Below are 92,214 nucleotides of genomic sequence, written 5' to 3' on the forward strand. Positions count from 1 at the left end.
ACACTGCCAAGAATACAGTGAGTTTTACTACAAGAAATACGCTGAGGTTAAAACCCATCAGCATAAACGTGCACTCGCTCTCACAGCTCGTAAAGCAATAAAGTTGATTTTTGGATTGCTGGCCAAGAATCAGCTCTACTCCGAAAACAGAGTAGGCCAATCTTAATATTTTACGAACAAGCCTTCTGGATTTTAGGTTTACTGTCCAGGGGCCTGTTAAGTGCACGCTAATTTAAGGATTTGCTTGCAAAACTTTTGAAAAATGAGCTTTACATATTACCAGGTTGCTATTCATTTTTCCAATTCAACATGGCAGAGACGCCATTTGCTCCTCTGCCCCCGAATTCCATATACACACATTATAACGCCATTGTTCAAGATTTTTCTTTTCCAAAAGAAAAATCTTCCTATCAGCGTTTCAATGAGGTGATATCTTCACCTCATTATATACAATTGTTCATATTCCCACAATAGAACTATGAAACTATTTTGAATTTTCACCCAATTTTAATATAGAAAAAATTATACCGATGCAATCTTTAATGCTATGACCTACCTCATTCTTCCTCTAAGGTTTCAATGAAAAAGCTGACGGGGCGAAAGCCATCATTGCAGGATATCATGGCAGAGCGGGGATTTTTCATCCAGCCGTCATAGATATTCTCTCCCCCGTGGGCAAGTGTCATAACGAAGGGAGACATGCTTTCCCAGGCACTTTCGCAAAGACCTTTCGGCCGCTGCCACCCATTGGCAATAAAGACCTGCCCCTCCTCCATATCACAGGCATGCTCTATAGGATTTTCATATTTTTCCATCAGATCCTGATAACAGGCCTTCCTCATAACCGTAATACGAATCTTTTTCATTTTAAACTACTCCATTTTACATTAGACAACAACATACCCCTATGATATACTTTCATATACTGTAAAAAATCAGATAGAAGGTAATAATTATGTTATTTGTTTCCATGCTAATAATGGGTATGATAATTGGCTTTATTGGAATTGGCGGGGCTGGTATTACCATTGCCCTTTTGGCTGTGGGCTTTGGGGTGCCTATACACACTGCCCTGGCGGTGGCCCTTTCCGCCATGGTATTTACCACCATGTCAGGGGCGCTCAGCCACTTCAAGGAGGGTAATGTTATTCCCAAAACAGGTGCTGTGCTGGGTATCAGCGGTATGGTAGGTGCCTTTATGGGAGCCAATATATCCAATATTATTCCTTCTGATATATTGGGAAAAATGTCCGGCTCCATCATGGTACTGTCCGCCGTTCTTCTTTACACAAAGGTTTATCAGCCACAGTGGCTTAATAAGCACTTTCCTCCCAGGGCAGGACTTCTCGACGGTCATAAGCTCTACATCTACGGAAGTATAGCCGGCTGTGTGAACGGCCTTATATCCGGTGCCTTTGGTATCGGTGCAGCTGCTTTTATACAGCTGACTCTTATGATAATATTTGGCGTTCCCGTTCTTTACGCCATTGGAACCTGCATGATGGTAATTCTCCCCATATCCATTGCAGGAGGCTTGGGCTACTTCTTAAATGGCCAGCTGGATTTGTGGATATTCATCCAGACCCTTGTAGGACAGGCAGTAGGTGCCTATCTAGGTGCAAAACTCACCCGTCTGGCACCCCGCCCAATATTAAAATTCTTTATGGTAGCCATGTCAGCCTCCGGTGGGCTGGTGATGCTGCTGCTATACTAAATTTCCAGCCTTATTGTAATACTATCTGAGCATAGCACTTGCTATCTCTTTGCGGACATATTTTCCCCCATTGAATGCTGTTGCAATATTTACCCCACTACACATACAATTTGCTATCAGGCTCTCACATCTGGCCAACATATACATTGCATAAATATAATTAACCAAATTATCCTCTACTCTATTATAATAATTGCCACCGCTACTTTTGCATTTCTCCAGGTCAGATATATACTTTACATTTTTAAACTCATCTCTGGAGTGACGCTCCTGAGCTATGGCTATGATTTTATGCGGGAAGGCATCACGCATGCGTTTAAGATAATAGCTGTCTTCCGTAGCCAGGAAAATCTTATCATAATTATATTGCTTTAGCCTCTCATCAATAATTCTGATGCAAGCATCAATATTCACAGGACGATAAAGCCCCACGTAATTTGCCAATATAACGTCAGTTCCCCTAAGAAGAACCCCAAGTATTTTTTTACTTTCTATGATCGCATCTGCATATTCCTTCATCTGTTGTAAAAAAACAGGATTCAAGGTGGTAAGATCGATATTAGCCTCATGCCGATCAATAAATGATGTCAGAATAAAACAATTAAAGCATTTTACGTATATGGTATTGGTATCATCCATATCTGCCGGAGCTTCTTCAACGGAAAAATATTTGCTGAGCGTAGACTGCCTGTATCGGGTACTATTCGGCTCCAAAACGACTTTTATATTATGTCTTTGTAATGCCTGCCTTGCCTTGTTGTAGGATGACAAAATGCTGCCTATTCCCTCTGTTCGCCTAATGGACAACTCCAAATATTTAATCTGCTTTTTAGGCAGATCTGTTAACCACTGAAATAAAAACAGGCAATGAAAAAGGCTTAATGATGAGAAATGGTCCGTCTTTGTGAGATCAGAATAATAGTTTTTCTGAACATAAATAGTTTTATCTGACAACGGCTTATCACCAATTGTTACCTGAGATTTTAGCCATGGAAACAGCAGCACGTTGATATCCTTAAAACGAACGGTCAGAGAAGTATGCTTGATTGCCAACATGGCAACTGAAATGGTATATTCATTGGCATCTTCAAAGAAAATCTCTTCAAAGCCATCCAGTAAATAGAGATTGATTTTCTCCAAATCCTTTTCGTCGTAAAAATAATATGGTGGATATATGATTTCATCCCGGTAAAAATCACTGTCAGGAAAGCTGACATCACTTTTTGCCTTTTTATCATTATCGATATATACAAGGTCAAAATCCTTTGAACCCTCATTTTGTACGTGAAATCTTGTTTCACCTCTCAGCACATACTGCAGGGCGTTATGAAATATTTGTGAATCATTGACCAATCTTCTATAATTGTGATTATCATCATATTCTTCGATTTGTAGCATTTTTGACCTCCATATATGATAAAATTAAACTGTCCTTTGTTCTTCGACACAAAAAGGATTTATTCCTGCACTATGCTATGTAAAACTTGAGTATTGTGTCTTTACCCTAGATTATTCATCGCTGAAAAGGTTTTTTATGGAACGTATAAAAATAAAACAGCTTCGTCTGGCATTATTTCTTGCATTACTCACTGCCCTTGCGCCACTGGCCAATGATATGTATTTACCTGCTTTGCCAATGCTGCACTCTCATTTTTCCATTTCCACTTCATTGGTGCAGCTAACACTGACCATGACAACAGTAGGTATTGCTTTTGGACAAATTGTCGCAGGGCCCATCAGTGATTATATGGGACGTCGCTCCCCCCTGCTCCTTGGCATGATATTTTTTTGTCTGGCGTCACTAGGCTGTATCTACGCTGAAAATATATGGTTATTTTTGCTTTGCCGCTTTTTGTTGGGATTAAGCGGAGCCAGTGGCATTGTTATTGCCATGGCCATTGCCCGTGATATTTATGAGGGAGCAGAATTAACCCGTTTCGTTGCAATATTAATCATGCTAAACGGACTTGCACCGATTATCTCTCCAATTATTGGTGGACAAATACTATACTTTGGAACCTGGCGGGATGTTTTTGTGTTGCTGTTTTTCATCGGCATTATGCTGGCTATCTCGACATTTTTCTTCACAGAAACCCTACCTGCCCAAAAGCGAATTAAACACATTTACTCTGCATTCCGAAAATATCCTGAGCTTCTGCACGACCGCTATTTTTTCAGTCATTGTCTGCTTCAATGCTTTATTTTCGGTGCATTTTTTTCCTATATTGCGGGTTCAGCTTTCCTGTTTCAGAACATTTGCGGAGTATCACCCCAAACATATAGCCTTATTTTCGGTGGAATCGGTTTAGGATTAATGTTAATGGGCAGCCTTGCAGCCAGGCTTGCTGGACGTATATCCGATATAAAGCTATTAAAATACGCCACGCATATCTCTTTTCTGGGCAGTATCCTGCTGCTTATCCTGTTTCTTGCAGATGGGTCAATATTTATAATCTATCCGGTCTTGTTTGTAACTATTGTGCCACTTTCTGTAATTGGAGCCTCAAGCTTTTCTATGGCCCTTGCCAAGCAGGACCATAACGCCGGCAGTGCCTCGGCGTTTTTAGGCTTTTCCCAATTGCTCCTTGGTGGAGCAATAATGCCTCTGGTGGGTATAGCAGGTGATGATACCCCCCTACCCATGACTATAATTATGATAACAGGCTATAGCCTTGCCATTTGGTGCTACTACAGACGAATTGCTCCGGAACATCGTTCCGATTGAATCAATATTAATATCAGGGTATTTAAAAAGCAGAGCCTTCCAGCTCTGCTTTTGTGTTGCTATATGCTATAGTCGAAAATTTTCGTTTGTTATCATCTGATGAAGTTTGTCGGCTGCCATGCTTCCTGTTCCGGCAAGCCAAATTTCTCCTTGCCAAGAGCAATACTTTTCATCAAAAATGCCATATTTTTCCCCAAGGTACGCATGGTCTGCAACCCCTCACCATCCTGCTCAGCCTCTCCCTTTCCTGCACCATGGACACTGTTCCAATATTGGCTGGAAACTACAGGCATTCCACAAATAGTAAAATATTTGTTAAGAGCATCAAAGGTTGCCGAGCAGCCGCCCCGACGTGCCACAGCTATTCCGGCCCCCACTTTCATTGTCTTATCAAATTTACAGCTCATGAACAAACGGTCCAAAAATGAAAGCACCGTACCGTTAGGTGAAGCATAATACACAGGTGTTGCCACCACAAGTCCATCAGCTTCCTCAAACCTCGGAGCCAGTTGGTTTACCTCATCATCAAAAACACATTTTTTGTTCTCTGCACAGGAATAACAGCCTATACAGCCTCGTATTGCCTTTTTGCCAATCTGCACAACCTCTGATTCTACCCCCTCTCCTTTAAGGGTTTTCACCAGCTCATTTACTGCCACAGTCGTATTACCGCCAATTCGAGGACTTCCATTAATGATAAGAACTTTCATGTCAAAACTCTCCTTCAATACATCTTTCATCAGCCTTTACACAAAATCTGCTCCTTCTCTATTCGCCAAAGCATGACAATTATCCTGCTAAAAAGCAGATTACTTTGTAGACGATAAGTCCCAAAACAATTCGACATATATAAACTCCTATGCTATACTTTCCTTTGTGCAATTAAGTAAAGTTAGGAGTTTTTTCTTATGACACGATCTGAATGGGTAATAAAGCAACTTAAATCATGGCAAAATATTTCCAGTGTTTTGTCGCTTTTGGGCTTTCTGACATATTTGTTAGTATTTGATTTCAACCCAACCATTGTAGTTATTTTCTTTGTCCTTTTCTTTTTGGCCACTGCCTGGCGTATGCTGGCCATGATGCTGGTCTTTTCCATTATAGCCTTTGGCATTGTTTCTCTGTTGCCCTTTTTGGCACCAGTGGCATTTATTATTATGCTGGGATTATTTTTTGCAAGAATTGGCTTTGTACTGAAAAACTGGCGGGCTGTTATTTCCGGCCTTTTGGTCTATGGTCTTGCCTATGCCATATATGATGAGAAGATTTTTGTTTTACTTGACCCCATATATAAGGCTGGCGGATACCTTATAACCTCTGTCCCTACCACATGGCTTGGAGGTCTTCAGCTTGATTTGTTTTACACCTGCTTTCAGCTTACCTTTACCGCCTGCGTAATCGCCTTTTTTTTCCAGTTTCTGCTCTATTGGCAGTACCGAAATGGATATACTGCAACCGGAGCATTAAATATTATGGGAAGTATTCCTCTGGTTATTATCGCTTTGATTTTGCCCTTTCTGAAACTGGTATCAGCTGATGGTATAATTGCTGATGGTGCTGGCGGAGATTACATGCATCAAGGAGATTTTGCACCGGAGGGTGATGTTGTTCATGATACAGCCATTGCCCAAGATAGTTATATGAGCCATGATGGATACATAAGTAATGAAGGATATGCCGGACACGACGGCTATGTCAAGGCCCCTAGTGGCTATCACCATGTAAATGCCTATGAACGCATCTCCCCTACAGGCGAAATTGAACACGTAAACGGATATATCCGCTCCAATCCTGATGGGATTGTGGAAAATAATCTTTCTTACCACGGGGAGCATGGTTACAATGGTGAATCCAATGCGCCTGGTTATCGGGGTGAAGGCAGCTATGGTAATGGTCAAACAATAGATGCAGAACCAGTTTTTGAGAATGTACCTTATGTGATGGTTAATAACACCTACAGCTCCAAAATGGAGAGCTTCTTCGGATTTTTTAACCCTAAAAAACATATTTTTCTTACCCTTATTGCAGGCTTCTTTTCCATGAGTATCCTGCTGGCAGGTGCCCTCTATTCATACTTTTCATATTCTTCAATGTAAAATATCACAAAGTCTCCTTACCCTTCGCTCACATAGCTTCGCTCTTCTGCAGGAATATCTTCCCAGCTCAGGGCGTTAGCATCTATTCCGTGAGAAATCCCCCAAGCAGCCGCGATTCCCGCCGCTTCTCCCATGCTCATGCAGGTTGGTTGGATTCGGAAGGATGCTTGAGCTGCGAAACTGCCGCTGGCGCAGCGTCCAGCTACCAAAAGGTTGGAAATCTCGTTTGTCACCAAGGCGCGATAGGGGATTTCGTAGTATTGTCCCTTCTTCAGCTTTTCAAAGACCGCCAGCTTCACATCATGAATATCGATGGGATATGCCGTACGGCAGACAGCATCGGGGAAATGATGAGCCTTTAGATAGTCGTCGGCCTCCATGTAGTATTTCCCCCGAATCCGCCAGGATTCCCTCACTCCCACCATGCTGGCTTCGCGGCTGATATATGCGTGCTCAAACCCGGATACATTATGAATGAAAAAAGTTGCCAAACGCCGCATCATTTTGCGGCCAAAACTGATTGCCTCGCTCTTAGAAACCGCATCCGTGGAACTGAAGGACAGGAGCGGCAGCTCCGGACAGTTCATGGACATTACATTGGGCTTACCGGGAATCGAAAAGGCTTGAATGTATACGACATCATCCTGTGTCAAATCCCCTCGGGAAACGGCATTCTGGAAGAAATACTCATTATTTTTCCATTTTTCGAACTCGATGAATGGGGGCCTATGTTCCTTCAAAGCTTTTTCCGTCATTTCATCGAAAATTCCTTTTTTATAGTCTTTCAAAAGGTGTAAAGAAAAATTGTAGACCTTGCCCAAATCGACACCGCCCATTTCAAAACGCAGACTCATGGGCTGGTTATGTCCCGTTTTTTCCGAACCTTTTTCCGTTGGAACCCCCGACAGCCGCGAAAGCAACGCATCTCCCGTGGCATCGATGAAAACCTTTGCTTGTATCTTTGCCAGTCCTTCTACGGTTTGGACAACAGCGGAGACGATTCGCCTTCCAGTCGTCACAACTCCCACTAGGGAAGTGCTATAAAGAATACGGACTCCCGCTTCTTCACACATTTCATCGTAGACGAGTGAAAGATATTCCGGTATATATCGCGCTCTGCCGCCTCCGTAAAAGGTATCGGTATCTATTACTTCGTAAAATGGCGATATCCCTTGCTTTTCCATGCGTCTATTCAAATCTTTGATATAGGGGGTATCACTACCATCTATAAAAGTAGGCATACAAGGATACACACAACCTTGGGTCGCCAGTCCTCCAAGGGAAATGCCCCGCTCCACAAGGACAACTTTCGCTCCTTTTTGCGCAGCGGTAACAGCAGCCGCAGTACCCGCCGAGCCGCCACCAACCACGCAGACATCGACGTTAAAAAGCGTTGGAATAGCAGCCTTTTCAAAATCAACCCTATGCGCTGGAGCGGCGGAAGCCTCCGCCTTTGGGACGTTATCCTGGACGCCGAGCAATGTTCCCGCCGCCGTAAGTCCCGCCAGTTTCATGAAGTCACGCCTGGATATTGGGATTGCGAATGCTTTTTCCATAGTCTTCCTCCAATTCTATATACCCTCTTCTAATCGCATTTTTGCCAACATGAAATCACATGGGGGCCTTTTGTCGATTTAAGCAATATTTTTTATAATCCAGGCCAGCAAATGGTCTTCCACAGCACAGCCAATATGCTGTGCTATTTTTTTTGTATCCTCATGGGCGTTGGCCGGAGCTACGCCAATATCAGCGGCGGCCAGCATTTCATTATCGTTAAGATAATCACCACAAGCAATAATCTCAACCCCCGGCAGCTCTTCTCTGATAAAGGATAGCATAGAGCCTTTGGAGACATTCTTGGCTACAAATTCATAGTAATTATCCTCAGAGTAAAAGCCATTGGCCAGTTCTGCTACTCCCATTCTTTCCGCCAAAGCCACATATTTCTCCAAATGCTCATGCTTGTCACAGGCAAAAAATTTCAGCCATGGTGTCTTCACCGTATCTGTAAGCTGTGACAAATCCGTATGGCCATAGCTATAAAACTCATTAGGCAAGCGTGGATCATCATTGGCCTCTGGTGTAATAATATGACAGTTTTCAGCAGTATAAACCTCCAAGCAGGCTTCAGGAAATTCTATCAAGGCCTGCTGGGCAAACTGTGGCCACAGCTTTTTGCTGTCAACAGCGGTCAGTGGCAAGGTTTTAATGACTTTTTTCTGCTCCCAATCATAAAGCATGGCACCATTAAAGAACACCGAAGGAGCATTAATTGGCAAGCCCTTGACATAACCTGCCGCCGCTTCCGGTGTGCGGCCGGTGGCGATGGCAAAGTGTCCACCACCTTTAACAAATTCTTCAATGGCAGCCTTATTTTCTGGTGAAATCACACCATCACGGGGAATTAGGGTACCATCCAAATCAGAAATAATCATTTTTCCTGTATATTTTCCCATAATCACAACTCCTCACAGCTTAATACCCACAGTTATTTCCTGCATAAACGCCTTAGGTGTAGTATGAAGGTACTTCTTAAATGCCTGGGTGAAATTTTTATAGTCGCCAAAGCCCGTCTGCTCTGCCACCTCATAGACCCTCCATGTACCCGCCTGGAGCATTTCTATGGCCTGCTGTAACCGATACTGGGTTAAAAGGCCACCAAAGGTCAGTCCCGTTTCCTCCTTTAGCTTCCTCGAAAGATAACTAAAAGAAACTCCCAGCTCTTCAGCTATAGCCTCACCGCTCAGACGCCCCTGAAAGCCCTCTTCAATGCGTTTCAGAACCTTTTGAACATAAGGGTTCCCTGTATGATATGCCGCCCGCAGGCCCTCATCCCAAGATAATTCCTCACTTTTCTTGACTTCCCTGTGTCCGTCAATTTTCGCCAAAGCATTTGTTAAATCCGTCTCATTAACGGGTTTAAGCAGGTAGTCAGTAACATCCAGCTGTAATGCCCGCTGGGCATACGAAAAATCTGCATAGCTGGTGAGATAAATTATTTTGGCAGGATTGTCCGCAGCCTTTAACGCTTCTGTCATGGCAATACCATCCATCACCGGCATCTTTATATCCGTTAGTACAACGTCCGGTTTAGTAGCTGCAATGACCTCCAAGGCCTCCTTGCCGTTAGCAGCTTCTCCCACCACCTTGGCCCCCATTTTCAGCCAGTCAATGGTACACACCAGCCCACGACGTATTATTTCTTCATCTTCCACAATAACCAAATTAAGCATCTTTCCGCTCCTTCTTCGCCAGAGGCAAACTCAGGCGAATTTCCGTGCCGCCATCATGGGGACAGCTAATTGTTAAACCATAATCCGTGCCATAAATCAGCTGCAAACGCCGCTGCACATTGAATAGTCCCCAATGTCCCGTATCATTTTCACTGCTTTCCAAAAGTTTTCGCAGCTGGGCCAATTTCTCATCTTCTATACCACGACCAGCATCCTTTACCAATACATGTAGCTGCCCGTCTGAAATCCCCACCTGAAAACTAATCTTTAGCTTGCCACATTCATCCTCACCATATTTGATGGCATTTTCCAATAGCGGCTGAAAGAGCAGCTTTGGAATAGCGGCTGAACGGGCTGCCTGTTCAATATGGGCATCAAATTCCAACCGACTGCCAAAGCGATACTGTTGGATTTTTATGTAGCTTTCCAGATATTTTATATCCTCCTGAAGCTCCACCTGCTGACCGCTACTGGTAATACTATATCGCAATAAGGTCGACAGGGCCATAATCATCTCGGTAGCCGCCCCAGGATCCAAGCGCACCATGAATTTAATATTTTCCAGGGTATTAAAAAGAAAATGAGGGTTGAACTGTGATTCCAACTCCCGCAATTCCGCAATGACAGTAAGATGGTCTATGGCCTGACTGGTCATCTTGGTTTCCTGGGCAATACTGCGCAAAATCAAAGGCACCATGAACAATACAGCCAGTAAAATTGCCCCCGCCCCAATGGCATAACGCATTAGCAGGTCTGAAACTCTCGATATGGACTGGAGTCGATAGCTTTCACCGCCAAAATCTATATCCTGTTGTGAAACATAGTAAATTCCCTTGTTGGTAGACACAAGACCATTTTGCTTTTGGGCAAAATCCCCTAGAACCTTACGATGATCTACCACCTCATCAGCTGCTTTTACCAACCGGGCATTATCCAGCTTATCGGACAGAATAATACCTGAGCGGCCATCCCCAACCAATTGCTGCAAATAACTAGCCGGCAAAATATAAATCAAATAGCCTGCTACCTGCCCCTTGATACAAACTGCCTGACCACAGACTAAATCCTGTCCATCTGGCTGCAGCAAAAATTCATGCTTTGGAAGCCCAGGCTGATCAGCCAACCGCGACCATATACCCCAATCACGTTCCACTGGGAATAAATTAGTTGGCAATTTATCCTTGCTCCCCAGAATGATCCTTCCCTTGGTATCCAACAAGTAAAACTCCACTCCACGATAACTGGTATCAGAATAGAGTCTGGCAAAAGCCTCCGCCCGTAAAGCCTTATCACTCTCCCAAAGGGAAAGAGCCGGCACAGTCCCCAGAAATTCTGCTTCTACCTCAGAACGATGCAAAAATTCCTTGCTGATATTAGAAAGGACATCTGCCGCCAGCTCCCGTGCTTCGTGGTTAACCTGTATAACTGCATACCGCCAGCTATCCAGCATTAACAACGACCCCAGAAATACCATTATCAACACTGGTACTAAAGCATACCAGGCCAACGTCCGCTGCAGACGGGATTCAAAATAACGGTGCATGACGGGCCGCTCCTTTCGTAAAATGTTACAACTATATTATAACGCCATTGTTCAATTTTTTCTTCTTTAGAAGAAAAGAATAATCTTCCAATTATATAAATGAAACAAAATAGCGTGAAAAGCCAATTGCCTAAACAGAACATACTTTGGCTTTCCACGCTATATGATGGGTCTAATTACTACACGTTCAAATTACTGCACGCTGGTGAAGATATCTCTGAACTTATCCAGCCATGCCTTCTTATTCTTGTTTACTACTTCCTCGTCATCAGTGATGGACTTAATCTCAGCCTTTGGCAGGAGACCTACAGGTGCATCTACGTCATCGCGAACACTACGGCGATGCAGCTTCTGAGTAATCAGAGTCTGAGCCTTCTTGCTGGTAATGAAATCGATGAACTTCTTAGCGTTTTCCATGTGCTTAGCATTCTTGATGATATAGATACCATCTGGTTTGGAAATAACGCCTTCCTTCATGTAAACCAGCTTAACAGGCGCACCGTCAGCAACATATTTTGCGCCACCTTCTTCGAAGGTAAGACCTACAGCATATTCACCGTCAGCAACGCCTTTGTATACAGCAGAAGAACCGGACAGCAGCTTGCCATCGAGATTCTTGGACAGCTTAGTTACATAATCCCAACCATTGTCAGGATTGCCATTGCCCATAGCATAGAGCATGTTAATCAGATGCTCATAGGAAGAAGAAGATTTAGATGGATCAGCAAAAGCGATTCTACCCTTGAGCGCAGGATTCAACAAATCCTCATAGCCTTCTACCTTAACATCACCAATCAGGTTAGTGTTAATCATGATAACACTTGGAATATCGGTGAAGCGGGTAATGGAGCCTTCCACATTCTTGAAATCCTTCTGAATATGGTCTTCATTAATGGAACGATATTCCTCAAAGAGTGCAGCCTTAGGCTTTACAGTGGAAAGAGAGCCACCCCAGAAGATATCGGCCAATGGGTTTGCTTTTTCCGATTCCACACGTTTCAAAAGCTCACCAGTACCAGCGGCTACTACCTCAACCTTTACGCCGCTTTCCTTCTCAAACTCCTCTACCAATGGATTGATAAAGGCCAGTGGATGCGGACAGTAAATTACGACTTTGTTCTCGTCGTTACCTGCAGGCTTAGCCGCATCCTTGTCACCGCCACCGCCGCAACCAGCGAGACCGACGGTGAGCATTGCCGCACCTAAAAGTCCGGCAATAAGTTTTTTCAGCTTCATAATGAAACCTCCTTAAAAAAAGTTATAGTACTATAACGCCTAAAGCGTTTATAACGTAACATCCCGGCGGCCGGACACCTTAAAGAAGATAACCATGGCCGTGATGGTCGTTATCGTAAGTATAGTAGACAGAGCCGCTGCTGTGCCGTAGCTGGCACGAATAACCTCGGTATAAATGGCAACCGACATGGTTTTAGTGGCTCCAGTAAAGAGGATAACCGAGGAACTCAATTCGTTAATAGCCGTAATCCAGGAAATAATAGCTCCACTCATTACACCTGGCAACATCATCACTGCCGTAACCTTGAAGAAGGTTTTAAGCGGTGATGCCCCCAAGCTTATGGATGCCTCCTCCAGACTCGGACTCAGCTGATAAAGGATAGCTGAGCTGGAACGGAGGGTGTATGGCAAACGTCGGATAACCAGTGAAATGATGATAATAAGCGCTGTGCCTGACAGAAGCATAGGGTCATCATTGAAGGCCAGGAGCAGGGTAATACCAAGTACGGAGCCTGGAATGATATAAGGGAACATAGTCAAGGTATCAATGATATCAGTCAGCCAGCTCTTCTTGCGGGTTGTCAGATATGCCACCGTCATGCCCAGGAACACAATTACAGCCATGGCTGCGGTACTAAAAATGTAAGTGTTACTGATAGCTGTTCCCAAGGAACCAAATATCGTGCGGTAGCTGTCCAAGGAATAACCATCCACGAAAATGGCACCGTTAGTTTTAAGGAAAGAAGTGTAGATAACTACCAGCTGAGGAATCATGGATAAAGCCACCAGCAGATAGATACACAGATGCATAACCACATTCTTGATACCCTTCATCTCTCCCACAGGCAAAGGCCGCAGGGAACTCATGGTGAAGGATTTCTTATTTACTACATATTTCTGCAGCATAAAGATGGTGGAGGTAATCAATACCATAATAGCTGCCATAGCCGCTGCAAAGTTAGCCTGATCACCAACCTCGTTGATGAACTCAGAATAAATCATAACCGGCATAACGTTGAAGCCCTCACCAATCAACATTGGTGTACCAAAATCTGCCATAGCATTCATAAATACCATTAAGGCTCCGGCAAGTATGGTTGGCGTAATCAGTGGCAACATAATGGTAACCACTTTTTTGATACCGCTGCATCCCAAGCTCTCTGCTGCTTCAATCAAGGCTGAGTCAATATTTTTCATGGCTCCGGCCACATAGAGGTAGATGAACGGATATAGCTTCAAGGTCAGAACCAGCAATATCCCGGCAAAACCGTAGATAGACGGGAATTCTATACCCATACCGGCCAGCCACTGGGTCAAAATACCGCTGCGACCACCGATTAAAATCCAGGAGTAAGCACCGATAAATGGCGGTGAAAGCAAAGAAATGATAATGCAGATTTCCACAATTCCCTTGCCCCGAACCTTGAACAGAGTCATAAAATAAGCCAAGGCCGTGCCCACAACTACCGCCAGCACCGTCACACAGGCGGTAACGCTGAAGCTGTTAATCATGGACTGGTAGTAATACTTCCTTTCAAAGAAGTGGGTGAAGTTCTCCATGGTGAAAGCCCCGGTAGTGGCATCCTGAAATGCACTGAGGAACAGGGAGAACAGCGGATAAATCAGAAATAGTCCAAAGATAACTATGGAAAGCAGGGTTATCCAAGCCCAGAAGTCCCATTGGAATTTCTTATTCATTTTCCACCACACCTTCCATAAGGCTCTTGCTGCCATCTGCACGGAATACATTAATCTTGGCGGCATTAGGCTTCAGATATACCGTATCTCCGATTTCCAGAACCTTTTCTGCATGTCCCAAATCCTGGCTATACTCAATAGCAGGCTGGTCAGGAACCAGCATATCATCTGGAAAATCAAGTCCATAAGTAATATATTTGCCCAAGAAAACCTTGGTTTTAATTTTACACTTAATACCATGACCTTCTCCACAGATGGAAAATTCTTCCGGACGTACTGCAATGGTAACATCATCGCCGATTTTTCCCTCTTCCCCAATGGTACTCATTGGAAGGACGAAGCCATCTGCAAAAACTACTGCTTTGCCGCCGTTAGCTTCCTCAATGCGTCCCTTAAAGAGATTGGAATGACCGATAAAGGTTGCTACAAACACGTTGTATGGACGGGTATATATAGTATGTGGTGTGCCCGTCTGTTGAATAACACCCTTCTTCATGACAGCGATTCTATCAGAAATTGCCAGAGCTTCTTCCTGGTCATGGGTTACATAAACAGTGGTAATGCCAACCTGTTTCTGTACCTCCCGGATAGCCGAGCGCATCTCCACACGCAGCTTGGCATCCAGATTGGACAGAGGCTCATCCATCAGCAGTACACTTGGATGAATAACGATGGCACGGGCAAGTGCCACACGCTGCTGCTGACCGCCGGACAGTCGCTCTGGAAGTCTGTCCTGATACTCCGTAATCTGTACCACATCGAGAATCTTGTCCACCTTGGTCTTCATCTCATCCTTTGGCATATTGCGAAGCTTTAAACCGTATTCCACATTTTCCCGCACAGTGAGATGTGGGAATATTGCATAGCTTTGGAATACCATACCAATATTTCTCTTATGGGCCGGAATGTCATTAATTACCTGATCATTAAAGCGAATCTGGCCGCCCTCAATACTATTAAATCCTGCAATCATACGCAAAAGCGTAGTCTTGCCACAGCCCGAAGGCCCCAACAAGGTGAAGAACTCCCCGTTTTTAATGTTCTGGGTCAGCTGGGGTATAATTGTCAGATCACCATAACGCTTAACCACTTTATCTGCCGTGATGGCAACACTCATTGCCCTCTCCTCCATTCGTATTATCTATTATTTGGTATCTTTACACATATTTTATAGTCAGCAATAATAGTAAACAAGCCAAAATATTATACAATTGTCAGAAAAATTGAACTTTGTATGAAAATTTAGTAAACTTCGACTTTTTTTGCAACAAAAAAAACACGACTGAAAAGCAATACTAACCTTCTCAGTCGTGTCTTATCTGCTAGAATATACTAATTTAGTTATTTCGTTGGCCATGTTTTGCAAGCTGACCTGTCGTTCCACAGCCCCCATATTAAAGGCTGCCTTAGGCATACCATATACAACACAGGAGGCCTCATCCTGTCCCAAGGTACGGGCACCGGCCTGGCGCATCTCCAATAGCTTGGCTGCTCCATCAACACCCATCCCAGTGAGAATAACCCCCACCGCTTTATTACCAATAACTTTGGCAACAGATTCAAAAAGCACATCTGCCGATGATAATACACCGTGAATACGTTCACCAGCTTTGCAGTGAATACAGATAGATCCCGGCGAACCGGTAATGGACATATGCTTGTCACCAGGAGCTATATAAATTGTATTTGGCTTGGCGTATTCACCCTCCACCGCTTCCTTTACTGTCAGCTCACACTCCCTGTCCAAACGGGCAGCAAAAAGCTTGGAAAAAGTAGCACTAATGTGCTGCACCACCATAACAGGTGGCAGAGGTGGCTTCAGCTTTGACAAAATTTCAGACAATGCTTCCGTACCACCAGTAGATGACCCTATAGCTATAAGGCTGCACCATGACGTTGAGGGAGCTGAGGTGTATGATTCTCTTTTCTCGATTTTTTTAGTCGCAAACAAGAAATCACATCCTTGGAATTACCTGCAAAAAATAATTGAATCAAACATCATTTCTCTCGCAGGGAGCCTAACTGCATAATGGTCTCCTCTATCTTTTCTCTATCGGTATTTTCCTTGGAGAAAATGAGATTTAAAATGCCAAGAAGCCTTTCACCATCCTGATGAATAGTATCCATATACTCGCTGATATCCTCATGTCGAACAGCGGCTTCCCTGGCTGCCTTGGACTGCTCTATGATATTAAGCAAGGGCCCACGGGCAACATCATTTAATTGCTGTCCCATGGCCTCTACAATTTTTCGTTCTTCTTCATATAGTTTCTCTTCCTGCTGATGCTGCTTGTCCATACTCTTGAAGGCCATAACAAGCTCATCATTGGAATCCAGAACCTTCAAAACCTCACACTGGCCATAGTGTATTTCCTCATTGGTATAGGTTCGATAGCCAAAGCCATAGGACATCTGACGAGAAAATATCTTCTTGAGATTTGATATAGTAAGGATTGGTTCAAAAAGCCTTTGATCCTCTCTATATACCGCATTTCGAACGAAATTGTATATATGGGTTTCATAATCCCCAGTGGCAAACTGGTCACCAAATTTATCACGGACGAATCTGGCCATGCGGTAACTCCGCACCTGCCCCGTGGAGAGATTCACGTAGTACACCCCTTGATAGCTGTAGCATAAAGCATCAATAATCTTATAACTGAGCTCCATTTCTGAACGGAGCTTCACTGTATTTGGATTATTGTCCTTATCCATGGTATACCACCCCTTTATACTACACTACCTTTAATTATACAAAACTATTAATGTAAGTACAATATATAATTCAAGGGGTCACAGGCTTATAATTATAAACGTACATTAATTAGCTATTTACAGCCAAAACTTTATCTGGGACTATAGTCTTATTTTTTCTGTCGTAATGTCCAATACCAAGAAATTCATTCTGGGCATAAACCCTAAGAATTATTTTGTCCTGAGAACAGGAACCACCATCAAAGCTTCTGTCATCAGAGGAAAGGCCATTACAAAAAGCGTTTCTGCGCTTAGGATTAATGTTATAGCGCCTAATGTGGCCAATATATTCCTCAGGATTAAGTAACACACCCTCTCCCAGCTCCTTAAGCTCTTCTACAGATACTGCCTCAGAAAGCTGGAATTTCCCTACTGCTGTCCGTACCAAAAAAGACATTGTTGATGGTATTCCCAAGGCCTGCCCCATGTCCTGACACAGGGAGCGGATATAAGTCCCCTTGGAGCAATCTACATCAAAAAGCAATGTTCTTTTTGTATCATCCTTTTCAAGAAGGCGCAGACTATGAATCTCCACCCGTCTTGACGGAATATCTACCTTAATTCCCTGACGGAGCAAATCACAGGCCCGACGGCCATTTATCTTTATAGCGGAATGAGCTGGAGGCACCTGAGCAATATTCCCGGTGAAATCCCTAAATACACTTTCCACCTTCTGTATGTCTGGCATCTCAAAATCTTCTGCCCATTCTGTCACCTTGCCCGTATCATCGCCGCTATCGGTTTCCACACCTAAGAGCATTTCTGCTCTATAGGACTTGCTTACGTTATCAAGGTATTCTATCAAACGGGCAGCTTTGCCTACTGCTATAGGCAATACCCCAGCTGCTCCGGGATCAAGGGTACCCGCATGGCCCACATGCTTTTCATGGAGCACACGGCGTACCAATCCCACAGCATCATGTGATGTCATTCCCGGTGGTTTAAGGAAATTAATAAAACCTTCCATTCGTTGCAACATCCTTATTCTGCCAATGATTCTTCAATTACTTTCAAAATATCAGTCTTGGCCCGACTAAATGGCTTTTCAATAGTGCAGCCGGCTGCCCTTATATGACCGCCGCCTCCAAGGGATTCTGCTATTTTTGCCACATCAGTTTTTTTGGAACGCATGCTTACACGACAAACCTCAGGCTCAACGGCCTTTAAAAGTATTGCCACATCCACACCATCAATAACCCTTACCTGATCTATGAACCCCTCGGTGGTGTCTAAGGATTCTGTCAGCTCATGGTCTAGGAACAGCCCAGCCACTCTACCATCAGCATGAAGCTCAATGGTCTGTAGCGCCTTTGCCATGCCCTGTACCACATCAAAATCCTTGGTTTCAATAGCCTCAGAAATTTTTTCAGGTCTGATGCCGGTTTCCATCAGCTCCGCTGCTGCCCTCATGGTGTGAGGGGTGGTATTGGAATATCTAAAATAGCCGGAATCCGTGGCCAAACCCGTATAAATAGAGGTGGCAGAGTTTATATCAAACTCTACCCCCATTTCCTTGCCCAATTCATAAATAATCTCACAAGTAGCGGCACGCTTGGCATCAAGGTAGAGGAAATCTGCCTTTTTGTCATTAGTACGATGATGATCAATATTTAATCTTGGAGCCTTGCACTTTTCAATTACACTGCCAACCCTATCAAGACTGGCATCCAAAATAACCAGATAATCGGCCTCATAGCTTTCATTTTCTGGCTTCTCAATAGTATCTATACCCGGAAGGACACTGAGGAACTTAGGCAGGTCATCATCAATAAGAACTCTTACCTTCTTCCCCAGCTTTTCCAGCATAAATTTTAACCCCAGACAGGAGCCGATGGCATCACCATCTGGATTGACATGGGCTGTCAATATCAGGCTGTTGGCTGCCATCAGTTTGTCTGCTGTTTCCTTTAAAGATATTATCATAGCATTATCCCTGCTCCTGCTCTTTTTCAATCTGCAAGAGCAGCTTCTGAATATGGTCACTATAATCCAATGATTTGTCCAGAACAAATTTAAGTTCAGGAGTTACCCGCAATCTGATGCGATGACCCACCTCACGGCGGATAAAGCCCAGAGAGCTGTTTAAACCATTCCATGTATCCTCTATCTGCTTATCGTTGCCCATGATGCTGACAAATACCTTGGCAATGCTAAGGTCTCTGGTAACCTCCACCTGAGTAACAGTCACAAAGCCGATACGGGGATCCTTCAGCTCCTGCAGAATAATCTGGGAGATTTCCTGCTTCATGAGCTCCTGAATCTTTTCAATACGAAGCTGGCTCATATAAAACTTGCCCTCCTCTATTAGTCCTTGTTCACATCATTGATGTTGGTCTCAATTTCTTCCATGGTGTAGGCCTCAATAATATCGCCTTCACGGAAGTCGCTGTAATCCTTAATAGTGATACCGCACTCATAGCCGGCAGTAACTTCCTTTACTGCATCCTTGAAACGGCGCAGATCTTCCAGCTCACCATCGAAGACCTCAATGTTATCACGGACAATACGAATCTTGGACTTGTTGGTAATCTTACCCTCAAGGACATAAGAACCGGCTACCTTCAAGGTCTTGTTGAATACCATTACCTGACGGATTTCTACCTCACCCTGGATAACTTCCTTGAACTTAGGAGCCAACATACCGGACATAGCGTCCTTAACATCGTTAAGTGCATCGTAGATTACACGGTAGGTGCGGATATCAATATCCTCGCTTTCAGCAATGCGGCGGGCATTGGCATCAGGGCGGACATTGAAGGCGATAATGAGGGCATTGGAAGCTGAAGCCAGCATAACATCAGACTCATTAACTGCACCTACGCCGGAATGAATAATATTTACGCGAACCTCATCGTTCTTGTTAAGGCTCAGCAAGGAGCTGTTCAATGCCTCAACAGAGCCCTGAACATCGGCCTTAACCAAAATGTTAAGATCCTTCAGCTGACCCTCCTGAATCTGGTTGAACAGATCATCAAGGGACACCTTTCTTTTACTAATAAGCTCAGTACGATGCTTTTCAATACGCTTCTCGGCAATAGTACGGCAGAGCTTTTCTTCCAGAACTGCCAGCTCATCACCAGCAGATGGAACATCATTAAAACCAAGCACCTCAACAGGAACGGAAGGGCCAGCCTTCTTCACATTCTCACCGCGATCGTTCACCATGGCACGAACCTTACCATAGCAGGTGCCGGCAATAATGGAATCACCGATATGGAGAGTACCATTCTGAACCAATACAGTTGCCACAGGACCACGGCCCTTATCCAGCTGTGCCTCGATGATAATACCACGGGCATCACGCTTAGGGTTGGCCTTCAGCTCCTGAATTTCTGCAACCAGCAGGACCATCTCCAGCAGCCCATCAATGTTCATGCGCTTCTTGGCAGATACCTCAACCATAATGGTATCTCCGCCGTAATCCTCGGAAACCAGACCATGCTCCATGAGCTCATTCTTAACGCGCATCGGATCAGCACCTGGCTTATCAATCTTGTTGATAGCAACGATAATTGGCACCTCAGCGGACTTGGCATGGTTAATTGCCTCAATGGTCTGAGGCATTACGCCATCATCTGCTGCAACTACCAGAATAGCAATATCGGTAACCTGGGCACCACGGGCACGCATGGCAGTAAATGCCTCATGGCCTGGGGTATCCAAAAATACGATTTTCTTGCCCTGGCACATAACCTGATATGCACCAATATGCTGAGTAATACCGCCAGCCTCAGTGGAGGTAACAGCGGAACTACGGATGCAATCCAACAGGGAGGTCTTACCATGGTCAACGTGGCCCATTACTGTAACAACAGGTGGACGGAGCACAAGGCTCTTTGGATCATCCTCAATTTCAGGAATCTCAGTAAGATCTACCTCTGGTGGAAGCTCTTCTACATTTACGCCGAACTCAGCAGCCACCAAAGTAGCTGTATCAAAATCAATATCCTGATTAATGGTAGCCATAACACCCATCAACATCAGCTTCTTGATGATATCAGCGGCAGTACAGCTAATCTTGCTGGCGAGGTCCTTTACAACAATGGTCTCTCCTACCTTGATATTCTTAGGACGGGCAATCTCCATCTTAGGAGCTGGCTGCTGATTCTTGTTGTTGCGGTTGTTCTTGTTACCGCGGAAATTCTTGCCATTGCGGTTGTTGTTATTGTTAAAGCCGCCGCCATTCTTAAAGTTATTATTTCTGTTGTTCTTGTTGCGATCCTTACCATTGCGGATATGGTCATTATGCTCCATACGGTCATTACGCTCCATACGATTATTTCTATCATTTCTGTTGCGGTCATTACGATCATTACGATCATTGCGATCATTACGGCCGCCCTCGTTCATTACAGGCATCTGCTTGCTCATATGGCTACCAGACTTCCTGCCTTGCTGTGGACGGTTATCATAGCCGCCCTCATTACGGTTACGCTCAAAGCCACCCTGTCCACCGTAATTCTTGCGCTCACCGTTGTTGCGGTTGCGGTCAAAATTGCGGTTGTTGTGGCTGCCGTTATTGTTTACTGGACGTGGAGCACTGAAACCGCTGTTTTTCTTGGCTGGAGCCTCGCCATGCTTGGAGTCATGGGACTTTTTCTGCTCTGGCTTATGCTCAGCTCTTTGCTCCGGCTTATGTTCATGCTTCTGTTCAGGAGCCTTTGCCTTTTCCGCCTGCTGTGGCTTCTTTGGTGCTTCAGGCTTCTTAGGCGCTTCAGCCTTTTTAGGAGCCTCGGTCTTTTTAGGAGCCTCAGTCTTTTTCGCTGTAGAAGCCCCCTTTAATGCATCAAGCACCAGCTTCTTTTCACTATCACTGATGGAACTGGAATGTTTTTTTCCGGCAATGTTATTTCGCTCTAATATCTCAATAATCTTCTTGTTTTCTGTATTTATTTCTTTTGCAAATTCATGTATTCTCATCAATCCACCCCCGAATGACTATCTGTCTTCAAAGAGTTTGGATAAAGCATCCGCAAAGCCCTTATCCATTATGGCAGCCACCGCCCGGAAATCCTTTCCTATACAGTGGCCAAGTTCTTCTCTGTCAAATAGATAATATACGTTTATTTCTGCATCATCCGCCATACGCTGATATTTTTTCTTCGTTTCCTCAGAGGCATCCTCCGCCACAATCATCAGCAAGGCTTTTCGTCCTTGTACTGCCTTCGTTACGGCAAAATCACCGGAAACCACTTTATTGGCCCGCTGTGCCATACTAAGCAAATTCAGTATTTTCGTCTTATTCATAATTTATTTAAAAAGCTGCTCACTCAGCTCATCAAAAATGTTTTTATCTACCGTACACTTAAATGAACGGTCAAAACGATGTTCCTTTACGGCCTTGTCAAAGCATTCTTTATTATTGCAGATATATGCTCCCCGGCCTGCCTTCTTTCCGGTAAGGTCCACGGAAAAATCCCCCTCCGGGCTGCGTACAATACGTACCAGCTCCTTCTTGGGATGCTGCTCCTGACAGCCTATGCAAAGTCTGGTTGGAATTTTCTTTACTGTTGCCATATCTGTCACCCTTACTTTTCTTACTCTTCTTCAGACTCAAACTCATCATCTGCGAAAACATCAAGGTTAAGCTCCTCAGTGCTTTCCTCATCATCAAAGCCGAATTCCTCCGCCTGGGATTCACTCTTAATATCGATTTTCCAGCCAGTAAGCTTAGCTGCAAGGCGGGCGTTCTGTCCTTCCTTGCCGATAGCCAGGGAAAGCTGGTAATCAGGAACGATTACGCGGGAGAGCTTTTCCTCCTCGTTGATAGCTACGGATACAACCTTTGCAGGGCTAAGTGCATTGGCTATCAGCTGTACTGGATCTTCACTCCACTTAACAATATCGATTTTTTCGTTTCTCAGTTCTTCGACGATGGACTGAACGCGAGTTCCGCGAGGACCTACGCAAGAGCCTACAGCATCGATATTTTCGTCTGCTGCATAAACCGCAATCTTGGAACGCATACCAGGCTCACGGGCAACGGATTTAATCTCCACATCACCGCTCTGAATTTCAGGAACCTCCAGCTCAAAGAGGCGCTTCAGAAGGCCTGGATGAGTACGGGATACCAAAACCTGTGGACCCTTGTTGGTGTTCTTAACCTCGATGATAAGAGCCTTAATACGGTCATTCGGAGCATAAACCTCATGTGGAATCTGCTCGCTGGCTCCGAGAATTGCCTCAGTTTTACCAAGGTCAATATATACATTCTTATTTTCTACACGCTGTACCACGCCAGTAATAATATCATTGGCACGGTTTACATATTCACTGAAGATAATACCTCTCTCAGCCTCGCGAATAGCCTGTACAACTACCTGCTTTGCATTCTGTGCCGCAATACGTCCGAAGTTTGCAGGAGTAACCTCCTCCTCCAGAGTATCACCTACAGCATAATCTGCTGACTTCTGCTGAGCCATGCCCAGGGAAATCTGAGTAACAGGATTTTCAACCTCATCCACTACTTCTTTAATTGCATATACATGATATTCGCCAGTCTGACGGTCAAGACTTACACGGCAGTTAGCCTCGTTATTGTAGTTCTTCTTGTAGGCAGAAGCCAATGCCTTGTCAATTGCATCAAACAGGATTTCCGGCGCAATGCCCTTTTCCTTTCCTAAAACCTCAACTGCCTCCATAAAGCCTGTATCAGCCACTGCTGCAGACTTGCTCTTCTTCAATTTGGTAGCCACTAAAAAACCTCCTAAAAATCTATATGTAAACGAACCTGAGCAACATTGTCCATTGGAATTACCTGCTCGTCGATGGTCATATTATCTCCATCATAGCCGTTCAATACACCTACTAATACCTTGCTGCCATCCACTGCGGCATACAAGCTGACATCAACCTTTTTGCCCTGTTCCCGTCTGAAATCCTTTTCCTTCTTCAGCTCACGGTCAAGGCCTGGAGACGAAACCTCCAGCATATATGCACCCTTGATAACATCCTTTTCATCAAGGATATCACCAAGACGACCACTTAATTCCTGGCAATCATCTAATTCAATGCCGCCTTCTTTATCAATAAACACTCTCAGATACCAGTCTTTTTCGCGGACGTATTCAACCGCCACAAGCTCAATATTGGTACCCTCAAGAAGCTCTTCAACAATTTTTTCCACAGTGTCTTCTATAAGTTTGCTCATACACGTTCCCCCTTTGCATATTCATTTTTTAATCTTAAACATAAGACAAAAGAGCGGGTTTGCACCCACTCTTTAATAATCAACTCACTATTTAAAGACATTTTAACACAGCCTAAGCCGTTTGTAAACCTATTCTACAGTATTTTTTGCTTTATTGCAAACCATTCTGTAAGCTTATGCTTAATTGCCAAAAGTGGCGAACGGAACATCATCTTTGGACCGCTGTATCGCATTATCATTCTTATGCGTTCCCGACGATTAGGAGCATAGCAATGGGTATCGCAGGCACTGCAAAAGGTTTTCTCACCCATTCGGGGACAAACTGCCACCCTTTTTTTCACATAGTCAAGAAGATCCTGACATTCATGGCAGAGATGCTCCCCATCCGTCTTATGGATATCATGGCAAAAAATGCCAATCATCTCAGTCACAGTTGCCAGTTCTTGTTCTCTTTTATGCTGTACCTTGTCCATAACTGCACCTCCCATGACTGAACTTTAAAAACTGTCGTACCTTATTTTACCTTAATTACAACAAGTTGTTTAGACATGGAAGGTAATTCTAACTGAAGTTTAATCTTTTAATCCGTTCTTAATTTTAAATATCCTTATTTGCCAGCGCCCAAAATTTCCCGGTCGTAATCCTTGTCATCAAAGATTCGTGGCCGTAGCTTATTAAAGCTGCGTGAGATTATACTCTTGGTTGGATCAAAATCAGCAGTATGAATATCCGCTATATCCAGCACAGTGTGAATCATATCATCCGTCATGTACGGATTCTGAATGGCCTCCTGAATGAGAGCCCACTTCTCCGGGTGATTCTGCTTAAACTTTTCAGAAGCCCACATAATAAGAGGCACTTCTATCATGTGACGGCTTGGATTTTCTTCAATATGTCCGTTGACACCACCCTCATCATATACCGCCTCACCATGGTCAGGAAGATATATTACGATAGTATCAGAATTTGTCTCACGGAATTTATCGATAATGCCGCTGACAATATAGTCATTATAGAACAGGGCATTGTCGTACTGGGCGATAACCTGCTTCTGCTCATCATTAAAGCCTGGTAATGTTATGCTGGTCTCATTGAATTTGGCAAATTCAAAAGGATAGCGATTATAATAGGCCAAATGAGCTCCCATCAGATGTACCACAAAGAAATTCTTCTTACTGTCACCTATACCGGCGATGGCATTATCCACCAACGGGAACAGCTCACCATCCACACGGCCCTCGTCCTCCTTAGAATCACGGATTTGAGTATAGTGACTGACATCACTATGGGCCGCATAAATCTGGGCAACATTACCCCAAATTCCGGAGCTCTCCTGGTTAGATAACCAATGAGTCTTATATCCTGCCGCATTCATGATATCAATTAAATTATTATATTCATACCATGGCTTATCGGATTCATGGTCGCAGAAGGTGAAAATCTTGCTCAGCGAAGCCACTGTAGTTGAATGGGCACTGACCACATCCTTAAAGAAAACTATCTCCCCCTTTTTATACAGCTCATCAAGATTAGGGGTATTTTCCATTTGATAACCGTAGAGGTGCATGTGGTTACGATTGGTAGACTCACCTAAAATAAACACAATATTAGTAATATGCCCATCATTTTTGGTAAGATGTATATCCACATCCAGCTTGGCCTGCAGCTCCTGATAAGCCACATGATTCTTCCATGCCGTGCTGGTGGCTCCCATAAGTCTTGTCAAGGGCGTAAGATTATCCCCACCGAACATTATTCCAGGGTAAGCAAAGCACATATATATGGCATAAGAGGAGGACACAACCACCACGATACCGGCAATAACCTTCTGGGATATGGCATCTGCCTCCAGCTTGTGCCATGGCTTATATTTCACCAAGCAATACATTACAGCTACTATGACAACAGCCAAAAGACCGCCCTGAACCCCCACAAAGGTATTAAGGAACTCGGCAGATTCCTCAGGATTAGTCTCAAAAAGGGAATTGATAGTTCCTACGCCTGTCAGGGCACCATACTGATACAGTACAAAGGCCTCAATGATGAAAGCAGCAAAAAGCAATGCCACCAAAATATAGCGTATTATTTTACTGGCCTTGGGTACAAACAGCCATTTCGTAATAAAAGTGGCAAACAGTGCCATCAACAGTCCTGTAAAAGCCATGGACATGACCAGATCTGTCTTGCCCATCATGCCCCACTTAATAACCTGTGTAGAGCAGCTTAAAAGCCAGAAAAGCATAAGCCAGCCAAAATCCTCACGGACAAGGTCTGCTGTTTTTTGCAGAAAATCAGCTGCTTTATTTGAAAAAGAGTTTTTTTCCACCTGTCGCTCCTCCTCGTTATAATTGATCCATCATGCGATGAGTCTGGGGAATAATTCGCACATCCTTAAGGCTTTCCAGAGCCTGCTGCTGAAGCTCAAGCATCTGCTCTGGCAATGCTGCTTCCACCCCATTTAGTGGTGTAACTGGCTGCAGGATTAATAAAATATTTGGATCTACCCCAGCCACAAGGTCAATCGCCTTCTGATAATCATCCATGTTAATGTCACCGGATACCACCAGTTTTACATAAACATCCTTTTCCTTGGCAATTTCCAAAAAACGTCTATGCTCCTCCCAGTGTTCCTCCCCGGTGGCCTGAGGCAGCTTAATGTCCATACTGATAATATCTACCCTATCAATAACCTGGACCAATTTATCAGGCAAAGTGCCATTGGTTTCCAGCATTACCTTGGTAGTAACCATAGGCAAAAGCTCCTGAAGGAATGCCGTATGAAGCAACGGCTCACCACCTGTGAAGCTAATTGCCTGATGAGGCAGCTCCATCACAAAACGGTTAATATATGCCGCCACCTCTGTTGTTTCCAATGGATTTATGGCATCATGGAATTTGCGGGAACCGGGGAAGGTTTCCACTCCACAAAGAGGATGGGTGCCCGCCTGATTTTCTGTGTCACAGTATTTACAGTTTAAATTACAACCCTCAAAACGCACAAAGAGCTGACGGCAACCCACATAACGCCCCTCCCCCTGTACAGAGGAAAAAATTTCAATTAGATTAGCATTCATACTTTATTTACCTTAATGTCCTTACTCCAAAGAGTATATCACGGAAGATTTAGGAGATTCCCAAACCTGAATGTGCTTTAGCTTTACATTGTCATCAAAGAACTCCGCCTTGGCCATTTCCTCATAAATGTATTGTGCAAGATGCTCGGCAGTAGGATTGTGACCATCAGCAAAGGCTGGCAGCTCGTTTAAATACTGATGATCCAGAGTCTCCAACAGATCACGCAGTCTGCCCTTAACCACCTTAAAATCCACCAGCATACCTAAATTATCCAGCTTTTTGCCAGTAACAGCTGCCTCCACGGTCCAGCTATGACCATGAAGTCTGTCACATTTTCCATTGTAGCCAGCAACTCTGTGAGCTGCTTCAAACTCGGCACTTACATGAATTTCAAACATATTTGTATATCCTCCATCATAAATGGGAAACCCCTTCATTGCCAACGCATCTGAAGGGGTAAATTTCATCATTTGCGACCATCAATAAACTGGTCATAGCTTACAGCCTGGGTATGCTTGGTATGTGCCCATTCGTGCTCATTGCGGTGAATGAAGCCCAAGAATACGATGGGCAACCAGGAATAAATAAACACCTGATAAAGAGGTATATAAAGCCATGCCTTCCATTTGGCCCTCATTTTAATGAGGATTATCATTGGCAGCAAATACTGAATAATCGTAATGGCTGTCATAAGGTGGTTCGGCATAAAGGAATAAATACTGGTATAAATCTGCTGACCATAAAATACCTGAATATAGCCCATGAGAATAAAGAAGGCTGTAAACATCAGGAAATAAGGCTGAATCAGATACAGACAGCCATCCAGAATAGGAATGCTGCGCTGCTTGATGCCCTCCTTCAACAGTTTAGGTATAAAACGATGTGCCACATCAAACTGGCCCTGAGCCCAACGCTTTCTCTGGTACCAGGACTGCATAAAGGTAAGAGGCTTTTCGTCATAAATAATGGCATCCACGGCCCAGGTGGTCTTAATTCCCTCCACCAAGGACTTCATGGTAAATTCCATATCCTCTACCAGACAGTTGGCACGCCAGCCGTGACGCTTCAATACCTCGGTGGTAATACACATACCAGTACCACCCAATACGGCAGACAGGCCCAAATTGGTCTTGGCCTGATGAATGAGGTAATCAATAACCCAGAAGGAAAGGGCAAATGTGGCAGAAACCCAAGAATCGTAAGGATTCTTGGCATCCAAAAAGCCCTGAATAATCTTGGCACCCTTCATAAGGTGATGATTCATTTCAATGAGGAATCGCGGATGAACCAAATTATCTGCGTCAAAGATACAAACTGCATCATAAGGCTTCTCCATGTCCTTTTCCATATCAAAAAGCTTGGCAAACATCCAGTCAAGAGCATAACCCTTGGTCTTTCTTTCCGGATCAAAGCGCTCACAGACAATAGCTCCGGCCTCACGGGAAACCTTGGCAGTATCATCTGTGCAGTTATCTGCAATTACATAAATATCATATAGCTCTTTAGGATAATCCAGCTCCTGAAGATTCTTTACAAGATGACCAACTACTGCCTGCTCATTATGAGCCGCAATCAAACAGGCGAACTTCTTCTCCGGGGTTGTAATTTTCTTCTCTCTAAAAACCACCAGACCAAAAAAACCGATAATAAAGAAATAAATAGTGAAACAAAACAGAAAAATCTGTAGTGGAATCATTATTATATCAAGTGGATAAAACATTAACTACTTTCTCCTTTTTGACAACAGCTATATCCCACTTAATTGCTGCCGGAAATAAGATTAATACTGTGATTTACAATACCAAAAATCGCATAGGACGCAAAAATGCCAAAGAGGATAGCATAACCAATACCATCAATGCCCATCCACAAAATAGAGGCAAACACAGCTGCCGCAACAAACTTGGCAACGAGATTCATCTTCTCGCCGTCGCCCTTAAAATCAGGATAATGCACGGTGCTGACCATTAGATATGCCACCACCATGACAATAACAGGATATGCGTAGGATATTTCATCCAAATTGTAACCAACAGCATTAATAAGCAGTGTGGATGTAGCAATAAGACAGCCACCTGCAGGAATAGCCAGGCCCATGAAATAGCCATGAACCACAGTAGTATTGACATTAAAGCGTGCCAAGCGCCACATACCACAAAGGGCAAAGAAAATTGCTGCAACGCAGCCAAAAATACCGAAATCTGCCAGTTGGAGCTTGTATGCAAGCATAGCAGGAGCCGCACCAAAGGAAACCAGATCGCACAGGGAATCCATTTCCTTACCCATTTCAGAGCTAACCCCAAGGGCACGGGCGGTTCTGCCGTCCAGGCCATCAGCCACCAAGGCCAGCAAAATACAAACAGCGCCGAAGGTCAAATTACCATTGAAAGTACACAAAATGGAAATCATTCCGAAAACAAGATTAGCTGAAGTAAACGCATTAGGAATTACAGATTTGCTCATTAGTCCTTAATCCTCCCCACAATGGTCTCTCCTCCATGAACCTTGTCACCCTTCTTCATAAGAACCTCTACGTTCTTAGGTACCACGATCTCAGTACATGAAGCAAATTTAATAAGACCGTATACATCGCCCTTCTCCATCTTATCGTCCAAGGTCACCCAGGAAACGATACGTCGGGCCAAAATGCCTGCAATCTGAGTTACAGTCACCTTCAATCTATCATTTTCAATGCCAATCATGTGGCGCTCATTCTCAAAGCCTACCTCATCCTTGTAAGCCGGCTTAAAGCGACCGCAAACATATTTCTGGGTCTTGACCTCACCAGCAATAGGACTGCGGTTCACATGAACGCTGAAAATTGACAAGAAGATAATTACCTTTGTCCCAGGACCCTTTAAAAAGTCGTCATACTCAACATCCACCACGTCCTGCACTGTTCCATCTGCTGGGGAAACAATGAGGTCTTCGTCAGCGGGGATAACACGGTCCGGATTTCTGAAAAAATATGTGAAGTATGCTGCCAAAATTCCTGGTACCACTGCACCCAATGGGCCCAGCAAAAATCCAAGAAAGACAGCAACAGCTAAAGCTCCGAAAATGAAAACGTATCCTTCTCTTACAATATGGAATTTACCCAAAATTTGCACCTCCTGATACGGCTTTAAACTGGAGATATTATATCGCGATTGTTCCAATTTTGCCATAGAAAATATACCATTTTACTATATATTATTTCTTGCTTCCCATAACTTTAAATACAAACTTTGGAAGTGCCATAAGGCGACCGATACGGCTAGGCTGCTTCAGACCACGGAAAAGCCATTCCAGCTTCGCCTTCTGCATCCACAAAGGTGCCCGCTGCATCACACCGGCCATAACATCAAAGGAACCGCCAACACCGATGGAAACTGGAACCTCCAGCTCCTCCAGATGAGCATACAGCCATTTCTCCTGCTTTGGAACCCCCAGGGCCACAAACAAAATATCCGGCTTGGCCGCCTTTATATCAGCAATAATCTGGGGCTCGTCGTCAGCTGTAAAGAATCCATTGCGGGTTCCTACTATATTAATGCCAGGGTACCACTCCTCAGCCTTCTTTTTGGCCATATCTGCCACACCCGGAGCAGAACCAAAGAAGTAAATCCGCTGATTTTTCTCGGGAGCCAGCTTCATCAGCTCCTGGGACAAGTCATAGCCAGCCACACGCTCAGGCATTGGATGGCCTAGATAGCCTGCAGCCCATACGGTTCCTGCACCATCTGGTACCACCAGATCCGCCGCATTTAATATGGTCTTCAGCTCCTCATCATAGGTAGCCCGCATTATCATTTCAGCATTTGCGGTGGCAATAAGGGTACTCTCCCCCTTTTCAATGAAGCCCTGAACAGTTTCAACAGCCTGCCCCATAGTAGGGGAATCCACCTTTACACCTAGTATGTCAACTTTATCAAAAGACATGATTGCCTCCTAAATTCAAAAATACAAATTTCATTGTAACACAAAAGTGTAAAGAAGGCTATAGAAAACGTACGAAAAGGGACCGCTTTGCAGTCAGCCCCTTTTACATAATCAATTAAATATATTAGTCTTCCTTAATCTTTTTCTTTACATGGGTGCGGATGGAAAGCTCTCTCAGCTGTTTTTCATCAACCTCAGAAGGTGCCTGGGACATAACATCAGATGCGCTCTGGGTCTTAGGGAAGGCAATAACGTCACGGATGGACTTTCTCTTAGCCATGAGCATAACCAGACGATCAAGACCAAATGCCAGACCGCCATGAGGTGGAGCACCATACTTGAAGGCATCCAGCATAAAGCCAAATTTCTCATGAGCAGCCTCCGGAGTAAGGCCGATTGCCTCAAATACCTTCTCCTGCAGGTCGCCCTGATAAATACGCAGGGAACCGCCACCGATTTCCACGCCGTTAAGAACCATATCATAAGCAATTGCCTTAACCTTGCCTGGATCAGTGGTAAGATACTGAACATCTTCATCACGAGGTGCAGTGAATGGATGATGCATTGCCTTCCAACGCTTATCCTCTTCGCTGTATTCAAACATAGGGAAATCAACTACCCACAGGAAGCTCAGCTTATCTGGGTCAATGAGGCCACGACGACGGGCCATCTCAAGACGAAGCTCGCCAAGAGCCTGAGCAACTACCAATGGCTTATCAGCAATAACTAACAGCAAATCGCCAGTCTTGGCGCCAGTAGCCTTCTTAATTTCCTCAAAGGTTTCATCAGAGTAGAACTTCTTGAATGGAGACTTAACGCCCTCTTCAGTGTACTGAATCCAAGCCAATCCCTTTGCACCATAGCCCTGAACATACTGTACAAGGCCATCCAGCTCACGACGAGGAATATTGGCATAATCCTCTACATTAATAACCTTAACCTGTCCACCGTTCTCCAGAACAGAAGCAAATACCTTAAAGTCAGAGCCCTTAACGTACTCGGAAATATCCATCAACTCCATGCCAAAACGAAGATCTGGCTTATCAGAGCCATAACGCTCCATTGCCTCATCCCAAGTCATGCGCAGGAAAGGAGTAGGAATCTTTGTATCAAGTGCCTTCTCGAAGATTTCACCCATCATACCTTCCATCATAGTAAGGATGGTCTCCTGATCGATAAAGGACATCTCAATATCCAGCTGAGTGAACTCTGGCTGACGGTCAGCACGAAGGTCCTCATCACGGAAGCAGCGAACAATCTGGAAATACTTCTCAAAGCCGGAAAGCATGAGAATCTGCTTGTAAATCTGTGGAGACTGTGGCAGAGCGTAGAACTCACCTGGGTTCAAACGGCTTGGTACCAGGAAGTCGCGGGCACCCTCTGGAGTGGACTTACAAAGCATTGGAGTCTCAATTTCCAGGAAGCCATTGCGGTCAAAGTAATCACGCATAATCTTGGTTACGCGATGACGGAGCATAAGGCACTTCTGCATCTCCGGACGACGAAGGTCGAGATAACGATACTTCAGACGAAGCATCTCATCTACATCAATACCATCCTGAATGTAGAATGGAGGGGTCTTGGCCTTGTTGAGGATACGAAGCTCCTTAACTACAACCTCGATTTCACCAGTTGCCATGTTAGGGTTAACGGTTTCCTCGCTGCGGGCACGAACATCACCCTTTACAGCCAAAACGAACTCGCTACGGATGGTCTCAGCCTTGTGGAAAGCCTCCTCACCAATAGCAGCCTCATCAAATACGATCTGCACCAGACCAGAGCGATCACGGAAGTCAATAAAAATCAGACCACCATGGTCACGGCGACGGGAAGCCCAACCACAGAGAACGACCTCACTGCCAACGTTATCCTTACGCAGCTCACCGCAATGATGAGAACGCTTCAAACCTTCTAAAGTATCCATTTAATTCTTCACCTCATACAAATATTTTTTGGGTATATTTATTTTAATTTACTAATAAGCTTATTTACAGGAACCTTTTCCTGCTCGCTACCAGCCATATCACGGAGCATTACCACGCCCTCGGAAAGCTCATCGTCACCCATGATAGCAGCGAATTTTGCTCCCAGCTTGTTGGCCTGCTTCATCTGGGCCTTCATGCTGCGGCCAGCATAGTCAACTGCTGCGCTGAAGCCCGCATCACGAAGATCCATAACCAGCTTAAAGGCCTCCTCCTGTGCTGCTTCACCCAAGGCTACCACATACACATCTACGCTGCGGTTCTTATCTGGCAACAGGCCCTGCTTTTCAAGGGCCAGAAGAACTCTTTCCAGACCAGTGGCGAATCCCACGGCAGGAGTAGGGTTACCTCCCATTTCCTCAATAAGGCCATCATAACGGCCACCGCCTGCCACAGCACTCTGTGCCCCCAAAGGTGGGTACTTAACCTCAAAGGCAGTCTTGGTGTAATAATCAAGGCCACGAACCAAGCGTGGATCAAGCTCAAACTTAACCCCCGCCTTAGTGAGATGCTTTTGCAGCTTTTGGAAGTGATCGGAGCACTCATCACAGAGACAGTCTGTAATCTTTGGTGCATCCTTCATATAAGGCTTTTCCGCATCCTTTTTGCAATCCAGAATACGCATTGGTGCCCTGTCAAAACGGCTACGACAATCCTCACAAAGGTCATCCAGCTTGTCACGGAAGAAGTCCTGCAGCATAGTGCGGTACTTGGCACGACAGTTTGGACAGCCTACAGAATTAATATAAAGCTCCAAATCATTAAGGCCAAGACCCTGCAATAGCTTCATAGCCAAAAGGATAATCTCAGCATCCACAGCTGGATTGGATTCCCCAATGGCCTCCACACCAAACTGGTGGAATTCACGCATACGGCCGGCCTGGGGGCGGTCATAACGGAACATGGAGCCAATATAAAACAGCTTGGTCAGGGCATTTTCAGCGTAGAGCTTGTTCTGCAGATAAGCACGAACAGCAGATGCCGTATTTTCCGGTCTGAGGGTAATACTTCTATCACCTCTGTCAGTGAAGGTGTACATTTCCTTGTCCACCACATCGGTGCCCTCACCGATACCGCGCTGAAAGAGCTCTGTGTGCTCAAACATTGGGGTCCTTATCTCCTGATAACCAAACCGCCTGCAAAGAGAGCGGATGTTATCCTCCACATAGAGCCAGTCACCTACTGTATCTGGCAGTATATCCTTGGTGCCCCTTGGAGCATTTGTCAACATATTATAAAAACCTCCTCTGCTTTGTAAAAAGCAAGGTATTGCAATCTATTTATTATGGGGTATCGCCGTAAGCCTCAGCTATCAGCTTTGCCCTTTTATCAATGTAAATATCAATATCCCTAAGATATGTAATCAAATCCTTGGCGTTAAATGAAGATTTCAGCCGCTTTTCACGGAAATTTACCACCTTGCTGGTGGCCGCCCCGCCAATACCAAGTATTGTCTGATGTTCCTCCATTATCTGGATATTGTAAATGCTTTCTGCTCCCTTTCGGCAGCAGCCCACATTTTCCAGCTGACCGCTCATATACCCCTGACGATAGAGATAATAAGGCTTCATGCCGGCTTTATCAATATAGCTCATGGCAGTATGGAACATCTCCCGACAGGTCTTGTCATCCGGCAGCTCATATTCCTCAAGGTTCATTTTTAAAACTGAACCTCGTTTCAGTGCCAGAGAATGAAGGGTGATGTCATCTGGGCCAAGGGCCACTATTTTCTTCATTGTATCCTCAATATCAGCCACTCCTTCACCTGGAAGGCCAATAATAAGGTCCATATTTATTTCCGGAATACCAGCTGACCTTAAGTCATTAAACATGGTCACAATGGCCTCCGGAGTATGATTGCGCCCTATACGCTTTAGTGTACGGGGCTGCATTGTTTGCGGATTTACACTGACTCTGGTGACATTCATATCCACCATGGTCTGAATCTTATCCGGGGACATACTGTCCGGACGGCCGGCTTCTACAGTGAACTCAATAGTATGCTCACAGTAAAAAGCCTCCCTCACTGCGCTAAGCATTTCCCGGAAATATTTATCCGGCAGGCTGGTGGGAGTACCTCCGCCTACATAAATGGACTGAACCTTAAAGCCATAGTCAGCCACGGTCTGCTTTACTGCCGCCAAATCCTTATGGAAAACCTCCATAAACTCATTTAGGCCATCCTCCTTTGGAAGAATATTGGCTGGGAAGGAGCAATAGAGGCAACGACTCAGACAGAAAGGGATACCAACATAAATACTGATAGTCTTTTCATCAGATTTTGCCAAAAATGGCAGCTGACGAATAGCCATATCCACAATGGTGGTTGCCTTTTCCTCACTGGCCTCATAGTCGTGAAGCAAGCGCTCCACCACCTCATCCCTGGACAGGCCCCCCTCCAAAAGGCGATGAACTATCTTGGTGGGACGAACCCCGTGAAGAATTCCCCAAGGGGCAGCCTCAAAGCAAAATTCCTTCCTAAAGAGCTGATAGAGATTCAGCTTTATCAGGCGATGCTTTCCGGCAGCAAACCTTTCATCACTACGGCCTGCAGTGGTCTGGGTCAAATGAACCCGCTCACCCGCCGTACCCTTCATGGTAATAACGGTTTCCACAATGGGCACATCACCTGGCTTAAGGTTATTTTCTATATTCAGTGTCTCCCAGGAGTAGTCTTCCTCACAGCCCGTCTCAATCTTAAAAAGATTCAGGACTTCACGGACTACCTTGACCACCACCTGGTCCTCACTATTTAAGGTAAACTCTTTAATTTTCAAGCTTCTTGGCACACTCCTGACAGTATCCATAGAATAGTACCTGATGATCGATAATGTTGAAGTTGCAGGTTTCAGCAATCTTCTGCTCCAACCCCTCCAGCATATCCTCAGAGAATTCTATAACCTTATCGCATTTTTTGCAAATAAGATGATGGTGCTGATGACCATTTTCCTCGATTTTCTTCAGCTCATAGCGGGCACGCTTCTCACCGAATTCCATCTTCTGGAGAATGTTCATTTCAGGGCTGCACATTAATTCGAGAGTACGGTATACAGTGGCAAGACCAATGTCATATCCTTTATCCCGGAGAGTACGGTGTACTTCCTCAGCACTAAGGTGTTCTCCTGTACTATTTAAGAAAACCTCCAGTACGTCCTGTCTCTGATGAGTCAGCTTGTACCGGCTGTTCTGGAGTCTTTTTTTCAGTTCTTCAATGCTAAATCCATCGCGCATTTCTATATCCCCCGCATGCCAAAATTTTGTAATTAACATTACTCTCCTAATTTACACTCCAATTATTGTATTATAACGCAAAGAATCATGTTTTTCCATATCTATTTTTATATATAACATGATTCTTTGCGTTTCGACGAGCCCAAAAGCCTACTCGTCATAACGTAATTGTTCAAGAATTTCCATAACTATATAGAAATTCTTCCTATTAGACGTTTCAACGCACTTCCAGTTCGTTGCATTTCGACGAACCCAAAACGCTACTCGTCATAACGTGATTTTTATATAACAGAAAGGAGGGTCGTTATAACCCTCCTCACTTGTCAGAAAAACGGATTTGTTTCCCGCTCAATTCCCATGGTTGATGCCGGGCCGTGGCCGGGGAAGACCTTGGTGGCATCGGATACCTTGGCAAGTCTGTTGCGGATGGAATCCAGAATATCCTCGGTACTGCTGCCAGGGAAATCCGTGCGGCCGACAGAGCCGGCAAAGAGGGTATCCCCACTAAATAAGACACCGCCCCCATAGAAGCACACACCGCCCGGGGTATGTCCCGGGGTATGGATAACCTTAAGGCTACAGCCACCAAAGGAAATATTGTCACCATCCTTCAGCAGCACATCCGCCTTTTCCATTTCTCCAGGTGCACCTACAAATGCCGACAAATTCTTCTTGGCATCTGTCAGCATTTCCCCATCCTCCTCATGGATTGCCACAGGCACATTTAAAGCTTTCTTTACCTTATCCAGGCCCCCGATATGATCAAAGTGACCATGAGTCAGGGCAATCAGCTTCACCTCTACCCCCATTTCCTTAATGGCGGTCAATATCTTCTCCGGGTTTCCACCGGGATCAATTACCATTCCCTCATTTGAATCATTGTCTTTAAGGATATAGCAATTGGCGGCCACCGGGCCCACCTCAAAGCTCTTTACAGAAAAATCCATAGGCAGCGAACCTCCCATCAGTCATTGCGCTTATCCGGATTGCTGGTCATGGCACGACTTACGCTGTAAATATCCTTCAGGCGGCGGATTTTCGCCATAATCTGCTCCACCTGAGAAGTGGCATGAACCTCAATACCCAGAATAATCACGGAAGTCTTGTTGTTTCGGTTAGTCTTGGCATTTACAGAGGAAACATTAATTTTCATTTCTGTAGGAACTGCCAAAATGCTTGCCAAAATACCAGGATTGTCATTGCAATGTATCTCGATTTCTACTGTGTAATCACGGTCAAGACCCACATCCCAGTTTACGGCAATAACTCTGGTGGCCGCATCGCTGGTAACTGCCACATTCGGACAATCCGCGCGATGAACAGATACACCACGCCCTTTGGTAATAAAACCAGTGATAGGGTCCCCTGGAATCGGGTTACAGCACTTGGCAAGACGCACCAGCATACCGCCCTCGCCCTCAACCAAAATACCATGGCTGGCCTTTGATTTTCTGGCAGAGCCCTGCCCCTGGGGACGCTTCAGCTTCTCCAGCATTTCAGAAACATCCTGTGGAGTGTTCTCCTTTACCAGCTTTTTATGCAGCTCGATAAGCTTGGCAATAACACCGCTTACAGTAACGCCACCATAGCCAATGGCTGCCAGCAGGTCCTCGGAATTGTTTATATTAAATCTGAGACATACCTCATTAAGCCACTCATCCCGCAGAAGGTCCTTAGGATCATAGCCCAGCTTCTTGCCTTCCTTCTCCAGAAGCTCCTGCCCCTTGGCCACATTCTCCTCGCGGCGCACCTTCTTGAACCAGCCGCGAATCTTGCTTCTGGTATCTGATGCCGCCACAATATTAAGCCAGTCACGGCTTGGCCCCTGATTGGCCTTGTTGGTAATAATAGAAACGATATCACCGTTTTTCAGCTTGTACTCCAAGGGCACAATCTTGCCGTTTACCTTGGCGCCAACACAGTGGTGACCGATTTCCGTATGGATTCTGTAGGCAAAATCAATTGGCACAGACCCCTTTGGCAGATCAATAACATCCCCCCGGGGAGTAAATACAAACACCTCATCAGAGAAAATATCCATCTTAAGGGCCTGAATGTATTCACTTGGGTCGTTAAGCTCCTGCTGGAGATTTACCATCTGGCGCAGCCAGGACAGCTTCTTGTCATAATCATTGGCCGCAGTGGCTCCCTTGCCATTTTCCTTGTACTTCCAATGTGCTGCAACACCGTACTCGGAAATTTTGTGCATAGCAAAGGTACGAATCTGAATCTCCAACGGAAAGCCACGGGTCATAACAGTAGTATGCAATGACTGATAGCCATTGGATTTCGGCATAGCAATATAATCCTTGAAGCGCCCCGGAATTGGCTTCCACATGGCGTGGATAACACCAAGAACCGCATAGCAGTCCTTAACACTCTGTACCAACACCCGTATAGCTGACAAGTCATAAATTTCACTTATATCCTTATTATCCCGCTTCATCTTGCGGTAAATGCTATAAAAATGCTTGGCTCGACCGCTGATTTCCGCCTTTATGCCGCTTCTTATGAGCTTGGTATGAATCTGTAAAATAGAATCCTCAATAAAGCGCTGACGCTCCTGGCGCTTTTGCTTAACCTTTTCCACAAGATCATAATAATGCTCAGGCTCCAGATAACGAAGGCACAGATCCTCCAGCTCCCATTTAATGTTGGAAATACCCAGACGGTTGGCCAAAGGTGCATAAACCTCAATGGTTTCCCGGGCAATACGCTGCTGTTTTTCCTCCTTCACGAATTTCAGGGTACGCATATTATGAAGTCGGTCCGCCAGCTTTATGATAATCACGCGAATATCCTTGGCCATGGCCAGAAACAGCTTGCGGTAGTTCTCTGACTGCTGCTCCACCTTGGACTGGAATCTAATCTTGCCCAATTTGGTAACGCCATCAATCAGCATGGCCACCTCAGCCCCAAACATTTCCTCCATCTGCTTAATGTCGTAGATGGTATCCTCCACCACATCATGCAGCAGAGCTGCTGTAATGGTTACGGCATCAATCTGAAGCTCTGTGAGTATTTTGGCCACACATAGAGGATGTATAATATATTCTTCACCAGAAGCCCGTTTCTGCCCCTCATGGGCCGAATGAGCCAGGTCATAAGCCCTGCGGACGAGATCCACATCCGCATTGGGCTGATATTTCAACAACGCATTAATAATATCATCAATTGTAACATCCGCCGTTGCACCGGCTGGAACTGGGGTATAAATATCCACATTTACAGAAGTTGAATTGGCATCCATTGTCATCACCGCCATTCAATACACAATTTTTAGTCAAACTTTTATTAATTATAGCATATTTTCATAATTCTCTATACATAAAAATAGCTATAATCCTCTATTTTCCTCTTTTTTCGTAAAGGAAAGGGAATAGCTCTTAGCTATCCCCCTGCTTAAATCATATAATTATCTAAACTATTCATTAAGGTGGCAAAAGGTCTCAGAATCCTGTAAATTCATTTTGCCAGTACCTTCTACCAAATGACACACACCAGCATCATCCACCCTCATCAGCCCCAGTTCCTGAAATATTTTTAATCCATATTCAGCAGCCTTGGCCTCTGACTGTCTGCCATCCATACGCATTCTCATAGCCAGCCAGGCAGGATCCTTTAACACGGGCTTTTCTTCATCATGACACTGTTTAAGAAACAGATACAGCTCCTTTAAAAACTCCCTGTCCACACTGATAGGCTTTTCATCATCCAAAGGAGTGTCCAAACTTCTTATTATACACTGAAGGTTTCGGTTACCTTCCCATTCGTTTATCCCCAGCTCATAAACAAGATCCTGTGGCTGAGAATTCATTTTATCCAAATCCTCATTCATATTGAAGGCAACAGCCTTTACGTAGCGATTACCATCTGTGATGCTAAAACGCATGTGGCGATTTTCTATCCCCATATAAGAGGCATACGCAGTCCTGACACCCCTACAGCCAAATAGCGGGCTGTCGTTTTTCATGCCGCAGGGCTCCAGTAATGCCAGTTCATCCACCATTTCCATGGTAACATCCAACGGGGAAATCTCCTGATCCAATTCATAAAAGGGAACATATTGCTCTGCTGTCATCTGGCGATTGGCCTCAATCTCCATAAGCCGTCTGAACTCAGGAATGTTTTCTTCTTTAATGGTGAGACCTGCCGCCCCTTCATGGCCACCGAACTGTACCAGCACATCCTTGCAGTTTTCCAGGGCCTCATAGAGATTAAAGCCCTCTATACTGCGGGCAGACCCCTTTCCTATGCCATCCTTCAGGCTGATAACAATAGTAGGCTTATAATACTTGGAATCCAGTCCCGCTGCTGTTAGTCCAATAACACCATGGTGCCAGTTCTCTCCAGCTACTACCAGCACACGTGTATTGTCCACGTCCACACCCTTAAGCTGTTCCTCGGCCTCCAGCTGCATTTCATCCTTCAGCTTTTTACGCTCTTCATTTATACCATTAAGCTCCAAAGCTATCGCATCTGCTTTGATACTGTCCACAGCCGTCAAAAGGTCAACGCCCAAGGTTGCACTGCTAAGTCTCCCTGCCGCATTAATGCGTGGTGCCAGCATAAAACCCACCACCATACTGGTGACTGGCTTGCCAAGACAGCCAGCTGCCTCCAGCAACGCTTTTACACCCACCATATTGGAGTTTTCTATAGCCTTTAATCCCAAGCTCACAATACGTCTGTTTTCGTTGGTAAGGGGCACCGCATCGGCCACCGTCCCCAGGGCCACCAGCTCCAGGCCACGGTCGTTTAGAGGCTCTCCCTTTATTCTTTGCCAAAGGGCCTGACACAGCTTAAAGGCAATGCCAACACCTGCCAGCTCCGGGCATGGATACTTGGAATCCTTTCTGTGGGCATCCACCACTGCCACTGCATGGGGAAGCTCATCTCCCGGAAGATGGTGATCAGTAACGATTACGTCCATCCGCCCGGCCACAGACTTTATTTCCTCCACGGATTTAACACCGCAATCCACGGTAATGAGGAGCTCTATTCCCCTATCCACCAATTTCTCCATGGCTTCAGCATGAAGGCCATAGCCCTCTGTGAGCCTGTCAGGAATATAGTAGTCAACCTTCACTCCCAGCTCCTTGAAGATAATCATCAACAGGGAGGTGGCTGTAATTCCATCACAATCATAATCGCCATATATGGCAATACTTTCTTTTTTTTCAATAGCATCAGCTATACGTTTTATTGCCTTATCCATATCCGGAAGCAAATAGGGATCACAATATTCAAACCGTTCAGGATGAAGGAATATTTCTCCTTTTTCCTTAGTATCAATTCCCCGATTTATCAAAGCCCCTGCCAGCAGCTGGGATATACCCAGCTCCGCCGCCAGCTCTGCGGTTCTTTCCCCGGAATAGGGTTTAATTCTCCATTTTTTTAGCATCAAAACCAACTCCTATAACTATTACCCTAAAAACTTCGAGAAAACTTTTCAAAATCCTCTTTTGTGCACAAAACACACGGGAGTCAGTTTTCAATACATAATTCACACAAAATCATCAGCCTTTACACGAAAAAAGGAGCCCCATAACTTGGAGCTCCAATTTTTCATCGATTTTCCTCTAGTCTCATAAGTACGAAGCACAGGTCTGAAACCCTGTTAATATATAATCTGTCACTGTCGTGGACTATCTCCTGCTCCGCCAGGTCCAAAATAGCCCTTTCAGCTCTCCTTATAAAGGTTCTGGCCAAATCTAAGCAGGATCCTCCCTGGGATTCTCCCGCAATCAAGAACTGATGCAGAGGTGGCAGCTTTGCCTCAATACCGTCAATTATTGACTCCAGTTCATTCACATGTTCATTGGTAATCAGTGGCTCCTGATCCAGGGAGGCCAAATCTGCCATGAGCAAGCCGTTGTTTTTCTGAAGCTTCAGGATAATTTCCTTTACCTCATCATTTTTACAAAAGGCTCTTGCCATACCAAGGGCTGAACTTACCTCATCAATAGTACCGTAGGCTTTCACCCGCAGGGAATTCTTCGCAACCCGCTGACCTGTATAAAGGCCCGTTGTTCCCTTATCGCCGGTTTTGGTATAAACACTCATAACTTCATAGCCTCCTCTTTCACATCTCTTATGCCTGTCCCATACTTATCAGTCAAAAATCTCAGTAGCACTAAAGTATAAGGAAATCTCTCTTGCTGCACTCTCCGGTGAGTCGGAAGCATGGACTGCATTGCGGCTGCCACTGGAAGCATAGAGCTTGCGGATAGTTCCCTCATCAGCATCTGCCGGATTAGTTTTACCATTAATCTTGCGTACATTGGCAATAGCATCCTCACCAGCCAATACCATGGCAATAATTGGACCGGAGGTCATAAAGCCTACCAGATCATCATAATAAGGACGACCAATATGCTCCACATAGTGCTGTGACGCCAGCTTTTCATCCATCTGAAGCATCTTGACAGCCAAAACCTCCAGGCCCTTTTCCTCGTAAATCTTGAAAATATCACCAATGTGATGTGCCTTCATGGCATCTGGCTTAATGAGTACCAATGTCTTTTCCATCTTGAAACAATTCTCCTTTTAAATACCTCAATTTTTGATTTGCTTTTACAAATCCTTTAAATCCTTACTATACACCTTGGCAAGATCACTGTGGGCATCAGCAGATTCCTGAAGGGCATTAATTTCCTCTTCTGTGAGAGGGCGTATCAGCTTAGCAGGATTGCCATATACCATAGAATTTGGTGGGATTTTCTTATTCTGTGGAATAAATGAGTTTGCACCAATAATGCAGTTTTCGCCAATCTCAGTGTACCCCATAATCACTGTTCCCATACCAATAAGACAATTATCATTTATCTTGCTGCAATGTACCACCACATTATGGCCAATGGTAACGTTGTTGCCGATAATTGTCGGAGTATCCCACATGGTATGAATGGTGCAGTTGTCCTGAATGTTAGAGTTGTTGCCAATAACCACCTTGTTAATATCCCCACGGACAACGGAACTGAACCAGACACTGCTGTTATCGCCGATTTTAACATCACCGGCCACCGCAGCATTGGGTGCGACGTAAACATTCTTACCTAGCTCAGGCTTTTTTTCAGCCAACGCAAAAACATTTCCCATAAAAATACCTCCCTCAAGATGTATCCTCAATTAATTATAACAAAGTTGTCATACAAATTCTAGTCTTTCAGCCATTGTGCACAAGCCCTGACCCGCTTTTGCCATAGCCAATCCCCCAGTGCCTTTCCCCAAACTCCCTCAGGAGCCATATTTCCATCAATGGATAAAAGCACATCTCTAAGCTCTGTATAACGCTCCAGATATTTCGGAAGCTGCCCATGGTCAGCCCTTATAATATGGCAAAAATCTTCAGGGGGAAGATAACTGGACATTTTGTGCAAATGAAAAATCAGTTCTGTTATTTTCCCCGGCTTTTGCATCAACGGGGCCCGCATGTGCTCCTCAATAACCAGACTACCTGCCCGTATCCACTGATTTGGAAACTTGGCCCGTTTATTCCAGCTCTTAAGGACATCCAGCCCCTTTTTCTCATGGTCATAATGATGGGGCAGCATTTCTTTTGGAGTAACACCCTTTCCAATATCGTGGACAAGGCCTGCAAAAACAGCTACCACATTATCAGTGGAGGCTGCCACCTTATCTGCCACCAGCATGGTATGATTGTAGGCATCTCCCTCCGGGTGAAAATCCACAGGCTGAGTCTTGCCAATGAGAGCATAAATCTCAGGAAACAGTGTCTCCAAAAGCTCTGACTTGCCAAGGACTTGAAAGAACACTGATGGCTTGCTGGTTTCCAATGCCTTCTTCAACTCCCCAAAAATTCTTTCCGAAGGCTCCCCCCTTAATTCCTCCCGGCAGCCCTTCATGGCATCTATAAGCTCTTCTGAAACCTCAAAGCCCAGCTGAGTTGCCTGCCGTGCAACTCTTAAAGCCCGCACCGGATCCTCGGAAAAATGCTTTGATATGGGGCGCAGTATCTTATCCCCAATATCCCGCCTGCCACCGTATAAATCAATGATCTTTCCAGTAAGCACCTCCATGGCTATACTGTTCACTGTGGTATCACGCCTGTAAAGGTCCTCCTCGATGGTAATATCCTCATGGGCCACTATTTCAAAGCCTGTATATCCTGTGCCAACCTTTCGTTCCTTTCTGGCAAAGGCCACCTCACAGCTTATCCCGTCTATTTTTACAAGAAAAACTGGAAACGCATTGCCTATGAGCTTGGCAGCAGGAAAGCATATTGCAAAATTCTCCTTGGATAAGCCCACCACCACATAATCCTTGTCATGGGGATCCTTGCCCATGAGCTTGTCACGGACCCAGCCCCCCACGATATAAAGAGTTCCTCCGGCTTCTCTTATCTGTATGGCAAATTCATTTTCTGTCATTTATTCACCGCCCTAGCCCTATTATCTTTTAAAATTCGTTGTTTCAGTTTAAATTCCTGCATAACTGCACCAAAAAACTGCCGTAACCACGTCACAGCAGTTTCCATATTGAAGTTCATTTTCTATTCAATAAGGCGGGCCCCTTCTTTATCAATGTTCAAAATCATGTAAGCGGACTCCACATTATTCTCCTTAAAGGCTCTCTGCATAGCTTCAGCTACACTTCTCTCATTACCGGAGGCAAGAGCCATAAGGCATGGACCAGCCCCGCTGAGGAACGCACCCAAAGCGCCTTCCTTCCTGGCGGCCTTAAACACATCATACATTCCCGGAATAAGCTCAGCCCGATAAGGCTGATGGAGCGCATCATCAAAGGCATTTCTCAGAAAATGTCTGCTCCCCTTTATAAAAGCCGCTATCATCATGGCCGTACTACCAATATTAACTATTGCATCAGCCCGGTCCACCTTCTCCGGCAACACTTCTCTGGCCGCCTTGGTTGGCAAAAAGAAATCCGGAACCACAACCACCATCTTAAAACGAATCTTTGGAATAAATCTAAAGGTTTCCGGCCAGCCATTTCTCACGGTGCTTATGGTCATACCGCCAAAGATAGCCGGTGCCACATTATCGGGGTGTCCCTCAATATCCGTGGCTATTTTTAAAAGGTCGCGATTTTTTAAAGGATTCCCCAATGCCTCATTGGCCGCCTTAATGCCTCCTACAATAGCAGTTGCACTGCTTCCCAGGCCTCTGGAAAGGGGCACATGGTTATCCATCACAATTCTGGCACCCTTAAATTCATCGGCACAGCCCACTCTACGAAGTACCTTCTGAATTGAACGCCATACAATGTTGCGGGAGGTTCTGGGAATATTTTCCGCACCCTCACCGTGAATTTCAATTTCCAGACCTTCCTCCCTAAAAAGGGTAAGCTCCAGATCGTTGTAGCAGGAGCATGCTATCCCCAAAGTATCAAAGCCCGGCCCCAAATTTGCCGAAGTTCCCGGAACTCTTACTTTAACTGTCTTTGCATCCATAACATTGCCCCCTAATTAATTCCATCAGTCTCCCTCAACACGAATAATATTGCAGATTTTATCCACAACTGAGAGACTACGTAAAAGCTCTGCAGCTTTTTCCAGCTTTTTATGCTTTACCACATGGGTAACAGCCACAATCTCCGCATGATTATTTACCATACGGGTCTGAATAACAGATTTTAGGCTTACCTTGCTGTCGCCAAAGGCTGTAGCAATTGCCGCCAGAACCCCCGGCTCATCATCCACATGGAGACGAACGTAATAAGAGGATTCCGTATCCGCCAGAGGGCAGATTTCCCGCTTGTTATAGCAGGTGCAGCTAACCACAGCAGAATTCCCCGTAACCATATTACGGGCCACTGCAATAATATCAGCCAACACAGCAGAAGCTGTTGGCAGGGAACCAGCACCTCGACCATAAAACATGGCATCTCCAATGGCATTGCCCCTAAGGAATATTGCATTGAATACATCATTAACTGATGCCAATGGATGAGTCTGGGGTAAAAATACAGGATGAACCCGTACATTAACTCCCTTGTCGCCATAATCCTTTGCCACAGCCAACAGCTTTATGACATAATCCAGCTGCTTGGCATAGGCAATATCGGCAGCCTCGATTTTGGTAATACCCTCCACATAAACGCTGTCCAGATGAATTCTCGTATTAAAGGCAATGGATCCCAAAATAGCAGCCTTTCTAGCTGCATCCATACCCTCCACATCAGCCGCTGGATTAGCCTCAGCATATCCCTTTGCCTGGGCCTCCTTTAGCACTTCATCATAATCACTGCCATCCTGGGTCATCTTTGTAAGCATATAATTGGTGGTGCCATTTACAATACCCATAATGGAACTGATTTTATTACCGGTAAGACATTGCTTTAACGGGGTAATAATTGGAATACCGCCACCTACGCTGGCCTCAAACATAAAGTCCACTTTATTGGCTTCTGCAGCAGAAAAAAGCTCCTCCCCTGATTGGGCCACAGCATCCTTGTTGGCTGTTACCACATGCTTACCAGCCTTCATGGCCTGAACCATATATTCAATGGCAGGATGAAGCCCCCCCATGAGCTCAACTACGATGCTAATATCAGGGTCATTTAATATTTCATCAACATTATCAGTAACCTTGATGCCGTCGAGATTATCCCGCTTCTTGGTCAAATCCCTTACCAAAACTGCTTTAATGCCGATTTCGCAGCCCACGCGCTGCTCGATATCCCTTACATTTTTCTTTAAGACCTCAACAACTCCGGATCCTACAGTACCGGAGCCCAACAGTCCAATCTGAATTTTTTTCCCCATAAAGCTCTGTTACTCCCCTCACGCCTGAGCCTGTCCAAGAACCTCTAATCTCTTAACGCCATCAACCATACGAAGCTTATCAAGCAGGGCCTCCAGGTCTACAGACAGATTTACAGTTTCAATGGAAACAGTAGCATTAGCCACACCCTGGAGAGGAATTCCCTGGTTAATGGTAAGAACGCTGCCAGAGTCATTGGAAATAGTATTGAGTACACTGGAAAGAACGCCCTTCTTGTGCTCCAAAAGGAAGGTCAGGGTAACAATCTTGTTCTGACTTGCCTCATAGAATGGGAATACATAGTCCTTATACTTGTAATAAGCGCTACGGCTAAGCTCCATCTTTTCAACAGCCTCATTAATAGTGCGGGCATTTCCACGCTTCAGCATTTCCTTAACCCGAATGGTCTTCTTTATTGCTTCTGGCAAAATTTCTTCTCTAACAAGGAAAAATCCGCTTTTCTCTTTTGATGTCATATTTTTTCCTCCGTACACTATAAGTGGATATATTTCTACATACAAGGGATATTATACACTGTATCCTCTGAGATGACAATAGTATTTTCGCCCAAAACGTAAAAATGGGTACTCATAATACATACGAGCACCCATTTTGTCTACATATCAAATACATTATTTAGCGGCTTTAATCTTACTCTCCGTACCATTCAGGAGACGTTCAATATTTGATTTATGACGATAAATAATAAAGATTGCCGCCAGGGTACCAAAGCCGATATAAACCATAGGCATATCGAAAATAAGGGCAAGAACCGGCACCAGAGCCGCGCCCACTATAGAACCTAAGGATACATACCGGGTTACAAAGACAATTGCCAGCCAAACCAAAAATACGATTGCTGCAACCACTGGCATAAGCATAATAAGAACTCCCAAACCAGTGGACACACTTTTTCCGCCCTTAAACTTGAGAAAAAGTGACCAGGAATGGCCTACAACGGCCAAAATTCCACAAATAACACCATACTCAGGATGATCAGGGAAACCGCCGGCGTAATAAATACCCAGACCTGCTCCCAAAAAGCCCTTCAGCATATCCAATACAAAAATGGATATGCCCGCAGGCTTGCCAATAGTTCTCCAAGCATTGGTGGCACCAATATTTTTACTGCCATGTTCCCTAAGGTCAACTCCCCAAACAGCTTTTCCTAAAATAAGACCATTTGGAATAGAACCAATTACATAGCTTAATACACAGGCAATTATCAGCTCCAACATCAGATATCCTCCTCTTCCTTACGACCGCGAACAATCAGCTTCAACGGAGTGCCCTCAAAGCCAAAGCTCTCACGGAGACGATTCTCCAAAAATCTCAGATAAGAGAAGTGCATAAGCTCCGGATCATTTACAAACACGATGAACTTAGGAGGTCTGATATCCGCCTGAGTCATGAAATAAATCTTCAGCTGCTTGCCCCGATGGGATGGTGGTGGATTTACAGAAACCGCATCACGAATAAGCTCATTCAATACACTGGTCTGAATACGCATGGACTGCTGATCCGCCACATACTTTACCAGCTCCACAATACGAGGAATACGCTGATGGGTCAGGGCAGAGGTATACAGAACTGGTGCATACTGCAAAAATCCCAGCTCGTCACGAAGGTCCTCAGTAAATCTCAGGGTGGACTTATCATCCTTATCTGGGAAAATATCCCATTTATTTACGATAATTACCACGCCCTTGCCAGACTCATGGGCATAACCGGCAATTTTCTTATCCTGCTCGGTAATACCCTCAAAGGCATTAATAACCATAAGAACCACATCGGCACGGTCCACAGCACGAAGGGAACGCATTACACTATAACGCTCAACTGCTTCATCAATCTTTCCCTTGCGGCGCATACCGGCAGTATCAATAAGCATAAACTTGTTTCCATCGGACACAAAATGAGTGTCAATGGCATCTCTTGTTGTACCGGCCACATCACTTACAATAACCCGTTCTTCACCAATGAGTGCGTTTACAATGGAGGACTTTCCCACATTTGGACGACCGATAACAGCAATACTGATTTCATCCTCTTCCTTTTCCTCATAATCATTCTTAGGGAAGGACTCCACCACAGCGTCCAAAAGATCACCAAGTCCAAGGGCATTTGAAGCAGAAATACCAATCGGGTCACCGAGGCCTAAATTATAGAATTCGTAAATATTGGCTTCCAGCTGAGGACTGTCAATCTTATTAATAGCCAAAACCACCGGCTTCTTGGCAGAACGTAGCATGTGTCCCACTTCTTCATCAGCAGAGGTTAGGCCTACACGACCATCCACCACAAATACGATAACATCAGCCTCCTCCATGGCAATCTTTGCCTGCTGACGCATGGAGCGAAGTATCTGATCACTTTCATCAAATTCAATGCCGCCTGTATCAATCATAGTAAAGGTATGATTGAGCCATTCAGCGTCCATATATATGCGGTCCCTGGTAACACCTGGCATATCATCAACTATAGATACCCGGCGCTTGCCAATCTGATTAAATAAAGTGGACTTGCCCACATTCGGGCGTCCAACGATAGCTACTATAGGCTTACTCATTGTTGTGGCCTCCTCTCTTGGTATATGCAGCATTACTCTGCCACATATAAGCAGCTGCCTCACCATTTACTCCCTGATAATTTTCAAAATCAGTAAGGGCATTGAAATAGTCCTTGCCATCACCTACTGTCTCCACCCGACCATGGAACCAGCTTTTGAAATCATCCAAAGAAACATCATCCAAAAATATATTATCGCCAGCTCTGAGGGCAGACTCAGGAATCAAAATCCCGTCAAAGTCATCCTTTAAAGCATCCATTGCACTTTTCATATCACGGGCAGTCAACAGCCCGGATACATTTACTGTGGTTCCGAAATGGTTATTGGGAACCGGAACTATGGTAACATCAAGATTTTCCACTGCCAGCTCATCTGCCAGCTTTCTGAACATTGGTGCTACAGCAGTTCCTGTCACAACTGCCAGCCTGAATTTTCTATCATAGCCCTTTGGCTGAAGCTCAACATCATTACGGGCAGAGGAAAACTCCTCCATAAAATTACGGGCCAGACCTATACCATTGTCCAATTGTGGAAACCCATCGTAGACTTCTGCAGGAGGAACCTCTTTTCCTGCCAAAAAATAGAATTCATCACCTAAATAGACAAAGGTCCTGCCAGTGGCCTCTCGCTCCTGTTTCTGGAACCTCTCCACTTGTTCAATGACTTTTAGGGCGCTTTCCCTATCAAATCCCTTTAAAGGGTATTTATCCTGTCGAAACTTTGTAAGTCCCACGGGAACAATAGCCATGGACAAGGCATGTGGCTTTCTTGCCAGAATATCCCGTATGGATCGGTCCAATTCCTCACCGTCATTAAGGTCACGGCAAAGTACAATCTGGGTGTGATATTCCACATCAGCCTTTTCCAGCTTATCCAGCTGGGTCATAAGATTTCCCGCCGTCTTGCAGCGAAGTATCTGACATCTTAGCTCCGGATTGGTACACTGTACCGAAACAAACAATGGTGATAAATGATATTGCTTTATACGCTTAAAATCATTGTCCACCATATTGGTCATTGTAACAAAATTGCCATATAAAAATGACAGACGATAGTCGTCATCCTTTATATTTAAAGTCTCACGCATACCGGGAGCCACCTGGTCCACAAAGCAAAAATAGCAGTTGTTGGCACACTTGCGGATACCATCAAATACTGCAGATTCAAACTCAACCCCCAGCTCCTCATCGTAATCCTTATCAAATTCCAGCATTTCCTGGTCGCCATTCTCATGCTCGACCAGCATATCTATTTCTTCATCAGCGAAGGCAAAGCTAAGGTCTATAATGTCCCGGAGCTTCATACCATTCACTTCGATTATCTTGTCTCCCGGAACCAGCTCCAGCTCCTCAGCCAGACTACCAGGCTCCACGGACAGTATTTTACCGTAGCCCATACATTCTCCTGTTTTCTTTTATTTATAAATATATCTAATTAAACTGTAAATAGGGAGTGATGAAATCATCACTCCCCAATAATAATCATTATACAGTTAAAGCCCAAGGCCGTAATCTATATGATTACTCAGCCTCGTTGGACTCGCCAGCCTGCTTAATGCTGAGAGAAATACGCTTTCTGTCAACATCGATGTTCAGGATCTTAACAGTAACCTTGTCACCGATAGCAACTACTTCATCAGCGCTCTTGATGCGTCTGTCAGCAAGCTCACCCATAGGAATGAGGCCATCGAGACCCTGCTCAATGCGCATGAATGCACCAAAAGCCTTCAGGCCAACGATCTCACCAGAGATAATATCGCCAGCATTGTACTTCTCAGCCTTAACTACCCATGGATCTGGCATGGTGTCCTTAACGCTCAGGGAAATACGAACCTTGCCATCCTCAGTCTCAGCAATGCTCTTAATCTTAACGTCAAGCTCCTGACCCTCTTCCAGAACATCTGCTGGATCCTTAACACGGTTCCAGGAAAGATCGGAAATGTGAACCAGACCATCGATACCACCGATATCGATAAATGCACCGTAGTTAACCAGTCTCTTAACAGTACCCTTAACTACATCGCCTTCCTTAACATTCTCCAGCCAGGACTTGAGCTCAGTCTCAAGAAGCTGACGACGGGAGAGAACCAGACGCTGCTTAGCTGGATCCAAATCAATTGGAACAACCTTTACAGTCTGGCCAACATACTTGGAGAGATCCTTAACAAAATTAAGCTCAATCTGGGATGCTGGGATGAATGCACGAACGCCGAGAGCGCGGGCAACCAAACCACCCTTAACAACCTGAGTAATCTCAGCCTCGATTGGCTCAGCCTTCTCAACGATGCCATCAAGCTCCTTCCAGGATGCAAGACGATCAGCCTTAACCTTGGAAACAGTGAGGCCATTCTCGCCGCCCTTGGCAACTACGAGAACCTCAATAACATCATCAACCTTAACAATGTCCTTTGCGGACTCAGGAGCAGGCTCAGCAAGCTCAAACTTGGAAATTGGAACATCGTTCTTGTTGCCCTGGATGTTAACGATTGCTTCGCTATCATTTACTGCAACAACTGTAGCCTTAACTAAATCGCGCTCATGTATCTCCCTCATAGAATCTTCTGCTGCTAACCAAGCTTCCATTGAATTCATTTCTTCTGACACTTTTTATAAACCTCCTTGATAATCCAGTCCGGTGTAGAAGCACCAGCTGTGATACCAATTTTTTTAATTTTATCAAACCAATCGTCACGAAGCTCTTCTGCTGTTTCGATGTGGTAAGTTTTGCATTTATCACTGCAAAGCTGTGCAAGCCTTGTAGTGTTGGCGCTGTTCTTGCCGCCAATAACAATCATTAGGTCAACCTCTGTTGCCAGCTTCATAGCTGCTGACTGACGCTGATCCGTAGCTGTACAGATAGTTCTCAGTATCTTCATGTCGCTGGACTTATCCAAAAGCCGTTCAACAATCAGCTTAAATTTTGGAGCAGAGAAGGTTGTCTGAGCAACAACACCCAGCTTGCCGTACTTTGGTAATGAATCGGCCTCTTCCTCTGTCTCAATGGCAACAGCTCCATCACCGGCCCATTCGATAATGCTCTTTACCTCCGGGTGGCGCTTTTCACCAATAATAACTACCTGATACCCTTCATCCGCAAGCATTCTGGCCGATGACTGGGCCTTACGGACATGGGGACATGTGGCATCCACCATATTAAGTCCCATGGCTTCAACACGGTCATATACTTTAGGACCTACCCCATGAGATCTTATAATAATGGTCCCTTCCTTGACTTCATCAAGGGAATCCACCGTTCCAACGCCATTTTCCGCAAGCTTTGCAACCATCTGGGGATTATGGATAATTGGACCAAGTGTATTTGTCACCTGACCGGGAGCCGCTGAATCCTCTGCCAGCTGTATAGCTCTCTTTACGCCATAACAAAAGCCCAGGTTGTCTGCAAGGATTACTTCCATAACATATCACCTTGTATGCTGATGATTATTATTTGTCCAACATACCCGTCTAGTATATCATTATTTTTCAAGCTTGGCTATTCATTTTTATTAAATTATCAATTTTCTCCATAATTTTTTTAGAAAAATCAGCCAAAGCTTCCTTATCATTGTGTTTTCCTTCAAAATACATTGGCTCTCCATAAATAATTTGGAGCTGTGGCAAAAAGCCTCCGTTTTGAAGGATTTTATTTGTGCCAATAATGGCCGTTGGCACTACAGGAACCTTAGACATAGCTGCCAAAAGGGCCACTCCGGATTCAGCCTTGTGGGTCTTACCGTCCTTACTGCGGGTTCCCTCCGGGAATACCCCCAGACAAAGGCCCTGCTTTAAAATCCCCAAAGCAGTTTTTATGGCCCCCCTATCAGCGGCACCACGCTTTACAGGGAAAGCATACAGACTTCTGATTATTGCCCCGGCAATGGCGGGCTTAAACAGCTCCTCCTTTGCCATGTAGGCAACTGGCCGTGGCATATATGTTCCCACAATTGGGGGATCCCAGTTACTAAGATGGTTGGCAGCCATAATCATGCCGCCCTCCATGGGAACATTTTCCTTGCCCATAACCTTTGGACGGAACAAAATACCAAATAATATCTGAAATATAACCTTTAATATACTGTAAAACATCTAATCACCTGCATCTGTCAAGAATAGCCTTAACTACTTCCTCAATGCTCATATCACTGGTATCAAGAAGCTCTGCATCCTCCGCCTGAACCAATGGGGAAATTTCGCGCTCGCTGTCAGCCTTGTCACGGGCAGCAATCTCCTCCTGGAGCTTTTTCAAATCCACGTCATAGCCCTTGGCCTTCATTTCCTTGTAACGGCGGTCAGCCCGCTCCTCAATGGAAGCTGTAAGGAAAATCTTAATATCTGCATTTGGCAAAACATTGGTGGCAATATCACGACCATCCATGATAACGGAGCCCTGAGTAGCCATCTTGCGCTGCAAATCTGTGAGTCTTTCGCGTACTGGTCCAAGGGCAGCCACCTGGGAAACGATGCCGGTTACCTCCGGGGTACGGATGGCAGCTGTAACCTCTGTGCCATCTACAAAAACCTTGGTTTTTCCCTCTTTATAATCGAGAACAATATCAATATCCTTAACCACATCATTAATCAGATCATCGGTTACGGTCTTACCCTGCTGAAGGCTCTTCCAGGCCACAGCTCTGTACATAGCGCCAGTATCAATATATGTGAATCCAAGTTCCTTTGCTGCCATCTGAGCAACAGTGCTCTTGCCTGCTCCTGCAGGGCCATCAATTGCAACTACTAATTTTCTCATTTACCATTACCTCATCTTTAATATTTTTTATTTTGTTAATCTATCCAGCTCTTCATAGAAATCAGGATAGGAAATATCCACACAATCCGGATTCTGAATCTCCACCCCTGCCCCGGCAATACCCAATACTGCCAGACACATGGCCATACGGTGGTCATCATAGCTAAAGCACTCCGCCATCTTAGGGGTACTGCTACCGTGAATAATCAGACCGTCTTCCTTGCCTTCGATAGTGCCTCCCAGCTTGGCAAACTGGTTACAGATAGCCTCCAGTCTATCTGTTTCCTTGACGCGAAGCTCCCCGGCTCCAGTAATAATTGTATCGCCATCAGCAAACATGGCTGCCACAGCAATAATAGGGATTTCATCCACCAAACGGGGAATGATATCTGCCCCGAAGCTGGTGCCATGAAGCCTAGCATATTTCACCAAAATATCTGCCACCAGTTCGCCACCGCTCTTGCGTTGGTTCTGGATTGTAAGATTAGCCCCCATGTCCTTTAGCACATCAATAATACCAGTTCTGGTTTCATTGATGCCCACATTTTTCAAAAGGAGCTCACTATCAGGAATAATAGATGCTGCCACCAGCCAAAAAGCAGCCGAGCTAATATCTCCCGGCACTACCAGCTCCTTTGGGGCAACCATCTTTTCAGGTGCCGTTATGGTAATACTGCTCCCCTCATATTTCAGTTTTACACCAAAGGTCTCCAGCATAAGCTCTGTATGATTTCTGGAAGGGTATGGCTCCACCACGGTGGTTTCTCCCTCTGCAAAAAGTCCCGCCAGGAGCATGGCGGATTTCACCTGGGCACTGGCCACAGGCATATTATATTTATACCCCTTAAGCTTTCCCTCCACGGGAACTATGGTAATTGGCAATTTTGTATTATTTGCCCTGCCCACTATATGGGCCCCCATCTGGCTCAAAGGCTTGATAACCCGTCCCATTGGCCGCTTATGCAAGGAACTGTCCCCCGTAAACACTGACACGAATTTTTGTGGGGCCAGCATACCCATCATAAGGCGGAGAGTGGTACCGGAATTTCCCGCGTCAAGAATAGTGGTGGGCTCCTGCAAGCCATGAAGGCCATTGCCTTTTACAATTAGCTCAGTATCGCTTATTATATCCACCTTAGCCCCCAGAGCCCGCATAACGCCTACAGTAGACAGGCAGTCTGCCGAAGGAAGAAAATTTGTAATATGCACAGGAGTATCACCCAAAGCGGAAAGCATTACACTTCTATGGGAAACGGACTTGTCCCCCGGAATAATAACCTCGCCCCGTAATGCCTTTAAGGACTTATTTATAACTCGATTTCCCACTTGCTTACTCCTCCTCATCATTCCATACAGACCAGTTACCCGCTGCTGCCCCCATAGAAAAAGCCGCCTGTAAATTATAGCCCCCGGTGTAGGCATCCACATCAACTACTTCACCGGCAAAATAAAGATTTTTTATCAGCTTGGATTCCATGGTCTTGGGATTTATTTCCTTTACATCAACGCCTCCGGCTGTAACAATAGCCTCCGCAATAGGCCGTGTTTTGGTTACGGTTACCAGCAAGCCCTTTAATACATTTATAAGGCGGTGACGCTCCTCCTTGGTAATGGAATTCACCATTCTGTCTGGCTCAATATATGCTCCGTCAAGGATTGGCGGAATTAACCTCCCCGGCAGTAAATCCTTCAGGGCATTCTTCATTTCCTTTCGCTGGTATTTCTCAAAATCCCTTAAAACTCTGGCATCCAGCTGTTCGAAGGAAAGGGCTGGTTTCAGATCTATCATCAACTCCACAAAGCTGCCCTCCTCCAACAGCTGGGCAGTTTTACGGCTAAGGGATAGAATTATGGGACCACTGACACCAAAATGGGTAAACAACATCTCCCCAAACATATCCGTTATTCTTTTTTCATCGGCAAAAAGAGTAACCCGCACATTTCTTAGTGACACGCCCTGTAAATCCTTTACCCATTCCTCCTCCAGCTCCAGAGGAACCAGGGCTGGAAGGGGTGTCACCACCTTATGGCCGATTTTATCAGCCATTTTATAGCCATCCCCTGTAGAGCCAGTGCCGGGATAGGATGAACCACCTGTGGCAAGAATTACCGCCTCTGCCTCGAATTTTTGTCCATCATCAGTTTTTACACCGACAGCTTTATTACCCTGTACCAGTATTTCTGAAACCTTCACCTCGGTGTACAGCTTAACTCCCAGCTCATGGAGCTGAAGTACCATGGCATCAACCACATCGGCGGCCTTGTCACTGACCGGGAACACCCGGCCTCCCCGCTCCACCTTGGTGGGCACTTCAATGCCATTGAAGAAATATTGCACATCCTCATTATCAAAGGCACGAATACAGCTGTTCAAGAACTTGCCATTGCCAGGGATATTTTTAATCAGCTCTGGAACCTCTGCCACATTGGTAATGTTGCAGCGTCCCTTGCCAGTTATTAGCATTTTCTTGCCAGCCCGCTTCATTTTTTCCAGCAAAACCACACTGGCACCGTTTTCCGCCGCCTTTATGGCCGCCATCATGCCGGCGGGACCTGCTCCCACCACAACAATTTTATCCATTAATTGCACCTTGCTTTCCCGCAATATGCTTCAGTTTGGCTACTTCGTCCGCCGTCAGCTCGCGATACTTTCCCCGACTTACCCCCTCCAGAGTAAGCCCTCCAAAGGCAATACGCTTTAGAGCCGTGACATCGTGTCCCACCGCACTGAACATTCGCCTCACCTGACGGTTGCGGCCCTCGTGAATTACCACCTTCACCTTAGACCAGTTTCCCTGCTCATTATATTCCACCAGCCTTGCCTCTGCAGGGGCTGTCATGCCATCCTCCAGCTTGATGCCACTGCGGAATTTCTGGAGCTTTTCCGGTGTAACCATGCCTTTCACCTTGGCCAGATAGGTTTTCTTTACCTCATAACGGGGATGAAGCAATCCGTTCATCAGCTCACCATCGTTTGTCAGCAATAGCAAGCCTTCTGTATCGTAGTCCAGCCGACCGATAGGGTAAATGTATTCATGAACCTCCGCCAACAAATCCACCACTGTTTTCCTACCCCTATCGTCCTTTACGGTACTCAGATATCCCCTTGGTTTATTCAATAAAAAATACAGCTTGGCCTTTTCCTTACCAATGGCCACGCCGTCTATAGCTATTTCATCAGTTTCATCGGCCTGAATGCCCAGCTCTGTAACCACCTGGCCATTAAGACTTACTCTGCCTTCTTTAATCAGCCGCTCAGCCTCACGACGGGATGCCGCCCCAGCCCGACTGATAAGTTTTTGTATCCGTTCCATCACTAGACACTCCTTCTTTATGATTAAAACACAAAGGCCAAATGCTGTCTAGTTTAAATTCATGTGCAATATGAAAATCCCCTGCAGTAAAATGATAACTTTATTATTATTAAGAAAATTGATATAATGAATCGGTATGCAAAAAATATTGCGTTATATAAAAAGGTTATTTATATAAAGGAGAGCACAAGATGATTTTAAACCGTAAATCAGTGGAACTTTTGGCCCCGGCCGGCAACTGGGATGCCCTGGTGGCAGCCGTGGAAGCTGGTGCCGATGCTGTTTATCTCGGTGGCAAGCATTTCAACATGCGTATGCACCGCAATAAGGAAACAAACTTTGACGATGAGATGCTGAAGAAGGCTATTGAATATACCCATGCCCATGGTGTTTGTCTCTATATCACTCTTAACAACCTTATCAGTGATGATGAAATTGAGCCTTTAAAGCAGTATCTTGCTTATCTGAATGAAATCCGCCCGGATGCGATTTTGGTGCAGGATTTTGCCGTGCTGGAAATTGCCAGGGAAATGGGCATTACCATTCCTTTCCATACTTCTGTTATGATGAATACCCATAACGAGCACGCCATCAAAAAGCTGAAGGAATATGGCATTACCAGAATCGTTGTAGGCCGTGAAATGACCCTTTCCGAAATGTCCCTTTTCAAGGAAAGAACAGGGCTGGAAATCGAGTATTTCATGCATGGTGATATGTGTATCGCTGAAAGCGGTCAGTGCATCCATTCCGGAGTGCTCTTTGGACAGAGCGGCAACCGTGGCCGTTGTCTGAAGCCTTGTCGTTGGGCATACAAGCTCATTGACGAGGAAACCGGGGAAATTCTTGATAAGGATGATCAGCACGACTACAAGCTGGCTCTCAAGGATATGTGTATGTACAGAAACATCCCTGAACTCATCCAGGCTGGTGTATTCTCCTTTAAAATTGAAGGTCGTATGCGCCCAGCTGATTTTGTACGCCGCATTGTGGCCACCTACAGAAAGGCTATTGATGCCTATATTGAGGATCCTTATGGATATCAGGTGGATGAAGAGGGCTGGCAGGACCTTTACAAGAACCGGGCCCGTGATTTTACTACCACCTTTGCTTTGGGACAGCCTGATGTCAGTGATATCGGCTTTGATGGCTCCCGTGAGCCACGTTTCTTCAGTGATGCTGTAGAAGAGGCTGGTTTCCAGGATGAAATTTTAAAGGCTGAGCCAGCAATTAATAAGGAAAACAAGGGCAAGCGTCAGCTGGCCGTACAGGTGGCAGATATTGCTTCCGTGGAGGCTGCCTGCTCCAATGGTGCTGACATCGTTTATTTATCCGGTGAAGCCTACAAGCCAAAGAAGCCTTGGTCACTGAAAAATGTGGCAAAGGCCATTGAAATCGGTAAGAAATACAACGCCAAAATCGTTATTGGTACCCCACGCACCACCATGTGCCGTGAATGTGGCGAGCTGGAGCAATATCTAAAGGCAGTCAATGAACTGAAGCCAGCCGGCGTGCTGGTAAGCAATCTGGGCTCCTTAAAGCTGGCCCAGGAGTGTACTGATTTACAAGTACAGGCGGACTTTTCCTTCAATCTCTTTAACCATAAGGCTGCCAGCTTTATGAAGAAGAACGGCATATCCATGGGTACTGCTTCTCTGGAGCTTTCCTTTGCCCAGGTGAAGAATCTTGTGGAGCAATCTGAGCTTCCTATTGAGATTATCGTTCACGGCTCCTACGAGTCTATGATCTGTGACCACAATTTTGCCGCCATGATTCTTCCATACAAGCATTTGATTAACCCCGAGTTTGTAAATCGCCATTACGCCTTAAAGGATACTGCAGGCGGTGTTCATCCACTTCGTATGGACCAGTTTGGTCGCAACCATATTCTCTTTACCAAGGATTTGTGCTACTACCCATATCTGGAGAAATTCAACGGCGTAGCTGCATTCCGCATTGAGGCCAAGGACTATGCGCCAGAGCTGGTGGCAGAGCTTACCAAGGCATACCGCACTGCTCTTGATAATCTGGATGCCGGCAAGCCAGCCTTTGATGAAGAAACCTTCAAGAAGCTGCAGGAGTCCGGTCCTAGAAAGCTGGGTATCGGTGTATATCGATTCCGCCAGTCCCAGGATTCACTCTAATCGACCTCATCCGAGCGCTACGCGCCCACCTTCCCTATAGGGGAAGGCTTTCAATTCCTAAATATTTTTTAATTTATAGGAGGTATTGATAATGTCATTGGAAAAGCCTATTGGTCCTGAGGCCATTCTGGAAAAGAAGAAGAAATACATCATGCCTTGTCTGGCTCATTTTTACAAGGAGCCACGTCAGTTTGTAAAGGGCGATATGCAGTTTTTGTACGACAGCGAGGGACGCAAATATCTTGATATGTTCGCTGGTGTATCCGTTATGAACTGCGGTCACTGCAACCCTGAAATTCTCGAAAATGTGGTAAAGCAGGTCCAGTCCCTGCAGCATGTCTGCAATATTTATCTCACTGAAAATTTCGTTAATCTGGCTGAAAAGCTGGCCGAGGTTACACCTGGTGACTTGCAGAAAACCTTTTTCTGCTCCACTGGAACCGAGGCCAATGAAGGTGCCATGCTATTGGCTTCCATTTATACAGGCAACGACGAGTTTATCAGTCTAAGAAACGGCCTCCATGGCCGTACCAAGCTCACCATGAGTGTTACTGGTATTCAGATGTGGCGTACTGATCCTCATCCATGTGGGGGTATTCACTTTGCTCCAAATGCTTATTGTTATCGCTGCCCGTTGGGGAAAAAATATCCTGAATGTGATTTGGCCTGTGCCAATGCTGTCGAGGACTTGATAAAATATTCCACCAGTGGCCATCCAGCGGCCATGATTGCTGAGCCTATTCAGGGAAATGCGGGTATTGTAACGCCTCCAAAGGGATACTTTAAGCGTGTTAAGGAAATCCTTGAAAAGTACAATGCTCTCCTTATTATTGACGAGGTGCAGACAGGATTTGCCCGTACTGGCAAGATGTTTGCCATTGAAAATTTCGATGTGGTGCCTGATATTATTACCATGGCCAAAGCCCTTGGTAATGGTGCTCCAATTTCTGCCTTCACTGCATCTGCCAAGATTGCAGATACCTACACCAAGCCAGGTGCCTCCACTCTTGGTGGTAACCCTGTATCCTCCATTGCCGGTCTTAGCGTTATTAACTACATTCAGAAGCATAATCTCATGCAGAATGCCCAGGAGCGTGGCCAGCAGCTGTATGATGGTCTGGTTGAGCTTCAGAAGAAGCACCCTATCATTGGTGATATCCGTGGCCTGGGTCTCATGCGTGGTGCAGAATTTGTCCATGCCGACAAGAGCCCGGCTCCTGAGGAGTTGGATATGGTTCTTGAAGAAATGAAGGACCGTGGCTTTATTATCGGCAAGAATGGTATTGAGAGAAACGTTATGGCCTTCCAGCCACCATTGGTTGTTACTGAGGAAGACATCAATAATGTCTTAAATGCCCTGGATGATGTTTTAACAAAGCTAATTAAGTAAACTGATATCAATTTAATAAACACACAAAAATCCCTGCCAAGAAGGATTAACATTCCTCCCTGACAGGGATTTTAATATTCTCGTATAATATTATTTGATTTAAATCACCGTTACACAATTCTTGCCGCCCTGATTCTTTGATTTATACATAGCTGCATCAACCCGCTGAAACAGGGATAGAATAGTATCATCCTTGGCAGCTGCCGTAATACCGATGCTCACCGTCACATTCTTCACCTTAAATTGTGACGTCAATCCCATAATTTTACTTCTGATACGCTCGGCCACATTAGCGGCCACATCCACATTACAATTATTAAAGACAATTATAAACTCATCGCCACCCCAACGGCCTGCCCTGTCCGTGGAGCGAATATTCTGTTTAATGAGATCTGCCACACTCTTAAGGACCTCATCACCAGTATCGTGCCCCAGGGTATCATTAATGCTCTTGAAATTATCTATATCCAGCATCATTACTGAAACTGAATTTCCCGATAATTGACATCTGTATAAAGAATTCGCCATTTCAGATTCCAGCTCGCCACGATTGAGAAGATTGGTGAGAAAATCGATTTTGGCAATATCATAAAGGCGTCTGTTGCTTTCCTCCAGCTCGTTGGACACAGCCTGTACAAAATGCATCATGTGACTCAGTACACTGTTTTGATGCTCCAAGCGGATTGGCTGCATTGATTCATCATTACTGGATATAACCTCATGGCCGCCCTCCCTGAAGCCGATTATGGAAAGGCACATGTTATTGAGGTATATATCTCCCCCTGGGGTTCTCATGTATTCGCCGGAGGCGTAAATCCCCGTGGAAGGAACGCCCTTGCGGCAAGCCTCCAATTCCTGGTTAACATCCTTATGAAGATGAATATTTCTTGCCCAGCAGCTTACAGCAAATATCCCCTCAGGATTAAATCTGATCATTTCCATCTGGATATTGCGGGCCTCTTGAATAATAACAGCTGGATCACCATAGCACAGACGAATCATATCACCTACAACGAAATCAGCCCCATAGCTGGCACTGCCATCCTTATCAAGTCGTCTTGGCAGTCTGGACAAAAAGGCCCCATTTCTGATAATTGAAAATGGAAACGCCACCGCTTCACTTAAAAACTCATCATTCCAATTGGTAATGCCCAAATATTTCTCATAAATTGTCCGGACAGGCACATCATCTATTTCACAAATAGTATGATAGTTATCCAATCTGGTCACGGTCATAGTCTTGCCTAATGGCTTCCAGCCACTACCATAGCCAACATGAACATTTAAGGATTTGCCATTAAAGGCTACCATTACATGTCCCCTATGGATGACATCATCACCAGTAAAAACAAAGCCCTGGCCAGCCGGAGTTGTACCATCATCCACCACTCCACCAAAGAATACTACCTCTGGTGGCAACTTAGATATTTCCTCGAAGAAAGGCATTGTATTAATGGCATAGCCGGCAGTGAGCATCTCCACTGCAGCCAAATTATCCACCTTGGTCAATTTTTCCAAGATTTCCACACCGATTTCCTTACTTTTATCATCATCCCAAAATACCGGGAAAACTTCAATCTGTCCTTCTTTAAACACAGAAAAAGTCAAGGAAATGCCATAATAATTAATGACACCAGCTGTAATCATAGCCGATGCTGTTCCACCGGCGATTTTAGCCTCAGGTAACACTTCCCGTACCTTTTGAATTAAATCTGGAACCTTATCCTTTAAATGGATATTGGCATAAATCGTAACCAGCACACAGGAATACTCCCCCATGCCAGCTAGCTGACTGGAAAATTCATCCACTTTATTAAAAAATGACTGTACATCTTCGCATAAATACGGAATGTGCTTCATATAATTCACCCCAAAATCAGACAATGGTGCCATTGACAAAATTATACCATAAGATATTAGTTCACTGCGAGGAAAGATTTTTAAAAATTTAAAGAGAAACATTTATTATGTAAACATAAAATAATCAGCACTTTTGTTTGCAGAACACTTGCAATAGAACATATATATGATATACTATAGGTACAAAACTATTATGTAAGGAGTGTGACTAATGGGACGTAAACGCTGTGCCGATGAGCGCATGAGCCAAATTTACAATTACATCAAGGAATTTCTTTTATCAAAGGGCTATCCGCCTTCTGTTCGCGAGATAGGCAAGGCTGTTGGACTTAAATCATCCTCCACCGTACACGGATATCTCAATCAATTAGAGGATGCGGGGCTGATTCGCCGTGATCCGACCAAGCCTCGTGCAATTGATCTTTTGGAGGACAAGCCTTGGGAACGTACTGTCAATGTTCCGTTGGTTGGTGCAGTAACCGCCGGTACTCCTATTCTGGCGCAAGAAAATATTGAGGAGGTCTTTGCTTTCCCACAGAACCTCCTAGGTACCACGTCAGAAACCTTTATGCTGAAGGTTGACGGTGAAAGCATGATTAATGCCGGCATATATGATGGCGACTATATCATGGTCAAGCAACAGAGCACTGCAAATAACAGTGATATTGTGGTGGCATTGGTAAATGGAGAGGCCGCCACCGTAAAACGCTTCTTCAAGGAAAAGGATTGCATCCGTCTACAGCCAGAGAATGACTCCATGGAGCCTTTCTATGAAAAGAACGTAACCATCTTGGGAAAGGTAATCGGCATCTATCGCCAAATGTAAATCCAAATTCAACCCGCTATATGCAAAGAGAGCAACCCGTGAGGCTGCTCTCTATTTTTATGTCCAAAATTTAATTTTTAAATTTATTATTTGTTTTCGCATGGGACGTATTTGCCAATCAGTTTCACTTATTGTATATGTCCTCAGCGGTCAATGTCCTCAATAGCCTGGGCTGCACCCATAATGCCAATTACAGCATGCTCGAAGGTGACGCCCCCCTGCATATATACGTTGTATGGAGCACGCATTGGGCCATCAGCACTAAGCTCTATGGATGCCCCCTGTACGAAGGTACCTGCTGCCATAATAATCTGGTCCTCATAGCCTGGCATATCCCATGGCTCAGGAGCGGCAAAGGAATCCACTGGTGAATACTTCTGAATACCCCCGCAGAAGGCAATGAGATTTTCAGGAGTATCCAGCTGTACAGCCTGAATAATATCTCCACGCACATCAGTAGGCAATGGCAGAGTTTTATATCCCAATTTGCTGAACAAGCCAGCAGCAAATACTGCCCCCTTTATGGCCTGGGCCACCACATGAGGAGCCATAAAGAAGCCCTGGAATATCATGCGGTTATTTGCCAGAGATGCTCCCAGCTCGTCACCCATGCCTGGTGAAGTCATTCTGTAGGAAGCCAGCTCCACCAGCTCGTCCTTACCACAGATATAACCGCCTGTAAGGGCAATACCGCCACCCGGGTTCTTGATAAGGGAGCCCGCCATGATATCTGCGCCCACCTGTACTGGCTCTCTTGTATCCACGAATTCACCGTAGCAGTTATCAACAAAGCACACACACTCAGGCTTAATACGATGCACCTCAGCACAAATAGCCTCAATATCATCAATGCTCAATGGATCACGCATGGAATAGCCACGTGAGCGCTGGATAAGCACCATCTTGGTATCCGGTGTCAGCTTACCCTCAATTCCAGCCATATCTACCTTGCCATCCACCATATCAAGCTCATCGTATTTTATCCCAAATTCCTTTAGGGAGCCCTTGCTCTCAGAAGCATAGCCGATTACAGTCTGCATAGTGTCGTATGGAGCACCGGTAATGGACAGCAGCTTATCACCGGGACGCAGAATACCAAAAAGTACAGTAGCCAAAGTGTGGGTACCGGATACAAACTGGGTACGAACCAAAGCCCTTTCTGCCCCAAACACCTTGGCAAACAGCTCGTCTGCCTTCATACGGCCAACATCACTATATGCGTATCCCGATGTGGTATTGAAATGGGATTCCCCCACCTGACACTCACGCATAGCATCCAATACCTTTAAAGTATTGGCCTCAGCAATAGAGTCAATACGTTCAAACATAGGCTGACTTTCAGCCAACACCTGCTTTTTTAATTCGATTAATTTCTCAGAAAATGCCATTATATATAATTACTCCCTAAATTAAATTTCATATTGCTTATATGTTTCAGCATCGGTTACAGGAAGCTCAACCTCCAGTACCGTACCCTTTTCATCATAATCTGTTTTAAGAACATTTCCATCTTCATGGAGACGGGTGATTACATTTCCTTCAGTATATGGAATGCACAATTTTATAATTACCTTCCCCTGATTAAAGAAGGAGGCCAGCTTTTCCCTCAGCTTTTGCAAGTCCTCGGATTTTTTGGCAGAAATAACCACACCTTCACGGCCCTGCAGCATCCGCTGGGCATCAAAATCAGTGCCACCCTTTTCCATTAGCCTGTCAGCCTTGTTAAACACGAAAATGGCAGGCTTTTCCTTTGCCCCAATTTCATCCAGTACCTTAATAACGGCCTTTATTTGCAGCTCGTAATTAGGGTCGCTGGCGTCTACCACGTGGACCAGCAAATCTGCCTCTGTGGTTTCCTCAAGAGTTGCTTGAAAAGCGCTTACCAAGGTATGAGGTAATTTCTGAATAAAGCCTACAGTATCCGTAAGAAGAATCTGAAGCTTTTCATCCAGATCTACCAGACGAGTAGTTGGATCAAGGGTGGCAAAGAGCTTATCCTCTGCCAAAACATCAGAATCCGACAAAGCATTAAGAATAGTAGACTTGCCGGCATTAGTATAGCCCACCAATGCCGCAGAAGCCAGTCTTGACTGCTTGCGCTGATTACGGTGCAGCTTGCGCTGATTTTTCAGTTTTTTGAGCTGTTCCTCCAAATCGTGGATTCGACCATGAATGCGCCGGCGGTCCATTTCCAGTTTTGTTTCACCTGGACCACGGGTACCTATACCGCCGCCCAGTCTGGACATAACAAGGCCCTGTCCGCCCAAACGGGGCAGATTGTACTTCAGCTGTGCCAGCTCGACCTGTAATTTACCGGCACTTGAACGGGCCCGCTGGGCAAAAATATCCAATATAAGAGCTGTCCTGTCCACCACCCGAAGGCCTGTACTAAGCTCCAGATTTCTCTGCTGAGACGGAGATATTTCGTCATCGATTACCAGCAGGTCCGCCTCCACATTCTGGGCCAGCATGGCGATTTCCTCCACCTTGCCCTTTCCCAGAAAATAGGCATTATTCGGCTTATCCTTGTTTTGGATAACCTCACCCACTATTTCTGCCCCGGCAGTTTCCACCAGGCCACGAAGCTCCGCCAGAGAGTCCTCCACCCGCCAGTCATCTCTGCGGGAGCTAAAGGCTACACCAGCCAAAATGGCCTTTTCCGTCTGTTCCTCTGTATCCTTGAGACGATTCTTTCCCAGTGCATTATTGACAAGCACAATCAGCTGAACCAAATCGATATTGTTCAGCTCCTTCAATGGCAGCTCCTTGGTACCACTTACCACATAGCCCCCATCCTCGGTCAATTCACCATTAAGGAAGGCCAGACTGCCATATATTTTATTATTCTTTTTGAGACCAATGGCCACCATGCAGTCAAATCGCATACTCCTAAGGGAGGACAAATCTGGGGCCGAAAGTCTTGTATCAGCACTGGGATGGGTATGAACACAGCGAATACCAGATAAGCGGATGGCACTCCTCTGCTTAATATCCGGCAACTCCACAGTGGCATCATCACCAACGGAAACCTGCACTACAGTTCCCTTGCGGTTAATGTACACAGCCACCTCACGGCCCAAAATCCCCGTAAGCTCCAGCATTTTTTCCGCTGCCTCCCGGGTAATAATCTGCCCCTGGGGAATTTCCAATTCATAAAGGGTCTCCAGCTCCTGGATAACCCCTGATTTTATGTTGTCCAGCTTACCATTTACAACCATAAATCACCTTAAAGTCATCTGTTAATGATGTTTTGAATATTTTTCAGGGTAATGGACATGGAACCGTCCTCCTCCTTGAAAAATTCCACAAAATCTGTATTTTCAAAATAATCAGTAGGAATAGTAATCTCAATCCCTGTATCAGTGCTGAGCTTATGCTTTTTCATCTTTTTCAGGGTAGCCTCCTGATTTACCTCCACAGGCTCCGAAAAACCGGCTGTTTCAATGGCGTGATTGTAGTCCGCCGCCATGGAAGGATTATCCTGGAACACCTCACGGCCAACAGCCACAGGGTCCAGGACAGCGTCCTTTTCCATATTTTCAGCAATGAAGTTCTTTACGGCAGTAACTGCTGCTACCTCATCCTGGCAATAGGCTTCAGTGACCTTCTTCACTGCCTTGTTAATTTCCTTTATAGTCTCAGCGGGAGACGGGGTCTGGGCACATTCCAGAAACAATTCGGGAATAAGATATATGCTATTGCCATCCACATTATATTTTCGCGACTTGGAAAGAATTTCCATGGTCTCACAGTTAATAAAAACGAATTCGTCAATTTTCTGGGTAAGGCCAGGAAGAATAGCATAATTATTAACCAATTCAGTGGATACCTTGCCATTTTCATCCACATTAATCTGATGTACATAGCCCTGATGATTGTTGCATTTAAAGATAACCAAATATCTTGTTTCATCAATGCGGGCATCACATATAAGCAAATCCGTAGATGAAACGGCCTCTGCTGTTGTCAGTACCTTATAAAGAGCCCCTGCCACCTGACGGGAAAAATCTATAAATTCCATTTCCCCGCCAATATAGCCATCAAGCATAACCTTAAATTCGCTGTTGCCATAGAAGCTGCCCTTCTTGGCGTCCTGGCTGGAAATGGTCTTTTCCACATGCTTAATGAGAAATTCCGCTGTAGCCTCATTCATTTCCAACAAGTCGTCTGAAAAAACCTCATTGGATTCATTTACATCTAAAATATGAAGAATAGCCTTTTCAATAACTACCATATTTTCACCTCAAAAAAGAAGCTGCTGTATTTCACAGCAGCACCAAAATAGCTATATCATTTTATCACGATGGGAATTTACACGCAACTTTTAAAAACCAGCAAAAATCCAATAAAGTACAGGTGCCACCAGCAGGGACGGCAAATAATCCAGCACCTTTATTTTTGTTAAATTAAGCATATTTAGGCCGATAGCCAAAATCAGCAGACAACCAGTGGATGATATTTCAGCAATAAGCTCATCTGACAGAAAGGGAGAAATATATTCCGCCAACAATACAATACCGCCCTGAAAGAAAAAGGTAAAGACCGCTGAGCCCATAACACCTATTCCCATGGTAGCAGTAAACATAATCCCCGATACAAAATCCAGCAATGACTTGGTGTACAGCATGGCAAAATCAGCCCGCAGCCCGGCATTTAGGGAGCCCACAATAACCATGGCCCCTACATTCATAATCAGGCAGGATGTAACAAAGGCATTGGCCATCCTAGCCGCTTCACCGGCACCAGCAAAATGGGCCGTAATGCGGGCAGCTGCCCTATTTATCCGGCCATCAAGGTCACATAATTTTCCTATAAATACACCTATTACAACCGCCACAATCAACAATAATATGTTTTTTTCCACAATGGTCCCCTGAATGCCTATAACCACAGTACATAGACCAAGGGCTTCCATTATGGCATCAGAAATCCGCTGAGGAATCCCCTTTCTCAGAACCAATCCGATAAGGACACCAATGATAATGGCAACAGTGTTTACAATAACAGCAAAAATGAGATATCACTCCTCAAAACATACAACTGCCATTATTTTAGCACGTAAACAAAATATATTACAGTTAATTGTTTCTAAACTTCTCCAAGGTGGACATTAACACCTCTACATTTATAGGCTTGCCTATGTGAGCATTCATACCCGACTCCTTTGATTTTTGAATATCATCCGCAAATGTATTTGCTGTCATTGCAATAATCGGTATACTCTGGGCGTCTGACTTATCAGCCTTTCTTATCTGCACAGTAGCTTCATATCCGTTCCACTCAGGCATCATAATATCCATCAAGATTGCATCAAAGGTACCCGATGGCTTCTCCATGAAAATATCATAGGCCTCCCGACCATTTCCTGCTTTCGTCAATATGACGCCTGCATCCTCCAATATCATGGTGATAATTTCCATATTCAGCTCGTTGTCTTCCACCACCAGAATCCGCATCCCCTCAATGGAATTATCTGATTTCACCGTTTCCTGAGGTTCCTCCAAAACATTATGATTAATCCTAAATGGCAGGGTAACTCCAAAAGTAGTACCATGTCCCACCAGACTGTCCACCACAATCTTTCCCTGCATTTTATCAACCAAAGCCTTAACAATGGCCATACCCATACCAGTACCCTGATAACGGCTGCGGGCATCGTCCTTTTCCTGTGTAAATGGCTCAAAAATATGACGCAAAAATTCTTCGCTTATGCCGATGCCGGTATCCTCCACGAAAATATCATAGGTTACCGTATCCTCATCCTCAAATCCAAGCTGGGCAGAAATATTAATGCTGCCATTAGGTTTATTATACTTAATGGCATTGTTTATTAAATTCATCATTATCTGCTTGAAATGCAACGGACTTCCGATGACATCAGGATATTTCATACCGCCGTTGTCATTATACTTGATGGATATTCCATTTTCCCGTGCTCTGATACTGCAAATAGCGATTACTTCTGACATAAGCTCTTCAATATTGAATGGATCCTCAGCCAATTCAACATTGTCACTTTCCAGTTTGCTCATATCAAGGACATCGTTAATAAGGCTCAACAAATGGTTAGCCGCCACCTTGGCCTTGACTCTGTTGGCATTTAACAGCTCCACATCCTCAGGGTGGCGTTCATCAATTTCCATAAGGCCTATGATACCATTTAAAGGTGTTCGTATATCGTGGGACATGCGGGAAAGGAATTCTGATTTAGCCTTGCTGGCCCTTTCTGCCTTTTCCAAAGCCCTTTTCAAATCACGGTGCTGTTTTTTCTCAGCCTTTACCAGCTCCTCATTGCGTTTAAGCTGTATATCCACTTCTGCCTTGGCCCGCTTCAGTCCAGTAAGGTATGCGTACAAGCCACACAAAACCAGAATGAACATCAAGCCACCGCTAAATATGAATATAACACTATTGTCCCTTATAAAATCCTCAAATGTATACTTGGTATTGGACTGTATATACTTAAATACATAATCAGAAACCACAGCTTTATCAATCAAAGCAATTCCTCTGTTAAGTATTGAAAACAGCTCCGAATGATTTCTTGGCACACAGATACAGTAGGACAGACTGGTGCCTAAAGGCATTGTTTTTATATTGTGATACTTGTAATCATTCAGCCGGTCCTGCATGAACAATGAGGACATAATCGTACAGGTAGCATCCCCGGACAGTATGGCATCAAAACACTGTTCCACACTGTCATAATGCTTAATCTCACTATCCTTATATGGCTTCAAGACCTTTTTTATTGGATTATGGTACAAGCCAATCTTGGCGAAGGTTTTATCCGAATATTCCCCTCTGTACGCCACATTCATAGGAACGCTCATGATTTCTGATGTATAGCTATATTGATTATCCTCGCTGTAACGCACATCTCCAAAGGCAGGGAAGGACATATCAATCTCATTGCGGGCAAAGCCCTGCATCATATCCCCTAAAGAATCGTACGCCACATACTCTATGGTTACCTTATCTTCAATATTGAGATTTTTCAATATCATATTAAATACGTCTGTGATTACACCGGTCGGGGAACCATCTCTTTCCTGCCCACAAAATGGCATATAGTCCTTAAAATAACCCACCCGCCATAGCTTATGATTACTGAGCCACTTGCTCTCCTCATCGGAAAGGGTACTATTAATCAGGGTAGCTCCATAATTATTAAGCTGCAATTTCTTTATAAAGAATGGATCAGCCCTGTCAATATCAGTCAAAGCATAATTCAACTCATACAGCAAATCCGGTTTATTTTTATTGACAGCCAAATAGAACGGTTCCTGTCCCACCTTAACCACAGGTGCATAACCGGCATCAACCTTAATATTATTATCTGTTGCTACCACGCCATCAATAAGACCGGCTGCAAAATCCTTATCCCTTTCATTAAAGCCATCATAATAAATAATATCTAAATCGACATGATTCCTCGCCGCCCACAGCTCCAAAAAATAAGTCATTCGATTATTCTTGATACCACCTATTTTTTTACCATTCATAGTGGAAAAATCATAGGCGTTCATGGTTTGGCTACTGTCATGCTGAAAAACCCAATAATTATCTGTACCCATAGGATAGTCTGGAAACAGCATAGACTTTTTGCGTTCTTCGGTAACAGATACACCAGCCATCAGGTCTATTTCGCCATTTTGCAGCTTTTCAATAAGCTCCGGCCAGTCGCCATCGACAAATTCATAGTCCCAGTTGGTATAATTAGCCACTCTGAAAAGGTATTCATAGCAATAGCCACTTCTTACCCCGTCACTATCCGTTTCCTGGAATCCATAGCTATCGTACCAGCCTACCTTCACTACCTTTGTATGCATATTCCCGGCGGAATAAGCTGTCAATGGAAGACCAATAAAAAAAAGGTAAAAAAAGCTAATTACAGCGGCAAACAGCCTTATGAATTTTTTATTTAACATATTTATCATGAAGTATCACCTCATATAAATCTCACAAAGGTATACCTATCTTCAATATACTTCGACAAAGCACCATTTTTGTCCTTCTTTTCAACAAATTAAAATATATAAAAAAGCGATTCCCAGGGAGACAGCACTACCAAGAAATCGCTTTATCAAGCATTAATGTTGTTTATAAATAATAATAGATTTATTTTGTTGCTCGTTGACGGATTTCCCGCAAGCGATCCACCATGTGAGCCCTCAGCTTTTCCTCCAGCTCCTCCAGATTTTTGGAGTCAAAGGTGTAATTCATTTCCGGAATATTTCTGATACGGGCCTCACCAAAGAATTCACTGCGGAATTCATTATAATAAATGATGAAGTTGCTCTCAATATCAAAATCCGAATAATCAAATACTATATAGGAGCCATTTAGTACCCGAACCATTTGAGTAGGATTAATAAACAGCTTATAGCCCTCCAGCTCCTCCGGCAAAATATCCTTATAGTCCCATTCAGTAATATTAAGAGCCTTGGTCACATAGCTTATGGAATCAGGATTATATATAGCCAGATCATGAACAGCGGACTCCAGGTAATTTTTCAGATGCTGCTCAAATTCACTGAAGGAAGCGGTAATAAACTGCATCAGACAAAACTCTGTAAGCCCCCGTCGAATTTTCAGTTTATATTCCTTTGTTTCCTGATGATAATACGCCACAAGGCCCAGATGCTTCTCCTCATTTACATAGGAAAAGAGCTCAAAGGTATCCCCTACCTCCTCATAGCGTTTAGTATAGACCAGGTCATACATTTCCTTAGGCAGCTCATCAAGATACGCCCAATCAGCAGTTTCCTGCTGTATTTTTTTCAAAATATCAGGCTTCATAAGTATAACCTCTACAGCTTAATTAAAGTACACAATAGTGTCTTCAGGCTTCTTTTCCTCAGTGAAGGCCTCCACCTTCATCTTAAGGTTGTCAATCTCACCATTGCTGTCATACTTCACATGTATAACTCCGGTTACCTTGCCCCACTTACGCTCATTCTTTCTATGATTAAGCTGTTTGAAGGGCGCACCGGTACCGGATATTCCCAAAAACATCATGTCATCGGCACAGCAGGCCATACCTACACGACCTACACCATAATGAATGACCCCATCCTTTTGGGCAGAACAGAGATAGCCGTCAAAAATGATACGCTTCTTGTCATAGTGATCAGGGTGGTCCTGCATATCTACAAACCAAGCGCCATAGTCATCCAGCTCCAGTTCAATCTCATCCTTGTCAATGGAAAATGGCAGCTCTGGCTCCTCCTCCACAAAATCCTCCAGATCAGATTCAAAAATAACCTGTGCACGGCGATTTACCACCCGGACATTACGGCGAATGTCCTGCTGACGGGTTTCGTGGTCACAACGGTTGAATATAATCAGCTCGCAATAACGGAACAAATCCACAAAGCGATCCTTCATATTCTTCTGGTAAACCTCGAAGGTCTCTGCATTAACCATGCCGATATTCTGGAAATCAAACCATTCCTCCGGAAGGGGAATGTTCATATAATCTCCCGCATTCCACATACCATTGGCCTCAATTAAGACGCTGGAGGGATTGTATTTTTTCTGAAGCTCCTGATAAAACTCGGTGGAAAGCTCCTCCACATCCTCTACCACAATAATCTTGGAATGGCTCTCCTGCAGAAGCTCCTCGTCAATTTCTTCCTCGCCCTCCTCGCCTAAGATAATTAGGTTGCACTCGGCTTTGGCGAACTGATTATTCTGTAAAAAATCCTTGATTACACTGGTTTTGCCACTTTCCAACAGCCCCATAAAGTAATACACAGGAACATTTGGTTTTTCTTTGCTCATTATTTATCTCCCAATTAAGATATATTACTCACCAAGGAAAAGCTCCTTCAAGCTGCCTTCCTGCAGCTTGCTGCCAATAACGCAGAAACGGCCGGTATAATCAGCCGCACCGGTTACTACGCTGCTCTCTCCCGGTACATAGTTGAAATGGAGCCACTCCCCATCGTTGGCGGACATAACAATGCCCTTTGCCCTGAGGATAACACCATACTCGTCAGCATTAACCAGCTCTGCCAAAATATCCTTAAGCTCATCGATGGTGAATTTCTTGGTGGTTTCCTGCCCCCAGCTGCCAAATACATCATCTGCATGGTGATGATGGTGATGATCGTGATCATGATGATGGTGCTCATGGTCATGGTCGTGACAGCCACAATTAGGGTCATCACATTCATGGTCATGATGATGCTCGTGATCATGACACCCACATTCAGGATCATCACACTCGTGGTCGTGATGGTGGTGATGATGATGCTCCTCAGCCACCTCATCCACATTCAGTAATTCGCTGTGATGAAGGGCATCCAAAATCTGCTCACCGGAAATTTTATCCCAAGGAGTTGTTACAATAGGAGCCTTTGGATTATGCTCACGGATAATATCAATGGTCTCCTGAAGCTTCTTCTCATTTACATCCTGGCTGCGGCTGAGAACAATGCAATCAGCATGGGCAATCTGGTCAATGAAGAACTCACCGTAGTTTCTGGCATACATCTTGCACTTCTTGGCATGTACCACTGCAATACTGCCTTCAATTACCACGTCATCATTGCAGACCTTGGAAACAGCAATCTTTACATCAGACAGCTTGCCTACACCAGATGGCTCAATGATAATCCGGTCAGGATTATATGTTTCCATAACCTGCTTTAAGGACTCCTCAAAGTCACCTACCAAGGAACAGCAGATACAGCCAGAGTTGATTTCCTTGACCTGAACGCCTGCTTCCTTCATGAAGCCGCCATCGATAGCAATCTCACCGAACTCATTTTCAATAAGGCAAATCTTATCGTTAAAGCCCTCATTAATGAGCTTCTGAATCAAGGTAGTCTTGCCGGCACCTAAAAAGCCGGAGAATATATTAATTTTAGTCATTGTGTAAAACCTCCATTGCATTGTACAAAACTAAAGGAAGTTTTCGCGTAACCGCAAAAACAACCTGTAATATTATACATCATTTGATAAAATTTTTCCATGAAGGAGCATACAAAAAAGAGTCAGCATATCATATACGCTGGCTCCTTTATTGTTTTTCATCATTTACTATTCAGCAGTTAGTCATTGGACCGAAGAACCTTTGTAGTAAACAGAATGACACATACAACCGCAAAGGCTATACCAACAGGATAGCTTATTTCAGTACCCAGCTGCAAACCTTCCTTGGCCTGAAGGATATAAGTACAGGTTACGGCTGACATAAATGTGGCTGGAACAGCAGCCATGAGCCAAGCCTTGCTGCCCTTCTTGGTTCTATACAAGTAAGTAGCACCAGTCCACAGAACAATCATGGCCAAAGTCTGGTTAGTCCAGGAGAAATATCTCCAGATAATATCAAAGTTCATCTGGGACAGGATACCGCCCACTGCCAAAAGTGGTACTGCAAAGAGCAGACGCTTTACAGCCTTGGACTGGGAAACACCAAACCAATCAGCCAGGGTAAGACGGGCGCTGCGGAATGCGGTATCACCGGAGGTAATAGGACATGCAATTACACCCAGCATAGCCAAAGTTGCACCAATATAGCCGGTCATGCTGCCATCACCACCCATAAAGCCAACGCAGATATCATATACAACGGTTCCGGCACCGCCAGCCTTCATAGCTGCGGCCAGACCACCAGTGCTGTCATAGAAGGTTACACCAGCTGCTGCCCAAATCAAGGCAATAATACCCTCAGATACCATGGCTCCGTAGAATACAGGACGGCCAAGGCGCTCAGTGGTAAGACAGCGGGACATAATTGGTGACTGGGTAGAATGGAAACCGGAAATAGCTCCGCAAGCCACTGTAATGAACATCAATGGCCAAATAGGCATTGCATCACCCTGTGGATGCAGATTTGCCAGCTGCATTTCCGGCATGGTATGACCGCCAACCCCCATGAGCATTCCAGCCATAATGCCCAGTGCCATAATAATAAGGCAGGCACCAAACAGTGGATAGAAACGTGCAATCAAAGTATCAATTGGCAACAAGGTAGCCAGGAAATAGTAAAGCAGTACACATGGCAAAACAATGGTCACCGCAACGCCGGTGAGCTTTGCCAGAAGGCCTGCCGGGCCTGTCATAAATACAGTACCAACTAATACCAGAAGCACTACAGAGAACACACGCATAATGAACAGCATTGTGCCTCCCATGTGATGTCCTACTACCTCGGAAATGCTCTTGCCATCCTCACGTAAGGAGATCATTCCTGACAGATAATCATGAACACCACCTGCAAAGATAGTACCTAATACTATCCAAAAGTACACGGACGGTCCCCAAAGAGCACCACCCAAGGCACCAAATATTGGTCCAAGGCCAGCAATATTTAACAGCTGAATCATGAATACCTTCCAAGTTGGCAACGGGATATAATCCACGCCATCATTATGAACTATGGCCGGAGTGGGATTATCAGTGGGACCAAAAATATTGTCCACTATCTTGCCGTAAATGACATATCCCAAAATCAGCGCAGCCAGCGCACATAAAAAAGTAACCATATACTCTCCCTCTCTTTCCCGATTACTTCTCCACCTGCTCTTTGTATTTTACAGGTACAAGTTAATTATGGCACAAAATTCAGAATATTTAAATATATTTTTGAAAATTTGTAATAAATATCTTAATCAAAAGTACAAAAGTATTTTCACCAAAAAAGGACTGCCGAAGCAGTCCAAATTTCATATGGAATTTATTATGTTTCCTCAATCAGGCAAAAGGTTAGAAAGCTAACACCAATCAACGTGCCCACCATCTGCATCAAACATCCCAAAATCCTTCTCAAATTCAATCAACTCCTAAAAATTAAGCATAAAAAAAGCCCATCTACATAAGCAGACAGGCATAGATATTCTACCAGCACAATAAAAGAAAAACCCTGCAGATTTCTCTGCAGGGTAATATGCGATAATATGAAATTATCTCTTGGAGAACTGGGACGCCTTACGGGCCTTCTTGAGACCGTACTTACGACGCTCTTTCTCTCTAGGGTCACGAGTTACGAAACCAGCCTTCTTCAGTGCTGGACGAAGATCGCCATCGAGAACCATGAGTGCACGGGTGATGCCGTGACGGATAGCGCCTGCCTGACCGGAAGCACCGCCGCCCTTTACATCAGCGATTACATCATACTTATCAACAGTCTCAGTCAGCTCCAAAGGCTGTCTTACGATCAGCTCAAGAGTCTTGAGACCAAAATACTCATCCATTGCGCGACCATTGATGGTCACCTTGCCTTCACCTGGAACAAGACGAACTCTTGCAATGGAAGAATTTCTGCGGCCTGTGCCGTAGTAGCTAGCTAATGCCATTTTAAATGTTCCTCCTTCCAAGTATTAGCGAATGTTCAGCTTGAGCTCTTCTGGCTGCTGTGCAGCATGAGGATGCTCGGAACCAGCATATACATTCAGCTTTCTATACATCTGCTCACCAAGACGGTTGTGTGGAAGCATACCACGGATAGCCTTCTCAACAACGCGAGTTGGGAACTTCTCCATCATCTGACCAGCTGGGGTGAAAGTAGTTCCACCAGTGTAACCGGAATGACGGAAATAAATCTTATCAGTTAACTTCTTACCAGTGAATACAACCTTCTCTGCATTGATAACGATAACGAAATCACCACAATCAACATGTGGAGTGAAGGTTGGTTTATGTTTACCGCGAAGAACTTTTGCAACTTCAGCAGCTAATCTACCTACAGTCTGACCTTCAGCGTCTACAACATACCATTTACGCTCTACGTTCTGAGCATTTGCCATAAACGTTGTCTTCATGCGATATATCCCTCCCATAAATTTTAATTTTTATTTTTCTAATTTGGGTTGTGAAGTGTAGTCGGCCTCCGGGGCTAATGGAAGCGGCTCTACAAAGCCTCACTTGAACTATTTTACTCAAGTTTCCATAGGAAGTCAAGCATTTTCTTGTCAACCTGATAAGAAGCCGCAGAAAACGCCTCACCTTTTATCCACAGAATATCTGTGAATAAAATAGCTTATGCCCGAATATAATACAATATTTTGGAGTACCATTTCAACTACTTTTTTAAAGTTTTATGATTTTTCCCTTGGTGATTATATCACCGTCTTTCAAGTTATACACTTCATCAAAGAGCTTCATATGGAAGGTGCCAGGGCCATCACTTACCTGTTCTGCCTTTTCCCCGGCAATCCCCAAGGTTATGGTTCCAAGCAAGGCAGCCATCAAGGGGTTACCACTTGGAAGCAGGGCAGCTACCATGGCATTTAGCATACATCCTGTTCCAGTAATATTTCCCAGCATAGGAACACCATTGTGCACCATATAGGAATTCTCCCCATCTGTAATAAAATCTATAGGACCACTTACCAGAAGTACCGCGGAATGCTCTTTGGCCCACTGGCCTAAAAATTTTGCATACTCGTCTACATTCTGTTCATCTATAAGCTGCTCCTTATTGGCTTCCACCCCGGAGCTACGGCATTCTATACCACAGGTGGAAAGAATCTCCGTAATATTGCCCTTCAACACAGCTGGCTTATATTTATTGATAAAATCCTGCAGAAAGTTTTTCCGTAATGTACTGCAAGCGGCACCAACTAAATCAATTATTATCGGAACGCCATGATCTCTGGCAGCAGCTGCTGATATCCCCATGGCCAGCAATCTGTCCCTTGTTATTGAGCCTAAATTTAAGCATAGGGCATTGGCCACAGAGGTGATTTCATCCACCTCCTCCGGATGCTCAGCCATCATTGGCCGACCTCCAAGAGCCAATATCATATTTGCACAATCATTAATGGATATTGGATTGGTGATACAATGAATCAGAGGACTGGTTTTCCTGATAAAGTGGCTCACTTCCAGTATCTCTTGGGAAATCTTGTGATTTATCATAGGTTCTCGCTCCCAGCTTCTTTTGAATTTCAGTCAAGGTGTTGTTCTTCTTCAGGGCAGTAAGGAAAATAAAGGCAATAGAGCCTCCTATAAGGGTACCCATAATGAATGATGGCACATAGAACATCCAGGTCAGTCCTGTGCGACCAACTAAAAATGCCATTACAGGGTAGGATACAATGGCACCTATAATTCCAGTTCCAATAACTTCACCCAGAACAGCACCTATAAGCTTCCCCTTAGTCATTCTATATAACAGTCCGGATAAGGTTGCTCCAAAGATGGCACCAGTTAAGGCCAAAGGCGGTATCCCCATTACAACCATTCTAATAATACCTATAATAAATGCACAGGTAAAGGCTTCTACCGGTCCCAGCATAACGGCACACACAATATTAATGAGATGAGCCATAGGACACATGCCCTCAACACGCAATATAGGAGAAATAACAACTCCTAAACCGATCATCATGGCCATAAAGACCATCCTTAAAATTTTCTGGTGATTTGACATAAAAAAACTTCACTCCTTTAGCTAAATTCCCCGGGATTTCGGCTGCAGTCAGTGAAGTGCTTATTTATAAACATAAATAGACAGCTATACAGCACAAAATCTGCCGAGGCAGGCGGTCGAAGCTCACTAGCTTCCTCTCAACCCGAAACACGGGCTCCCTCGCTATACATCTGTCTGTCAAAAAAATCGAAGGCGCTCCCCTACGATTTCCTTAGTTTAACGACACTTTTAGTTTAAAATCTTCTGTTTAATTTGTCAATATAAAATAAAAATAACTCCCGCCCAAGGCGGGAGTCTTTGCTTTAATGTTATTCTTCTGGTTTCTTGTAGTTGAACACAAGCTCATCAATGAGACCAATCAGCTGATTAATCTCCGGCTTACTAATCTGTCCATTTGCACCAAGCTGTTCACCCTTGCGGCGCATTTCCTCACTAATGAGGGAGGAGAACAGGATAAACGGAATATTGGCATATCTCTGATCTTCACGAACCAGCTTCAGGAGGCGATGACCATCCATCTGTGGCATCTCAATATCGGAAATAATAACACGAACCTGATCCTCAATAGGAGCATCCTTGTCAATACCATCAGACAGATACTTCCAGGCATCAGCACCATTATTAAAGTCACGAACATATCTATAGCCGGACTCATGGAGAGTGGATACCAACAGTTCACGAAGCAATGGAGAATCCTCTGCACATACAACATGTACATTGTTTCTCTTTGCCTTAACATCCACTGTAGCATCTTCAAAGGTGGTGAGCTTCTGATTAATTTCAGGATTAATCTCGGCAATAATTGTCTCGAAGTCCAACAGGAGAATAATCTTGCCTTCCATCTTGATGATACCAACTACACGGGACTGATCGCCAACCTCAGGAGATGGCTCCATGTTCTTCCAGGAAATACGGTGAATACGGGATACACTGTCTACCAGGAAGCCGATATTATAATTGTTAATTTCGGTAACAATTATATTCTTTGGCTCATCAGGAGTCTGGACATTAAGACATCTTGGCAAATTAACCAATGGAATAGCCTTACCACGCAAGGTAAACAGACCATCTACATAAGGATGGGCCTGAGGCATCTCCGTAACAGGAGTGCGGGTAATAACCTCGCGAACCTTTGCTACGTTAATACCATAGTTAACCTCACCAATATTAAACTCAACAATCTCAAACTCATTAGTACCGGTCTCTAAAAGAATACCCTTCTTCTCTTCAGTTGCCATTCAATCGCCCCCATAATATCTATTTTCCCACAAAACACGTGGGAAACATTCACTATACAAACCTAAATAATAGTTACTGCAATACACAAAATTACTATATACTGTAATATTCGTTATTCATAAACTAATTCCTGCTAAAGATACAGAAAAACTTTTTTATTTCAAAAAAGTCCAGCCGTCCCGTTCTTCTACCAGCCCATCCTTCATCAATCTACCCAGTGCTCTCTTAAATGCAGCCTTGCTTATATGAAATTTTCCCTTAATAAGCTCCGGCGAGCTCTCATCAGAATATGGCATTTTCCCCTCATGATTCTGTAGAAACATCAGCAGCTTATCAGAATCTGAATTCATTGCCTTTTCCTTTGCCTCCCTGAGAGAAGCATTTAATCTGCCATCCTGACGGATATAGATAACCCTGGCCGTAATTTCCTCACCGACCCGCGGACGGTAAGGGGCCTCCTGATGAGGAATAAAGGCAATATAACGCTCCTTGGTCAGCATAAATATGCCACTATCGGTAATATTATATATGGAACCGGATATTTCCTGCCCCTTATGCACACTTTTATCTGCCTTTACAGAGGCCCGGCGTATTTCGTCTTCTACCTTCATGGTCACAGCCAAACGTCCTGATTTATCAGTATACAGCTTTGCCCATACCACTTCACCAACCTGAAGGTTGCCGCGCATACCAGCAAAAGGCATAAATATACCACGTTCAGCCCCCACGTCAAGGAAGGCACCATCCTTGGACACATTGATTACCTTCAATCTGGCAATCTGTCCCTCCCGCATTTTTGGAACCCGCATACTGGCAGTAAGACGACGTTTAGGGTCAAGATACAAAAATACCTTTACTTCATCCCCTACCTTTACCTCTGATGTTTGCTGAGTTTTATGAAGCAAAATATCATCATTGGTATTGCCAGTCTCCGCATCCAGGAACACGCCCATTTCTGACTCACGGACTGCCTTAAGGGTCACAACGGTACTAGGTCCGTATTTCTTACGTGGTTTTTCCCTTTCCATACTATTCCTCATATACTGTCAGCTCTGCATCGCCCCAAAGGCTTTCCAGAGAATAATACTCACGGCTTTCCTGAAGGAATATGTGGGCCACACAGTCACCATAATCCAAAAGCACCCACTCAGCCTCCCTATAGCCTTCACGATGCAGCATATCATGACCTGCCTCGTGTAGCTGTTCTTCAATATTATCAGAAATAGCCTTTACCTGGGTGGTACTATTAGCTGAACAAACTACAAAATAATCGGTGGCCGGACTAAGCTCGGTCATGTTCATCAGTACCACATCACGGGCTTTCTTATCATCGGCGGCCTTTGCGATAGCATTGGCTAATTCTAATGAAGTTTTGTACAAATCAATTCCTCCTTGTATTGGTTAATCGTCTCCTCCGGATTCCTCCTGAGGAAACAGTTCATCTATTAATTCAGTGGTTTTCTCCGGATTATAAATCCAGCTGCCATCATGCTGTAGCTCCCCTGGCAAAATTGTCACAACAGGTTTTGTACCCTGCATATTTGTCAACAAGCTGGCAAAATGACCTGAATCGAAGGCCTCTATACTGGATTTTATGCGCTTATCACATATTTTCACCAGCTCCGGAATCTTCGAAAGGCTGTCCGGCTCCATGAGCTTGCTACAGAAAGCCTTCAAAAATTTTTGCTGACGCATGCTGCGTCCATAGGCACCCAGATCATCACTGGCAAATCGCAGATACTTTTGAGCCATATCCCCTTCCATGTGCTGTATGCCCTTTGGAATGTGGATGTATAAATCACCCTCTGGATCATCATAATTAAGGTCATTATCAACGTAAATATCAATGCCGCCCATTACATCCACAACCTCAGCCAAAGCCTCGGTATCAATAGCGACATAATGGTGAAGGGTTATCCCCAGATTTTTGGACACCGTCTGCTCCATAAGGGGAATTCCCCCATAATAATAGGCATTATTGAGTGGCTCAGGAGCATTGCGCCCTTGAATATTCACCATGGTGTATCTTGGAATGGTGATAAATCTAACTTCTCCCGTATTATGCTTAAAGCTCATAATAATAACGGCGTCCGCCGACTGACCACTATCCTCCTTACCAGGATCAAGGCCCAACACCAGAATATTGGTATATCCATCAAAGCGGGGATCAAAGCTGGCTGCCCGCAAATCTTTCCTTTGCTTGTAGCCATCATATATTTCCATGTAAACAGCCATTCTCTGGCTTCCCCAATGGTATATCTGCATGGATAACCAGCCCACCCCAGTAAGAACTACCATAACTATAAGGGTAGCCATAAAAATTCTTACTATTTTAACATTACGCTTACGGCGCTTCTGGGCTTGTTTTTGTTTAATTCTTTCTCTTGTCTCACTATATGGCTTTTTGCTCATATTTTATGCTCATTTCTTGAGTTTTAAAAGAATCTCATTTCTGGCAATAACGGTATCAGGATGTATCAGGTGATTTTTGTTCAATACAAATTCTATGGATTGGGATAAGCCTGCCAAAACCATTTCATCAAGGCTAACAGTTTTGGAAAGCTCCCGCAAGTGCTCCACTGCCGGATAGTCCCTGGCCGGCTCAATCATATCTGCAAAATATATAATCTTATCCAGATCTGTCATTGCTGCTCCACCAACAGTATGGCGATAGATAGCCTGGGCTATCTCCTCATCCTCCACACCGTATTCTTCCCGAATAAGCTCAGCCCCAATGTAGCCATGCAATAATAGAGGCATGCTTTTTTCCACCTCTCCATAGGATATATGGCGCTTATCTGCTTCACTTATCATCTGTTCATTGGGATACTGACGGGCACAGTCATGAAGAAGGCCAGCAATTCTCGCCTTTTCAATATCTACACCAAACCGCTCTGCCAGATAAACTGCCGATTCAGCCACACCTACAGAATGAATAAATCTGGTAGTCTTTAATCTGCTTTGCAGCTTGTCCTTCATCTCATCATAAGTCATATCAAATCTATACCTGCTAACACCACAAAAAGGACACCGCAAAACGATATCCCATTTTATGGTCTTTAATCTTTATATAGGCCTTCCTTATAAATATATTGCTCCACACTTGATGGCACAATATATTTAATGGAATAGCCTTTTTTTATGCGATTTCTGATATCCGTGGAAGATATTTCCAGCTCCGGAGTTTCCAGCCGATGAATCTTCCTTTTGCCAAGCTCCCCAAAGGACTCTTTAATCTGATTTACATCCGGAAGACAGCCCTGACGGGATGCGCCAATAAAATGGCACAACTCCAACAGCTCATCTATGCGGTCCCAAGTATGAATTTCCTGAATGGCATCCGCACCAGTTATAAAAAAGAACTCTGTCCCCTTGCCATACTGGGTTATAAGTTGGGATATGGTATCAATGGTATAGGATGGTCCCGGACGGTTCATCTCTATGTCAGATACCTCAAAATTAGGGTTGGAGCAAGTCGCCAGCACCGTCATTACATATCTGTGCTTGGCCATGGTAACACTCTGCTGCTGCTTATGCGGTGGCACAGCAGCCGGTATAAAGATAACCTTATCCAGATTATACTCATCGCGAACTGCCTCAGCAGTCATGAGATGCCCCACATGAATAGGATCAAAGGTACCTCCCATGATGCCCAAACGCTTCTTTTTACCCATAATACGCTCCTACAATAAACTTAATAGAAAAACCGCTACAACACAAACAAAAATTATTATAGCAATTCCTCGGGCATAATCAAGTATATCATGTCTGCCCTTTTTTGTATCGTAATACTGCCCAATTGTTTTTAAATATCCTTTAATTAATCGAATCAACGGATTTGTCCATCTCCATTAATAAGATACTTGGTACTGGTCAGTGCCACCAAGCCCATAGGACCACGGGCATGGAGCTTCTGGGTACTGATACCGATCTCAGCGCCAAAACCGAACTCACAGCCATCAGTGAATCTGGTGGAGGCATTGACATAAACGGAAGAAGCATTTACACGACGCTGGAAAAGCCGTGAATTAGTCAAATTCTCAGTTACGATGGTTTCAGAATGACCTGTGTTGTACTTATTTATATGCTCAATAGCCTCGTTAACATCTGCCACCACCTTCACGGAGAGAATCAGATCACCATACTCAGTGCTCCAGTCCTCCTCAGTGGCTGGAACCATATCTGGAACAATATCCAAGGATGCCTTGCAGCCCCGGAGCTCAGTATTCTTCTCCTTCATAGCCCTTGACAGCATAGGCAAAAACCTTTCTGCTACATTCCTATGCACCAAAAGGGTTTCCATGGCATTACATACTGAAGGTCTGGAGGTCTTGGCATTCACTGCAATCTTAAGGGCCATATCCAAATCAGCACTCTCATCTACATAAGTATGACATACTCCAGTACCAGTTTCAATAACGGGCACGGTACTATTTTCCACCACAGTCTTAATCAGCCCCGCACCGCCTCTTGGGATAATAACATCCAAATAATTGTTGAGCTTCAGCATAATATTTACAGCTTCACGATCCACAACATCCACAAACTGGATAGCTCCCTCCGGAATACCGGCACCATAAGCAGCCTTCTGCAAAAGCTCAATAATGGCAATATTGGAATTAATGGCCTCAGAACCACCACGAAGAATAACAGCATTGCCGGATTTAATACAAAGGCCTGCTGCATCGGAGGTAACATTTGGTCGGGCTTCATAAATCATACCCACTACTCCCAGCGGAACCCGCACACGGCGAATTTCCAAGCCATTAGGACGAATGGTGGAATAATCCCCTTCTCCTACAGGATCAGGCAAAGCAGCTGCCTGCCGAAGGCCATCTGCCATACCCCCAATACGTTCATGGGTAAGAAGCAATCTATCCAGATATGATTTCTTTACGCCCTTTTCCTCTGCCAAAGCCATATCCTTTTTATTGGCTTCAATAATAACATCGTCATGTTTCTCCAGCATATCCGCCATGGCCAATAATGCCTCGTTTTTTGTATCCGTCGAAACCAAAGTCATGGCATCAGCAGCCTTCACTGCCGCCTCTGCCTTGGAAACCATAATTTTCTGCAAATCCACTGCCATTACCTCCCTGCTGCTTGGCGGTAAACCTTAAATCATAAGAACCATATTATCCCGATGAATAACCTCATCATGGTCATTATCCGGTAGAAGAACCTTAAACTCATCAGTTTTTAGTCCCTTAATTTTCTCCAGATCATTTCTGTCAAAATTAATGACTCCACGGGCAATTTCCTGGTAGTCCTCGGTCAATACCCGCACTGTATCACCAATGGTATATTCGCCCTCAGACTGCTTAATACCTGCTGCCAGCAAGCTGGAGCCTGATTTTAAGGCCTTTACACAGCCTGCATCCACTACCAGATCACCACTGATACGCTTTCCAAAGGCCAGCCATCCCTTTCGTGCTTTTAAATGAGCTTCCTTTGGCGGAAATACTGTTCCCACATTCTCACCATCAATAATCCGACGTATTATGCCCTTTTCGCTGCCGGAGGCAATACACATGGTAACACCTGAAGCCGTGGCAATCTTGGCCGCCTCAATCTTGGTGGACATGCCACCGGTTCCCAGGGCAGACCCCGCTCCCCCGGCAATCTGCTCAATATGGGGAGTAATTTCCTTTATCTCATGAATAAGGGTAGCCGATGGATCCTTGGAAGGATTTCCCGTATATACCCCGTCAATATCGGACAGGATAATCAGCAAATCTGCATCCACCAGGGCTGCCACCATGGCTGAAAGATTGTCGTTATCACCAATCTTAACCTCATCCACTGCCACCGCATCATTTTCATTTATAATAGGCACCACGCCCATTTTAAGCATAGTGAGAAGTGTATTGCGTGAGTTATTGTACTGCTTGTGCTGCACATAGTTATCACGGGTCAAAAGCACCTGACCGGCTACTTGCCCATATTCAGCAAAGAGCTTGTCATAAATATGCATGAGCATTCCCTGTCCAACGGCAGCCAATGCCTGCTTTTCCTTTACCCCGGAGGGCCGTTCACTCAGGCCCATACGAACCACACCAGCACCAATGGCACCAGAGGAAACCAGAATAACATCCTTGCCCTGACTGGAAAGATCTGCCAGCTCACGGACCAGCTGCTCTATTCTATAAAGGTTAAGCTTGCCGTTATCATAAAGGAGAGTGCTTGTCCCCACCTTTACAACAATACGGCTGGCGCTTTTTATATGCTCACGAGTCTCCATAACCCAAACCTCACTTCATTTTGGCAGTCAAATTATTTTGGCAGCTCAATCTTAGGGGAATCAAAATTACGCTTAAACAAAAGTCCGTTATGACCAATAATCTGAACAAGGTCAGAATTGGTACGCTCTGCCAGCATAGTGATTGCAGATTCAGGATCATCCATGCAGTTCTGAAGTACACGCACCTTCACCAGCTCACGCTTCTTGATAGCCTCTGCTGCGGACTGAACCACTGTAGGACTTACCCCTTCTTTGCCAATCATAACAACTGGATCCATGGTCATTCCCATGGAACGCAGAAATCTTTTCTGCTTGCCGGTTAATGTATTCTTTATCATATATAGTTATCTCCTTAATCCCGATACTCGAATTCCATTTCGCCGATTCTTACAGTATTACCTTCCTTGATACCACGCTCAATGAGCTTCTTATCAATGCCCTTTATTCGCCAGATATACTGGAAGCGTCTGATGGCCTCGTCATTGCCGAAATTAGTCATAGCCACCAGCTTATCAAGTGACTTGGAGCTTACAATGAAATCACCTGCATCATTACGGGTAATGGTAACCTTATCAGGATCCTCTTCCTTGGCATCATATACCTTAACGCCCTCTTCCACATCCGGCTCCTCAACGTATTCGTCAAGAACCTGGGCCACACGCTGAATAAGCTCCTTTGTTCCCTGACGGGTAGCTGCAGAAATAGGGAATATTTCAATGCCCTCTTTCTCCGCCAATTCCTTAAGGCGCTCAAAGTTTTCCTGAGCTCCTGGCAAATCCATCTTATTGGCCGCCAAAATCTGTGGACGACGGGCAATTTTTTCGCTATAAATCTTCAGCTCTTTATTAATCTTGTAATAATCCTCAACTGGATCACGGCCTTCCACACCAGAGGCATCCACGATATGAACAATAACCTTGGTACGCTCCACATGGCGAAGGAAATCGTGGCCAAGGCCAACGCCCTCAGAGGCACCGTCAATAAACCCCGGAATATCAGCCATTACAAAGGTACGCTCATCATCAATATCACCAACGCTTACCACACCCAGTACAGGGGTAATGGTGGTAAAATGATACTCGGCAATCTCTGGACGGGCTGCAGAAACAGCAGCCACCAGACTGGATTTACCCACGCTTGGATAGCCTACCAGCCCCACGTCAGCCAGCAGCTTCAGCTCCAAAATAAGATTGCGGCTTTCACCAGGCTCACCCAGCTCTGCAAATGTAGGGGCACGATTGGCACTATTGGCAAACTTGGCATTGCCACGGCCGCCACGGCCACCCTTGGCAATAACAGCCTCCTGCCCAATTTCAGTAAGATCTGCCAAAATTTCTCCAGTATCAGCATCCTTGACCAAAGTTCCCTGAGGAACTTTAACAATACAAGGGGGTGCGTTATGACCATACTGATTTTTAATATCGCCATTCTCACCGTTCTTGCCCTGGAATTTTCTGTGATAACGGAAATCCAGCAGAGTATTCATATTATTATCAACAACAAAGACAATATCAGCACCACGGCCACCATCACCGCCGGATGGACCGCCCTTGGCAACGAATTTCTCACGCCGAAAAGCTGACTTGCCGTTACCGCCGTTGCCGGCAGTAACCTTTATGGTAGTTCTATCTATAAACTGCATAAGCCTCTCCTTAATAAAAGTGACCCAAAGTGATGTATAAAAAGCTGGTATTGTATACCAATGCCAGCTTTTTATACATTACTCAATTTAATCAATCAAATAAGCAAATAATAAAATATACCTGCGCCTATGTGAAGACGCAGGTATTTTCTACTAATTACATAGCAGCTTCGTCAACTGCATAAACGCTAACCTGACGGTTATAACGACCCTTGCGCTCGAAAGCTACACGGCCATCAATCTTAGCGAACAGGGTATCGTCCTTACCAATACCAACATTGGTACCTGGGTGGAAATGAGTTCCACGCTGACGAACCAGAATGCTGCCTGCAGTTACAACGGTGCCAGCCTGCTCCTTAACACCAAGGCGCTTTGCCTCAGAGTCACGGCCGTTACGGGTGCTGGACACACCTTTCTTATGTGCGAAAAGCTGTAAATCAAAAGTGAACATTAACATTACACCTCCTGATCCTGTTGAATCTCAAAAATGTGCACCCCGTCGAGATCATTCTCTCGGATTCGTTCATCGTAGATGTCATAAAGTCCAATAAGCATTGTCTCTAATAGTGCATCAGTTATATCATCGAGGTCAGTAGTAAGCCTTACCTGTAAGTCACCTGGCGCAACCTTATACTTAAGATAAGCAGATAAGCTATCCGGATTGCTCCTGGAAAGATTATGAAGCCGCATGAGGTGCTCACCCAAGCCCTTTAACGTAGTCTGTGCCAATACGGAAACGCCGGCACACACAATGCTACTCCCCCGCTGACCATGATGGCCAGCAACGGTGTAACCGAAAATTCTGTCCTCTTTATTTCGGTAAACGGTAATTTCGATACCACCGTCCACCTTCTGTCTGTCACGTCTCATAGGAAATACCAACAACAATAAATACCATACAACGACTAACAGAACTAAAAGTCATTGCTTACGATTAAGCCTCGATCTTCTCGATAACAACCTTAGTGAATGGCTGACGATGGCCCTGACGCTTGCGGTAGTTGGACTTAGCCTTGTACTTGAATACCAGGATCTTCTTATCCTTGCCCTGAGCTTCTACCTTAGCAGTAACCTTCGCACCTTCAACAACTGGCTTGCCAACAACAACCTCGTTATCCTTTACAACAGTCAGAACCTGATCAAAGGTAACAGCCTCGCCCTCAGCAGCCTCAATCTTCTCAACAGTGATAACATCGCCTTCAGCAACCTTATACTGCTTGCCACCAGTCTTGATAATTGCGTACATTCATTTACACCTCCCTATAATTTACTCGCCAATTACGGTACAGCCTAAGCTGTTTACAAAAACCTCACTGTGCGGTTTGGGAAAGCGCATACCTATTGCGCTTACGTTTAAATATACTATCATAAAGCCCATACTTAGTCAACAAAAAAATAGCACGGAAATCACTAAAATTTCCATGCTATTTCATAATTTTATAATGCAGCCATTAAAGGCAAAAAGCCATCATCAAACGTAAATGTATTTTAATATGAAGATAACAGCCAAAATATACATTACTGGGCTAATGGATTTCTTTCTGAAATCGCCAGACAACACATTGATTACAACGTAAGAAATGAAGCCCATAGCAATACCCTCAGAGATGGAGTACATAAATACCATGGTTACAGTAGCAATGTAAGCAGGGAATGCCTCAGTAAGATCAGTGAAATCAATCTTGGTAAGGGAGCTTACCATAAGGAAGCCTACTACAATCAGAGCAGGTGCAGTAGCAAATGCAGGGATTGTGAGGAACAATGGTGCCAGGAACAAGCTCAGAACAAAGAGACCCGCCACAGTCCATGCAGTAAGACCAGTACGACCACCAGCACTTACACCAGCAGAGCTCTCTACATAGGTGGATACAGTGGAAGTACCCAGCACAGCACCAATAGAGGTGGCGAGAGAATCTGCAAGAAGAGCGCCCTTAATATTTGGAAGGCGGCCCTGCTCATCCAGCATATCAGCCTTGGAAGCAACACCAATGAGAGTTCCAAGAGTATCAAAAAGGTCTACAAACATGAAGGCCAAAATAACAGTAAGGAAGTTAAAGCTCCAGATACCGGAGAAATCAACCTGCATAAGAGTTGGGGAGAGATCTGGAATACTGATTCCCTTGGAAAAATCAGGAATAGTAGAGAACATGCCCAGCTCTGGGTTAGGAATATAAAGCCCAGTAACCTCACAAATCATACCAAGAATCCAAGTAAAGAGAATACCCCAAAGGATATCACCAGGAACCTTCTTATGAATGAGAACAGCAATAACCAAAATACCGATTAAAGCAAGCACAGCACCCATACCAGTGGTATAGAAGGTACCATCTGCCAGAGAAGACTTAAATGGGAAAATAGAAACCAGTGTTGGGCTATCAACCACCAACTTAGCACTCTGCATACCGATAAAAGCAATGAAAAGGCCGATACCGGCAGTAACACCCATTTTAAGTGAGGTTGGCACACAGTTGAAAATTGCCTCTCTCACCTTAGTAAGGGACAATATAAGGAAAATAACACCTTCAATAAATACTGCGGCCAAAGCCACCTGCCAGGAATAGCCCATTGCACCACATACAGTAAATGCAAAGAAGGCATTCAGGCCCATACCAGGTGCCAGTGCAAAAGGATAGTTGGCAAATACTGCCATAAAGATAGTACCGATGGCAGAACCAATAGCTGTAGCAACAAATACAGCACCAGCATCCATACCAGTTGTGGAAAGAATACCAGGGTTAACTGCCAAGATGTAAGCCATTGTCATAAAGGTGGTAAGACCAGCAACCATCTCGGTGCGGACGGTAGTACCATTTTCCTTCAGATGAAACAGCTTCTCGAGAGTTTCACTCATTTTTCATCCTCCTAAAAAATAATAAAGAAAAAAACAAATATATTATACCCTAAGCAGTAATAAAAAACTATAAAAATCTATATTTTATGCATAAAAATACATAAAAAAAGAACTTTCAGATTTCTCTAAAAGTTCAAATATCCAATGGCGGAGCAGAGAGGATTCGAACCTCCGCAGCCTTGCGACCCTAACGATTTAGCAAACCGTCCTCTTCAGCCTCTTGAGTACTGCTCCAAATCATATTAAAAACAAAAATGGCAGGGGCAGTAAGAATCGAACTCACAACCTACGGTTTTGGAGACCGTTGCTCTACCAATTGAGCTATACCCCTGTAATATGGGGCGATCGGTGGGGATCGAACCCACGCATGCTGGAGCCACAATCCAGTGTGTTAACCACTTCACCACGACCGCCATATTGTAACCGGCAACTTCCTATCCTCCCAGGCCGTCTCCAGCCAAGTACTTTCGGCGTTTATGTGCTTAACTACTGTGTTCGGAATGGGAACAGGTGGGACCACATAGCCATCATCACCGGATATACAATTTTTTTGAAGACATTTTTAAATGTGCCTCCAAAACTAAACAGAAACAAGAACCATCTTAGTAAGTGCTTTTTAAGTTAAGCCCTCGACTTATTAGTACTGGTCCGCTTCACATGTCACCACGCTTCCACTTCCAGCCTATCTACCTCATCGTCTATAAGGAGTCTTACCAGATTGCTCTGTGAGAGATCTCATCTCAAGGCGGGTTTCACGCTTAGATGCTTTCAGCGTTTATCCCTTCCGAACGCAGCTACCCAGCTGTACAACTGGCGTCATAACTGGTACACCGTTGGTTCGTCCACTCCGGTCCTCTCGTACTAGGAGCAGCTCCCTTCAAATCTCTTGCGCCCGCGATGGATATGG

Annotated in this window: 86 protein-coding genes, 3 tRNA genes and 2 rRNA genes; 6 read left to right on the forward strand and 85 right to left on the reverse strand. The window is 44.7% G+C overall.

The annotated features are described in order from the left end of the window. Nucleotides 1–557: 557 nt before the first annotated feature. Nucleotides 558–866: a TIGR04076 family protein gene (locus tag B6K08_RS08535; RefSeq protein ID WP_039207239.1), complete on the reverse strand. Its 309-nt coding sequence runs from the start codon at nucleotides 864–866 to the stop codon at nucleotides 558–560. Between the two features lie 89 nt (nucleotides 867–955). Here B6K08_RS08535 and B6K08_RS08540 point away from each other — a divergent pair, with 89 nt between their 5' ends. Continuing rightward, nucleotides 956–1,714 (forward strand): sulfite exporter TauE/SafE family protein, encoded by a 759-nt coding sequence (locus B6K08_RS08540; protein ID WP_080325918.1) that lies wholly within the window; start codon nucleotides 956–958, stop codon nucleotides 1,712–1,714. 21 nt (nucleotides 1,715–1,735) lie between these two features. Here B6K08_RS08540 and B6K08_RS08545 read toward each other — a convergent pair whose 3' ends face one another. Beyond that, nucleotides 1,736–3,112, reverse strand: a complete 1,377-nt coding sequence (locus tag B6K08_RS08545) for a hypothetical protein (protein WP_039207234.1) — start codon at nucleotides 3,110–3,112, stop codon at nucleotides 1,736–1,738. Nucleotides 3,113–3,248: 136 nt separating this feature from the next. On the opposite strand from B6K08_RS08545, the gene B6K08_RS08550 reads away from it, so the two are divergent. Further along, nucleotides 3,249–4,439 (forward strand): multidrug effflux MFS transporter, encoded by a 1,191-nt coding sequence (locus tag B6K08_RS08550; protein WP_039207232.1) that lies wholly within the window; start codon nucleotides 3,249–3,251, stop codon nucleotides 4,437–4,439. A gap of 92 nt (nucleotides 4,440–4,531) precedes the next feature. On the opposite strand, the gene B6K08_RS08555 is transcribed toward B6K08_RS08550, so the two are convergent. After that, nucleotides 4,532–5,149: a flavodoxin family protein gene (locus B6K08_RS08555; RefSeq protein ID WP_039207230.1), complete on the reverse strand. Its 618-nt coding sequence runs from the start codon at nucleotides 5,147–5,149 to the stop codon at nucleotides 4,532–4,534. A 198-nt stretch (nucleotides 5,150–5,347) separates the two neighbouring features. Between B6K08_RS08555 and B6K08_RS08560 the strand changes: the two genes are divergently transcribed. Next, a complete protein-coding gene (locus B6K08_RS08560) occupies nucleotides 5,348–6,535 on the forward strand; it encodes a DUF3892 domain-containing protein (protein ID WP_080325919.1) in 1,188 nt (395 codons plus the stop codon). Nucleotides 6,536–6,552: 17 nt separating this feature from the next. Here B6K08_RS08560 and B6K08_RS08565 read toward each other — a convergent pair whose 3' ends face one another. The 49 genes from B6K08_RS08565 to B6K08_RS08805 form a co-directional block, all read right to left on the reverse strand. After that, nucleotides 6,553–8,091 (reverse strand): FAD-dependent oxidoreductase, encoded by a 1,539-nt coding sequence (locus tag B6K08_RS08565; protein WP_234985324.1) that lies wholly within the window; start codon nucleotides 8,089–8,091, stop codon nucleotides 6,553–6,555. Between the two features lie 78 nt (nucleotides 8,092–8,169). Beyond that, a complete protein-coding gene (locus B6K08_RS08570; protein WP_080325920.1) occupies nucleotides 8,170–8,991 on the reverse strand; it encodes an HAD-IIB family hydrolase in 822 nt (273 codons plus the stop codon). 12 nt (nucleotides 8,992–9,003) lie between these two features. Continuing rightward, nucleotides 9,004–9,768 (reverse strand): response regulator transcription factor, encoded by a 765-nt coding sequence (locus B6K08_RS08575; RefSeq protein WP_039208212.1) that lies wholly within the window; start codon nucleotides 9,766–9,768, stop codon nucleotides 9,004–9,006. Continuing rightward, nucleotides 9,761–11,311: a sensor histidine kinase gene (locus B6K08_RS08580; RefSeq protein WP_039208214.1), complete on the reverse strand. Its 1,551-nt coding sequence runs from the start codon at nucleotides 11,309–11,311 to the stop codon at nucleotides 9,761–9,763. The genes B6K08_RS08575 and B6K08_RS08580 overlap by 8 nt, the downstream gene beginning before the upstream one ends. A 192-nt stretch (nucleotides 11,312–11,503) precedes the next feature. Beyond that, nucleotides 11,504–12,547, reverse strand: a complete 1,044-nt coding sequence (locus tag B6K08_RS08585; protein WP_027396156.1) for an ABC transporter substrate-binding protein — start codon at nucleotides 12,545–12,547, stop codon at nucleotides 11,504–11,506. A 48-nt stretch (nucleotides 12,548–12,595) separates the two neighbouring features. Continuing rightward, complete coding sequence (locus B6K08_RS08590) at nucleotides 12,596–14,245, reverse strand: ABC transporter permease (RefSeq protein WP_080325921.1); 1,650 nt, start codon at nucleotides 14,243–14,245, stop codon at nucleotides 12,596–12,598. After that, nucleotides 14,238–15,362, reverse strand: a complete 1,125-nt coding sequence (locus B6K08_RS08595) for an ABC transporter ATP-binding protein (protein WP_080325922.1) — start codon at nucleotides 15,360–15,362, stop codon at nucleotides 14,238–14,240. The genes B6K08_RS08590 and B6K08_RS08595 overlap by 8 nt, the downstream gene beginning before the upstream one ends. A gap of 198 nt (nucleotides 15,363–15,560) precedes the next feature. Then, the gene (locus B6K08_RS08600; protein WP_080325923.1) at nucleotides 15,561–16,196 is read right to left on the reverse strand and encodes a CheB methylesterase domain-containing protein; all 636 of its coding nucleotides are present in this window, start codon (nucleotides 16,194–16,196) and stop codon (nucleotides 15,561–15,563) included. A 47-nt stretch (nucleotides 16,197–16,243) separates the two neighbouring features. Then, on the reverse strand, nucleotides 16,244–16,960 hold the full coding sequence (locus B6K08_RS08605; protein ID WP_080325924.1) for an ATP-binding protein: 717 nt from the start codon (nucleotides 16,958–16,960) through the stop codon (nucleotides 16,244–16,246). Nucleotides 16,961–17,069: 109 nt separating this feature from the next. Further along, on the reverse strand, nucleotides 17,070–17,966 hold the full coding sequence (gene truB / locus B6K08_RS08610) for a tRNA pseudouridine(55) synthase TruB (RefSeq protein ID WP_080325925.1): 897 nt from the start codon (nucleotides 17,964–17,966) through the stop codon (nucleotides 17,070–17,072). A gap of 14 nt (nucleotides 17,967–17,980) precedes the next feature. Beyond that, the gene (locus tag B6K08_RS08615; protein ID WP_080325926.1) at nucleotides 17,981–18,922 is read right to left on the reverse strand and encodes a DHH family phosphoesterase; all 942 of its coding nucleotides are present in this window, start codon (nucleotides 18,920–18,922) and stop codon (nucleotides 17,981–17,983) included. A gap of 4 nt (nucleotides 18,923–18,926) precedes the next feature. Then, entirely contained in the window at nucleotides 18,927–19,283 is a 357-nt protein-coding gene (gene rbfA, locus B6K08_RS08620) for a 30S ribosome-binding factor RbfA (protein WP_027396162.1), read from the reverse strand. Nucleotides 19,284–19,303: 20 nt separating this feature from the next. After that, nucleotides 19,304–21,919, reverse strand: a complete 2,616-nt coding sequence (gene infB, locus B6K08_RS08625) for a translation initiation factor IF-2 (protein ID WP_080325927.1) — start codon at nucleotides 21,917–21,919, stop codon at nucleotides 19,304–19,306. An 18-nt stretch (nucleotides 21,920–21,937) separates the two neighbouring features. After that, nucleotides 21,938–22,246 (reverse strand): L7Ae/L30e/S12e/Gadd45 family ribosomal protein, encoded by a 309-nt coding sequence (locus tag B6K08_RS08630; protein WP_080325928.1) that lies wholly within the window; start codon nucleotides 22,244–22,246, stop codon nucleotides 21,938–21,940. Between the two features lie 3 nt (nucleotides 22,247–22,249). Beyond that, a complete protein-coding gene (gene rnpM, locus B6K08_RS08635; protein WP_027396164.1) occupies nucleotides 22,250–22,516 on the reverse strand; it encodes an RNase P modulator RnpM in 267 nt (88 codons plus the stop codon). 20 nt (nucleotides 22,517–22,536) lie between these two features. Beyond that, nucleotides 22,537–23,640 (reverse strand): transcription termination factor NusA, encoded by a 1,104-nt coding sequence (nusA, locus tag B6K08_RS08640; RefSeq protein ID WP_037329669.1) that lies wholly within the window; start codon nucleotides 23,638–23,640, stop codon nucleotides 22,537–22,539. A 65-nt stretch (nucleotides 23,641–23,705) separates the two neighbouring features. Next, nucleotides 23,706–24,149 carry a ribosome maturation factor RimP gene (locus tag B6K08_RS08645; RefSeq protein ID WP_080325929.1) on the reverse strand — a complete coding sequence of 148 codons (444 nt, stop codon included), beginning with the start codon at nucleotides 24,147–24,149 and terminating at the stop codon, nucleotides 23,706–23,708. Between the two features lie 134 nt (nucleotides 24,150–24,283). Further along, on the reverse strand, nucleotides 24,284–24,622 hold the full coding sequence (locus B6K08_RS08650; protein ID WP_039208118.1) for a nitrous oxide-stimulated promoter family protein: 339 nt from the start codon (nucleotides 24,620–24,622) through the stop codon (nucleotides 24,284–24,286). Nucleotides 24,623–24,756: 134 nt separating this feature from the next. Next, nucleotides 24,757–26,475, reverse strand: a complete 1,719-nt coding sequence (locus tag B6K08_RS08655; RefSeq protein WP_143254882.1) for a phosphoethanolamine transferase family protein — start codon at nucleotides 26,473–26,475, stop codon at nucleotides 24,757–24,759. Nucleotides 26,476–26,491: 16 nt separating this feature from the next. Beyond that, a complete protein-coding gene (locus B6K08_RS08660; RefSeq protein ID WP_080325931.1) occupies nucleotides 26,492–27,223 on the reverse strand; it encodes a 7-carboxy-7-deazaguanine synthase QueE in 732 nt (243 codons plus the stop codon). A gap of 21 nt (nucleotides 27,224–27,244) precedes the next feature. Next, a complete protein-coding gene (queD, locus tag B6K08_RS08665; protein WP_027396170.1) occupies nucleotides 27,245–27,622 on the reverse strand; it encodes a 6-carboxytetrahydropterin synthase QueD in 378 nt (125 codons plus the stop codon). A gap of 68 nt (nucleotides 27,623–27,690) precedes the next feature. Continuing rightward, nucleotides 27,691–28,944 (reverse strand): glycosyltransferase family 2 protein, encoded by a 1,254-nt coding sequence (locus tag B6K08_RS08670; RefSeq protein ID WP_027396171.1) that lies wholly within the window; start codon nucleotides 28,942–28,944, stop codon nucleotides 27,691–27,693. 38 nt (nucleotides 28,945–28,982) lie between these two features. After that, on the reverse strand, nucleotides 28,983–29,687 hold the full coding sequence (pssA, locus tag B6K08_RS08675) for a CDP-diacylglycerol--serine O-phosphatidyltransferase (protein ID WP_080325932.1): 705 nt from the start codon (nucleotides 29,685–29,687) through the stop codon (nucleotides 28,983–28,985). Further along, the gene (locus B6K08_RS08680; RefSeq protein ID WP_143254883.1) at nucleotides 29,687–30,325 is read right to left on the reverse strand and encodes a phosphatidylserine decarboxylase; all 639 of its coding nucleotides are present in this window, start codon (nucleotides 30,323–30,325) and stop codon (nucleotides 29,687–29,689) included. The genes pssA and B6K08_RS08680 overlap by 1 nt, the downstream gene beginning before the upstream one ends. A gap of 91 nt (nucleotides 30,326–30,416) precedes the next feature. After that, complete coding sequence (locus B6K08_RS08685; RefSeq protein WP_027396174.1) at nucleotides 30,417–31,145, reverse strand: WecB/TagA/CpsF family glycosyltransferase; 729 nt, start codon at nucleotides 31,143–31,145, stop codon at nucleotides 30,417–30,419. Between the two features lie 124 nt (nucleotides 31,146–31,269). Further along, nucleotides 31,270–33,069: an aspartate--tRNA ligase gene (gene aspS / locus B6K08_RS08690; protein ID WP_039208101.1), complete on the reverse strand. Its 1,800-nt coding sequence runs from the start codon at nucleotides 33,067–33,069 to the stop codon at nucleotides 31,270–31,272. Between the two features lie 38 nt (nucleotides 33,070–33,107). Beyond that, the gene (gene hisS, locus B6K08_RS08695) at nucleotides 33,108–34,358 is read right to left on the reverse strand and encodes a histidine--tRNA ligase (RefSeq protein WP_039208098.1); all 1,251 of its coding nucleotides are present in this window, start codon (nucleotides 34,356–34,358) and stop codon (nucleotides 33,108–33,110) included. A gap of 52 nt (nucleotides 34,359–34,410) precedes the next feature. Next, a complete protein-coding gene (gene hemZ, locus B6K08_RS08700; RefSeq protein ID WP_080325934.1) occupies nucleotides 34,411–35,904 on the reverse strand; it encodes a coproporphyrinogen dehydrogenase HemZ in 1,494 nt (497 codons plus the stop codon). Then, nucleotides 35,894–36,358 (reverse strand): Fur family transcriptional regulator, encoded by a 465-nt coding sequence (locus tag B6K08_RS08705; RefSeq protein WP_027396178.1) that lies wholly within the window; start codon nucleotides 36,356–36,358, stop codon nucleotides 35,894–35,896. The genes hemZ and B6K08_RS08705 overlap by 11 nt, the downstream gene beginning before the upstream one ends. Before the next feature lie 323 nt (nucleotides 36,359–36,681). Then, the gene (locus B6K08_RS08710) at nucleotides 36,682–37,305 is read right to left on the reverse strand and encodes an MBL fold metallo-hydrolase (RefSeq protein WP_080325935.1); all 624 of its coding nucleotides are present in this window, start codon (nucleotides 37,303–37,305) and stop codon (nucleotides 36,682–36,684) included. A 17-nt stretch (nucleotides 37,306–37,322) separates the two neighbouring features. After that, nucleotides 37,323–39,623 (reverse strand): RelA/SpoT family protein, encoded by a 2,301-nt coding sequence (locus B6K08_RS08715; RefSeq protein ID WP_234985326.1) that lies wholly within the window; start codon nucleotides 39,621–39,623, stop codon nucleotides 37,323–37,325. 159 nt (nucleotides 39,624–39,782) lie between these two features. Further along, on the reverse strand, nucleotides 39,783–41,762 hold the full coding sequence (gene recJ, locus B6K08_RS08720) for a single-stranded-DNA-specific exonuclease RecJ (protein ID WP_080325937.1): 1,980 nt from the start codon (nucleotides 41,760–41,762) through the stop codon (nucleotides 39,783–39,785). A gap of 164 nt (nucleotides 41,763–41,926) precedes the next feature. Further along, complete coding sequence (locus tag B6K08_RS08725) at nucleotides 41,927–42,424, reverse strand: cob(I)yrinic acid a,c-diamide adenosyltransferase (protein ID WP_080325938.1); 498 nt, start codon at nucleotides 42,422–42,424, stop codon at nucleotides 41,927–41,929. Nucleotides 42,425–42,472: 48 nt separating this feature from the next. Then, complete coding sequence (gene ndk, locus B6K08_RS08730; RefSeq protein ID WP_027396191.1) at nucleotides 42,473–42,889, reverse strand: nucleoside-diphosphate kinase; 417 nt, start codon at nucleotides 42,887–42,889, stop codon at nucleotides 42,473–42,475. Nucleotides 42,890–42,934: 45 nt separating this feature from the next. Beyond that, entirely contained in the window at nucleotides 42,935–43,459 is a 525-nt protein-coding gene (locus B6K08_RS08735; protein ID WP_027396192.1) for a gamma carbonic anhydrase family protein, read from the reverse strand. 59 nt (nucleotides 43,460–43,518) lie between these two features. After that, nucleotides 43,519–44,751, reverse strand: coding sequence for a tRNA nucleotidyltransferase/poly(A) polymerase-related protein (locus tag B6K08_RS08740; protein ID WP_080325939.1), 1,233 nt, complete (start codon nucleotides 44,749–44,751; stop codon nucleotides 43,519–43,521). Nucleotides 44,752–44,873: 122 nt separating this feature from the next. Further along, nucleotides 44,874–45,791: a homoserine kinase gene (thrB, locus tag B6K08_RS08745; protein WP_080325940.1), complete on the reverse strand. Its 918-nt coding sequence runs from the start codon at nucleotides 45,789–45,791 to the stop codon at nucleotides 44,874–44,876. Nucleotides 45,792–45,815: 24 nt separating this feature from the next. Next, nucleotides 45,816–47,105 carry a homoserine dehydrogenase gene (locus B6K08_RS08750; RefSeq protein ID WP_080325941.1) on the reverse strand — a complete coding sequence of 430 codons (1,290 nt, stop codon included), beginning with the start codon at nucleotides 47,103–47,105 and terminating at the stop codon, nucleotides 45,816–45,818. 18 nt (nucleotides 47,106–47,123) lie between these two features. Continuing rightward, complete coding sequence (locus B6K08_RS08755) at nucleotides 47,124–47,579, reverse strand: ACT domain-containing protein (protein WP_027396196.1); 456 nt, start codon at nucleotides 47,577–47,579, stop codon at nucleotides 47,124–47,126. Nucleotides 47,580–47,735: 156 nt separating this feature from the next. Next, the gene (gene plsY / locus B6K08_RS08760) at nucleotides 47,736–48,341 is read right to left on the reverse strand and encodes a glycerol-3-phosphate 1-O-acyltransferase PlsY (RefSeq protein ID WP_039205703.1); all 606 of its coding nucleotides are present in this window, start codon (nucleotides 48,339–48,341) and stop codon (nucleotides 47,736–47,738) included. Further along, nucleotides 48,341–49,672 carry a ribosome biogenesis GTPase Der gene (der, locus tag B6K08_RS08765; RefSeq protein ID WP_027396198.1) on the reverse strand — a complete coding sequence of 444 codons (1,332 nt, stop codon included), beginning with the start codon at nucleotides 49,670–49,672 and terminating at the stop codon, nucleotides 48,341–48,343. Before der ends, plsY begins: the two co-directional genes overlap by 1 nt. After that, nucleotides 49,665–51,068 (reverse strand): DUF512 domain-containing protein, encoded by a 1,404-nt coding sequence (locus tag B6K08_RS08770; protein ID WP_080325942.1) that lies wholly within the window; start codon nucleotides 51,066–51,068, stop codon nucleotides 49,665–49,667. The genes der and B6K08_RS08770 overlap by 8 nt, the downstream gene beginning before the upstream one ends. Before the next feature lie 124 nt (nucleotides 51,069–51,192). Next, nucleotides 51,193–52,275 (reverse strand): 30S ribosomal protein S1, encoded by a 1,083-nt coding sequence (locus B6K08_RS08775; protein WP_407639840.1) that lies wholly within the window; start codon nucleotides 52,273–52,275, stop codon nucleotides 51,193–51,195. Next, nucleotides 52,260–53,087: a 4-hydroxy-3-methylbut-2-enyl diphosphate reductase gene (ispH, locus tag B6K08_RS08780; protein WP_080325943.1), complete on the reverse strand. Its 828-nt coding sequence runs from the start codon at nucleotides 53,085–53,087 to the stop codon at nucleotides 52,260–52,262. Before ispH ends, B6K08_RS08775 begins: the two co-directional genes overlap by 16 nt. 67 nt (nucleotides 53,088–53,154) lie before the next feature. Continuing rightward, entirely contained in the window at nucleotides 53,155–53,757 is a 603-nt protein-coding gene (locus B6K08_RS08785) for a lysophospholipid acyltransferase family protein (RefSeq protein WP_027396201.1), read from the reverse strand. 4 nt (nucleotides 53,758–53,761) lie between these two features. Beyond that, nucleotides 53,762–54,418, reverse strand: coding sequence for a (d)CMP kinase (gene cmk / locus B6K08_RS08790; protein ID WP_080325944.1), 657 nt, complete (start codon nucleotides 54,416–54,418; stop codon nucleotides 53,762–53,764). Nucleotides 54,419–54,445: 27 nt separating this feature from the next. Next, entirely contained in the window at nucleotides 54,446–55,762 is a 1,317-nt protein-coding gene (gene aroA / locus B6K08_RS08795; protein ID WP_143254886.1) for a 3-phosphoshikimate 1-carboxyvinyltransferase, read from the reverse strand. Further along, nucleotides 55,749–56,999 (reverse strand): BaiN/RdsA family NAD(P)/FAD-dependent oxidoreductase, encoded by a 1,251-nt coding sequence (locus B6K08_RS08800; protein ID WP_039205696.1) that lies wholly within the window; start codon nucleotides 56,997–56,999, stop codon nucleotides 55,749–55,751. The genes aroA and B6K08_RS08800 overlap by 14 nt, the downstream gene beginning before the upstream one ends. After that, entirely contained in the window at nucleotides 56,992–57,735 is a 744-nt protein-coding gene (locus B6K08_RS08805) for a pseudouridine synthase (protein WP_275040358.1), read from the reverse strand. The genes B6K08_RS08800 and B6K08_RS08805 overlap by 8 nt, the downstream gene beginning before the upstream one ends. A gap of 188 nt (nucleotides 57,736–57,923) precedes the next feature. On the opposite strand from B6K08_RS08805, the gene B6K08_RS08810 reads away from it, so the two are divergent. Next, the gene (locus B6K08_RS08810) at nucleotides 57,924–59,873 is read left to right on the forward strand and encodes a peptidase U32 family protein (RefSeq protein WP_080325945.1); all 1,950 of its coding nucleotides are present in this window, start codon (nucleotides 57,924–57,926) and stop codon (nucleotides 59,871–59,873) included. A 91-nt stretch (nucleotides 59,874–59,964) separates the two neighbouring features. Next, entirely contained in the window at nucleotides 59,965–61,263 is a 1,299-nt protein-coding gene (locus B6K08_RS08815; protein ID WP_080325946.1) for an aspartate aminotransferase family protein, read from the forward strand. 99 nt (nucleotides 61,264–61,362) lie between these two features. On the opposite strand, the gene B6K08_RS08820 is transcribed toward B6K08_RS08815, so the two are convergent. Then, the gene (locus tag B6K08_RS08820) at nucleotides 61,363–63,123 is read right to left on the reverse strand and encodes a sensor domain-containing diguanylate cyclase (protein WP_159446747.1); all 1,761 of its coding nucleotides are present in this window, start codon (nucleotides 63,121–63,123) and stop codon (nucleotides 61,363–61,365) included. A 211-nt stretch (nucleotides 63,124–63,334) separates the two neighbouring features. On the opposite strand from B6K08_RS08820, the gene lexA reads away from it, so the two are divergent. Further along, nucleotides 63,335–63,949 carry a transcriptional repressor LexA gene (lexA, locus tag B6K08_RS08825; protein ID WP_080325948.1) on the forward strand — a complete coding sequence of 205 codons (615 nt, stop codon included), beginning with the start codon at nucleotides 63,335–63,337 and terminating at the stop codon, nucleotides 63,947–63,949. Nucleotides 63,950–64,092: 143 nt separating this feature from the next. Here the strand turns inward: lexA and B6K08_RS08830 are convergent, their stop codons facing one another. The 32 genes from B6K08_RS08830 to B6K08_RS08985 all read right to left on the reverse strand — a co-directional run. Beyond that, nucleotides 64,093–65,337 carry a methionine gamma-lyase family protein gene (locus B6K08_RS08830; protein WP_080325949.1) on the reverse strand — a complete coding sequence of 415 codons (1,245 nt, stop codon included), beginning with the start codon at nucleotides 65,335–65,337 and terminating at the stop codon, nucleotides 64,093–64,095. Between the two features lie 21 nt (nucleotides 65,338–65,358). Continuing rightward, nucleotides 65,359–67,167 (reverse strand): GTPase HflX, encoded by a 1,809-nt coding sequence (gene hflX / locus B6K08_RS08835; RefSeq protein WP_080325950.1) that lies wholly within the window; start codon nucleotides 67,165–67,167, stop codon nucleotides 65,359–65,361. Between the two features lie 14 nt (nucleotides 67,168–67,181). Then, nucleotides 67,182–68,183: a nucleoid-associated protein gene (locus B6K08_RS08840; protein ID WP_027396212.1), complete on the reverse strand. Its 1,002-nt coding sequence runs from the start codon at nucleotides 68,181–68,183 to the stop codon at nucleotides 67,182–67,184. Between the two features lie 90 nt (nucleotides 68,184–68,273). After that, the gene (locus B6K08_RS08845; protein WP_080325951.1) at nucleotides 68,274–68,963 is read right to left on the reverse strand and encodes a DUF554 domain-containing protein; all 690 of its coding nucleotides are present in this window, start codon (nucleotides 68,961–68,963) and stop codon (nucleotides 68,274–68,276) included. Nucleotides 68,964–69,027: 64 nt separating this feature from the next. Then, a complete protein-coding gene (locus B6K08_RS08850; protein ID WP_159446748.1) occupies nucleotides 69,028–71,781 on the reverse strand; it encodes an ATP-binding protein in 2,754 nt (917 codons plus the stop codon). Nucleotides 71,782–72,070: 289 nt separating this feature from the next. Next, nucleotides 72,071–72,751 carry a hypothetical protein gene (locus B6K08_RS08855; protein WP_039206603.1) on the reverse strand — a complete coding sequence of 227 codons (681 nt, stop codon included), beginning with the start codon at nucleotides 72,749–72,751 and terminating at the stop codon, nucleotides 72,071–72,073. Nucleotides 72,752–72,769: 18 nt separating this feature from the next. Next, entirely contained in the window at nucleotides 72,770–73,735 is a 966-nt protein-coding gene (locus B6K08_RS08860; RefSeq protein WP_052211880.1) for a TIGR03943 family putative permease subunit, read from the reverse strand. A gap of 24 nt (nucleotides 73,736–73,759) precedes the next feature. Further along, nucleotides 73,760–74,830, reverse strand: a complete 1,071-nt coding sequence (locus B6K08_RS08865) for a CobW family GTP-binding protein (RefSeq protein ID WP_039206605.1) — start codon at nucleotides 74,828–74,830, stop codon at nucleotides 73,760–73,762. A 179-nt stretch (nucleotides 74,831–75,009) separates the two neighbouring features. Continuing rightward, nucleotides 75,010–76,446, reverse strand: coding sequence for a carbon starvation CstA family protein (locus tag B6K08_RS08870; protein ID WP_039206607.1), 1,437 nt, complete (start codon nucleotides 76,444–76,446; stop codon nucleotides 75,010–75,012). Between the two features lie 417 nt (nucleotides 76,447–76,863). Continuing rightward, a complete protein-coding gene (rpsI, locus tag B6K08_RS08875) occupies nucleotides 76,864–77,256 on the reverse strand; it encodes a 30S ribosomal protein S9 (protein ID WP_080325953.1) in 393 nt (130 codons plus the stop codon). A gap of 24 nt (nucleotides 77,257–77,280) precedes the next feature. Then, on the reverse strand, nucleotides 77,281–77,721 hold the full coding sequence (rplM, locus tag B6K08_RS08880) for a 50S ribosomal protein L13 (RefSeq protein ID WP_027396225.1): 441 nt from the start codon (nucleotides 77,719–77,721) through the stop codon (nucleotides 77,281–77,283). Between the two features lie 268 nt (nucleotides 77,722–77,989). Continuing rightward, nucleotides 77,990–78,820, reverse strand: a complete 831-nt coding sequence (thiM, locus tag B6K08_RS08885) for a hydroxyethylthiazole kinase (protein ID WP_039206608.1) — start codon at nucleotides 78,818–78,820, stop codon at nucleotides 77,990–77,992. Continuing rightward, nucleotides 78,720–79,298 carry an energy coupling factor transporter S component ThiW gene (gene thiW / locus B6K08_RS08890; RefSeq protein WP_234985330.1) on the reverse strand — a complete coding sequence of 193 codons (579 nt, stop codon included), beginning with the start codon at nucleotides 79,296–79,298 and terminating at the stop codon, nucleotides 78,720–78,722. The genes thiM and thiW overlap by 101 nt, the downstream gene beginning before the upstream one ends. Before the next feature lie 344 nt (nucleotides 79,299–79,642). Further along, nucleotides 79,643–80,572: a chemotaxis protein gene (locus tag B6K08_RS08895; RefSeq protein WP_039206609.1), complete on the reverse strand. Its 930-nt coding sequence runs from the start codon at nucleotides 80,570–80,572 to the stop codon at nucleotides 79,643–79,645. 156 nt (nucleotides 80,573–80,728) lie between these two features. Beyond that, nucleotides 80,729–81,601 carry a CvfB family protein gene (locus B6K08_RS08900; protein ID WP_143254884.1) on the reverse strand — a complete coding sequence of 291 codons (873 nt, stop codon included), beginning with the start codon at nucleotides 81,599–81,601 and terminating at the stop codon, nucleotides 80,729–80,731. A 1-nt stretch (nucleotide 81,602) separates the two neighbouring features. Continuing rightward, nucleotides 81,603–81,953, reverse strand: coding sequence for a ribosome silencing factor (gene rsfS / locus B6K08_RS08905; RefSeq protein WP_039206612.1), 351 nt, complete (start codon nucleotides 81,951–81,953; stop codon nucleotides 81,603–81,605). Between the two features lie 21 nt (nucleotides 81,954–81,974). After that, entirely contained in the window at nucleotides 81,975–82,985 is a 1,011-nt protein-coding gene (locus tag B6K08_RS08910) for an LCP family protein (RefSeq protein WP_052211888.1), read from the reverse strand. Between the two features lie 9 nt (nucleotides 82,986–82,994). Continuing rightward, nucleotides 82,995–83,567 carry a bis(5'-nucleosyl)-tetraphosphatase (symmetrical) YqeK gene (gene yqeK / locus B6K08_RS08915; protein ID WP_039206614.1) on the reverse strand — a complete coding sequence of 191 codons (573 nt, stop codon included), beginning with the start codon at nucleotides 83,565–83,567 and terminating at the stop codon, nucleotides 82,995–82,997. Nucleotides 83,568–83,632: 65 nt separating this feature from the next. Next, a complete protein-coding gene (nadD, locus tag B6K08_RS08920; protein WP_039206617.1) occupies nucleotides 83,633–84,247 on the reverse strand; it encodes a nicotinate-nucleotide adenylyltransferase in 615 nt (204 codons plus the stop codon). Nucleotides 84,248–84,402: 155 nt separating this feature from the next. Then, nucleotides 84,403–85,656 (reverse strand): glutamate-5-semialdehyde dehydrogenase, encoded by a 1,254-nt coding sequence (locus B6K08_RS08925; RefSeq protein ID WP_080325958.1) that lies wholly within the window; start codon nucleotides 85,654–85,656, stop codon nucleotides 84,403–84,405. Between the two features lie 33 nt (nucleotides 85,657–85,689). Beyond that, nucleotides 85,690–86,814, reverse strand: coding sequence for a glutamate 5-kinase (gene proB, locus B6K08_RS08930; protein WP_039206622.1), 1,125 nt, complete (start codon nucleotides 86,812–86,814; stop codon nucleotides 85,690–85,692). A 32-nt stretch (nucleotides 86,815–86,846) separates the two neighbouring features. Further along, a complete protein-coding gene (gene yhbY / locus B6K08_RS08935) occupies nucleotides 86,847–87,152 on the reverse strand; it encodes a ribosome assembly RNA-binding protein YhbY (RefSeq protein WP_027396234.1) in 306 nt (101 codons plus the stop codon). A gap of 14 nt (nucleotides 87,153–87,166) precedes the next feature. Beyond that, nucleotides 87,167–88,456 carry a GTPase ObgE gene (obgE, locus tag B6K08_RS08940; protein ID WP_080325954.1) on the reverse strand — a complete coding sequence of 430 codons (1,290 nt, stop codon included), beginning with the start codon at nucleotides 88,454–88,456 and terminating at the stop codon, nucleotides 87,167–87,169. Nucleotides 88,457–88,613: 157 nt separating this feature from the next. Beyond that, complete coding sequence (gene rpmA, locus B6K08_RS08945; protein WP_027396236.1) at nucleotides 88,614–88,907, reverse strand: 50S ribosomal protein L27; 294 nt, start codon at nucleotides 88,905–88,907, stop codon at nucleotides 88,614–88,616. A 5-nt stretch (nucleotides 88,908–88,912) separates the two neighbouring features. Further along, a complete protein-coding gene (locus B6K08_RS08950) occupies nucleotides 88,913–89,326 on the reverse strand; it encodes a ribosomal-processing cysteine protease Prp (protein WP_051555310.1) in 414 nt (137 codons plus the stop codon). Between the two features lie 64 nt (nucleotides 89,327–89,390). Continuing rightward, nucleotides 89,391–89,702: a 50S ribosomal protein L21 gene (gene rplU, locus B6K08_RS08955; RefSeq protein WP_027396237.1), complete on the reverse strand. Its 312-nt coding sequence runs from the start codon at nucleotides 89,700–89,702 to the stop codon at nucleotides 89,391–89,393. A gap of 225 nt (nucleotides 89,703–89,927) precedes the next feature. After that, complete coding sequence (locus B6K08_RS08960; protein WP_039206627.1) at nucleotides 89,928–91,307, reverse strand: NCS2 family permease; 1,380 nt, start codon at nucleotides 91,305–91,307, stop codon at nucleotides 89,928–89,930. 145 nt (nucleotides 91,308–91,452) lie between these two features. After that, nucleotides 91,453–91,541, reverse strand: a tRNA-Ser gene (locus B6K08_RS08965). Between the two features lie 21 nt (nucleotides 91,542–91,562). Further along, nucleotides 91,563–91,638 (reverse strand) — tRNA-Trp (locus B6K08_RS08970). A 6-nt stretch (nucleotides 91,639–91,644) separates the two neighbouring features. Beyond that, nucleotides 91,645–91,720 (reverse strand) — tRNA-His (locus tag B6K08_RS08975). 8 nt (nucleotides 91,721–91,728) lie between these two features. Further along, nucleotides 91,729–91,845: ribosomal RNA gene (rrf, locus tag B6K08_RS08980) — 5S ribosomal RNA — on the reverse strand. A 79-nt stretch (nucleotides 91,846–91,924) separates the two neighbouring features. Then, nucleotides 91,925–92,214 (reverse strand): 23S ribosomal RNA (locus tag B6K08_RS08985); the annotation flags it as partial.

The sequence above is a fragment of the Anaerovibrio lipolyticus DSM 3074 genome (assembly GCF_900141865.1).
GTDB lineage: Bacteria > Bacillota > Negativicutes > Selenomonadales > Selenomonadaceae > Anaerovibrio > Anaerovibrio lipolyticus.

What these genes read in the sequence shown, in the direction of transcription:
- B6K08_RS08535 (WP_039207239.1), bottom strand. Translation starts at nt 866, where the DNA reads ATGAAAAAGATTCGTATTACGGTTATGAGGAAGGCCTGTTATCAGGAT.
- B6K08_RS08540 (WP_080325918.1), top strand. Translation starts at nt 956, where the DNA reads ATGTTATTTGTTTCCATGCTAATAATGGGTATGATAATTGGCTTTATT.
- B6K08_RS08545 (WP_039207234.1), bottom strand. Translation starts at nt 3,112, where the DNA reads ATGCTACAAATCGAAGAATATGATGATAATCACAATTATAGAAGATTG.
- B6K08_RS08550 (WP_039207232.1), top strand. Translation starts at nt 3,249, where the DNA reads ATGGAACGTATAAAAATAAAACAGCTTCGTCTGGCATTATTTCTTGCA.
- B6K08_RS08555 (WP_039207230.1), bottom strand. Translation starts at nt 5,149, where the DNA reads ATGAAAGTTCTTATCATTAATGGAAGTCCTCGAATTGGCGGTAATACG.
- B6K08_RS08560 (WP_080325919.1), top strand. Translation starts at nt 5,348, where the DNA reads ATGACACGATCTGAATGGGTAATAAAGCAACTTAAATCATGGCAAAAT.
- B6K08_RS08565 (WP_234985324.1), bottom strand. Translation starts at nt 8,091, where the DNA reads ATGGAAAAAGCATTCGCAATCCCAATATCCAGGCGTGACTTCATGAAA.
- B6K08_RS08570 (WP_080325920.1), bottom strand. Translation starts at nt 8,991, where the DNA reads ATGGGAAAATATACAGGAAAAATGATTATTTCTGATTTGGATGGTACC.
- B6K08_RS08575 (WP_039208212.1), bottom strand. Translation starts at nt 9,768, where the DNA reads ATGCTTAATTTGGTTATTGTGGAAGATGAAGAAATAATACGTCGTGGG.
- B6K08_RS08580 (WP_039208214.1), bottom strand. Translation starts at nt 11,311, where the DNA reads ATGCACCGTTATTTTGAATCCCGTCTGCAGCGGACGTTGGCCTGGTAT.
- B6K08_RS08585 (WP_027396156.1), bottom strand. Translation starts at nt 12,547, where the DNA reads ATGAAGCTGAAAAAACTTATTGCCGGACTTTTAGGTGCGGCAATGCTC.
- B6K08_RS08590 (WP_080325921.1), bottom strand. Translation starts at nt 14,245, where the DNA reads ATGAATAAGAAATTCCAATGGGACTTCTGGGCTTGGATAACCCTGCTT.
- B6K08_RS08595 (WP_080325922.1), bottom strand. Translation starts at nt 15,362, where the DNA reads ATGAGTGTTGCCATCACGGCAGATAAAGTGGTTAAGCGTTATGGTGAT.
- B6K08_RS08605 (WP_080325924.1), bottom strand. Translation starts at nt 16,960, where the DNA reads ATGGATAAGGACAATAATCCAAATACAGTGAAGCTCCGTTCAGAAATG.
- truB (WP_080325925.1), bottom strand. Translation starts at nt 17,966, where the DNA reads ATGGAAGGTTTTATTAATTTCCTTAAACCACCGGGAATGACATCACAT.
- B6K08_RS08615 (WP_080325926.1), bottom strand. Translation starts at nt 18,922, where the DNA reads ATGATAATATCTTTAAAGGAAACAGCAGACAAACTGATGGCAGCCAAC.
- rbfA (WP_027396162.1), bottom strand. Translation starts at nt 19,283, where the DNA reads ATGAGCCAGCTTCGTATTGAAAAGATTCAGGAGCTCATGAAGCAGGAA.
- infB (WP_080325927.1), bottom strand. Translation starts at nt 21,919, where the DNA reads ATGAGAATACATGAATTTGCAAAAGAAATAAATACAGAAAACAAGAAG.
- B6K08_RS08630 (WP_080325928.1), bottom strand. Translation starts at nt 22,246, where the DNA reads ATGAATAAGACGAAAATACTGAATTTGCTTAGTATGGCACAGCGGGCC.
- rnpM (WP_027396164.1), bottom strand. Translation starts at nt 22,516, where the DNA reads ATGGCAACAGTAAAGAAAATTCCAACCAGACTTTGCATAGGCTGTCAG.
- nusA (WP_037329669.1), bottom strand. Translation starts at nt 23,640, where the DNA reads ATGGAGGCAGTTGAGGTTTTAGGAAAGGAAAAGGGCATTGCGCCGGAA.
- B6K08_RS08645 (WP_080325929.1), bottom strand. Translation starts at nt 24,149, where the DNA reads ATGAGCAAACTTATAGAAGACACTGTGGAAAAAATTGTTGAAGAGCTT.
- B6K08_RS08650 (WP_039208118.1), bottom strand. Translation starts at nt 24,622, where the DNA reads ATGGACAAGGTACAGCATAAAAGAGAACAAGAACTGGCAACTGTGACT.
- B6K08_RS08660 (WP_080325931.1), bottom strand. Translation starts at nt 27,223, where the DNA reads ATGAATGCTAATCTAATTGAAATTTTTTCCTCTGTACAGGGGGAGGGG.
- queD (WP_027396170.1), bottom strand. Translation starts at nt 27,622, where the DNA reads ATGTTTGAAATTCATGTAAGTGCCGAGTTTGAAGCAGCTCACAGAGTT.
- B6K08_RS08670 (WP_027396171.1), bottom strand. Translation starts at nt 28,944, where the DNA reads ATGTTTTATCCACTTGATATAATAATGATTCCACTACAGATTTTTCTG.
- pssA (WP_080325932.1), bottom strand. Translation starts at nt 29,687, where the DNA reads ATGAGCAAATCTGTAATTCCTAATGCGTTTACTTCAGCTAATCTTGTT.
- B6K08_RS08685 (WP_027396174.1), bottom strand. Translation starts at nt 31,145, where the DNA reads ATGTCTTTTGATAAAGTTGACATACTAGGTGTAAAGGTGGATTCCCCT.
- aspS (WP_039208101.1), bottom strand. Translation starts at nt 33,069, where the DNA reads ATGGATACTTTAGAAGGTTTGAAGCGTTCTCATCATTGCGGTGAGCTG.
- hisS (WP_039208098.1), bottom strand. Translation starts at nt 34,358, where the DNA reads ATGTTGACAAATGCTCCAAGGGGCACCAAGGATATACTGCCAGATACA.
- B6K08_RS08705 (WP_027396178.1), bottom strand. Translation starts at nt 36,358, where the DNA reads ATGCGCGATGGATTTAGCATTGAAGAACTGAAAAAAAGACTCCAGAAC.
- B6K08_RS08710 (WP_080325935.1), bottom strand. Translation starts at nt 37,305, where the DNA reads ATGGATTTTTCTGTAAAGAGCTTTGAGGTGGGCCCGGTGGCCGCCAAT.
- B6K08_RS08715 (WP_234985326.1), bottom strand. Translation starts at nt 39,623, where the DNA reads ATGGCGGTGATGACAATGGATGCCAATTCAACTTCTGTAAATGTGGAT.
- recJ (WP_080325937.1), bottom strand. Translation starts at nt 41,762, where the DNA reads ATGCTAAAAAAATGGAGAATTAAACCCTATTCCGGGGAAAGAACCGCA.
- B6K08_RS08725 (WP_080325938.1), bottom strand. Translation starts at nt 42,424, where the DNA reads ATGAGTGTTTATACCAAAACCGGCGATAAGGGAACAACGGGCCTTTAT.
- ndk (WP_027396191.1), bottom strand. Translation starts at nt 42,889, where the DNA reads ATGGAAAAGACATTGGTACTCATTAAGCCAGATGCCATGAAGGCACAT.
- B6K08_RS08735 (WP_027396192.1), bottom strand. Translation starts at nt 43,459, where the DNA reads ATGGGAAATGTTTTTGCGTTGGCTGAAAAAAAGCCTGAGCTAGGTAAG.
- B6K08_RS08740 (WP_080325939.1), bottom strand. Translation starts at nt 44,751, where the DNA reads ATGACAGAAAATGAATTTGCCATACAGATAAGAGAAGCCGGAGGAACT.
- thrB (WP_080325940.1), bottom strand. Translation starts at nt 45,791, where the DNA reads ATGGATGCAAAGACAGTTAAAGTAAGAGTTCCGGGAACTTCGGCAAAT.
- B6K08_RS08750 (WP_080325941.1), bottom strand. Translation starts at nt 47,105, where the DNA reads ATGGGGAAAAAAATTCAGATTGGACTGTTGGGCTCCGGTACTGTAGGA.
- B6K08_RS08755 (WP_027396196.1), bottom strand. Translation starts at nt 47,579, where the DNA reads ATGACATCAAAAGAGAAAAGCGGATTTTTCCTTGTTAGAGAAGAAATT.
- plsY (WP_039205703.1), bottom strand. Translation starts at nt 48,341, where the DNA reads ATGTTGGAGCTGATAATTGCCTGTGTATTAAGCTATGTAATTGGTTCT.
- der (WP_027396198.1), bottom strand. Translation starts at nt 49,672, where the DNA reads ATGAGTAAGCCTATAGTAGCTATCGTTGGACGCCCGAATGTGGGCAAG.
- B6K08_RS08770 (WP_080325942.1), bottom strand. Translation starts at nt 51,068, where the DNA reads ATGGGCTACGGTAAAATACTGTCCGTGGAGCCTGGTAGTCTGGCTGAG.
- ispH (WP_080325943.1), bottom strand. Translation starts at nt 53,087, where the DNA reads ATGGAAGTAATCCTTGCAGACAACCTGGGCTTTTGTTATGGCGTAAAG.
- B6K08_RS08785 (WP_027396201.1), bottom strand. Translation starts at nt 53,757, where the DNA reads ATGTTTTACAGTATATTAAAGGTTATATTTCAGATATTATTTGGTATT.
- cmk (WP_080325944.1), bottom strand. Translation starts at nt 54,418, where the DNA reads ATGAGAAAATTAGTAGTTGCAATTGATGGCCCTGCAGGAGCAGGCAAG.
- aroA (WP_143254886.1), bottom strand. Translation starts at nt 55,762, where the DNA reads ATGAGGAGGAGTAAGCAAGTGGGAAATCGAGTTATAAATAAGTCCTTA.
- B6K08_RS08800 (WP_039205696.1), bottom strand. Translation starts at nt 56,999, where the DNA reads ATGGATAAAATTGTTGTGGTGGGAGCAGGTCCCGCCGGCATGATGGCG.
- B6K08_RS08810 (WP_080325945.1), top strand. Translation starts at nt 57,924, where the DNA reads ATGATTTTAAACCGTAAATCAGTGGAACTTTTGGCCCCGGCCGGCAAC.
- B6K08_RS08815 (WP_080325946.1), top strand. Translation starts at nt 59,965, where the DNA reads ATGTCATTGGAAAAGCCTATTGGTCCTGAGGCCATTCTGGAAAAGAAG.
- B6K08_RS08820 (WP_159446747.1), bottom strand. Translation starts at nt 63,123, where the DNA reads ATGAAGCACATTCCGTATTTATGCGAAGATGTACAGTCATTTTTTAAT.
- lexA (WP_080325948.1), top strand. Translation starts at nt 63,335, where the DNA reads ATGGGACGTAAACGCTGTGCCGATGAGCGCATGAGCCAAATTTACAAT.
- B6K08_RS08830 (WP_080325949.1), bottom strand. Translation starts at nt 65,337, where the DNA reads ATGGCATTTTCTGAGAAATTAATCGAATTAAAAAAGCAGGTGTTGGCT.
- hflX (WP_080325950.1), bottom strand. Translation starts at nt 67,167, where the DNA reads ATGGTTGTAAATGGTAAGCTGGACAACATAAAATCAGGGGTTATCCAG.
- B6K08_RS08840 (WP_027396212.1), bottom strand. Translation starts at nt 68,183, where the DNA reads ATGGTAGTTATTGAAAAGGCTATTCTTCATATTTTAGATGTAAATGAA.
- B6K08_RS08850 (WP_159446748.1), bottom strand. Translation starts at nt 71,781, where the DNA reads ATGCATACAAAGGTAGTGAAGGTAGGCTGGTACGATAGCTATGGATTC.
- B6K08_RS08855 (WP_039206603.1), bottom strand. Translation starts at nt 72,751, where the DNA reads ATGAAGCCTGATATTTTGAAAAAAATACAGCAGGAAACTGCTGATTGG.
- B6K08_RS08860 (WP_052211880.1), bottom strand. Translation starts at nt 73,735, where the DNA reads ATGAGCAAAGAAAAACCAAATGTTCCTGTGTATTACTTTATGGGGCTG.
- B6K08_RS08865 (WP_039206605.1), bottom strand. Translation starts at nt 74,830, where the DNA reads ATGACTAAAATTAATATATTCTCCGGCTTTTTAGGTGCCGGCAAGACT.
- B6K08_RS08870 (WP_039206607.1), bottom strand. Translation starts at nt 76,446, where the DNA reads ATGGTTACTTTTTTATGTGCGCTGGCTGCGCTGATTTTGGGATATGTC.
- rpsI (WP_080325953.1), bottom strand. Translation starts at nt 77,256, where the DNA reads ATGGCATTAGCTAGCTACTACGGCACAGGCCGCAGAAATTCTTCCATT.
- rplM (WP_027396225.1), bottom strand. Translation starts at nt 77,721, where the DNA reads ATGAAGACAACGTTTATGGCAAATGCTCAGAACGTAGAGCGTAAATGG.
- thiM (WP_039206608.1), bottom strand. Translation starts at nt 78,820, where the DNA reads ATGATAAATCACAAGATTTCCCAAGAGATACTGGAAGTGAGCCACTTT.
- thiW (WP_234985330.1), bottom strand. Translation starts at nt 79,298, where the DNA reads ATGGCCATGATGATCGGTTTAGGAGTTGTTATTTCTCCTATATTGCGT.
- B6K08_RS08895 (WP_039206609.1), bottom strand. Translation starts at nt 80,572, where the DNA reads ATGGCAACTGAAGAGAAGAAGGGTATTCTTTTAGAGACCGGTACTAAT.
- B6K08_RS08900 (WP_143254884.1), bottom strand. Translation starts at nt 81,601, where the DNA reads ATGGAAAGGGAAAAACCACGTAAGAAATACGGACCTAGTACCGTTGTG.
- B6K08_RS08910 (WP_052211888.1), bottom strand. Translation starts at nt 82,985, where the DNA reads ATGAGCAAAAAGCCATATAGTGAGACAAGAGAAAGAATTAAACAAAAA.
- yqeK (WP_039206614.1), bottom strand. Translation starts at nt 83,567, where the DNA reads ATGACTTATGATGAGATGAAGGACAAGCTGCAAAGCAGATTAAAGACT.
- nadD (WP_039206617.1), bottom strand. Translation starts at nt 84,247, where the DNA reads ATGGGTAAAAAGAAGCGTTTGGGCATCATGGGAGGTACCTTTGATCCT.
- proB (WP_039206622.1), bottom strand. Translation starts at nt 86,814, where the DNA reads ATGGAGACTCGTGAGCATATAAAAAGCGCCAGCCGTATTGTTGTAAAG.
- yhbY (WP_027396234.1), bottom strand. Translation starts at nt 87,152, where the DNA reads ATGATAAAGAATACATTAACCGGCAAGCAGAAAAGATTTCTGCGTTCC.
- obgE (WP_080325954.1), bottom strand. Translation starts at nt 88,456, where the DNA reads ATGCAGTTTATAGATAGAACTACCATAAAGGTTACTGCCGGCAACGGC.
- rpmA (WP_027396236.1), bottom strand. Translation starts at nt 88,907, where the DNA reads ATGTTCACTTTTGATTTACAGCTTTTCGCACATAAGAAAGGTGTGTCC.
- B6K08_RS08950 (WP_051555310.1), bottom strand. Translation starts at nt 89,326, where the DNA reads ATGAGACGTGACAGACAGAAGGTGGACGGTGGTATCGAAATTACCGTT.
- rplU (WP_027396237.1), bottom strand. Translation starts at nt 89,702, where the DNA reads ATGTACGCAATTATCAAGACTGGTGGCAAGCAGTATAAGGTTGCTGAA.
- B6K08_RS08960 (WP_039206627.1), bottom strand. Translation starts at nt 91,307, where the DNA reads ATGAGTGAAACTCTCGAGAAGCTGTTTCATCTGAAGGAAAATGGTACT.